This window comes from Micromonospora sp. NPDC007230 (assembly GCF_042869115.1).
Taxonomy (GTDB): domain Bacteria; phylum Actinomycetota; class Actinomycetes; order Mycobacteriales; family Micromonosporaceae; genus Micromonospora.
Map to the genome: position 1 here is coordinate 1 of NZ_JBIAFE010000018.1, position 114278 is coordinate 114278.

The window sequence follows — 114278 nt, forward strand, 5'->3', positions numbered from 1 at the left end:
CACCTCCCACAGCCTGATGCGTTGGGAGACAGCGTGCCTGACGGCTCCTCAGAACCGATGGATTACACGATCAACGTTCAAAGACGCGGCACTAGCACGTCGTAGGTGCCCGCAAGTGTCACGCAGGTCCTGACATCGATGTGTCACGCAGGTCCCGAGACCGGACATCGCCGGCAGCCGGTGTCCGACTCCGGTTGATGGTTGACACCGTCTACGACGCCGGCACTCCGATCGCGGCCGTTCCCCGCCGCAGCACCACGGAGGCCCTCACGGTCCGCGACAGGACGCGCGCATCGCGGCTAGATGAGTGCGTCCGCCGACGGCATTTCGGGTCAGGCGGTAATCCACCAGCCGAGTGGCTGGCCGTCCTCGTCGTAGACGTTTCCGTACTCCCAGGGACAGCCCTGTTCGGCGGTCCAGCTGTTCACGGCGTCCTCGACTGCGGCGAAACCTGCAGCGGCCGGCACGGTGATCACGATGAACCGTCCGTCCGCAGGCATCTCGACTAAGGCGCGTTTCGTAAGTGGGCGTGGGCCGGGTGAGATCACGGCGTGGCGGTGATCGATAACTGAAGAGGTCTCCGGTAAGTGGGTTAGCGACCAAGCAAACCTGAATACCGGAGACCTCGTGGCCAGCCTAGCGGCGGCGGCGCGGCATGACCTGAGCGACATCCAGTGGCAGCACCTGCACCCGTTGCTGCCTGCGGAATCGTCGCGGGGAAGACCGTGCAAGTGGACCAGACGACAGATCATCGACGGCATACGGTGGCGGGTACGCACCGGTGCACCGTGGCGTGACGTGCCCGCGAACTACGCCCCATGGCAAACGCTGTATCGATGGTTCCGCCGCTGGCAGCGTGATGGCACCTGGGCCCGCGTCCTGGCCGGGCTGCAAGCCGCCGCCGATACGGCCGGGCGGATCGACTGGACCGTCAGCGTCGACTCCACGATCAGCCGCGCCCATCAACACGCGGCCGGTGCCCGTCGTGACGGCGATCAGCAGAAAGAACCACCCGGCGGGATCCAAGCCGAGCCTGCCGATCATGCGCTGGGCCGTTCGCGAGGCGGATGGACCACCAAGACTCACCTTGCCTGCGAACAGGGCCGCAAGGTCCTGGCCACCGTCGTCACGGCTGGGCACCGCGCTGACAGCCCGCAGTTCACCACGGTGCTCGACCGCATCCGGGTCACCCGGCCCGGGTCCGGTCGGCCCCGAACCCGCCCGCAGCAGGTCCTGGCGGACCGGGCCTACACGTCCAGGGCCAACCGCGCCTACCTGCGCCGACGTGGAATCAAGGCCTGCATTCCGAGCAAGAGCGACCAAGATGCCCACCGCCTCGCGAAAGGCTCCCGCGGCGGCCGGCCACCCGCCTTCAATCCTGAGATCTACCGCCGGCGCCACGCCGTGGAATGCGGCATCAACCAGCTCAAGCAGCACCGCGCCATGGCCACCCGCTACGACAAGCTGGCCGTGCGCTACGAAGCCACCCTGGCCATTGCCGCCATCAACCAGTACCTCCGGGCCTTATGAAACACGGGCTAGCCCGTCGAGATGCGTGAACACGGTGGTGAGCGCAGCGATGCTGTCGCCGGACGGCGGCGTGGGTGGATACAGCACGAGGCACAGGTTGCCGCCACGCCGCAGCACTTCGAAACTGCCATCGTGCCTGACGCGGATGCGGTCGCCAGCTGCGCATCCGTGGGTCAGCCCAGGGCTGGCAAGGACCTCGTAGACCCCTTGCTCCACCATCGCTGCCGGGATCAGCTCGTAGCAAGGCTGGCCGGATGAGGCCGTGCCGGCGAGCAGCCGGACATGCGGATGACACTGCTCGACAACGTCCTCCTGCACAAGCGGCATTGTCCATGAGCCGACGCCCGCACCACCGACGAGGGTCGAAGGCACGGTCATCGGCATGTGAGTACGGCCGATCGGGTGTCACCGCCTGTAACCAGGACGACTAAGCAACCAAGGCCGACTGTCGTGCATGTGCTGGGACGGATCCGTCAGGCATGTGGTGGAACTCGACACCGGCAGCCGGCCGCCGGTGGCCTGTGGTCGGCACAGCGAGGCTCCCAAGGGCCCCGCCGTGGTTTAGTGTCACGCCCGTGAATGGGAAGCATGTTCGACGGTGGGCGCTGGTGCTCGTCCCGCTGCTCCTGGCGGCGTCCGGCGTCTTCGCTCTGCGGTGGCTGTCAGTGCCCGACCCGCGGAAGCTGCCCGAGCCATTCCGGGAGCAGCTCGCATCGCTTGTGGTGGACGCAATCGAACACGACCCGACCTTTAACCCGGGGCACAACCAGGATGCATGGCCGGTCTGCGCCGCCTCGGTGTTCGGGGTGGCGCCCGACTCGGCTGACGCCGTTGACGAGGTCCGCACGATCTACACGTTGGCGTACTGCAGGTACCTCAGCAAGGCAGACGTTGCGAAGGGACCTGATACCGACCTCAGCTCGCTCCCCGGAGTGTCGATGCCGATCGCCGTGGGGCTGGGACCGCCTGTCACCTATCAGGAACCGGAAGACGGAGAAGGGGCATACCCCGACAGCATCCGGCGAATCTTTCCGAAACCCCTACAGGCGGCTGCGTTCCGCGCCGAGCCCGACCCGTCAATGCAAACCGCACTAGACGAACGCATCATGCGCCTGCTGTCCTCGCCGGTACCCTCGCCCTCGCACTCCTGACACCCAACATCCGGCATCAATCCGTCACGCATCAAGTGCAGCCCGACAAGCCGGCAGCCGGCCGCCTAGGCTGCGTCTCCCACCTCGTAGGGATGTGTGTCGGCCGGGTCGTACGGCTGGTCGGCCAACTCCACCGCCTGCGAGTACCACCCGTCGACCAGCAGGATGTTCAGGCTGGGTGGTCCGGACTTCGCGGCTCTCCGGGAGGCGGCCGGCTGTCCCGACGTAAGGCTGCACGATCTCCGGCACACCGTCGTGTCCCTGCTGATGGATCTGGGCGTCCCGCCGCACGTCGTCCAGGCCGTCGCTCGGCACGCGGACGTGAAGATCACCCTGAAGATCCACTCGCACGCCAACCTTGACGTCATGCGCCAGGCGCTCGGCAAGCTCGACGGGCGACTGTCATGAGCCCGGTTGCTGTCATCGCTGCTGGCACCGTTCCGAGGAACGATCTTCTCGGGGCGGTTTCTGCTGGTCGTACCTGGTGGGCGCGGCAGGTTTCGAACCTGCGACCCCTCGCTTGTAAGGCACTTCCGGCAAGAGTCGCACCGTCCGCTGCTTCGACCGGGAGTGCCTTGTTCTGGCAGAGGCACTGAGCCAAGTGTGGGGGCCGGTGGAGCGGGTGGAGTTAAGCCCGGTCCTAGAGCGCTCGATGCAGGGCGAGACGGTCCCGGCCCTTGCTGGCGTCCATTCCAACTTTGTGCCTTCGCTGTCCGCCTGGCACTTTGAAGATCGCAGCGTCTGGGTCGGCGTCGGCCAGTGGGACAGGGAGCTTCCAGTCGTTCTAGTGGCCGCAGCTGGTGATCTGTAACCGTTGAAGCGGAACTTAGGTGCGCCCTCCCGTGGCCTACGGCAGCCTGGTCGGCACGCTGGTCACGTCCCGTTTTGGGCTCACGTCATTGGTCGCTGGTTGCCAGCGTTTCACCCTGTCTTGTGCCCCGTATGTGCCCGGACGGCTCCATGACCTTGAACGGCTCTCGGAGTATGGCGGGCAGGTCGGCCAAGGTAGCGATAACCGGCCCGCCCCAACTGGGGTCGGTGTCGTTGTGCTCCGTGGTCCGGAAGACAGTCATACCGACCGCTGCCGCCCCGGCCAGCTCACCGTCTGAACCGTCGCCAACAAAGATGCACTCCGCCGGCCCAACGCCCAAGCCCTCAGCAGCAAGGTGATAGATCGCCGGGTCTGGCTTGGATAGCCCGACGTCGCAGGAGAAGACCGCGACGTCGAACCGGTGGGCGAGCCGGCTCTGCGGCCATGCCTCGGCAGTGTCCGAGGTGGCGTTGCTGATCAGGGCCAGCGGATGCCCGTCGTCGCGTAGCGCGTCGAGCACGTCCAGGGTGGCGGTCGAGACACTGTCCAGCACCCGGCGCCCGAGGGCTCGCCGATGTTCACCGGCCCGTGTCACCTCTTCGTTGGTTGGTGCGCCGCCGAGGCGTCCGGCGAGAATTCGGATGGTCTCCTCCACGTCCCACCGGACCATCCGGTCCCGCCAGGTGGCGTGGTACGCGGCGACCAGCGCGGCCGGAGCCACCCCGACCATGACCGCCATCTCGCCGACCACCCGGTCACGCTCGTCGTCGGCACCATGGATCAGGGTGTGGTAGAGGTCGAAGATCACTGGCCGAGGCATGCGAGCATCCTACTGAGATCGTCAGCGCTCTCACCTTGCCTGCCATCCCGTCTGAGTCCGACCCGCCCGTCTGGGGAGCGGGCCGCCGCCCGACCCGCCACGTCAAGTGGACCTTGACGCACGTACGGACGCTGCCGGAACAGACTGAGTCGGCTCTCGTGTCACGGACCGCGCCCCCGGCGGACACCGCCACAGTGGCGCGTTTGACCCAACCTCGCCCGGCACGAACCCGGCTCCCGGGGTCGGAGCTGGCCCTGCGGAAGCTGGGCGAGGCGTTCGATCTGAGCAACTGATGTCAGAGTTGGATGTCAGGCACTCCGCCCGACCCGGGACGTCACTCGGGTGCGGGCGGATTTGCCTGTTCAGACGGTGGTGGGCGCGGCAGGTTTCGAACCTGCGACCCCTCGCTTGTAAGGCGAGTGCTCTCCCACTGAGCTACGCGCCCGGAACGCCCGTGCGGCGGGCCGGAGTTCGGCAAGCTTACCTGCCGGCCTCCGACCCGGTCGAACGGCGTACCTGGGGTGGGATCAGGCGGCGACGGACTCGGCCAGGGCCTTGCGCCAGCCCTGCTGATCACGGGCCTCCCCGGGCATGTTCATCTCGGCGAACCGGACCACGCCGGCCTTGTCGATCACGAACGTGCCGCGGTTGGCGATGCCCGCCACGTCGTTGAAGACGCCGTACGCCTGAGCCACCGCGCCGTGCGGCCAGAAGTCGGCCAGCATCGGGAACTGGTAGCCCTCCCGGTCGGCCCAGATCTTGTGGCTGTAGACGGAGTCGACGCTGACGGTCAGCACCTGGACGTCGTCGTTGACGTACTCGTCGAGGTTGTCCCGCACCTCGCAGAGCTCACCCTGGCAGATGCCGGTGAAGGCGAGCGGGTAGAAGACCAGCAGCACGGTGCGCCTGCCACGGAAGTCGGAGAGCCGGACCTCCTGGTTGTTCTGGTCCTTGAGCACGAAGTCCGGCGCCTCGGCGCCAACCTCGATGGGCATGCGAGCTCCTTGGGTCGAGTCTGGAGATGGTCAGCCTGCCACACCCGGCGGCACCGGCCGCCGGGTGCGTACGGTCGCCTACTTCTTGCCCTTGGACCCGCGTCGGAGCACGAGGCGGGCCCCGCTCCAGTCCCGGCCCGCGTTGATCGTGGAGGTCTGCTGGAGGCCGGCGGTCTGGGCGCTCTCGGCCACCTCGCTCGGCTCGACGTGACCGTCCCGGCCTGCCTTGGGCGTCAGGAGCCAGACCACGCCGTTGTCGGCCAGCGGTCCGAGGGCGTCGACGAGGAGCTCGAAGAGGTCACCGTCGCCGTCGCGGTACCAGACGAGAACCGAGTCGACCACCTCGTCGGTGTCCTCGTCGACCAGCTCCCCACAGCGGTCGGTCAGGGCGTCTCGGAGATCCTGGTCGACGTCGTCGTCGTAGCCGATCTCCATGACGACCATCCCCGGCTCGATCCCGAACCGGTCCGCCAGGCTGCGTACCCCGTCGGCGGCCTGACCAGCGGTCGCGCTCACTGTCGCGTGCCTCCTCATCTCATCCCTGCTCGCGGCGTCGTCCGACGCCGTTCCGCCCAGTCCACACAGTTGTGGCTCGCCGCGCAAGTGGCGCACCGGGTGGAACGGAATTTACCGCGCCAGCAGCGTACGGGCACCCTGGGTAATGGCTTCCGCAGAGACCAGAACCTGACGCGCTGCCGGACCCAATGGTACAAACGAGTCAAGTCCGGCAACTCGTCGCGCCGCACCCACGTATCCGCCGTCCACGAGGGCGGCGAGCACGCCCTCGCCCACCCCGCCCGACCGGCGCGTCTCGTCGACCACCAGCACCCGGCCGGTGGCCGACGCCTCCCGGACGATGTCCGCCACCGGCAGCGGGGCGAGCCAGCGCAGGTCCACCACCCGGATCCCGATCCCCTCGTCGGCCAGGGCGGCCGCCGCCCGCAGCGACATCCGTACGCCGTTGCCGAAGGTGATGATCGTGATGTCCTCGGCGGAGCCGACCCCGTACACCCGGGCCCGGCCGATCGGCACGTGCCCGGCGGCCCAGGCGCCCGGCGGGGCGTACTCGGCCAGCCATTCGCCGTCGCCGTCGGCGTAGAGGTCGCGGGTGTGGTAGAGCGCGATCGGCTCCAGGAAGGCGCAGACGCTGCCGTCCACCGCCGCCGCGGCCAGGCAGGTCCGGAGCATGGGCGCGGCGTCGTCCGGCCGCGCCGGCACCGCGACCACCAGCCCCGGCACGTCCCGGAGTACGGCCACCGAGTTGTCGTTGTGGAAGTGCCCGCCGAACCCCTCCTGGTAGGCCAGCCCGGCCACCCGGACCACCATCGGGTTGCGGAACGCCCCCCGGGAGAAGAACCGCATGGTGGCCGCCTCGCCCCGCAGTTGGTCCTCGGCGTTGTGCAGGTACGCCAGGTACTGGATCTCCGGCACCGGCAGCATCCCGGCGACGCCGGCGCCCAGCCCGAGCCCGAGGATCGAGGTCTCGTCGAGCAGCGTGTCGAAGACCCGGGCCCCACCGAACCGGTCCCGCAGTCCCTTGGTCACCCCGTACACCCCGCCCTTGGCGGCGACGTCCTCGCCGAAGACGGCCATCCCCGGGTGGTCCAGCATCCCGTCGGCGAGCGCCGCGTTGATGCTCTGCGCGAGGGTGAGCGGACCGGCCAGCTCCGGCGGCTTGCCGCCGAACGCCTCGGCCCGGGCGCCCGCGTTCGGCCCGGCCGCCCGGTCCGCCGCGTCGGCCACCGCGCGGAAGATCCGTACCGGCCGGCGCGGGGCCAGCTCCGCCACCACCTCGGCCGGGGACGCCAGCTTCGGCTCGTCGAGCACCTCCTCGGCGATCCGGCGGATCTGCCAGCCGCGCTCGTCGTACCGGGCCAGCAGTTCCTCGCTGGTGGCGTAGCCCGCCGCCACCAGCAGCCGGGCGGTGGCCAGCAGGGGGTCCCGCGCGACGTCCGCGGCGATCTCGGCCGGGCTCCGGTACGCGGTCTCCGCGTCGGCCCCGGCGTGCCCCATCAGCCGTACGGTGGTCAGGTGCAGCACCGCTGGCCGCCGGTGCCGGCGTACCCAGGCCGCCGCCTCCCCCGCCACCCGGTAGGCCTCGGCCGGATCGCTGCCGTCGGCGGCGAAGTAGCGGATCCCCGGCTTGGCGCGCAGCGTGGCGGCCACCCAGCCCTTCGGGGAGCGGACGCTGATGCCCAGCCCGTTGTCCTCGCAGACGAAGAGCACCGGGATGCGCAGTCCGGTGTGGTCGTACCAGCCGGCGGTGTTGAATGCGGCCGTCGCGGTGGCGTGGTTGACCGAGGCGTCGCCGAATGAGCAGACCACGATCGCGTCCGGCGGCCACGGCGAGCCGGTGGCGGAGTCCCCGCCGGCCTCGGCCGTCGTCCCCGGCACCCGCCGGCTGCCGACCCGGCGCAGCCGCTCGATGGCGAGCCCCATGCCGACCGCCCGCGGGAGGTGGGACGCGATCGTCGAGGTGGTCGGGATGACCGCGAGGTCCGCCCGGCCGAACACCTTGTGCCGGCCCCCGGCGATCGGTTCCTGCGCCGAGGCGACCATCCCGCGCAGCACGTCCCGAGCCGCCTCCGCGTACGCGTCCGCGGGGTCCGGCGCGGGCAGCGCCGGCCGGGCGGCGGCCACGGCCACCCCGGCCTCGGCCAGCGCCGGGTGACGGTCCGGGTGGTCGCCCGATCGGGTGGGTACGCCGGTGTCCGGCTCCGGCCGGACGGCGACGGGCGGGGTCTCCGGCCGCTCGGCCGGCACGCCATCCGCGGTCGACGCCGGGGACGTCTCGGCGCCGCCGGCCGTGGACTCGGCGGAGTCGCCGCCCGGCGTCGCGGACGCGTTCCCGCCGGGTGCCGCATCCGACGGCCCGGAGGGCAGGCTCTCGACGTCGCGTCGGGGATCGGGTATCCGCGCCGCGGCGGTGGTCCGCGCACCGGGTTCAGCGTCCTCGGGGTCGTCGTCGCCGGCCGGCTCGGCGTCGGCGAGGGCGATCGGGAAGCCGCCCGCCGCCTGGGCGGCGCGCAGGCAGTAGAAGGCCCCGGACCGGTAGTGCAGCAGGGCGGGATCGGTCGGCCGCAGGGCGGCGGCCACCGCGGCGTTGCCCTCGTGGCCCGCCGAGCCGATGGTGTAGTAGCCCTCGCCGAAGCTGCGCAGCCACCGCCCGGCGAGGTCGAGCAGGCGGCTGGTCAGCTGGGCGTCGAAGAGGGCCAGCGCCTGCGCTCCGGTCAACGACGCGCCGTCGGGCAGCGGTTCACCCAGGTCACGCCGCTGGGCGGGCGCCTCGAGCGCGGCCAGGGCCGCCCGGAACCGGTCGTCGAGATCTTGCGGGGTGGTCACGTCGGACAGCATTACCGACGAAGGGTCACCTCGCCCACCCGGACACGTTCCGCCTGCCGGGGATCAGGCCTCGCCGCACTGCTCCGGGCAGCCGCCGTCGGAGACCTTCCAGACCAGCTCACGCAGGGTGGCCAACTCCTCGGTGCTGAGCCCGCCGAGGAGTCGGGAGTCCGACATCACCTGACGCACCCGGTCCCGGACGCGCCGGCCGGCCTCGGTCACCACCAGCGTCTTCTGCCGCCGGTCGGCCGGGTCGACCCGGCGCTCCACCAGCCCGGCCTGCTCCAGCTTGTCGACCAGGGCGGTGACGTTGGACCGGTCGCAGCGCAACTGCTCGGCCAGGTCCCGGCCGGGCAGCGGCCGCTCGGGGTCGAGCTCGTGCAGGGCCCGGGCGGCGGCCGGGGTGAGCCCCAGCGCGGCGATCTCCTCGTCCTGGTAGTGCCGGATCGCCGAGGCGATGTGCAAGATCCGGCGCACGGTGTCCCCGGCCAGGCCGGAGCGGTCGGCCGCGACCGGGCCGGCGGGGGAGACGAAGGGTTGCGCCATACCTCACATCGTACTTGCCAACCAATGGTTGAACTGCTCAACTGTTGACGAGCTCACGCAAGTGCGTCGAGCATCGTCACTGGAGGCGCACCATGTCCGAATTCTCCGTCCTGGCCCTCTCCGGCAGCCTGCGCGAGGCGTCGTTCAACTCCGCCCTCATCCGGGCGGCGCAGCGGCTCGCGCCAGCGGGCATGACCATCGAGCGGTACCGCGACCTCGGCGCCGTCCCGCCCTTCAACGAGGACGTCGAGCCGGCGCCGCCGGCCGCCGTGGTGGACCTGCGGGAGCGGATCGCCGCCGCGGACGCCCTGCTCATCGCCACTCCGGAGTACAACTACGGGGTTCCCGGCGTACTCAAGAACGCCCTCGACTGGGCCTCCCGGCCGAGCTTCCCGATCACCTCGTGGGTCTCGCCGCTCGCCCACAAGCCGATCGCCATCGTCGGCGCCGCCCCGACCGGGATGGGCACCGTCCGGGCCCAGCTCCAGCTCCGCCAGCTCTTCCTCTGGACCGACTCCGCCGTGGTCACCAAGCCGGAGATCATCGTGACCAACGCCCACGAGAAGCTCGGCCAGGACGGCACGGTCAAGGACGAGACGACGGAGACCCTCCTCCGCACCCTCCTCGACGCCCTGGCCACCAAGATCCGCGTCACCCACCTGGCCGCCACCGCCGCCTGACCGCGAGCCGGGCGTGCAGGTTCCCGGAAGGATTGGTCATCCGACGCGGGATGGCCACTCCTTCCGGGAATGCGCGCCCATCCGGGGCGCGGCGGGCGGGACGCGGTCAGGCGGGCAGGAAGGAGAAGCGGACCTTGCGGGTGGGGTTGTCGCCGTTGGTGTCGACCAGGCAGAGGGACTGCCAGGTGCCCAGCGCCAGCCGCCCACCCAGCACCGGCAGCGTCGCGTACGGGGGGACGAAGGCGGGCAGCACGTGGTCCCGGCCGTGCCCGCGCGAGCCGTGCCGGTGCCGCCAGCGGTCGTCGGTCGGCAGCAGGTCGTCGAGCGCGCGCAGCAGGTCGTCGTCGGAGCCGGAGCCCGTCTCGATGAGGGCCAACCCGGCGGTGGCGTGCGGCACGAACACGTGCAGCAGGCCGTCGCCCTGCCCGGAGACGAACTGCTCGGCCTCGGCGGTGATGTCCCGGACGGCCGGCCGGGACCCGGTCTGGACGCTGATCTCCTCACTACGCATAGGGCGCATTCTGCCGCAGCCGGCCGCAGCGCGCCGCGAACCGGGCGCGGGGGCGGGCGCGCTGCTAGCGCATCCCTGGATCGCCCTAAGTTACCGGCGGGTACCTGTGTTCAGCGTCGCGTCTGGGGCAGGGAGACGTGACGGCATGCGCCACGAGGGGGCAGGATGGCGCTAGAGACCTATCCCACACAGAACCGAGGGAACGCCTGTGGCTACGGAACGCAAGCGCCCGGTGATCACCGCTGGTCTGCCGAGCCAGCTTCCGGACATCGACCCTGAAGAGACCAGCGAATGGGTCGAGTCGCTCGACGGTGTCATCGACGAGCGCGGGACAAAGCGCGCCCGCTACGTCATGCTGCGCCTGCTGGAGCGGGCCCGCGAGCGCCAGGTCGGGGTGCCGTCCCTGACCACCACCGACTACATCAACACCATCCCGCCGGAGCGCGAGCCGTGGTTCCCGGGTGACGAGCACATCGAGCGGCGGATCCGGGCGTACATCCGGTGGAACGCCGCCATGCTGGTGCACCGGGCGCAGCGTCCCGAGATCGGCGTGGGCGGCCACATCTCCACCTTCGCCAGCTCGGCGTCGCTCTACGAGGTCGGCTTCAACCACTTCTTCCGGGGCAAGGACCATCCGGGCGGCGGCGACCACATCTTCTACCAGGGCCACGCCTCCCCCGGCATGTACGCGCGGGCCTTCATGGAGGGCCGGCTCAGCGAGGACCAGCTCGACGGCTTCCGCCAGGAGCTGTCGCACCCGGGCGGTGGGCTGCCGTCGTACCCGCACCCGCGGCTGATGCCGGACTTCTGGGAGTTCCCCACCGTCTCGATGGGCCTCGGGCCGATCAACGCGGTCTACCAGGCCCGGTTCAACCGCTACCTGCACCACCGGGGCATCAAGGACACCTCGCAGCAGCACGTCTGGGCGTTCCTCGGCGACGGTGAGATGGACGAGGTGGAGTCGCTCGGCGCGATCGGCGTGGCCGCCCGCGAGGAGCTGGACAACCTCACCTTCGTGATCAACTGCAACCTGCAGCGGCTGGACGGCCCGGTCCGGGGCAACGGCAAGGTCATGCAGGAGCTGGAGGCGTTCTTCCGGGGCGCCGGCTGGAACGTGATCAAGGTGGTCTGGGGCCGGGAGTGGGACCCGCTGCTCGCGGCGGACACCGACGGTGCCCTGGTCAACCTGATGAACACCACGCCCGACGGCGACTACCAGACCTACAAGGCGGAGTCCGGGGCGTACGTCCGGGAGCACTTCTTCGGCCGCGACCCGCGCACCCGCAAGATGGTCGAGCACCTCAGCGACGACGAGATCTGGAACCTCAAGCGGGGTGGCCACGACTACCACAAGCTCTACGCGGCCTACAAGGCGGCGATGGAGCACACCGGCCAGCCGACGGTGATCCTGGCCAAGACCATCAAGGGCTGGACGCTCGGGTCGCACTTCGAGGCCCGCAACGCCACCCACCAGATGAAGAAGCTGACGCTGGAGGACCTGAAGCTCTTCCGCGACCGGCTCTACCTGGACATCCCGGACAAGCAACTGGAGGAGAACCCGTACCTCCCGCCGTACTACCACCCGGGTGAGAAGTCCGAGGAGATCGAATACCTGCACGAGCGGCGGAAGCAGCTCGGCGGCTACCTGCCGACCCGGCGGACCACCGGCAAGGTCCTCCAGATCCCGGGCAGCGAGCGCTTCTCCGACGTCAAGCGGGGCTCGGGCAAGCAGAAGGTGGCCACCACCATGGCCTTCGTCCGCCTGCTCAAGGACGTGATGAAGGACAAGGAGTTCGGCAAGCGGTGGGTGCCGATCATCCCGGACGAGGCGCGCACCTTCGGCATGGACTCGCTCTTCCCGACCGCGAAGATCTACTCGCCGCACGGCCAGCGGTACACCTCGGTGGACCGGGACCTGTTCCTGTCCTACAAGGAGGCCACCGGCGGCCAGATCCTGCACGAGGGGATCAACGAGGCCGGCTCGGTCGCCTCGTTCACCGCGGCCGGCACCTCGTACGCCACCCACGGCGAGCCGATGATCCCGATGTACATCTTCTACTCGATGTTCGGGTTCCAGCGGACCGCCGACGGGCTGTGGGCCGCGGCCGACCAGATGGCGCGGGGCTTCCTGCTCGGCGCGACCGCCGGCCGGACCACGCTCAACGGTGAGGGCCTCCAGCACGAGGACGGTCACTCGCTGCTGATCGCCGCCACCAACCCGGCGGTGGTCGCCTACGACCCGGCGTTCGCGTACGAGATCGCGCACATCATGGAGAACGGCCTGCACCGGATGTACGGCGAGGCGCAGGAGAACATCTTCTACTACCTCACCGTCTACAACGAGCCGATCTTCCAGCCGGCCGAGCCGCAGGGCGTGGACGTCGAGGGCATCGTCAAGGGCATCTACCGCTACTCCCCCGCGCCCCAGGTCGGCGGGGACGCGCCGAAGGCGAACATCCTCGCCTCCGGCACCGGCATGCAGTGGGCGCTCAAGGCGCAGCAGCTGCTCGCCGAGGACTGGGGCGTGGCCGCCGACGTCTGGTCGGTGACCTCCTGGACCGAGCTGCGCCGGGACGCGGTGGAGTGCGAGGAGCACAACCTGCTCAACCCGGGCGCCGAGCAGCGGGTGCCGTACATCCAGCGGAAACTGGCCGACGCCGAGGGGCCGAAGGTCGCGGTCAGCGACTGGATGCGCGCGGTACCGGACCTGATCGCCCGCTGGGTACCCGGCGACTACACCTCGCTCGGCACCGACGGCTTCGGCATGTCGGACACCCGGCACGCGCTGCGCCGGCACTTCCACGTGGACGCCGAGTCGGTGACCGTCGCGACGCTGCGCCAGCTCGCCCTCCGCGGCGCGGTGCCGGCCCACGTGCCGGCCGAGGCCGCCCGGAAGTACGCGCTGGAGGACGTCAACGCCGCCCCGGTCGGCGAGACCGGCGGCGACAGCTGACCCATCCGGTACGAAGGGCCCGGCGCACCCGCGCCGGGCCCTTCGTCGTCTCTGGTGGTGCTCCTCGGCTGCCGGCACAGTGGACGATGGTCCGGCGTCCCTGGCGGGGACGCCGGACCATCACCATCGCGGGCGACGCCGGGACCGGCTGGGTCAACCGACGGCGGCCAGGTCGGTCAGCCGGGCCAGCGAGTCCTCCAGGTCGGCGCCGACCCGACGCAGGCCGAGCCGGAGCAGGGCGGCCTTGACCGGCCCGGCGGGCCACCGTACGACGATGAGCCGCACGACCGTCCCGCCCTCCTCCTCGTCCGGGGTCAGCTGCACGTAGATCTCGGTGCGCGCCTCGGCCCGGGCGCCGGCGCCCCTGGCCCGTTCGCGCCACCCGATCAGGGTCGGCTCCTGGTAGGCGATCACCTCGGCCTCGTGCGCCGCGCCGCGCCCGGCCTGGACCAGTTGTCGCCGGCCGAAGCCCTCCCCCGAGAGGACCTCGGCCGCGCGGACCCCCGCCAGCCAGGCCGGCAACTGCTCGGCCCGCTGCACGACGCCCCAGACCGCTTCCACCGGCGCCATCACGTGCGCACTGCGTTCCACGAGGATCATGTCGTCTTCCCCCACTAAGGACATCCGCGATATTACGCACTGTATGCGCAAAAACGGACTTACCCGGACGGGTTCGGAAAAGACACGCCGAAAACCCTTGCACCAGCCGGCCTCCCCGGCCTATGGCGCATCACCGGTCCGCGTCCTAGAGTCCCGAACACGATTCGTGTTTCCGGGAGGGCGAATGACGACCGCGCCGATGCCCGAGTTCCCCAGCGGTTTCCGATGGGGAGTGTCCACCTCCGCATACCAGATCGAGGGCGCGGCCGGCGCCGACGGCCGGGGACCGTCCACCTGGGACACCTTCGCCCACTCCCCCGGCCGGATCGCCGACGGCAGCACCGGCGACGAGGCGTGCGACCACTACCACCGGTACGCCGAGGACGTCGCGCTGCTCGCCGGGCTCGGGGTGTCCGCCTACCGGTTCTCCATCGCCTGGCCCCGGGTGCAGCCCACCGGCACGGGCGCGGCCAACCCGGCCGGGCTGGACTTCTACGAGCGGCTGGTGGACCGGCTGCTCGACCAGGGCGTGGACCCGGTGGCCACCCTCTTCCACTGGGACCTGCCGCAGGCCTTGGAGGACGCCGGCGGCTGGCTCAACCGCGACACCGCCCACCGCTTCGCCGAGTACGCCGACCTGGTCGCCGCCCGCCTCGGCGACCGGGTGAAGCTCTGGATCACCCTCAACGAACCGTTCATCCACATGAGCCTCGGGCACGGCATGGGCGTGCACGCGCCCGGCCGGGTGCTGCTCTTCGACGCCTTTCCGGTGGCCCACCACCAGCTCCTCGGGCACGGCCTCGCGGTCGCCGCGCTGCGCGCCCGCAGCACCGGCCCGGTCGCCATCGCGAACAACTACTCCCCCGTGCGGCTGGCCGGGGACACCGACGCCGACCGGGCCGCCGGGGTGGCGTACGACGCGCTGCACAACCGGCTCTTCACCGACCCGCTGCTCGGCCAGGGTTATCCGGAGGTGCCAGGCCTCGACCCCGCGCTGGTCCACGCCGGGGACCTCGACGTGATCGCCGCCCCGGTCGACGTGCTCGGGGTGAACTACTACAACCCGACCGGCATCCGCGCCGCCGAGGAGGGCTCGCCGCTGCCGTTCGAGATCGTGCCGCTGACCGGCTACCCCCGGACCGCGTTCGACTGGCCGGTGGCCCCGGACGGGCTCCGCGACCTGCTGCTCCAGCTCCGCGACCGGTACGGGGACCGGCTGCCGCCGATCCAGGTCACCGAGAGCGGCTGCGCGTACGACGACGGGCCGGACGCCGACGGCCGGGTGCACGACCCGGAGCGGATCGCGTACCTGGCCGGGCACGTGCGGGCGGTCCGCGAGGCGATCGACGCCGGGGTCGAGGTGACCGGGTACTTCGTCTGGTCCCTGCTGGACAACTGGGAGTGGGCGGAGGGCTTCACCAAGCGGTTCGGCCTGGTGCACGTCGACTACGCCACCCAGCGGCGTACGCCGAAGTCGTCGTACGCCTGGTTCCGCGATCTGGTGCGACGATGACCACGGTCAACCCGACGCCGGCCGCACTGCCGGCGGCGCTGGCCGAGCCGACCGTGCCGGTCCGGCGAGGCTGGATCGCACTGATCTTCGCGGCCAACCTGGGCGTCTGGATGGCCTTCTTCACCCCGATCCAGGTGCTGCTGCCGCAGCAGGTGGAGCGGATCGCGCCGGGCGACAAGGAGGCCATGCTCGCGGTCGTCACCGGACTCGGCGCGCTCGCCGCGGTGCTGGCCAACCCGCTCGCCGGCGCGCTGTCCGACCGGACCGTGCTCCGGCTGGCGGGCCGGCACCTCGGCCGGCGGCACGTGTGGACCGCGTCCGGCGCGGTGCTCGGCGCGCTCGCCCTGGTGCTGCTGGCCCGGCAGGACAGCATCGCCGGAGTGGCGATCGGCTGGGTGGCCGCGCAGGTGTGCTTCAACGATGCTGGCCAGCCTCACCGCCGCCATCCCGGACCGGGTGCCGGTCGCCCAGCGCGGCGGCGTCTCCGGCTGGGTGGGCATCCCGCAGGCGCTCGGCCTGGTGCTCGGGGCGGTGCTGGTCACCGCCGTGGTCACCGGCAACGCCGCCGGGTACGCCGCCGTCGCCCTCGCCGTGCTGCTGCTGTCGCTGCCGTTCGCGCTGCTCACCGAGGACGACCCGCTGCCCCGGGAGCACCGCCCGGCGCTGCGGTTGCGCGGGCTGCTCGCCTCGATGTGGATCAGCCCGCGCCGGCACCCCGACTTCGCCTGGGCCTGGTTCACCCGGTTCCTGGTCCAGACCGGCAACGCGCTGGGCACGCTCTACCTGCTGTACTTCCTCACCGACGGGGTGCGCGTGCCCGACCCCGAGGGCGCGCTGCTGGCGCTGATCCTGCTCTACACGCTCGGCATGATACTGACCGCGGTGGTGGCCGGGCGCCTGTCGGACCGGTCCGGCCGGCGCAAGGTCTTCGTGATCGTCTCCGGGCTGATCATGGCGGTGGCGGCCCTGCTGCTGGCCGTGGCACCGGTCTGGCCGATGGCGGTCACCGCCGCGCTGCTGCTCGGCGCCGGCTACGGCGTCTACCTGGCGGTGGACGCGGCGCTGATCACCCAGGTGCTGCCGGCCGCCACCGACCGGGCCAAGGACCTCGGAGTGATCAACATCGCCAACTCCGCGCCGCAGGTGCTCGGCCCGGCCCTCTCCGCCCCGATCGTCGTCCACCTGGGCGGCTACCCCACCCTGTACGCGGTCACCGCGGCGGTCACCCTGCTCGGCAGCGCCCTGGTGCTGAAGATCAGATCGGTACCCTGACCGCCCCCTCGCTCAAATCGGCTCGCCGCCCGCCGTAGGCTGGGGACGTGACGGTACGTGTACGCTTCGCCCCTTCCCCGACCGGTATGTTCCACGTCGGCGGCGCCCGCTCGGCGCTGCAGAACTGGATCTACGCCAAGCAGCAGGGCGGGGTGTTCGTGCTCCGCATCGAGGACACCGACGCGGCCCGCAACAAGCCGGAGTGGACCGAGGGCATCCTGTCGGCGCTCGACTGGATCGGCATCGAGCGGGGCAGCTACGAGGGCCCGTACTTCCAGTCGTCGTACGCCGGTGAGCACCGCGCCGCGGCCCAGCGGCTGTACGAGAGCGGCCGGGCGTACTACTGCGACTGCACCCGCGAGGACGTGCAGGCGCGCACCGGCTCCCAGTACGCCGGGTACGACGGCTTCTGCCGGGACCGCGGGCTCGGGCCCGGCGCGGGGCGGGCCCTGCGCTTCCGTACCCCGGACGAGGGCGAGACCGTGGTGGTCGACCTGATCCGCGGCGAGCCGACCTTCGAGAACAAGCTGATCGAGGACTTCGTCATCGCCCGCGGTGACGGCTCGCCGGTGTTCCTGCTCGCCAACGTGGTCGACGACATGACCATGGGGATCACCCACGTGATCCGGGCCGAGGAGCACCTGCCCAACACCCCGAAGCAGCAGCTGCTCTGGGACGCCCTCGGGGTCAAGCCGCCGGTCTGGGCGCACGTGCCCGTGGTGGTGAACGAGAAGCGGCAGAAGCTGTCCAAGCGGCGGGACAAGGTCGCCCTGGAGGCGTACCGGGACGAGGGCTACCTCGCCGAGGCGATGCGCAACTACCTGATGCTGCTCGGCTGGGCTCCCTCCGGCGACCGGGAGATCGTGCCCTGGTCGGTGATCGAGGAGGAGTTCCGGCTGGATGAGGTGAACCCCTCCCCGGCGTTCTTCGACGAGAAGAAGCTGCGCGCGTTCAACGGCGAGTACATCCGCGCGCTGCCGGTGGAGGACTTCATCGGCGCCTGCCAGCCGTGGCTGACCGGCACCGGCACCATCGCCCCGCCCCCGTGGCAGCCGGAGGAGTTCGACCCGGCCGCGTTCGCCGCGGTGGCGCCGCTGGCGCAGACCCGGATCGCGGTGCTCAGCGAGATCGTGCCGAACGTCGACTTCCTCTTCCTGGCCGACCCGCTGATCGACGAGGCGGCCTGGGCGAAGGCGATGAAGGAGGGCGCGGCCGACCTGCTGGACGCGGCGATCGCCGCGTTCGAGGCGCTGGAGTCCTGGGACGCCGAGTCGCTGAAGTCCACGCTGGAGGCGGTCGGCGCGGAGCGGGGCCTGAAGCTGGGCAAGGCGCAGGCGCCGGTCCGGGTGGCGGTCACCGGCCGTACGGTCGGCCTGCCGCTCTTCGAGTCCCTCGAGGTGCTGGGTCGTGAGCGCGCCCTGACCCGGCTGCGCGCCGCCCGGTTGCGCCTGGTCTGACCTCGCATCGCGAAGGGGCCCGCCGGTCGTCCGGCGGGCCCCTTCGTCGTACGGCGGTGGAGAGCTGCCGGGTGGCTCAGCGGCGGGCGGAGCGCCTGCGCAGCAGCAGCCCGCCGCCCAGCGCGACGAGCGCCACCACCGCCGCGAGCGCCCACCACAGGCCGGTGCCGCCACCGTCGTCGGAGCGCGACGAAACCGGGGCGGGGTTCGCCGAGGTCGCCTCCGCCACCGGGGTCGGGGGTGCCAGGGTGGTCGGCGACGCACTGGCCGAGGGCGTGGCCGGGGCCACGCCGGTGGTCAGGGTGAAGCTGACCTGTCCCTTGATCGGGTGCCCGTCGGTCGAACCGACCTGGTAGGCGACCGTGTAGACGCCCGCCGGCCCGGGGGTGAACGGCACGCTCACCCGCTTGCCGGAGAAGGTCGGATCGCCGCCGGAGGCGGGGGCGTCATCCGGCCCGGTCACTGTGATCTTCGTCGTACCGGGCGACAGGGTGGCCAGGAAACGGAGCTCGATCCGCTTCGGCGCGGTCGCCACCTGGGCCCCGTTTTTCGGATCGCTGCCGGTCAACGAGTTGTGCGCGGCGGCGGGGCTGGCCGGCAGCAGCACGGCCCCCACCGCCACCCCGAGAACCACCAGCCAGGTACGCGCCGCACGGACCATCGTGCCCCCCATGAGCCCCTCCGTCCGGGTACGATCCGGCCGCTGATCAACGGCCGCTCACATTAGTCGGCCACAGATCACAGATAGTTCCAAATACTCTTCCAGCAGCTGCAACCGAATGACGTTCTGCGGAGTCTTTGAGGTGGGCACCGGTTCTCGCCGGGTGGCCACCACCGTCAGCCGATACAGCGTGACCTGCAGCGGAAGCCAGCCATCGAACGGGGCGAGGAGGCGGCGATGATCCGGAGGGTGTCGCGACTGCTGGTGGCCGTGACGGGGGCGGTGCTCGCGACCACGTGCACGCTGCTCCTGAGCGGCCCGCCGGCGGCCCGGGCGGCCGGGCCCGGACCCAAGCTCGCACCGGCCGGGGTGGACATCACCGGCGACCAGCTGGACCAGCCGCTGCAGCTGCGCGCCGACACCCAACCCGCCCAGGTGAACGCGGTCATCGACCAGGTGAGCTGGCTGGCCCGGACCGGGCAGCAGCGCGGCCCGGCCGCGCAGGACCTCGGTCCGAAGTACACCGTCGTGGTGCTGACCGCCGGAGTGCCGGTGAGGACCTACGACCTCTACCCGCTCGCCAAGGGCGGGCCCCGGATCTACCGGCCCGCCAAGCAGCCCGACCTGAGCAAGGCCCGGGCCGGCTGGTTCTTCGGCCGGCTGAACATGTCCGAGACGCTGCGCTCCGTCGGTGTGCCGCTGGAGCGGCAGTTCGACACGCTCAGCGGTGGTCTCGGCGGCGGCGAGCGGGTCCTCCCGGAGGACACGCTGGACCCGGTGCAGGACATCGACGCGGCCATGACCGAACTGCAGCGACTGCTGCTGCTCAACGTCGGGGTGGTGGTGGTCATCACCGCCGGGCTCGCCGGGATCGCGCTGCTGGTCCGCCGCCGCACCCGCTGAGCCGGTCGCCCCGGTGCCCGGCTCAGACCTCCAGCACCACCTTGCCCCGGACGTGCCCCGCCGCCACCAGGCGCTGCGCCTCGGCGGCCTCGGCCAGCGGGAAGGTCCGGGCCACGTGCACGGTGAGCCGGTCGGCGTCGACCAGCCCGGCCAGCACGCTCAGGTCGGCGGTGGACGGCTTCACGAAGAGGTAGCTGCCGCCGAGCCGGGTGACATGCTCCGGGTCGGCGGTGGAGACCAGCCGGGCCGGCCGGGCGAGCAGCTCGGCCGAGACGTCCAGCGCCTCGCCGCCGAAGAGGTCCAGCGCCACGTCCACCCCGTCGGGCGCGACCGCGCGGATCCGGTCCAGCAGGCCGGCGCCGTAGCTGACCGGTTCGGCGCCCAACGACCGGACGAAGTCGTGGTTGGCCTCGCTGGTCGTGCCGATCACCTTGCCGGCGCCGAGCGCCCGGGCCAACTGCACCGCCAGGTGGCCCACCCCGCCGGACGCGCCGTGCACCAGGACCGTGTCGTTGGCGCCCGTCCGGGCCAGCTGCAACGCCTGGTACGCGGTCAGCCCGGCCAGTGGCAGGCCACCCGCCTCCGGCCAGGACGCCTGGACCGGCTTGTCGGCGAGGCACCGCTCCGGGGCGGGCACCAGCTCGGCGTACGTGCCGTGCTGGACGTCGTCGCGGCGGACGTACCCGATCACCTCGTCGCCCACCGCGAAGCCGGTCACCGCCGGGCCGACCGCCTCGACCACCCCGGCCGCGTCCCAGCCGGGCACCAGCGGGAAGTGCGCCGGCATGCCGCCGGCCAGGTGGCCCTCGCGGACCTTCCAGTCGACCGGGTTCACCCCGGCGACGCGCACCCGGACCAGGACCGTGTCCGGCCCGACCGGCGGGGTGGGCAGCTCGCGCAGGGTGAGCTGGTCCGCCGAGCCGTACGCGTCGATCGCGATCGCCTTCACGCTGCCCACGCTAGCGCTGAACAATGGCCCGGCTTGCCGGGCGGCGAAATTGTCGTGGCGAGGCGAGTCGGCGAGCGGTCAGCACCAGCGGCGCGGTGGCCGCTCCCGGCGGACCACACGGTTGCGGGGCCGCACCGCGCCGTGCTGGTGCGCCCCAGCCCAGCCGGGCAGGTCGCTGCAGCAGCCCTGGCTCGGCACCGGCTCGGGCAGGGCCGGCAACACCGGCTCGGTGGCCCGCTGCCGTGGCGCGGGCGGGTCGTCGTCCCCGCGCTCCGGCCCCCAGCCGGCGGGCGTCTCCGCCGGATGGGTCAGGCCGGCCCGGCGCGGGTGCTTGGCGGACACCGGCTGGTCGTGGGGCCCCGGCCGGCAGGGCTCACCCTGGGCGCAGCCGTTCTCGGCCTCCCCGTGCGCCATCCCGGTCTCCTCACGTTCGCCATCGCCCGCCCGACGGTCGCCCCGGGCGTGCCCTGACACCGTACTGGCCGGGCCCGACGGACTGAACAGCGCGTACCCGTGGAGATCCGCTGCGACCCGGGATCGGGCCGGGCGGGCGGCGTCCAGGTCGGCGCGGTGGCCACGGGATGCCGCCCGGTTCCAGGCCGGCCAGCACCTCGGGGCCGGGCGGGACCGACCGGGCCAGCGCGGCCGCCGCCCACCCTCGATGTGCCGGCCCTGGTCAGGGCATGTCAGGCTGGACCGGTGAGCGAACCGGGCGGCACCGAACTGCCGGCCACGCTGCGCCGGATCGAACGGGCGGCGGGGGCCCTGGCCACCGCCAGCGTGGCCCGGATGGACGAGGCGCTGCCCTGGTTCCGGGAACTGCCGGCGGACCAGCGGTCCTGGGTCATGCTGGTGGCCCAGGCCGGCGTCCGGTCGCTGGTGCAGTGGCTGCGCCAGGGCGGCGGCGCGACCGACAGCACCCAGGAGGTGTCGGACGAGGTCTTCGCCGCCGCACCCCAGGCCCTGGCCCGCTCGATCAGCCTCCAACAGACCGTCGCGCTGATCAAGGTGACCATCGAGGTGGTCGAGGAGCAGGTGGCGCACCTGGCCGCCGAGGGCGAGGAGCAGCCGCTGCGGGAGGCGGTGCTGCGCTTCTCCCGCGAGATCGCCTTCGCCGCCGCCCGGGTGTACGCCCGCGCCGCCGAGTCGCGCGGCTCGTGGGACGCCCGGCTGCAGGCGTTGCTGGTGGACGCGCTGCTGCGCGGCGACTCGCCGGACGTGTTGGCCAGCCGGGCGGCGGCGCTGGGCTGGACGGACGCGCCCCCGGTGGCGGTGGCGGTCGGACGCTCCCCCGGCGGCGAGGTGGCCGCCGTGCTGCACACCGTCTATCGGCAGGCCCGCCGGATCGGGGTCGAGGTGATCGGCGGCGTGCACGGCGACCGGCTGGTCATCGTGCTCGGCGGGGCGGCGGACCCGGTGACGGCGACCGAGAAGCTGCTGACCGCGTTCGGGGAGGGGCCGGTGGTGGTGGGTCCGGCCGTACCCAGCCTGGACGAGGCGACGGACTCGGCGCGGGCCGCGCTGGCCGGGTTCCGCGCGGCGCCGGCCTGGCCGACCGCCCCCTGCCCGGTGGCCGCCGCCGACCTGCTGCCCGAGCGGGCCCTGGCGGGTGACGCCGAGGCCCGCCGCCGGCTGCGCCACGACGTGTACGCGGCGCTGGTCCGCGCCGGGGGTGAACTGCTGGAGACCCTGGACGCCTTCTTCGCCGCCGGCGGCACGCTGGAGAGCGCCGCCCGGGCGCTCTTCGTGCACCCCAACACGGTGCGTTACCGGCTCAAGCGGGTCGCCGAGGTGACCGGCTTCTCGCCGTTCGCGCCGCGGGACGCGTTCGCCCTGCAGGTGGCGCTGACCGTGGGGCGGCTCGACCCGGTCGTCCCGGCCGTCGCACCGGTCCCGAACCAGGCATTGGCCCCAGGTGCCCGGAAAGCAGCACAGACAGGTGATGATCGTCGCCGATTTTTGTAGGGTTCCTCCAACGCTCCTAGTGCGGTTTGGTGCCGTGCGTTACAGCGCGACCCGCGAGTATCCGTCAGAGTCGTAGACGTGCTCGCCGTTCTCTCACCCGGACAGGGTTCCCAGAAACCCGGCTTCCTGACTCCCTGGCTCGACCTGCCCGGCGCCGAGGCGCGCCTGCGCTGGTGGTCCGCGCTCGCGGGAGTCGATCTGGTGCACCTCGGCACCCAGGCGGACGCGGACGAGATCAAGGACACCGCCCGCACGCAGCCGCTGCTCGTCGCGGCCGCGCTGCTCGCCGCGGAGCACCTGCCGATGTACGACGTCGCGCTGGTCGCCGGCCACAGCGTGGGCGAGCTGAGCGCCGCCGCCCTGGCCGGGGTGCTGCCCGCCGAGGCGGCCGTCACCCTCGCCGGCGTACGCGGCCGGGAGATGGCCGCCGCCTGCGCGCTGGAGCCCACCGGAATGGCCGCCGTGCTCGGCGGCGACCCGGACGAGGTGCTCGCCGCCATCGAGGCGCACGGGCTGCACCCGGCCAACCGCAACGGCACCGGCCAGGTCGTCGCCGCGGGCGCGGTGGCCGGCCTGGAGAAGCTGGCCGCCGAGCCGCCGGCGAAGGCCCGGGTCATCCGGCTCCAGGTCGCCGGCGCGTTCCACACCCCGTACATGGCCCCGGCCGAGGCGGCCCTGGCCACCGTGGCCGGCGGCATCGTGCCGGGCGACCCGGCCCGGATCCTGCTCTCCAACCGGGACGGCGCCGCCGTCAACCACGGCCGGGAGATGGTGCAGCGGCTGGTCCGGCAGGTCACCGCCCCGGTCCGCTGGGACCTGTGCATGCGGACCCTGGCCGACCTCGGGGTCACCGGCGTGATCGAGCTGCCGCCGGCCGGCACCCTGGCCGGCCTGGTCAAGCGCGAGCTCAAGGGCGAGGGGGCGCCCGAGATCGTCACCCTGAACACCCCCGCCGACCTGCCCGCCGCGCGGGACCTGATCGCCCGGCACAGCGGCCTGAGCGGCCACGAGCCGGCGATCCAGTTCCGGGTGGTGGTCTCCCCCGCCGCCGGGACCTTCGAGCCGCTGACCGGCCTGGCCGAGGGCACCGACCTGCGCGCCGGCCAGGTCATCGGCCACGTCGCCACCCGGCAGGGGCCGGTCGAGGTGACCGCGCACCACAGCGGGCTGCTCACCGAGTGGCTCGCCCACCACGACGACCCGGTCGCCCCGGGCCAGCCCCTCGCCCGCATCGGAGGACAGGCATGACCGGCAGCAGGATCGTGGCGATGGGGCACTACCAGCCCGCCCGCGTGGTGACCAACGACGACATCGCGCAGTTGGTCGACACCAACGACGAGTGGATCCGGGACCGGGTCGGCATCGTCACCCGGCGGATCGCCGGCGACGAGACGGTGGCCGACATGGCCACGGCCGCGGCCGGCAAGGCACTGGCCAACTCCGGCCTCAGCGCCGCCGACATCGACCTCGTCGTGGTCGCCACCTGCACCTCGATCGACCGTAGCCCGAACGTGGCCTGCCGGGTCGCCGCGAAGCTGGGCATCGCCGCCCCGGCCGCGTTCGACGTCAACACCGCCTGCTCGGGCTTCGCGTACGCGCTGGGCACGGCCGACCACGCGATCCGGGCCGGGGCGGCGCGCAACGCCCTCGTCATCGGCGCGGAGAAGCTCTCCGACTTCACCGACTGGACCGACCGCTCGACCTGCATCATCTTCGGCGACGGCGCCGGGGCCGCGGTGGTCACCGCGACCGCCGAGGGCGAGCCGGCCGGCGTCGGGCCGGTGGTCTGGGGCTCGGTGCCGGAGAAGAGCGACGCGGTCCGGATCGAGGGCTGGCGGCCGTACATCGCGCAGGAGGGGCAGGCGGTGTTCCGCTGGGCCACCACCGCGCTGGCCCCGCTCGCGCTGGAGGCCTGCGAGAAGGCCGGGGTGGCCCCGTCCGAGCTGGCCGCGTTCGTGCCGCACCAGGCCAACGCCCGGATCATCGACGGCATCGCCAAGCGGCTGAACATCCCCGACGCGGTCATCGCCAAGGACATCGTCGAGTCCGGCAACACCTCGGCGGCGAGCGTCCCGCTGGCCCTGTCCAAGCTGGTCGAGCGGCGTGAGGTGCCGGCGGGTGCGCCGGTGCTGCTGTTCGGCTTCGGCGGCGGTCTGACCTACGCCGGTCAGGTCGTCCGCTGTCCCTGAAGACCCCCTCCGGCGCGAGCGCCGCGAGGAGTGACGACCGGCGTCGCCGGCCGTCGAGTGAACCCCCGATGAGAGGAACCAACCGCAATGACCCGTGACGAGATCACCGCCGGCCTCGCCGAGATCCTCGAAGAGGTTGCCGGGGTGAACCCGGACGACGTGGCCGAGGGGAAGTCCTTCACCGACGACCTCGACGTCGACTCGCTCTCCATGGTGGAGGTCGTGGTGGCGGCCGAGGAGAAGTTCGGCGTCAAGATCCCGGACAACGAGGTGCAGAACCTCAAGACCGTCGGGGACGCCGTCAGCTACATCGAGGCGCAGTCCTGATCATGAGTCGCCCCGACGTCGTCGTCACCGGGCTCGGCGCGACGACCCCGCTCGGCGGGGACGTCGCGTCGACCTGGGACGCCATGCTCGCCGGCCGCTCCGGGGTGAGTGCGCTCACCCAGGAGTGGGCGGCGCAACTGACGGTCCGGATCGCGGCGCAACTCGCCGTGGAGCCCACCGAGGTGCTCGACCGGGTCAAGCTGCGCCGGCTGGACCGGTCCGAGGCGATCGCGCTCATCGCGGCCCAGCAGGCCTGGGCCGACGCCGGGCTGGCCGATTCCGGGCTCGACCCGGAGCGGCTGGCGGTCAGCGTCGGCTCCGGCATCGGCGGGGCCACCACCCTGCTCGCCCAGGACGACATCCTGGAGGCGTCCGGCCCGCGGCGGGTCTCCCCGCACACCGTGCCGATGCTGATGCCGAACGGCCCGGCCGCCTGGGTGGGGCTGGAGCTGGGCGCCAAGGCCGGGGTGCACTCGGTGGCCAGCGCGTGCGCGACCGGCGCGGAGGCGATCGCGCTCGGCCTGGACATCATCCGCTCCGGCCGGGCCGACGTGGTGGTGGCCGGCGGCACCGAGGCGGTCATCCACCCGCTGCCGATCGCCGGTTTCGCCTCGATGCGGGCCATGTCGACCCGCAACGACGAGCCGGAGAAGGCCTCCCGGCCGTGGGACAAGGGCCGCGACGGCTTCGTGCTCGGCGAGGGCGCGGGCGTGGTGGTCCTGGAGCGCGCCGACCACGCCGCCGCCCGCGGCGCCCGGGTGTACGCCCGGCTCGCCGGCGCCGGCATCACCTCGGACGCGTACGACATCGTGCAGCCGCACGCCGAGGGCGAGGGCGCGATCCGCGCAATCGGGAAGGCGATCGCGGACTCGGATGTCGCCAAGATGGATATCGTGCACGTCAACGCGCACGCCACCTCCACGCCGGTGGGCGACATGCTGGAGATCGGCGCGCTGCGCACGGCGCTGGGCGACCATCCCGTGCTGTCGGCCACCAAGTCGATGACCGGGCACCTGCTCGGCGCGGCCGGGGCGCTGGAGTCCATCGCCACCATCCTGGCCATCCGCGACGGGGTCGTGCCGCCGACGATCAACCTCGACGACCCGGACGACGGCCTCACCCTGGAGGTGGCCGCCCACAAGGCACGGCACATGGAGATCCCCGCCGCGCTGAACAACGCGTTCGGTTTCGGCGGGCACAACGTGGCTCTCGTCTTCACGCGGGCCTGACCCCTCTGCCTGGGAGGCACCAGTGACCACGACCGCCGTCAGCGCGGACAGCTCGACGGTGGACCACCGGGATCCGGAGGTCCGCCTCCGGGCGCTGTTCGACGCCGGCTCGCTGCGCCTGCTGGCGCCGCGGGACACCTCCGGCGTGCGCTACGCGCGGGGGGAGATCGACGGTACGCCGGCCATCGCGTACGCCACCGACGCCACGAAGATGGGCGGCGCGATGGGTGCCGACGGGTGCCGGCACATCGTGGACGCCATCGACACCGCCGTCCGGGAACGGGTGCCGGTGCTCGGCCTCTGGCACTCCGGCGGAGCCCGGCTGGCCGAGGGTGTGGTCGCCCTCGACGCCGTCGGCCAGGTCTTCGCGGCCATGGTCCGGGCGTCCGGCCGGGTGCCGCAGATCTCCGTGGTGCTCGGGCCGGCCGCGGGTGGCGCCGCGTACGGTCCGGCGCTGACCGACGTCGTGGTGATGAGCGGGGCCGGCCGGATCTTCGTCACCGGCCCCGAGGTGGTCCGCAGCGTCACCGGTGAGCAGGTCGACATGGCGCGGCTGGGCGGTCCCGAGCCGCACGGCCGGCGCTCCGGTGTGGTGCACGTGACCTGCCAGGACGACGAGGAGGCGCTGGCCGAGTCGCGCAGGCTCGCCGCGCTCCTCGGCCGCCAGGGGCGGCTCTCGCCGGACGACGTGGCCACCGGCGACGAGGGGCACGACCTCGCCGCGAAGATGCCGGCCGAGGCCAGCCGGGCGTACGACGTGCGGCCGGTGGTCAAGGCGCTGCTCGACGCTCCGGGCGTGGAGCTGCACGCCAAGTGGGCGCCGAACATCGTCACCACGCTCGGCCGCTTCGCCGGTCGCACGGTCGGTGTGATCGCCAACAACCCGCTGCGGCTGGGTGGCTGCCTCGACGCGTCCAGCGCCGAGAAGGCCGCCCGCTTCGTGCGGATGTGCGACTCGCTCGGGGTGCCGCTGATCGTGCTGGTCGACGTCCCCGGCTACCTGCCCGGCCTAGGCCAGGAGTGGGACGGCGTGGTCCGGCGCGGGGCGAAGCTGCTGCACGCCTTCGCCGAGGCGGTGGTGCCGCGGGTGACGCTGGTGACCCGCAAGGCGTACGGCGGCGCGTACATCGCGATGAACTCCCGCTCGCTGGGGGCGACCGCGGTGTTCGCCTGGCCGAACGCGGAGGTCGCGGTGATGGGCGCGAGCGCGGCGGTGAACGTCCTGCACCGCAAGAAGCTGGCCGCCGCTCCGGTCGAGGAGCGGGAGGCGCTGCGCGCCCAGCTGATCGAGGAGCAGATCCGGGTCGCCGGTGGCGTCAACCGGGCGCTGGAGATCGGCGTGGTGGACGAGGTGATCAAGCCGGCGGAGACCCGGCGGCGGATCGCTGAGGCCCTCGCCGCGGCGCCGGCCGCCCGGGGCGCGCACGGCAACATTCCGCTGTAACCACCGGTCGTACCGTCAGGGTCCGCGCTCATCCGGGCGCGGGCCCTGATGTTTCTCAGCTCCGGTTGCGGGGGTGCTGGCGGGCGGTCCGCTCGTTGCCCCGACGGTAGTTGCCGGTCCACCGGGCCATCACCAACTGCGGGTCGTCCTCGACCTCGGCCAGGAACTCCGCCGCGCGGCCGCCGCGCAGCGTGGCGGCCACCCGGCCGTGGTGCGTGATCACGACGGAGCCGTCGGCCCGCTCGAGGTAGCGGAAACCCTGCGCCTGCTGTCCCATGGCCACCCAGCCTGCCAGCGCCCAGCGCGGCGCCGCACCCGGTTTTGCGACCGCCCCGGGCGGCGAGGCGACTAGGGTGAGGGCGGCCGAGACGTGTCGAGGAGCACGCCGTGGACGCGACCGAGATCCGCAAGCTCGCCGCGCTCGAGGACACCCACTGGTGGTACCGGGAGCGGCGGGCCCTGCTGGGCCGGGCGCTGCGGCGGCTGGCGGCGGCCGGGGTGCGCCCGGAGCGGGCGCTGGACATCGGCGCCGCCGGCGGCGGCAACACCCGGGTGCTGCGGGCGCACGGCTGGCGGCCGCTCGCCCTGGAATACAGCGCGGCGGGCGCCGGGCTGGCCCGCGAGCGGGGCCTGGCCGTGATCCGGGCCGACGCCCGGCACCTGCCGGTCCCCTCCGCCAGCCTGGGTCTGGTGGTCGCCTTCGACATCCTGGAGCACTTCGACGAGGACCACCTGGCCGCCGCCGAGATCCGCCGGGCCCTACGCCCGGGCGGGACCGCGCTGATCGCGGTGCCGGCCGACATGCGGCTCTGGTCGGCGCACGACGTGGCCGTCGGGCACGTCCGCCGCTACGACCGGGCCGGGCTGCGGGCGGTGGTGGCGAAGGCCGGGCTGGCGGTGGACGAGTTGTGGAGCTGGAACGTGCTGCTCCGGCCGGTCGCGGCCTGGCGGCGGCGCCGATCCGCCGGCAGCGACCTGGACCACCTGCGCCCCGCGGTCAACCGGGGACTGCGCGCGATCATCACCGCCGAGCGGTACCTGCCGGTGCGGTCGCTGCCCGGCGTCTCGCTGATGCTGCGCGCCCACCGCCCGGCCTGACCGGCCGGAGCACCGGGTCAGCGGGGCGCGGGCACCGCCTCGCGGGCCAGGGTGAGCGCGCCGAGCAGCGCGGCGTCGTCGGCGAACCGGGAGAGCACCACGTCGGGCCGGTGCGGCAGCACCTCGTTGAGCCGGTCGACCAGCAGCCCGCGGATCAGCGCGCTGCGGGCCACCCCGCCCACCAGCACCACCCGTTGCGGGTCGAGCAGCAGGCAGCAGGTGACCAGGTGTCGGGCCACCTCGTCGACCCGGGCGGTCAGCGCGTCGCGCGCCGCCCCGGGGCGCTCCGCCGCGTCGGCGAGCCCGGCCGCCCCGCCCGGCACGCCGAGGTCCTCGGCGAGCCGGTCCAGCGCCCGGCCGGAGAAGTCCAGCTCCAGCATGGTGCCCGGCCAGGGGCCGCCGGCCACGGCGTAGCCGATCTCGCCGGCCGCCCCGCGGTGTCCGGCCAGGACGGTCCCCCCGACCGTCACGGCGGCCGCCACGCCGGTGCCGATGCCCACCACCAGGCCGGGGTCGGCGTCCCGCAGCGCGCCCAGCCGCAGCTCGGCCAGGGCGGCGGCGTTCAGGTCGTTGTCCACCGCCACCCGGGCGACGCCGAGCGCGTCCCGGACCGCGTCGGCCAGCCGCAGCCGCTCCCACCCGGGCACGTTGGGGGCCAGGTCGATGCCGTCCGGACGGACCACGCCGGGCGAGGCGACCCCGGCCGCGACGAGCGGTCCACCGACCTCGGCGACCAGCTCCGCGGCGAGGTGCAGGGCGCGCTCCAGCGCCTGCGGCGCGCCCTGCTCGGCGTGCGTGGGGACCCGGCGGTGGGCCAGCAGGCGCCCCTCGGAGTCGGCCACCCCGACGGCCATCTTGGTGCCACCGAAGTCGATGCCGAGCAGCTGCCCGCCGGTCCGGGTGGACCCCGCGAGCCCCACGCTCACCGGGCCACCAGCTCGGCGGCGACGGCGTCCAGCGCGTCGTCGGCCCGGCGGAGCCGGTCGCGCACCGCCGCCAGGCGGTCGGCGACCCCCTCGAACGCGACGCGCAGCGTAGCCACCTGGGCGCGGACCGCGGCGGCGCCCGGCCCGTCCACCTGAGCCCGGTTCAGCACCAGGTCGGGACGGACGGCGGCGGCGATCAGGTCGGCGACCGCGGCGTCGTCGAGCGGGCCGGTCAGCCCCTCGGCCGCGGCCCGGACGCCCTCGGCGGTCCAGGTGTCCGGGCCACCGGCCCGGACCAGCCGGCCGACCACCGAGTGGGCGGCCCGGAACGGCACCCCGTGCCGGGTCAGCGCGTCGGCCGCGGCGGTGGTGGTGGCGCCGGAGGCGACGATCTCCTCCCGGCTCGGCGGCGACAGCGGCTCCACCTCGGCCAGGAAGCCGCCGACCAGGGCGAAGAAGCGCTCCGCCCGGTCGTTGCTCTCCCAGAGCCGGACCTGCACGTCGGTGGTGGCGTTGTTGGAGTCCTCCCACCAGGCGGCGCCGACGTTGTTCAGCACCGAGGCGGCGTCCGCCGCGGCCGCGCCGGCGTACGAGACCAGGTGCTCCAGCACCACCGGGTTGCGCTTCTGCGGCATGATGCTGCTGCCCTGGGTGAAGTCGCCCGGCGTGGTGACCCACTGCCAGCTCAGCCAGTCCATCAGGGTACGGGCCAGGCGGGCCCCGGTGGCCAGCGCCTGCGCGTTGAGGGTGCCGACGCGGACCAGGTGGTCGGCGCCGGCCACGGCCTCGTACGAGTTGGTCACCAGGCCGGCGAACCCGAGCAGCTCCGCCACCCGGGCCGGGGCGATGTCCAGGTCGGTGCCGGCGAACGCGCAGGAGCCCAGCGGCGAGACGTTGAGCTGGTCGATCAGGTCGGCGTAGGCGGCCGCCTCGCCGGCGAGCGCCTCGGCGTACCCGGCGAGCGCGTGCCCGATGGTGGTCGGCTGGGCCGGCCGGCGGTGGGTGTAGCCGGTGATGACCACATCCGCGTACCGGTCGGCGCGGTCCAGGGCGGTCCGGCCGGTGGCCAGCACCCGGTCCAGCACCCCGAGGAGCTGGTCCCGCAGCAGCGTCCGGAACACCCCGGCGTCCAGGTCGTTCCGGCTCCGGGCCAGCTGCACGTCGAGCTCGGCGGTGGGGATGCCGCACGCCTCGGCGAGCCGCTTCTCCAGCAGGTAGTAGGTGTCCTCGAAGCTGCCGTCGTACGCCGGCGTCGGGGTGGTGTCGGTGCGCAGGACGGCCAGCCCGCGCAGCAGCCGGGCACCCCGCTCGGCGGGGATCAGCCCCTGCTCGGTCAGCATCACCACGTGCGCCTGGCTGGCCCGGACCATCGCCGGATACAGGTGGCCCACGTGGTGGTCGTAGGTGGGCGCCAGGTGGTGCCGCTGGTAGGTGGTCAGCGGGGATGTGCTCATGACGGTTCCTTCCAGTCCGCGGGCGGGCGGTGAGCCGCCCCGGTGCGGGTTCGGCCGGTCAGTCGGTCAGGCCGAGCAGCCGTTCGGCGTTGCCGGCGAAGATCGCGCGTAGGTGGTCGTCGGGCAGGCCCAGCTCCCGGCAGACCCGGAGCTGGTCGTCGAGGTAGCGGGTGACGTAGCCGCGCGGGAACCAGGACGAGTCGCTGCCGAAGACGATCCGGTGCGGGCCGATCGTCTCGTAGCAGCGGCGGAACAGGTCCTCCAGGGTCAGCTTGTACGGCATCCACCGCACCCACTGATTGGAGCCCGACGTGTCGACGTGGATGTTGGGGCAGCCCCAGGCGGCGAAGAAGAGCTCCTGCACGTGCTGGACACCGAAGTGCGGCACCACCACGGCCAGTTCCGGGAAGCGCCGGGCCATCCGGGCCAGCTCGTCCGGGCCGCCGTACCGGCCAAAGCTGAGGCCGCCGGCGCTGCCGTAGTGCCCGATGTGGATCAGGACGGGCACGCCGAGTCGCTGGGCGGTGCCCCAGAGCGGGTCCAGGTCCTCGTGGTCGAGCGGGCCGCGCAGCAGCGGGGCGAACAGCTTCAGCCCGCGCAGGCCGCGCTCGCTCACCGCGCGTTCCAGTTCCCCGGCGGCGTCCGGGCCGTAGGGGTCGTGGTGGGCGAAGCCGAGCAGCAGGTCCGGGTGGCGGTCGACCACGTCGGCGAGGGTGTCGTTGCCGCCGCCGGTCACGAAGACAGCCTTGCGGATGTTGACCGCGCGCAGTTCGTCGGCCCAGCGGTCGGCCTCGTCCTGCCAGCGCTCGGCGGGCGGCTCCGGGTCGGGGAAGGCCCACGCCTGCCGCCACTGCCGGGCGTACGGCGCGGAGCCGGCGGCCCGGACCGCCCGCTCGTGCTCCCCGCCGGGGTGCATGCCGGCCGCCTGCTCGCAGGCGTGGATCGTCTCGTCCGCGCCGATCCGGAAGTGCAGGTGGAAGTCGACGACGTCCAGTCCCCGGTCGACGGTCATAACGCTCCTTCGGGCAGTGGGTCGGCGGTGGGCGGCGCCGGCGGTGGGGCGGCCACCCAGGCGGCGACGACCTCCCGCAGCCGCTCCCCGGCCAGCGCGCGGACCCGCCGGCCGGCCTCCTCGCTGGCCAGCGAGACGTGCCCGGACCAGCCCTGCCAGGGCTCGGGGCGCGACTCCACGAGCACGTACGGGTGGGGCACCGGCAGTTTCGGCCGCGGCGGCAGGTCGGTGGCGGCGTCGAGGCGTACCGCGCCGGGGTCGAAGCCGAGCACCCCGGAGGTCTCGTACGCCCCACCGTGCCCGCGGGCCGGCGGCGCGCCGTAGATCTCCGCGGTCTCCGCCGGGTTGACCAGCTGGAACCAGTTGACCAGCAGCAGGCTGGCGGTGCGCCGGCCGGAGACCCATTCCATGGCGGCCCGGACCGTGGACATGTTCGCGTCGTGGCCGTTGACCACCAGCAGCCGGGGGAAGCCGGCGGCGACGATGCCCTCGATCACGTCGGCGAGGTAGCCGACCGCGATCTCCGGCCGGATCGCCACCGTCCCCGGCCAGGGCCGGGTCTGCCCTGGGCAGGCGGCGTACGCGACGGCGGGGAAGAGCACGCCGCGTGGCCCCGGTTCGTCGCGGGCGGACTCGCCGGCGAAGCCCTCGGCGAGGATCAGGTCGGTGCCGAGCGGCAGGTGCGGACCGTGCCATTCGACCGCGCCGACCGGGAGCACCGCGAAGTCCGCCGCCGCGGCGACCGCGGCGAGTTCCCCGCCGGGGACCCGGGCGGCGGGAAGCAGTCCGCCGCCCGCCGGCCAGCGGTCCGTCACGCCGTCCACTGCGCCGCCTCCCGGCTGGCCTTCGGGCCGCTCTCCAGCCGGCCGGAGACCACCATCACCACGAAGATCAGCACGACCTGGAGCATGCCGTACGCGGCGGCGGTGCCCACCTCGAACGAGTACATCCGGTTGTTGATCTCGACGGAGATCGGCGCGGTCTCCGAGGTGTAGATGAGCACCGAGGCGACGAACTCGCCGACCCCGTGCACGAAGGCGAGCAGCGCGCCGGCCAGCACGCCCGGCAGCATCAGCCGCAGGGTGACCGTGCCGAACGCCCGCCACCAGGACGCGCCGAGGTTGCGGGCGGCCTCCTCCAGCGACGGGTCGAGTTGGGCCAGCGTCGCCGAGCTGGAGCGGAACACCAGCGGCAGGAACCGCACGAAGTACGCCAGCGGCATGATCCAGAAGGTGCCGATCAGGACCTGGCCGAAGCTGAACGCGTTGCCGGTGCTGAACGCCGAGATCAGGTTGATCGCCACCACCGTGCCGGGCAGCGCCCAGGCCAGCATGACCGCCACGTCGAGCAGGCCGCGGCCGCGGAAGTCCAGCCGGCGCACCGCGTACGCGATGAGCACGCCGACCACCACGCAGGCGACCGTGGCGATCAGGCTCATCTGCAGCGAGTTGACGATCGGCCGGTACGCCCCGGCGTCTGTGAAGATCGTGACGAAGTTCCGCATGGTGTACGCCGAGGGGATCACCTCGGTCGTCCACGAGCCGTCCTGCGAGAACGCCACCAGCGCGATCGTGCCCACCGGGGCGAGCAGCACCAGGGTGCCGAGCAGCGAGGCGAGCAGGGCCAGCCACCGGCCGAACGGGTTGGTGAGCTCGCGACGGTGCGAGGCGACGCCCTTGGACTGGGAGCGGTAGCTGCGCCGCCCCTCGTACCAGCGCATGCCGAGCAGGAACAGCACCGACACCACGCCGAGCACCGAGGCGTACGTGGAGGCCATCGGCAGGTCGCCGTTGGTGCGGTTGATGTAGATCTGCATGGTCATCGTCTGGTCCACCCCGAACAGCAGCGGAGCGGTGTACGACGCCAGCGAGGTCATGAAGACCAGCAGCGAGGCAGAGACCAGCGCCGGGGTGAGCATCGGCAGCAGCACCGTGCGCCAGACCCGGAGCCGGCCGGCACCCAGGTTGTACGCGGCCTCCTCCACCGATGGGTCCATCCCGACCAGCGCGGCCGAGGTGGCCAGGTAGAAGAACGGGTACATGGTGAACGTGTGCACCACCAGCACGCCGGCGATGCCGGTGAACGGCAGCACCGGGCTCTCGGTGCCGAACAGGTGCTGCAGGCCGCGCGGCAGGATGCCGGTCTCGCTGTAGAGCAGCTGGAACGAGATCGCCCCGATCAGCGGCGGCAGCGCGGCCGGCACCAGGATGATCGCCTCGATCAGCCGGCGGCCCGGGAACGAGAAGCGCTTGAGCAGGAACGCCATCGCCACGCCGACGATGCCGCAGAGCACCACGCTGGCCGCCGAGATCACCAGCGAGGTGACCAGCGAGGAGCGGGCCACCCCGTCGCCGGTGAGGAAGACGGTGTAGTTCGCCAGGCCGTCCACCCCGACGCTCTCGGCGAAGGTGGCGAACATCGGCTGGACCACGTACCCGAAGAGGATCAGCGCCAGCGGGAAGACCAGGACGTACGGGAACCAGGGTGAGTTGGCGCCGCCGGCGAACCGCCGGGACCGGCGGGCCCGCGGCGGCGTCGGCTCCTTGGTGACCGGCGGGACGGTGGCCGCGCCGGGGGTGGCGGGGATGGTGCTCATGGACGCACCACCCACATCCGCTCCCGGGGCAGCCGCAGCCCGACCTGGTCGCCGACCGCCAGGCCGGCGGGTACGTCGATGGCGGTGACCTGCACCGGCTCGCCGGCCACGTCGACCAGGAGGTTGGTGGACATGCCGGTGAACTCCAGCTCGATCACCCGGCCGGACAGCGCGCCGGCCTCGGTGGCCGAGGCGAGCCCGATGTGCTCGGGCCGGACGGAGACCAGCGCGGTGGCGTTCTCGCGCAGGCCGTGCTCGGCCGGCGCGGCCACGGTCACCTGGTCGCCGCCGGGCAGCGCGACGGTGACGGTCTGCGCGCCGGCGGTGGCCACCGGCAGGCTGAGCACGTTGCTGCGGCCGATGAACCGGGCCACGAACGCGTTCGCCGGCCGGTGGTAGATCTCCTGCGGCGCACCGATCTGCTGGACCCGGCCGGACTCCATGACGGCGATCCGGTCGGACATCGCCATCGCCTCGGCCTGGTCGTGGGTCACGTAGATGGAGGTGGTGCCGGCCTCCCGCTGGATCCGGCGGATCTCCACCCGGGTCTCCTCGCGCAGCTTGGCGTCGAGGTTGGACAGCGGCTCGTCGAGCAGCAGGGTGCGCGGGCGGATCACCAGGGCGCGGGCCAGCGCGACCCGCTGCTGCTGGCCGCCGGAGAGCTGGTCGATCCGGCGGTCGCCGTAGCCGGCGAGGTGCACCTGGCCCAGCGCCTCCTCGACCCGCCGCCTCGACTCGGCCCGGCCGACCTTGCGGATCTTCAGGCCGTACGCGACGTTCTGCGCCACGGTCATGTGCGGGAAGAGCGCGTAGTTCTGGAACACCATGCCGGTGTCGCGCTTGTTCGGCGGCCGGTGGGTGACGTCCTCCTCGCCGAAGCGGATCCGGCCCGAGGTGGGGAAGTAGAAGCCGGCCACCATGCGCAAGGTGGTGGTCTTGCCGCAGCCGCTCGGGCCCAGCAGGGTGAAGAACTCACCCGCGGCGATCCTGATGTCGACGTCGTCGACGGCCGCAGTGTCGCCGGCGCGCGCGAATCGCTTGCTCACCGACTCCAGCGTGACATCGATCATGATGTCTCTCCTTGCGTCCGGTTACCGGGTCTGACCGGTGGTGGGGTGGGGCCAGACCCGGTCTGGCGGCGTGCGTGGCAGGGGGCGGGGTGCCGGGCGCGAGGTCGCACCCGGCACCCCGGTGATCAGCCCTTGTTCTTGATCTGGCTGTTCCAGTGGTTGATCCACTCGGTCTCGTTCTTGCCGATCACGTCCCAGTCGACGTCCAGCGGCTTGAGGTTGAGCTGGTTCAGCCACTCCGGCTTCTCGGCGATGTCCACGGCCGGGATCTGGAAGTAGTCCTTGGCCAGGTCGGCGCGGAGCGAGTCGTCGAAGAGGAACTCGATGAACTTCTGCGCGCCGGTGGTGTTGCCGCCCTTGACCGCGGCCAGGCCGTCGACCAGGACCGGGGCGCCGGAGGCCGGCATCACGTACCCGAAGGGCATGTTGGACTGGTTGGCCTGGAGCAGGATGTCCTGCAGGTTCCAGGCGCTGAGGACGCCCTGCTGGCGGGACATCTTCAGGTAGAGGTCGGTCGGGTTGGCCGCGTACGCGCCGGTGTTGGCGTCGAGCTTCTTCAGCCAGTCGTAGCCCGGCTGCGGGTTGCTGCCGTCCGGCGACTGCCGCTGGATCATCGAGGCGTAGATCGACCGCATCGTGCCGGAGGCGGCCACGTCCCGGATGATGATCTTGTCCTTCCACTCCGGCTTCAGCAGGTCGTCCCAGTCCTTCGGGGCCTGCTCCGGGGTGAGGGCCTTGTTGTTGTACATGATGACCTCGGGCAGCAGGATCTCGCCGAACCAGCGGCCCTCCGGGTCCTTGTACTTGGCGTCCATCTTGCCGGCGAACGACGGCTGCCAGGGATTGAGCAGGCCCTCGGTGGCCCCGGCGGCCAGCCCCTGCTGGGTGCCGCCCCACCAGACGTCGGCCTGCGGGTTGGCCTTCTCGGCCCGGACCCGCTCCAGGATCTCCTGCGCGCCGAGGTTGAGGACCTCGACCTTGCCCTTGTACTCGGGGTACTTGGCGGTGAACTTGTCGACGACGAAGGTGGCGACCTTCTTGTCGCGGGCCGTGTAGATCGTCAGCTTCTCGGTTTCGCCGGCGGCCTTGTCGGTCGAGCCGCCACCGCAGGCGGTGCCGGCGGCGAGGACGGCGGCGAGCGCTCCGGCGAGAAGAAGTCGGCGTCTCATGGGGTACCTCCGAGGGATGTGGGGGAACTGCGTTGTTCTGAAGGGAAGGGTCTAGGGGGCGGGTAGCAGGGTGGACAGGCCCGCGGCGGCGGCGGAGAGGGCGTAGCTGACCGCGCCGTGCAGCACGGCCCGGTCGCCGAGGACCGCCCGGCGGACCTCGGTCTGGCTGGGTGCGGCGGCCGACACCAGGGCCTGGAGCCGGTCGACCGCGGCGTCGTCCAGCTCGGCGGCGGCCCCGCTGAGCAGGACCCGGCCGGGGTCGACGACGCAGGCGCAGGAGACGATGAGGCGGGACCAGGCGGCCAGCACCTCGTCCAGGTACGCGGCGGCCAGGTCGTCGGCGGCAGCCAGGTCCACCAGGGCCCGTACCGGCGACTCGGGCCGGCGGCCCGGGGCCAGGGACACCACCTTCTCGGCGATGGCGCTCTCCGACCAGCGGGCCTCGAACGGGCCGATCCCGTCGTGGCCACGGTCGGCCGGGTCGAGGGGCAGGAAGCCCACCTCGCCGGCCGCCCCGCCGGAGCCCCGGCGGACCTGGCCGTCCAGCACCAGGCCGGCCCCGATGCCGTCGGCGACGTGCAGCAGGAGCAGGTCGGCCACGTCCGTGCCGGCGCCGGCCGCGTGCTCGCCGGCGGCCATCAGGTTCACGTCGTTGTCGACCACCACCGGCACCCCGAGCCGCTGCCGCACCGACTCCCCTATCGGCCGCCCCTCCACCAGGCCGACCGAGGGGGCGAGCCGGACCGCACCGCCGGAGGAGACGCCGGGGGCGGCGATGGCCACCCCGCGCAGCGCGGGCAGGCCGTCGCCGGCCAGGTCGGGCACCGCCGTGCAGATCAGGTCGACGATGTCGCCGATGAGCCGCACGGTCCGGTGCGCCACCACGCCGCCGTCGCTGTCGGCGATCTCGCAGCTGATCCGGGACGGCTCCAGCGAGACGGCAGCGACCAGCTCGGCGCGGGGGTTGAACTCCAGCATGGCCCGCGGCCGGCCGGCCCGGGACGCGCCGGGTCCGCGCTCGATCAGATAGCCCTCGGCGATCAGGTCGCGGACCAGCGGGGTGAGCGTGGCCGGGCTCAACCCGGTGAGCTCGGTCAGCTCGGCGCGGGAGAGCACCCGCACCTGGCGGGCGGCGGAGATCACGGAGAGCCGCTTGATCTCCTTCGACCGCTCCCGGCTCACCGGGCTCGTCGGTGGCGTCACCACGTCAGTCACACTTCCTTCCTACGGCGAACGAATTATTGAGTCAAGTAACGAATGGGTCTCGGCCACCCGACGCGACCGTGATGAGCAGCGGAAATGTCGACGAACCGGTCGACACTTCCCGGCGTGGAGCAAGATCCAGACCGTCCATGGCGGCGAATTACTTTCTTCCGCAAATTAAGAAAGATCTTGCACAGCATTGACGAGCCGCCGCGCCGGTCCCTAGCGTCACCGAGCGAAGGCCTTCCAGTGTGTACGGAGTCCCGTACCGCTGCGTACCCGGCGGCCCGGGGTGCCCGTCGGCACCCACCGTCCCGCCGCCCACCGCCCACCGTCCGAAAGCGACCACCACGTCGACGCCGGCCCGCGTCCGACGTCGCTGGCGGCTGCCCGGACCTCGGCCCAGTCGGAAGGATCCGCATGCGACGCAAGACGTTCCTGCTACCCACGGCGCTCGCCCTGGCCCTCTCCGGGGTCCCGGGCGTGGCCCTCGCCGCGCCCGCGCCCGCCCCACCCGCCGTCGACCTCGACGTGCTCTTCGTCAGCGCCCACCCCGACGACGAGGCGGGCAGCCTCGCGACCCTGGGCCAGTGGAAGGAGCGGTACGGCGCGAAGGCCGGCGTCGTGACCATCACCCGCGGCGAGGGCGGCGGCAACGCGGTCGGCCTCGAGGAGGGCCCGCCGCTCGGCATCATCCGCGAGCGCGAGGAGCGCACCGCGATCGGCCGCGCCGGGGTGGAGAACCTGTACAACCTGGACCGGGTCGACTTCTGGTACACCGCCTCGGCTCCGCTCTCCGAGCGGATCTGGGGGCACGACGACACCCTCGCGCAGATCGTGCGGGTGATCCGGCAGACCCGGCCCGAGATCGTGCTGACGATGAACCCGTCACCCACCCCTGGCAACCACGGCAACCACCAGCAGGCCGCCCGGTTCGCCGCGGAGGCGTTCCACGCCGCCGCCGACCCGAACGCCTTCCCCGAGCAGCTCACCAAGGAGGGCCTGAAGCCGTTCCGGGCGGCGAAGTTCCTGCGTACCGGCGGCACCGGCAGCTCGTCCGCCGGTCCGGCGTGCGCGTCGAGCTTCGTCCCGACGGTGCCGACCGACCAGGTCTTCGGCGTCTGGGAGGGCACCCCGAGCCGCACCGGGAAGACCTGGGCCGAGATCGAGGTGGACGCCCGCCGCGACTACGTCACCCAGGGCTGGGCCGGTACCGCCGCCGCCCCGACCGATCCGGCCAAGATCCGCTGCGACTTCTACACCCTGGTCGACAGCCGGGTCCCGTACGACCCGGCGGACACCTCCCCGGAGGCGATCCTGCGCGGCTCGGTGCTGCCGGCCGCGCCCGGCGGGCTGCCCCAGGGCACCGAGCTCTACCTGACCACGGACCGGTTCGACCTCGCCCCGGGCGAGACCGTCGAGGTGACCGCGCACGTCCGGGCCCCCCGCGACCGGGCGCTGACCCAGCCCCGGGTCACCCTCCGGCTGCCCGAGGGCTGGACCGCCACCGGGTCCGGCACGCTGCGCGGCGCGGTGCCGGCGGGCCAGGAGCAGACCGCCACCTTCACCGTCACCGTGCCGGCCGCCGCCGACACCAACCAGCAGCGGCTGCTCGGCGCGACCCTGACCACCGGGCAGGGCGTCGGGCGTACCGACCGGGCGGTGCGGGTGGTCGCCGACGTGCGCGGCACCCTGGAGCCGCTGCCCGAGGTGGGGATCTTCCGGGACTGGGCCGGCGACGGCGGCTACCCGCAGCTGGACACGCTGATCAAGCCGGTGCTCACCATCGGCTCGGGGCAGCGCCGGTCGGTCCGGGTGGATCTGCGCAACCACGGCCAGGTCGCCCAGCGCGGCCAGGTCACGCTCGGCCTGCCGGCGGGCTTCAGCGCCGACGCGGCCACCAGGAGCTATCCCGAACTGGCCCCCGGCGCGACCGGCGCGGTGACCTTCACCGTCACCAACACCGACGCCACCCTGCCCACGGCCAACGAGGGCGGCACCGACGGCGACTACGGGATCACCATCACCACCACCAGCGCCGCCGGCAGCACGGTCGAGACCGGCGCCCTGGAGATCGTCCCGATCAGCGAGGTGCCGCACGCCGGGGCCGGGCACGCGGTGGACGGGGTGGCCGCCCCCGGCGAGTACCCCGGCCCGGAGCTGGACCTCTCCCGGATCTGGGAGGGCGAGCCCACCACGGCGCGGGACGCCTCGGCGACCGGCCGGATCGCCTGGACCGAGGACGCCGTGAAGGTCTTCGTGCAGGTCACCGACGACGTGCTGGGCCGCAAGGTGGTGCCGCAGGACTGCAAGCGGCAGCGCCGCACCGACAGCGTGGAGATCATCATCGACCCGAAGGGGAACTCGGCGGACACCTCCACCGCTTTCAAGGCCGGCATCTTCCCGGTCACCGACGACCCGGCCAACGGCGACCCACCATGCTGGCAGCGGGACGCCGACAACCGGCAGGGGCCGGGCGCGACGACCGCGCCGGGGATGACCGTGGTCAGCAAGGTCAGCGCGCCGTACACCGGCTACACCATCGAGGCGAGCATCCCGTTCGCCGTGCTGCCGGACGCCGTCGACCCGGCCCGGATGGGCTTCAACGTGCTGGTCTACGACTCGGACACCCAGGACCTGACCTCCCAGTCGCGGCTGGGCTGGTCCACCTTCACCGGCGTACGGGCCGACCCGTACCGGTACGGCCTGGTCACCCTGCCCGGGTACACCCCGCCGGCCCGCCAGCCCAGCGCCCCGGTGTTCCCGGACACCGCCGCGCGCAGCGTCCACAGCCCCCAGACCATCGCGCAGGCGGCGACGGACGGGATCGCGCCGGCGGCCGTGCCGCGGCTGCCGGTGGGCACCCTGCGGCTCACCGACGCCCGCGCGGTCGCCGACGGCGTCTCGGTCACCCTGCGGGCCGACCGGGCCGGCACCACCTACCTGTACGGCTGGGACGGTGACCGGTCCACCGGCGACCGCACCGTGGCCCTGACCGCCGGCTCGCCGGTGACCGTGGTGGTACCGGTAACCGCCCGTACGCCGACCTCGCTGCTGGCCGCGTTCGAGGCGGACGGCGCGGCGCTCGCCCAGGCGGTCCCGCTGGGCTGAACCGACCGGACGGGCCCCTTGTTCGACAAGGGGCCCGTCCGTTCACCGCAGGCGGTAGACCGCCATCCGGGAGTTCGCGAACCGCAGGTCGGCGAGGCGCCGCAGGTCGGGTGCCTCCGGGGCGACCTCCCGGTCGACCACCAGCCAGCGGACGCCGTACCGGTCACGCAGGGCGGCCAGGCCGGCGGCGGTGGGTGCGGTGAAGGCCGTATCGTTGGCGCGCTGCCGGGCCGCGTCCCAGAACGGCGCGTACGGGCCCTGCGGCCGGCCGACCATCCGGGGCGCGAACGCCCACCCCTCCACCAGCACCGAGCGCTCCGCGTAGCCGCTGAGCCAGAACGAGCGGGCGTCACACCGGCCGTCCACCACGGCCCGGCAGTGCACGTTGGTGGCGAGCACGTCGGCCGGGTCGCTGTGCGCGTGGACCCAGCGGGCCGCCTCGACGCGCGAGGCGGGCATCGCCACCACCGGGTACGCCCCGCCGTTCGGGTACGTCCGGGTCGCCGCGGCGTCCAGCACCAGACCCGGCGCCCCGGCGACCAGCACGGCGGTGAGCAGCAGCAGCCCGCCCCGGCCGGCCAGCCCCGGCCAGCGCCCGCACAGCGCCGGCCAGTACAGGGCCACCACCAGCGCCAGCAAGGCCAGCGCGCCGGCCCACCAGAGCAGCGGCAGCACCGGGGCGTACGCCGGGCTGGCGGGCGTGCTGATCGCCGAGCCGAGCTGAACCGCGGTGAGCAGCACCGCGAACCCGGCCGCCCCGGCGCCGAGCAGCCGCCGGCCCCGGGCGGAGAGAGCGGCCCGGTCGGCCACCTCGATCCAGCCCCACGCGGACAGCAGCACCCCGAAGACGAACCCGGTACGGGTGAAGTACTGGTTGCTGCTGCCCGGGTGGCCGACGGCCAGATAGATCGCCGGCCCGGCGAGCGCGCCGCCGAGCAGGAACACCTGCACCGGCTCCAGCCGCCACCGGCGGTGCCGCAGCAGGGCCAGCAGGCCGGCCAGCCGGAGCTGGAGGTTGAGCAGGAACGCCACCGCCACCGCCGCCCACACCAGCACGGTGACCGCCGCCGGACGTCCGGTCGGCACGTACGGGCGCAGCCCGGAGAGCGGGTCGAGCATCACCCCGTGGCTCTCGAAGGCGAACAGCACGGCGGTGGCGAAGAGCTGCGCGGCCAGGGTCAGCCCGGCGGCGACCAGCACGGCCCGGGGCAACCGGCGGCGGACCAGCAGCGCCAGCGCGGCGGTCCCCGCGAGTGCGGCCAGCACCACGGGCAGCGAGCTGGCCTTCGCGCCGGTCGACGCGGCCAGGAAGAGCACCACCAGCGCCCAGGCGCCCCGGCCCAGCGCCGGTACGCGCACCCCGCGGGCCCGGCCGACCAGTTCGCCGAGCGCGGCGATCAGCGGCAGCAGCAGCACCCAGCTGTACGTCATCGACGGGCTGCCCCAGACGACGAAGGTGGCCTGGGTGCCGAAGAGTTGCCGCCAGCCGTTCTCGAAGCCGAACTCCCCGACGGTGAACATCAGCGCGGCGGCCACCACCCCGGCGTACGGGCGGCCGGTGAGCCGCCAGCCGACGACGGCGACCAGCACGGCGGCAAGCGCACAGAGCGCGGGTACCCCGAGCCGGAAGAAGACCGTCGGCAGGTCGACGCCGCTGACCAGGCTGGTGGCGGCCAGGTGGGCGAAGCCGAACCAGTGGTAGTGCAGGGGTTCCCCGGCGGCCTGCGGCAGGTCCGGCGGGACCTGGTGGGTGGCCGCCCCGGCGAGGGAGAGCTGGAATGCCAGGTCGAGATACTGGGCCTGGCCCTCGTCGCGGGGCAGCACCGGGTTGACGGCGAGGAACGAGAAGTACAGGTAGAGGGTGAAGCCGGCGACCACCCCGGCCAGCGACCACGCCCAGCCGGTCGGCGCGACGGTGGCGTAGCGCACCCGCCAGTGCCGGCGCAGCCGGGGCACGACGGCGAACGGCAGCAGCACGGCGAGCGGCCACAGCCGCAGCCAGCCGGGCACGCCCAGGGCGGTGAACGCCGCCCAGGCGGCCAGCTCCAGCACCAGCCCGACGGCCGCGCCCAGGGCCAGATCCTCGATCAGGGTGTGCGGCCGGCGGCGCAGCGCGCGGAACACCAGCGTGCCGGGGAGCAGCACGGCCAGCAGCGCGTACCCGGTCCAGCGGGCGAGCGCGGCGACCGGGGTACCGGCCACCAGCAGCACGGCGGCGACGAACGCGTACCCGGCCACGGCCGGGGCGTGGCGCAGGGCGGCCGGGCGGCGGCGCGGCGCCACGGCCGACGGGGCGAGACCGCCGCCGGCGAGGGCGGTCACCGCAGGCTGTCGGCCAGCTCGGCGGAGTCCGGGCGGGCCGGCTCACCGCCGGCGCTGTCGCTGGCCACCGCGTACGCCGGCCGGCCCTGCACCGCCGTGTAGATCCGGGCCACGTACTCGCCGAGCAGCCCGAGGCAGAGCAGCTGCACCGCGCCGAGGAAGAGCATCGCTACGTAGAGCGAGGGCCAGCCGGTGACCGTCGCGCCGGCGAACCAGGCCAGCACCGCGACCACCACCAGCACGCCGCAGAGCGCGACCCCGACCAGCCCCAGCCAGGTGGCCACCCGCAGCGGGGCGGCGGAGAAGCTGGTGACGCTCTCCGCGGCCAGCCCGGCCATCCGGGACAGCGGGTACTTGGTCCGCCCGGCGGCGCGTTCCCGCCGCTCGTAGGCGACCTCGCCGCTGGCGAAGCCGAACCAGGGCACCACCAGCCGGAGCACCGGGCTGCGCTCCGGCAGCGCCCGCAGCGCCTCGACCACGGCCCGGCTGAGCAGCCGGAAGTCCCCGGCCTGGGCGGGCACCTGCGCGCCGACCAGGTGCCGGACCAGGCGGTAGTAGCCGGCCGCGGTCCACCGCTTGAACCGGGAGTCCCGGCTCCGGTCGGCCCGGACGCCGTAGACCACGTCCAGGCGGTCGGCGCGGGCCCGGCGGAGCATCTCGACGATCACCTCGGGCGGGTCCTGGAGGTCGGCGTCGATGCTGACCACGTAGCCGCCCCGGGCGCGGAGCAGCCCGGCGACCAGGGCCGCCTGGTGACCGCTGTTGCGGCGCAGCCGCAGCACCCGCAGTTCGGGCCAGCCGGCCCGCAGCGCCGCCAACCCCGCCGCGGTGCCGTCGGTGCTGCCGTCGTCGACCGCCACCACCTCGTACGCCTCGCCGAGCCCGTGCAGCACGCCGCGCAGCCGCGCGGCGAGCAGTGGCAGGACGGCCGCCTCGTTGAACATCGGCACCACCACGGAGAGCGCCGGCTGAGGTACGGTCACGGCCCCTCCGTTCCTGCGGCGGACGGCCCGACGCTACCAGTCGGACTGGTCGCGAACGGCCGGTTCAGGGCCGTCGACGCAGGTCAGCTGCCGCAGGCGGTGGCGGGCAGCCCGGTCACCGGCACCGGGGACCGGCCGGTGGGGCGGGCCTTGCCGGCGAGCACCCCGGCCAGGGCGGTCAGCGACGCCCGGCTGGACGAGTAGGTCGCCAGCAGCGTCGGCGACTTCGCGTCGGCCAGCACGTACGGGGTGTCCATCGCCACCGTCACCGCCGCGTCCGCCCGCAGGTCGTCGGCGCTGTCGCCGTACCCGACGAGGTGCACCACGGTGCCGCCGCGCGGCAGCACCCGGACCCCGGCGGCGGTGAGCGCCTGGGTCAGCGCGGCGCGGCTGCGGTCCCGTCCGGCGGAGGAGGTGACCGTGACCGGGCCGGCCACCGGGGCGCCGCACCGGCCGCGCAGCAGGGTGACCGCCGCGGCGGCCAGGTCGGTGGCGGCCTTGCGGTGCTCGGCGCCGGCCAGCGTCGACAGGTCCGGGGCCGGCCGGTCGGCCAGTTTGAACTTCATGGTCAGCACCCGGGTGACCGCCTCGACCAGGCGGGCCCGGGGCAGCGAGCCGTCGCGGAGCGCGGCCAGCAGCCCGTCGTACGCCTGGCCGACGTTCGGGGTCATCAGGATGAGGTCGTTGCCGGCGTTGAGTGCCCGGACCGCGGCCTCCCCCGGCGACCACCGCTTGGCGGGCGCCATGTTCATCCCGTCCGTGACCACCACGCCCGGGAAGTGGAACTGGCCGCGGAGCACGTCGGTGAGGAGCTTGCGGGAGAAGGTGGCGGGGGTGCCCGGGTCGACCGCCTGCACGTCGAGGTGAGCGGACATCACCGCCAGCGCGCCGGCGTCGATCCCGGCGCGGAACGGCGGGAACGCGGTGCGGTCCAGCTCGGCGCGGGACTGGGTGATGACCGGGAGATCCTTGTGCGAGTCGTCGGCGCTCAGGCCGTGGCCCGGGAAGTGCTTCACGGTGGCGGCCACGCCGGCGGCCTGCAGCCCCCGGACCGCGCCGGCCACCTGGTCGGCGGCGTTCTGCGGGTCCGCGCCGAAGGAGCGGGAGCCGATCACGGTGCTCCGGGTGGCCAGCACGTCGGCGACCGGGGCGAAGTCCATGTTGATCCCCATGGCGGCCAGCTCGGCGCCGGCGGCCCGCCAGGCGGCCTCGGTCAGCGCCGGCTTCCCGGCCGCGCCGGCCGCCATCGGGCTGGGCAGCAGGGTCACCCCGTCGGTGATCCGGGTGACCACGCCGAACTCCTGGTCGGTGCCGATCAGGAAGGGGGCCGGGCCGGCGGGGAGCTGCCCGGCGGCCGCCCGCAGCCCGGTGGTCAGCTCCCGGACCTGCTTCGGATTGTCGACGTTGGTGGTGGCCTGGTTGCCGGAGGTGGGGTCGTCGGCGCTGAAGCCGACCAGGATCACCCCGCCCAGCCGGTACTTCGCCACCATCGCCGCCGGGGTGTCGACCCCGGCCAGGGCCTGGTTGCCGGCGGCCGACCCGGGCGAGACCTTGGTCGCGGAGCTGCCGTACGCGTACGGCATCAGCACCTGGCCGACCAGGTCCTCGTCGGCCAACGTGCGGACCAGCGCCGCCGCCCGGGCCGCCGGGTCGTCGGCGGACGGGGTCGGCGCCACGGTCGACGGGGGCGGGCTCTCCGCCGCGGCGATCCGCGGGCCCCTCGGCTGGTTCGCGCAGCCGGAGACGAGCAGCGCGGTCAGTGCGGCGAGCGCGACGAGGGCACGTCGAGGGGTGGTCGACATCCGCCCATCCCACCAGTTCCCCCCGTACCGGGGCAACTTGACCTTTGTCAGCCCACCCGGGTGAGCAGGGTCACCGGGGCGCCGTCGCCGGCGTACCGGTACGGCTCCAGTTCGGCGTCCCAGGCGGTGCCGAGCGCCTTGTCGAGGGCGTGCGCGAGCGCCTCCGGGGCCCGGGCGGACGCCATGATGCTGCGCAGCCGGTCCTCGCCGAGCTGGATGTCACCGGCCGCGCCGACGGTGGCCCGGAACAATCCCCGCCCCGGGACGTACATGAAGCGCTCGCCGTCGACGCCCGGGCTCGGTTCCTCGGTCACCTCGAAACGGATCATGGGCCACTGCCGGAGGGCAGCAGCCAGCTCGGCGCCCGTCCCCGGGCTACCGGTCCACCCGCACTCGGCGCGCCGGGCGCCGGGATCGACGGGCTGGGCCGTCCACTGCAGGTTGACCGGCGCGGCGAGGACGCGCGCGATCGCCCACTCGACGTGCGAGCACACGGCGAGCGGGGTCGAGTGGACGTATACGACGCCACGCGTTGGCACGGTGACCTCCCGGAGAGCGAGGTGCGTCTTCCCCTACGACCTCGTCCACCCGAGTGGTGTCCGTAACACATGATGACCGCTGTGACGGATGGTGCGCCAGCGAATCGGAAAATTCGCCGCGCCGGATTGGCGGAAATACCCGGGCGGCTGACCCCGTTGACCCTCCTGACGGCGCGATGACCAGCCAGGCATCGAGGTCGTGTACAGTTCTCTGGGCGGTTCTGTGCCGCCGCACATCTTCGCGGGCCGACGCTCACCAGGGCGTCACCCGCAACAGCCCCCGGACGTTTCAGTCCCTCCCGTACGTCTCCAAGGAGTACCTCCGTGGCGAGCAACACCTCTAAGACCGCGCGCGCCTCAGTCCGGGCCGGCCAGGCTGGCCAGGGTGGCGCCCTCAGCGTGCTGGGCGAGTTCAAGTACCTCATCCCGCTCAACGGCGGCAAGCACGCCTACGTGCGCAACCTGACCAACGGCAAGACCGAGCGCCTGCGCACCGACTCCGAGGCCTTCATCGAGGAGATCCGGACGCTGGCCGCCGCCGGCCACGCCGCCAAGGTCCGCGCCGAGATCAACAACCTCGCGGCCGACTACCCGGACCACGGCTGGGACAAGACCGAGAAGCGTCTCGTCGAGGCCGGTGTCTTCGAGGGCTGAGTCCCGCACCGCGACACCACGAACCGCCCGCCGGGTGACCCGGCGGGCGGTTCGTCGTTTCCGGACCCTGATGGCTGATGCGACCTCGGCCCGAGGCGTCGCCGGACCAGGCCGCTACTCCGCCAGCAGTGCGACGTCGCCGGTGGCCAGGTCGTAGAGGGCGCCGACCACCGCGACCCGCCCGGCCGCGACCGGGCCGGCCAGCAGGTCGTCGGCGCGCAGCGCGGCCACCGTACGCCGGACGTGCCGGCGGACGGCCCGCGGGTGGGCGGACGGGTCGTCCGCGCCGACCTCCCGGACCGCCGGGGCGATCTGGTCCACCACGTACGCCAGCGAGCCGCCCGGCCGCTCGCCGGTGCGCAGCGCCTCCACCGCCGAGCCGACCGCCCCGCACCGCTCGTGTCCGAGCACCATCACCAGCGGCACGCCGAGCTGCCCCACCACGTACTCGATGGAGCCGAACACCGCGCGGTCCAGCACGTGCGCCCCGGTGCGGATCACGCAGATCGAGCCGAACGTCTGGTCGAAGATCGCCTCCAGCGGCACCCGCGAGTCGATGCAGCCCAGCACCACCGCGTACGGCTGCTGGTCGCCGGAGGCGACGGCCGCGGCCGCAGTGACGTCGTGGCCGTGCACCGGCTGGCCGCTGACGAACCGACGGTTGCCGGCCAGCAGCTCGGCCAGGGCGGTACGCGGCGTCCGGGCAGCTCCGGCGGCCGGTGTCGGGCTGGGCGGCGGCATGCCCTCCAGCCTGGTCGCTGATCCGACCGTGCGGGGGGAGGTCGGGAATCTTCTCCGCGACGCGGTTGGCGTGCTGTCATGGCGGGTAGCCGGTTGTTACCGCCGGGTTACGCCGGTGTGTGAACATCGGTCGGCCCGGGGGAGGTGGACATGCCGGAGCACCTGGAGGTACGGCTGTCCGACGGCGTACGGCTGCACGTGGCGGCGACCGGGCCGGTCGACGCCGAGGTCACCGCGGTCCTGCTGCACGGCTGGACGCTGGACGGGCGCAGCTGGCACCGGCAGTTGGCCGCGCTGCGGGCGCGGTACGGCGACCGGGTGCGGGTGGTCACCTACGACGCCCGCGGGCACGGCCGGTCGAGCTGCATGGCGCTGCGTACGGCCACCCTGGCCCAGCTCGGCGACGACCTGGCCGCGGTGCTGGACGAGGTCGTCCCGCACGGGAAGGTCGTCCTGGTCGGGCACTCGCTGGGCGGGATGACGGTGATGGAGTACGCCCACCGCCATCCCGCGCACTTCGCCGCCCGGACCGCCGGGCTGGTCTTCGTGTCGACCACCGCCGAGGGGCACACCCACACCGGCTACGGGCTCTCGCCCCGCATCGCCCGGTTGATCCGGCTCGCCGAGACCACCGGCGCCGGGATGCTCGCCCGCTGCGGCGCCTGGCGTCCGCCGCACGCCCTCCTCCGCGCATTGCGCCCGAGCATCCGCTGGATGCTGTTCGGCGACCGCTGCGACCCGGCCGACATCCGGCTGGTCACCTCGGCGGTGGCGCACGCCTCGCTCCGCTCGATCGGCGGCTTCCGCGCCTCGATCGGTGCCCAGCACCGGCTGGACACCCTGGCCGCGCTCGGCCGGGTGCCGGCCGCCGCGCTGGTCGGGGACCGGGACCGGCTCACCCCGCCGCCCTGTGCCGAGTCGATCGCCGCCGCGCTGCCCAGCACCGAGCTGACGGTGTGCCCAGGCGCCGGCCACATGCTGATGATGGAACGGCCCGACGAGGTGAACGCCGCCCTCGCGGCGGTGCTCGACCGGGCCCTGGCCCGGCCGGCCACGCCGGCCGCCGAGCCGGTCGCTGAGCCGGTCGCTGAGCCGGTCGCTGAGCCGGTCGCGCCCGGCGGTGCCGGCCGCGCCCGGGAAGCGGCCTGACCCGTGGTGGGAACGCCCAGATAACGGGCAACCGGCACGCGCGGGTGCCGGGCACCGGCATGGCCGCGACAACGGCCGGGAGGGCGGCCCGTACCCTCATTCAGCCCGCCGTACCCGCCGCGTGACCACAGGAGCCCCCGCCGTGAGCGACCAGACGACCCTGGAACGGGAGATCGCCGTGGAGCAGCGGCATCTCGACCGGGTGTACGCCCGGCTGGCGGAGCTGCGCCGGTCGGCCGCCGACGCCGAGCGGGAGGGCTACCGGCTGGCCCGGGTCGGCAACTTCGGCGCGCTGGTGGAGCGGGACGCGATGGTCTTCCACGCCGCCCAGCGCCGGTACGTGCTGGACGCCGAGCACGAGGGGCTGGTCTTCGGCCGGCTGGACCTGCGTACCGGGCAGGTGCTGCACGTGGGACGGCTGGGCATCCGCGGGAAGAACGCCGAGACGCTGGTGGTGGACTGGCGGGCGCCGGCCGCCGCCGCCTTCTACCAGGCCACCCCGGCCGAGCCGATGGGCGTGGTCCGCCGGCGCACCATCCAGTCGTCGGCGGAGCAGGTCACCCGGATCGAGGACGACCTGCTGGACCCGGAGTCGGCGCCGCCGGACCTGGCGGTGGTCGGCGACGGCGCGCTGCTGGCCACCCTGTCCCGGGCCACCGGACGGGGCATGCGGGACATCGTCGCCACCATCCAGCGCGAGCAGGACGAGGCGATCCGCTCCCCCGGCTCGGGCGTCACGCTCGTCTCCGGCGGCCCGGGCACCGGGAAGACGGCGGTGGCGCTGCACCGTGCGGCGTACCTGCTCTACTCCGACCGGGCCCGGTACGCCGGCGGCGGGATCCTGGTGGTCGGCCCGTCCAGCGTGTTCGTCGAGTACATCGCCTCGGTGCTGCCCTCGCTCGGCGAGGAGACCGCCACCCTGCACTCGCTCGGCTCGCTCTTCCCCGGCATGTCGGCGACCCGTACCGATCCGCCCGAGGTGGCCGCGGTGAAGGGGTCGCTGCGGATGCGCCGGGTGCTGGAACGCGCGGTCCGGGACGCGGTGCCGGACTCCCCCACCGAGCTGCGCCTGCTCTACCAGGGCGAGCTGCTCCGCCTGACCAGGGACCAGCTGGACGCGATCCGGAACAAGGTGCTGCCCCGTGGCGCGCGCCGCAACGAGGTGCGCCGGGCCGGGTTCGACGGCGTCCTCGCCGCCCTGTACGCGCAGGCCCGCCGGCTGCGGATCGGCCGGCTGCCGGAGCAGCCCGCGTTCGAGGACGAGATCATCGACCGGCCGGAGTTCCGCGAGTTCCTGAAGGCCTGGTGGCCCCGGTTGCACCCCCGGCACGTGCTCGGCTGGCTGGCCCGCCCGGAGCGGCTGCGCCGGTACGCGGGCGGTGTCCTGTCCGGCGCCGAGATCCGGCTGCTCACCGAGGCGTACCGGACGCTGGACCGGGCCGGGCTGACCATCGCCGACATCGCCCTGCTGGACGAGCTGGACGCGCTGCTCGGCAAGCCGGTGCAGCGGGCGAAGCCGAAGCGCGACCCGTTCCAGCTCGCCGGGGGCGTCCGGGAGCTGAGCACGTTCGCCGACCGGCAGCGGGCGGCCCGGGCCGCGGCGCGCGAGCGCCCGGAGGACTACCGCGACTACGCCCACGTGGTGGTCGACGAGGCGCAGGACGTCTCCCCGATGCAGTGGCGGATGATCGGCCGGCGGGGCCGGCTGGCCTCGTGGACGGTGGTGGGTGACCCGGCGCAGACCGCCTGGACCGGCGACCCGGAGGAGCTGACCCGGGCCCGGGACCAGGCGCTGGGGCGGCGCCGCCGGTACCGGTACGAGCTGACCACCAACTACCGCAACTCGGCGGAGATCTTCGCAGTGGCGGCCGCGGAGATCCGCCGGCTCTACCCGGACCTGCCGCTGCCCACCGCGGTCCGCTCCACCGGCGTCGAGCCGGTCGAGCTGGCGGTGCCCCCCGCCGAGCTGGCGCCGGCCACCGTGGCGGCGGCGCGCGCCCTGCTGGCCGAGGTGGAGGGGACGGTCGGCGTGATCACGCCGGTGCCGCGCCGGGACGAGGTCGCCGGCTGGCTGGGCGAGCTGGGCGGCGGCCGGCTGCAGGTGGTGACCAGCCTCCAGGCCAAGGGCATGGAGTACGACGGCGTGGTGCTGGTGGCCCCGAGCGAGATCCGGGCCGATCCGGGGTCCGGCGTCCGCACGCTCTACGTGGCGCTCTCCCGGGCCACCCAGCGCCTCACCACCCTCGACCCGGTGGGCTGACGGCGGCTCCGGCGACCCCCATTCACTCGCACATATAGCGATGTGAGCATAGATTGGGTCGGGCCGGGGTGCGGAACGGAAGGGTGTGGGCGTGGGCGCAGGTCATGACCACAGCGGCACGGTCGCCAACGCCGCGCACCGCCACCGGGGCCGGCTCTGGGCCGCCTTCGGGCTGCTCAGCGCCCTGATGGTGGTCGAGGCGGCGACCGCCTTCGCGACCGGCTCGCTGGCCCTGCTCTCCGACGCCGGGCACATGTTCACCGACGTCCTCGGCATCGGCATGGCGCTGGCCGCGATCACCGCCACCCGGCGCGCCGAGACCGATCCGCAGCGCACCTTCGGGCTCTACCGGCTGGAGGTGCTGGCCGCCCTCGCCAACGCGGTGCTGCTCGGCGCGGTCGCCGCGTACGTGCTCGTCGAGGCCGTCCGCCGGTTCGGCGAGCCACCGGAGGTCCTCGCCGGGCCGATGCTCGCCGTGGCGGTGCTCGGCCTGCTCGCCAACCTGGTCGCGTTCGGGCTGCTGCGCAGCGGGGCGCAGGAGAGCATCAACCTGCGCGGGGCCTACCTGGAGGTGCTCGGCGACCTGCTCGGCTCGCTCGGCGTGATCGGCGCCGCCCTGGTCATCACGTTCACCGAGTGGTGGTGGGCGGACCCGCTGGTGGCCGTCGCGATCGGGCTGTTCATCCTGCCGCGCACCTGGCGGCTCGGCCGGGCCGCGGTCCGCATCCTGGTGCAGGCCGCCCCGGAACACCTGCAGGTGACCGCCGTGCACGACCGGCTGGCCGCGGTGCCCGGCGTCGCCGAGGTGCACGACCTGCACGTCTGGACGCTCACCTCCGGCATGGACGTGGCCTCGGCGCACCTGACCACCACCCCCGACGCCGAGGTGGGCGAGGTGCTCGCCGCCGCGCGGGCCGCGCTGCACGATGACTTCCGGATCGATCACGCCACGTTGCAGATCGAACCCGGGGCGTCACCCGGCGCGTGCGGATCCGTCGAGTGGTAATTGAGGACAACCTTAATTCCAAGTGGCTATTGTGCACTAGTGCCGGCTTATGCCCGATTCCCGTTCGCCGCCTACGGCGACGGGCCGGAACAGCGCCGGTAGGCTCGGTCGCGGCTTCCGCCGGGCGACGCCCAGCAGCGTCCGCGGTGGCCGTCGCCTAATCGCCACAGCACGGCGAGCCGGGGAACCACGTACCTGGGGTGCATCCGCGTCAGCGGTAGGGATCTTCCGTCCCGAACCCGTCAGCTAACCCGGTCGGCGGTTGACGGAAGGACACGTGAATGCCACCAGTGGCACCTGTACGAAGGACGGCCGCCCGGTTGGCGGCCCTGCTCGTCGCGGCGCTCGCCCTCGGCGTCGCGGCCACGCCGGTCTCCCCCGCCTCGGCGGCTCCCCCGACCGGCCTGCTCGCCGCCGCACCCGGCGACGACGAGGGCGGCACACCGGCGCTGCGCGCGCAGCTCGACGCGGCCAGCAAGGGCTGGCTGGAGGCGCGGACCGCGTTGAACCGGTCGGTGAGCCGGCAGCAGCAGCTCACCGCCCAGCTCAAGACGATCAACAGCGAGCTGGGTGTACGCGACGCCAAGGTCGGTGAGCTCGCCGGGTTGGCCTACCGGACCGGGCGGCTCGGCACCGCCGCGGCGCTGCTCGGCAGCAGCAACCCGGAGGGCTTCATGGACCGGGCGCTCACCCTGCAGCAGGTCGCCGCACACGAGGACCGGGCCCTGCGCGACCTGATCGACACCCGGGACCAGGCCACCCGCACCCAGAACGCGCTCAACGGCGAGATCCGGGAACATCGCAAGCAGGTCGCGATCATGGCCAAGCGCAAGGCACAGGCGGAACGCGCGCTGGAGGTGGCGAACAACCGAACCACCGGCACCGCCGGCGGCAGCGTGCAGGGCACGTCCCGGGCCAACGCCACCCCCGCGAAGCGCAACGCCGACGGTTCCTGGCCCGCGGAGTCGTGCAGCGTCAACGACCCGACGCCCGCCGACGGCTGCATCACCCCGCGCACGCTGCACGCGCTCCAGCAGGCCAAGGCGGCCGGGTTCACCCGGTACGTCTCCTGCTACCGGCCCAGCGGCTCGGGTGAGCATCCCAAGGGCCGGGCCTGCGACTTCGCCGCCCAGAAGAACGGCTTCGGCGGGGTGGCCACCGGCGGCGACAAGACGTACGGCAACAACCTGGCCGCGTACTTCATCCGCAATGCCGACCCGCTCGCCGTGCTCTACGTGATCTGGTACAAGCAGATCTGGCTGCCCAGCAGCGGGTGGAAGGCGTACAGCGGGGGCAACGGCGACCCGTCCAGCGACCACACCAACCACGTGCACCTGTCGGTGTACTGAGCCCGCGGTGGCCCGCCGCCCGGCGGGCCACCGTACGCCCACCGACGTACGCCGGATGTCGTCGCGCGGCCCACGACGCCGGGCCGGCGACGGCCGAGCATCGAGGGCATGAGCCGACTCTCGCCCACCACGCGCAAGGCACTGCTCACCCTGCACCTGGTCACCTCGCTGGGCTGGCTCGGCGCCGACCTGGTGCTGGTCACCCTCGGCATCGCCGGGCTGCGCGGCGCCGACCCGGAGGTGGTCTATCCGGCCGCCGGGCTGCTGGTCACATACCTCTTCGCGCCGCTGAGCGTGGCGGTCTGGCTGGTCGGGCTGGCGAGCGCGCTGCTCACCCCGTGGGGCCTGCTGCGCTGGCGCTGGGTGCTGGTGAAGTTCGCGATCACCACCGGGATGCTCGGCCTGGTCCTGCTGCTGCTCACCCCGACCGTGCGCGGGCTCGCCGAGCTGGGGCCCGAGCTCGCCACCCGGGACCGGCTGGACCTGGTCATCCCGCCGGCGGTCTCCAGCAGCCTGCTGATCCTGATGACCGTGCTGTCCACCTACAAGCCGTGGGGACGGCTGCGCCGCGCCACGTCGGCGACCCGGCGGCCGGCCGACGGCTCCAGCGACGGCTTCCGGTCGCGGCGCGGGGTCAGACCGGCCTTCATTCGGCCCGGAGCGCCGCCTGGCGGCGCGGAGGCCGAATCATGGCCGCCAGCCGAGCCGGAGTTGCCGCAAACCGCCGGGCGGCGGGCCTAGCCGGTAGGGTCGCCGCACCGGCTCAGTCGGCGTGCCCCTCGAGGGTCGCGCCGAGCCGGCTGGCCAGGCCGAGATGGGCCGCCCGGGCCTGCCGGAAGGCGTACCCGAACAGCGGCGCCGGGGCGGAGAGGGTGATCTCGACGTCGATCCGCACCACGCCGCCGGGCTCGTCCCGCAGCCGGGTGTGGTTGCGGACGGTGGTGGCCGGCTGCTGCCGGGCCACGGTCACCACCTCGTCCTCGTTGGCGACCAGCACGTCCGCCTGGTAGGTGACCGGGAAGTGCAGCGGCCCGAGCGCCAGCCGGTCGGTGATCGCGTAGCTGGCCAGGGCGCCGGGCCGGGGCGGGAGCTGGCGGACCCGGACGATCAGCGGATGCAGCTCGCCCTGGCGGGTCAGGTCGCTGAGCAGGGCGACCGCCTCCGCCCGTGCGCACCGAGCCTGCACGGTGTAGCTGAAACTGTCGCTGCTGAGCAAGCCGTACTCCCCTAGCCGTCGCCGGTGGGCACGATCGTCCCGTACCGGGGGCCGGCTGGCAACGGTCGGAAGACCCGGTCCGGGCGGTCCGCCTGGCAGGGCTCAGGCGCCGGGGAGCACCTCGGGCGTGGGGGTGTCGGCGAAGTACGGCTCGGGAGCGCCGAAGAGGCCGAGCAGGCCGGTGACCCAGAGCTGCCGGTGCACGAACCGGCTCGGCTCGGTGACCACCAGCTTGACACCGCTCACCTCGGCGGTCTGGAAGCCGGCGACCATGGCGCTGATGCCGACCGAGTCGATGAAGGTGACCAGGCGCATGTTCAGCTCGATGCGGGCGGGCCGGCCCTTCGCAAGCACCTCGGCGATCGCTTCCCGCACCTCGTACGCGGTGTCGACGTCGATCTCGCCCCGCGGGGCGATCTGGACGACACCACCCGGCTGAACAGACTTCACGATCGACAGGCTCACGCGAACACCTCCACTCGCCCGTACGGGCGCCTCATCAGTACGCGGGCCGCGACCGAGAGTATTCCTCCGACGGCCTCGGTCGCCACCCCTCGGGATGAGCAATTCGCGGACTGGGCACACCTGGGCATCCCAATCCGGACCTTCCAGTTCCTATTTCGGCTACGACAGGCTCTCACTATTCAACGACCGACGAGGGTCGCCGATCCGCCGACCCAGGGTAGCCGCCCCCCGCTCGCCGGGCCCGCACCCGGCCCTCGGCGCGTTCGGGTGGTCTGTCCCATCCTGCCCCAGTCGGCCGCGACGGGGCGCGCCGGGGTGGTTTGCGCCGAGTCCGCTGCGGGCACTGGCCGGGATGGGCGGACCGTCCCGCGCCCGATCGTCGCCGGAGTCCGAAGTGGCCGTCGGCCTTCGGCACCCCGAGGAGGTAACCATGTTCGGATCCACCCTGCTGGACCGTCGCAGCAAGCCCGAGCGGATCGCGGACCACGCGTGGCAGCAGTTGTTCTCCGCTGTCGACGCCGCCGGCGACAGTGTCCGGGGCGCCGCGCGGTCCGCCCGCCGCAACGGCTCCGGCCTCGCCGACGACGCCAGCGACCTGGTCGGCTCGGCTGCCGAGGAGGCCCGCCGCCGGGCCACCCTGGCCTTCGACGCGCTCGCCGGCCGGCGGCCGGCGCTGCCCTGGGCGCTGCTGATCAGCGCCGCGCTGGCCGGCGCTGCGGTCGGCTGGGCGGCCGGCACCTTCGCCCGGGCGGCCGGCAGCCGAGCCCGGGAACTCGGCGAGATCGAGTTCGTGGACGTGGACCGGCCGGACTCGGCGGCCGGCCTGGACCGCTGACCCGCACGCCACGACGGCGGTGTCCCGAGTTCGGGGCACCGCCGTCGGCGCGTCAGAACGCGGTGACGCTCGCCGGCGCCCGTTCGGCCCGGCTGAGTGCCCGCAGCACGGCCGGCTGGCCGTGCCGGCGTACGGCGAGGCGGGCGAGCAGGGCGAGCACCGGGTCCAGCACGTCGGCCGGCAGCTCCGGGGTGGGTACGCCCAGGCTGAACGCGAGGTCGTCGGAGTGCACCGCCAGCTCCATCAGCCGGGTGGTGAGATAGTCGTCCAGCGCCAGCGACCAGGGCCCCCGGGCCAGGTGCACCACCCGCCCGTCCGGCTCGGCGGGCAGCGCGACGGCCAACTCGTCGACCGCGGCGCCGACGGCAGCCAGCAGCGCCTCGGGGCCGTCCGCGGCGATCCGTTCCCCGGACCGGCGGATGCCCACGTTCACCTCGTCGTCGACCGACGCGCCGATCCAGGTGCCTCGGGCGTAGTGGTCGAGCAGGCCGATCGGCTCGCCCGGCGGCACCGGCTCCGCCAGCACCGTGGGCACGGCCAGGATCTGGAAGGCGAGGTGGCCGGCGAGTCCGCCGATCCGGAACTCGGCCAGCGCGCTCGGGGCGTCCCACTGCTTCGCCACGGCCGGGTCGGCGAGCAGCGCCGCGGCCGAGCGGGCGGCGGTCAGGTAGGCGGTCCTGATCGGGTGCATCGGGCGTACCCCTCTCGTCACGGGTCCGAGGGGTCGAGCCTACTCAGCAAGATCGACCACGGCGCGGGCCCGGATGCGGCGGTGGCCGCCCCGCGGACGGGACGGCCACCGCGCGGCCCGGTCAGCGGGCGACGATCGCGGTGCAGGTCAGCGCCGGCACCGGGTTGGTGCCGGTCCAGCTGGCGAGGAACCCGAAGGTGGTGCTGGCCCCGGTGCCGAGGGCGCCGTTGTAGCCGGCGTCCCCGACCACCACGAGGGTGCCGTTCTGGGTATACGTCCCGCCCCACAGCTGGGTGATCCGCTGCCCGCCGGCGTAGTTCCAGGCCACCGACCAGGCGCTGGTCGGCGAGCCGTTGTTGCGGACCGTCACCTCACCCTGGAAGCCGCCCGCCCACGAGTTGGTCACCCGGTACGTCGCCGTGCAGCCGCCGGCCGGGTTCGGCGTGGTCGGCGCCGGACTGGTCGGGGTCGGGCTCGGCGAGGTCGGCGTCGGGCTGGGTGACGTGGGCGTCGGGCTGGGTGACGTGGGCGTCGGGGTGGGCGTGGTCGGCGTCGGGCCGGGGGTGCCGCCGAGCCGGTCCGCCACCAGGATGCCCCGGCCGTTGGTGCCGAGGTAGACCCGGCCGTAGACCCGCGGGTCGCCGGTCAGCGCCTCGCCGGCGTTGCCGTACTGGTGCTGGTCGTCGTTGATCCGCACCCAGCCGGCGCCGACGTTGTCCGAGCGGTAGACCCCGGGCGTCCCGTCGACGGTGCCGATGGTGAACAGCGCCGGGTAGCCCTGCCCGGGGGCCGCCTTGCCGAAGCCCACGTTCACCGCCGAGCTGACGTTGGTCAGCTTGGTGAAGCTCGCGCCGGAGTCGGTGGAGTGCCACAGTCCGCCGTCGCCGGCCAGCCAGACGTCGCCCTCCCTGCCGGGCAGGGCCTTGAACTTGACCCCGCTGCTCGGCAGGCCGGCGGCGGCGGTGGCGGTGAAGCTGGCCCCGCCGTTGGTGCTGACATAGAACCGGCCGCCGCTGAAACCGTAGAACCGGTTGGGGTTGACCCGGTCGGATTCGACGGTGGCGTTGGCCGGAATGCCCGTCGCGGCGATCCACGAATTGCCGAAGCCGACCGAGCGGACCACCTGCTGGCCGGCGTCGCCCGGGGCCCAGACGAACTGGCTGCCGTCGGCGGACGCGGCCACCGTGCCGCCGCTGTTGATCCCACCCGGCTCGGTGCCCTGGAACCAGTTCGCCCCGCCGTCGGTGGAGAAGGCGACGTGGCTGTCGTTGGGGCGCTCGGCGTCCGTGAAGTTGCCGCTCCGGACCAGCACGGACGGCCTGGTCTCGGCGTAGTCGAGGCTGGTCGTGCTGGTGAAGACCGGCTGGGTGAACATCGTCGACGGCACCGCGTCCAGGTCGGTGTGGCGGAAGCCGCCGATGTCGCCGAGCCCGCTGACCAGCGGCGCGCCCGACGGCGGGCTGACCAGGTCGAGCACCGCGGTCTCCTCCAGCCCCTTGACCATCGGCCGGATGGTGAGCTGACCGCCGACGTCCCAGCGGGTGAGGTCGGTGGTGCCGTAGATGGTGGCACCCGTGCCGTACATCATCCGGTTGCTGTCGAACGGGTCGATCTCCAGCGACTCGTTCATCCAGCCCAGCTTCGGTGTCTCCTCGGGCGGCGACGGGTTGCTGCCGAAGGTCAGCCAGGGTACTGAACTGATGTCCATCGCGTACTTCTTGATCTTGTTCGGGTAGCTGCCCCAGTCCCAGATCCGGGCCCAGGTCGCGCCGCCGTCGGTGCTGCGCCAGAAGATCGCGTCCGGCCACCAGGAGACCTGGGTGGCCACCATCACGGTGTTCGGCCGCTGCCGGTCGATGGTCAGGCCGGAGTAGCCGAAGTACGCGTCGCTGCTGGTCGACGGGATGGGACTGATCCGGGTCCACGCGCCGGTGGCCCGGCTGAACTTCCACACGTCGCCCTTGCCGCCGTCGTACGGGCCGCCGGTGTCGCTGGTGGCGAGGTACAGGTAGCCGCCGACGGGGTCCACCACGCCCTTGTGGGCCAGGTAACCGGTGGGCTGGCCGGGGAGCCGCTCCCAGGTGGCGCCGCCGTTGGTGCTCCGGTAGACCGGGTTCTCCTTGTCCGCCACACCGACGTAGACGGTCTGCGTGGCGTTACCGGCCATGCCGGTGCTCTTGTCGAAGGTGACCCAGGTCAGGCCCTGGTTCTGCGAGTTGTAGCCGCTGCTGTCGTTCGGATCGGCGCGGTAGTTGCCGACGTTCGGGAAGTTGGCGACCTTGGCCCAGGTCACCCCGTAGTCGGTGCTGCGCCACAGCCCGTTGCCGCCCTCGGCGCCGTAGTAGAGGACGCTGTTCCGGTTCGGGTCCACGGCCAGCCGCTCGCCCATGCCCCGGCCGGGCATGTTGCCGCCGTTCTTGAACGGCAACGAGGTGGCCTGCCAGGTGCGACCCTTGTCGGTCGAGCGCAGGATCGCCCCGTTGTTCGGGTCCCAGTTGTTGGTGTACATGCCGACCGCGGCGTACACCCGGTTGGTCTGCACCGGGTCGGTGGCGAGGCTGACCACGCCGTTCCAGCCCCACTTGTCGGCGCCCACCCAGTCCAGCAGCGGCGTCCAGGACTGGGTGGACTGCTCCCAGCGGTACGCCCCGCCGATGTCGGTGCGCGCGTAGATCAGGTTCTTCTCGGTCGGGTTGAAGATGATGCCGGGGACGAAGCCGCCGCCGTCGATCCGGACGTTCTTCCAGCTGTACGGCTCGGCCGCCGCGGCGGCGGCCGGTGCGGCGGGTGCGGCGGTGAACTGCACGGCGACGGCCGCCGCGGTGGCGGCCAGCGCGGCGGCGGCCACGCCGGCGAGACTTCTGCGCATGGGCGGTTCCTCTCGGTTGCCTGCGGGGTGCCGGCGGTCGACGGACGACCAGGCCGACGTCGGGTCGGGGAGCTGCCCGGGCTCCCCGTCGGCGTGCTGGCTCCCGCAGCCGAGGGACACTCACCCTAACCGTTGCCCCGCCAGGCTTGGAAGCGCTCCCAAGCAAACTCGGCTCATTCGGTGCGGGTGAGGGCAGGTCACCCGGGGAGCGGCCACGATCGGAGCCGGCGCGGATCCGTGCCGGGCACCGCCGCGCCGCGAACCGATCCGGGAGGGAGAGCACCGATGGCCGCAGGGACGATCATGCGGACCGACCAGGACATCCAGTCCGACGTCCTCGACGAGCTGACCTGGGAGCCCCGGGTACGCCCCAACGAGATCGGGGTGACCGTCACCGAGGGGGTGGTGACGTTGACCGGCTGGGTGGACAGCTACGCCAAGAAGTGGGCCGCCGAGCGGGCCGCGCACCGGGTGCTCCGGGTACGGGCCGTCGCCAACGACCTCGCCGTGCGGATCGCCACCTCCGCCGAGAAGAGCGACCCGGAGATCGCCACCGCCGCCACCCGGGCCCTGGAGTGGGACGCGTTCGTGCCGGTCGAGACGCTGGACGTGACGGTCACCGACGGCTGGGTCACCCTGCACGGCCAGGTCGAGTGGGAGTACCAGCGCCGGGCCGCCGAGCGGGCGGTCGGCCGGCTCACCGGCGTACGCGGGGTGAGCAACGGCATCACGGTCCGGCCCGGCACCCGCACCGACGCGCGGGACCTGGCCGAGCGGATCGTGGACGCGCTCGCCCGCAACGGCGCCACCGAGGTGGAGGGGATCAGCGTCCGGATCCACGGCGGCGACGAGGCGGTCCTGGAGGGCCTGGTCCGTTCGATCCCGGAACGCGAGGAGATCGAGCGGGTCGTCTGGTCGGCCCCGGGCATCCGGGAGGTGCACAACCACGTGGCCGTATCGCCGTGAGGCGAATGACCCGGGCCGGGTGAGCCCGGCTCACCCCGTCGCGGACGAGGCTGGGAACCATGACTGATCCGAACGGGTTGATCACGCCCGGGCGCGGCGCGTCCGGGTACCCCCGGCCGGCGATCCCGGCCGGGCGGATCCTGCGGCGGCCGGAGGTGGATCGATGACGACGCCACTGCAGGTCACCAGCGCCCGGTTGCGCCTCCCGGTGACCGAGACGGACCACGCCCGGGGGCCGGCCGACGCGACGGTCACCATCGTCGAGTACGGCGACTACCAGTGCCGGTTCTGCGGGGCCGCGTACGCGAACCTGGCCGAGGTGCTGCGCCAGCGCGGCGACACCGTCCGGCTGGTCTACCGGCACTTCCCCATCACCAACGTCCATCCGTACGCCGAGAGCGCGGCGGAGGCGGCCGAGGCCGCCGGCCGGCGGGGGCGGTTCTGGGAGATGCACGACTGGCTCTACCAGCACCAGGACCAACTCGACCCGGTGCACCTGTCGCTCGGCGTCGAGCAGCTCGGGCTGCCGCCCGACGACGTGGACACGGAGGTGGGCGGGCACGCCCACGCCGACCGGGTCCGGCGGGACTTCGTCGGCGGCATCCGCAGCGGGGTGACCGGCACCCCGACGCTCTTCGTCAACCACGTCCGCCACGAGGGCGGCTACGACGTCGCCGAGTTGCTGGCCGCGGTCGACGCCGCCGCCACCCCCTGACGCCCGAGCGACGGGATTCACGAAGCGAGTGCCCATCCCCGGCCGGATGGGCACTCTCTCCGGGCACGAGGGCGCGTCAGATCAAGCGGAGTTCGCGGGCCCGGCGGACGGCCTCGCGGCGACGGGTCGCGTCGAGCTTGCGGTAGATGTTGCGGACGTGAGTCTTCACCGTGTTGACCGACAGCGACAGCTCGCTGGCGATCTCCACGTTGGACAGGATGCTCTGCAGGTAGCGCAGGATGGTCAGCTCGCGCTCGGTGAGCGGCTCGTCCAGCGCGCGCGCCGGCCCACTCGGACGGTCCGGCGGCTCGACGGAGCGCCGCTCGTCCGCCCCGCGTACCAGGTCGCTCACCGTCGCCCAGTGCGCCGTGCCCGAGTCCAGGTGGGCGGCGAGCAGGTCGCGTACGCCCGGCTCGGCGCGCGTGAAGACCCGCCGGTAGCCGTCCGGCTCGGCCAGGTCGAGCACCTGCTCCAGGACCCGCCCGGCCCGCCGGTCGTCGCCGCTGTCGTGGGCCAGGACCGCGTCGAGCACGCCGGCGGCGAGCCGGACCGGCAGCGGCCACGACTCCGCCCCCGGCCCGGACCAGTCGGGCAGCGCCCGCCCAGCCGCCCGCCGGTCCCCCGCCCGCAGCTCCACCCGGGCCAGTGCCACCCCCACCGCCGCCACCTCCCCGCCGGACCCGGCCGCGTCGTCCGCCCGCTCCGACGGCGGCGCGCCGGCGGACCCCGCCTCGATGGCAGCCCGCAGCGCGTCGGTGAGCAGGGCGCGGGCGCTGTCCACGTCGCCGACGGCGGCGCGGAGCTGCGCCTCGGCGGCGGTCAGCGCGGCGGTCAACTCCCGGCCGGGCGACAGCTCCCGGGCCGCGGCGAGGATCCGCAGGGCGGCGGCCGGCTCGCCGTCCGCGGCCAGCAGCTCGGCCCGACAGAGCGTGGCCAGCGCGGCCGCGCCCGGCGCCGTGGTGGCCGGTCCCGCGAGCGTCAGGTTCGCCGCCGCCTCCGCCGGTTCGTCGCGGTGCCACGCCACCAGGGCCAGCGCGAGGTACGCGTGCCCGCAGTCCAGCCGGCACGACCAGCCCTGGCAGGGCGGCATCGCCAGCGCCTCCCGCGCGGTCCGTTCGGCTGCCCGCAACCCGCCCCGGGCCGCCGTCAGCAGCGCGGACCGGCTGGCGCAGACCAGCTCCGTACGCGGCCGTCCCGCCCGCCGGGCCGCGTCCAGCGCCGCGGTGAACCGCTCGGCGGCGACCGGCAACTCCCCCTGGGCCAGCCCCACCAGCCCGAGTGCGGTGCCGGCCACCGCCCCGGCGTCGGCGTCCTCGCCGGCCCCGGCCCGCGGGTCGTCCCCGGGGCCGACGGCGGTACGGGTGGCGAGCAGCCGGGCGGCGGCCCGGCGTACCTCGGCGTGGTCACCGGCGAGCCGGGCCAGGGTCAGCTCCAGTGCGGTGGCCAGCCGCCGGAACCGGTCCCGGCGCGGTTCGGGCAGCGCACCCGCCTGGTCCACGGCGCGCCGCAGGTACCCGGCCGCCGCGTCGACGTCACCGTCGTACGCCCGCTCGGCGGCGCAGGCCAGCGCCAGCTCCGGGTCCCGGCGTACCGCCTCGGCGGGCGGCTCGGGCGGCGCCGGGGCGGCCGGCCGGTCCCGGTCGTACGGGGCCAGCTCCGGCCACCGGGCGATCAGCAGCTCGGTGGCCCGGTTCCACTCGCCCGCGGCCAGCGCGTGCCGCAGCGCCTCGGCCGGCCGGTCGTGGTCCCCGTACCAGCCGGCGGCGCGCAGGTGCAGGTCCCGCAGCTCCTCCGCGGGGAGCCGGCCCAGCTCGTCGCGGAGCAGGTCGGCCAGCAGTGGATGGCACCGGTACCAGGGTGGGCTACCCCCGTCGTGCTCGACGAAGCCGCCCGCCCGGGACAGGTCGGCGAGCACCTGCCCGGCGTCGCTCCGCCCGGTCACCGCCTCGGCCAGATCGGCGCACACGGCGGTGGCGATCGCAGTGCGCCGCAGCACGTCCCTGGCGTCCGGGCGCAGCGGGGCGAGCACCTCGTCGCGCAGGTACCCGGCGACGTCCGGCTGGTCACCGGTGAACCGCTCGACCGCCCGGGCCGGATCGGCCTGGGCGCGCAGCGCGAGCGCGGCGAAGCGCAGCCCGGCCGGCCAGCCACCGGTCCGCTCGTGGAGCCGGGGCACCGCCGCGGCGGGCAGCGGCACCCCGTGCGCGACCAGCAGGTCGGCCACCTCCTCGGCGGTGAAGGCCAGCTCGTCCGGGCCGACCTCGGTCAGCTCCCCGGCCAACCGCCACCGGTGCAGGGCCAGCGGCGGGTCGAACCGCGCGCCGACCACCAGCCGCAGCCGCCCCTCGGCGTGCCGCAGCAGGAACTCCAGCCCGGTCAATGCGCCGGGGTCGGTGATCCGGTGCAGATCGTCCAGGACCAGCCGCACCGGGCGTTCCCGGGCGGCGAGCGCCGCGGCGAGCAGTTCGAGCTGGTCCGGGCGGGGCGGACGGTCCGGCACCGGCGGCTGTGGACCCTCGTCCGGGACGCCCTCCGCGGCGGCCCGCAACGCGGCCGCCAGGTATGACCAGAGCCGCGTCCCGGTGTCGCCCTCCTCCACGGTCACCCAGGCCGTCGGCGGCTCGTCGCCGACCGCCCGCGCCCACGAGGCGAGCAGGGTGGTCTTGCCCCAGCCGGCCGGCCCGGAGACCAGGGTGACCGGCGCCGCGACCCCCTGCGCCAGCCGGGCCAGCAACCGGGGCCGGACCAGCACCGGCTCGGGCAGGGCGGCCGGGGCGAGCCGGGAGGCCAGCAGCGGCGGGAGGGCATCCTGGTCCGCGCCGGTCACCGGTCCGGCGCTCCCGGACGGCGCCGGGCCCGCCGGCACCGTGACGTCCCCCGGCGTCTCGGCGACCTCGACGTGGTCAGCCTCCTCCGGCATGCGGCCCCTCCCCCGTCGCGTCCGCTCCCCCGTCGGTGCGGGCAGCGGTTACCCGGCCCGGACCGGTTCACCCCTTCGGGGCGAACCCGCTTCACCCGCCCCGGCCGCACCCTGGAGACACGCGGGCGGCCGGCCGCGCGTGACCGGCCGCCCGACGACCCGCGACGACGGGAGGGGCCCGTGGCACGGATGGGACGGCTGGCCGGTGGCGGGAGCAAGGTGGCGAGGGCCGCGCGCACGCTGGTCGTACGCCGGCGGGAGCGCTGGCCGCAGGCGGCCGGCACCGACCCGCGGCCCGGGCGCTGGCAGGTGGTGACCGTGGCCGGCCGGCCCGAGGAGGTGCTGCCGCGGGGCCGGTGGCCGGAGCCGCTGCGCCGGCTCTACGGCACCGTGGAGCTGTACGCCCGCCCGGCGCCCGGCGGGCGCGGCACCGAGCTCGCCGCCCGGCTGCTCGGCAACGCGCCGGGCCTGCGCGGGATGGTCGCCCACCTGGTCGGCGACGATCCCGGCCGGTTCATCCGGCAGGCCCTGCGGGAGGCCAAGCAGCTCGCGGAGACCGGCGAGGTGCTGCGGGCGGACCGCGCGCGCTGGGACCACCCCGGGATGCCCGGGTGAGGGCCCTCTGCTGGGAGGGCGCCAACGCGCTGGCGGTCCGCGAGGTCCCCGACCCGGAGCTGCGCAACGCCCACGACATGATCGTCCGGGTACGACGGAGCGCGACCTGCGGCGCGGACCTGCCGCTGCTCGCCGGGCGGATCCCGTACCTGGCCGCCGGGGACGTGCTCGGGCACGAGTTCCTCGGCGACGTGGTCGAGGTCGGGCCGGAGGTACGCCGACACCGGGTCGCCGACCGGGTGGTGGTGTGCGCCGGGATCGCCTGCGGGGCCTGCTGGTTCTGCCGGCAGGGGCTCTTCGCCTGCTGCGACAACGGCACCACCGGCGCGTCGGCGGCCGAGTCGGCCTGGGGCCAGCCCACCGGCGGGTGCTACGGCCACCCCGGCCCGCTGGGTGGCTTCGCCGGCAGCCACGCCGAGTACGTGCGGGTGCCGTACGCCGACGTCGGGGCGTTCGCGGTGCCGGAGGAGGTCAGCGACGACCGAGCGGTCTTCGCCTCGGACGCCGCGCCGACCGGCTGGCTGGGCGCCGAGCTGGGCGAGATGCGGCCGGGTGACGTGGTGGCGGTGTGGGGCGCGGGAGCGGTCGGCCAGCTCACCGCCGGGGCGGCGCTGCTGCGCGGCGCGGACCGGGTCGTCGTGGTGGACGACCACGACGACCGGCTGCGGATGGTGGAGCAGCACGTCGGCGCGGAACCGCTCAACTACCGCTTCGTGGACGTCCTCGCCGAGCTGCGGGAACGCAGTGGCGGCCGGGGCCCGGACGTGTGCGTGGAGGCGGTCGGCATGGCGGCCGAGCCGCCGGGGCTGCTCGCCGGCCGGCTCGGTGGCGGCGCGGAGCGGTCGCTGGCGTTGCGCGAGGCGGTGCACGCCTGCCGCAAGGCGGGCACGGTGGTGGTGCTCGGCACCTGGACCGGGGGCGTCGACACGTTCCCGCTCGGCGCGGTGATGCAGAAGGGGCTGACCGTCCGCAGCGCCCGGCAGCACGGGCAGCGCTGGATCCCGATGCTGCTGGACCGGATGGCCCGCGACGAGCTGCGGACCGAGCACCTGGCCACCCATCGGTTGCCGCTGGAGCGCGCCGCGGACGGGTACGCGCTGTTCCGGGAGCGTGCCGACGGCTGCGTCCGGGCGGTCTTCTCCCCGTGAGCCGGACGGCGGCGGATGGCACACTCGGCGGATGCGCGACGACCGGCCGTACGACCTCGTCCTCTTCGGCGCCACCGGGTTCACCGGCGGGCTGACCGCCGAGTATCTGGCCCGGCACGCCCCGGCGGGGCTGCGGTGGGCGCTGGCCGGCCGCAACCCGGGCAAGCTGGCCGCGGTACGGGACCGGCTGGCCGCGATCGACGCAGGCCTGGCCGAGCTGCCGCTGCTGACCGCCGACGCCACCGACCCGGCGTCGCTGCGCGCCGTCGCGGAGCGCGGCCGGGTCGTCGCCACCACCGTCGGCCCGTACATCCACTACGGGGAGCCGCTGGTCGCGGCGTGCGCCGCCGCCGGCACCGACTACGTCGACATCACCGGCGAGCCGGAGTTCGTCGACCTGATGTACGTCCGGTACCACGCCGAGGCGGTGCGCACCGGCGCCCGCCTGGTGCACGCCTGCGGCTTCGACTCGACCCCGCACGACCTGGGCGCCTGGTTCACCGTCAGACAGCTCGCCACGGACGGGCCGGTCGCCGTGGACGGCTTCGTCCGGGCCGGCGGGCGCTTCTCCGCCGGGACGTACCACTCGGCGCTGACCGCGCTGTCCCGCACCGGGGAGACGAGCCGGGCGGCGCGGGCGCGCAAGGCGGTCGAACCCCGGCCGGCGGGGCGCCGGGTCCGCGCCGTACCGGGGAAGGTGGGCCGGTCGGCCGAGGTCGGCATGTGGGCGGTACCGCTGCCCACCATCGACCCGCAGATCGTCCGCCGGTCGGCCGCCGCCCGTCCGGAGTACGGCCCGGACTTCCGCTACCGCCACTTCGCGGCCGTGAAGCGGCTGCCCACCGTCCTCGCCGCCGGGGTGGGCCTGGCCGGCCTGCTCGGGCTGGTGAAGCTGCCACCGACCCGGCGCTGGCTGCTCGGCCGCCTCTCCTCCGGGCAGGGGCCGAGCGCCGAGCAGCGGGCGAAGTCCTGGTTCCGGGTCCGGTTCGTCGGCACCGGCGGCGGCCGGACGGTGCACACCGAGGTGGCCGGCGGCGACCCGGGGTACGACGAGACCGCGAAGATGCTCGCCGAGTCGGCCCTGTGCCTGGCGTTCGACGACCTGCCGCCCACCGCCGGGCAGGTGACCACGGTGACCGCGATGGGCGACGCCCTGCTGGACCGGCTGACCCGCGCCAGCATCACCTTCCGCGTACTGGAGCGGTGAGACTTGACCCTCGAGCGGGTTGAGGGCCCAGGATCCGGCGGCGTGGAGAGCGAACTGCGCAGCATCGGCGAGCTGGCCCGGGCCAGCGGCCTCACGGTGAGCGCGCTGCGGTTCTACGACCGGTCCGGCGTGCTGGTCCCGGCGCTGGTCGACCCGGCCACCGGCTACCGCTGGTACGGCGACGACCAGATCGCGCCGGCCCGGCTGGTCGCCGGGCTGCGCCGGGTGGGGATGCCGCTGGCCGGGATCGCCGACGCGCTGCGGCACCGGCACGAGCCGGCGCTGGTCCACCGGCTGCTGGACGCGCATCTGCGGCGGCTGGAGGACGGCCTCGCCGACGCCCGCCGTGAGCTCTCCCGGATCCGTACCCTGATCGATCCCGAGGAGATTCCCATGACCACCCGTCTCGTGCTCCCCCGCGCCGACCTGGCCGCCGCCGTCGATGCTGTCCGGTTCGCCGTCGGCAGCGACCCGGACCTGCCGGTGCTGTCCGCCGTGCTGCTGGAGGTGGAGGCGGACGGCGTACGGCTGGTCGCCACCGACCGGCACCGGCTGGCCGTGGCCCGGGCGGGCGGAAAGGTCGACGGTCCGGAGGTCCGGGCGCTGCTCCCGGCGGACGCGGTCGACGAAATGCGCACGCTGCTCGACACCGGCGTCGGGATCACCCCGGAGGCGCACCTCACCGTCGCCGCGGACCGGGTCGAGGTCTCCGTCGCCGGCCGCGCGATGGCCGCCGCGGCGCTGCCGTACGACTTCCCGGACTACCGCCGGCTGCTGCACGGCCAGGTCGGCGGCGCGCCCGCGTACCGGATCCCGGTCGACGTGGTCGCGCTGCGCGGCGCGCTCACCGCCGACGACGTCCCGCTGCTGCTCCGCGAGTACGCCGGGGTAGCCGTCAAGGTGACCGTGCTCGGTCTGGACGACCGGGGCGGGCTGCGCGTGGTCCCGCCGGACGAGGCGGCGGACCCGGACGCGGTGCGGGTCGGGGTGAACCGGGAGTACCTGCTCGACGCCCTGGACGCCGGGGACCGCGGTCAGCTCGTGCTGGAGCTGGACGGCCCGATCGCCCCGTTGGCAATCCGCCGCCCGGACGACGCGGACGCGTTCTCCGTCCTCATGCCGATCCGGCTCTGACCGCCCCCTTGATCCGCCCGGCACCACGCCCGAGCGTCGACGCGCCCGCCGCTCACTCTGGGTGATCCCGCCTGGCCACCGCACCACCCGCACTCCCGCCTTTGCTCTGCAGCCATCGGCGCAGCAGGCACCCAGCGTTGCCTGCTGCGTCCGTGGCTGCAGAGCAAAGGAGCGGGCGGGGTGGGCGGGGGCGCGCGGCGTCTCCCGGAGGATGACCAGGTCACGCGGCTATCGGAGCGAAGGAGCGCCCAATCGACTGGCCTCGGCGGTCGGCGCCTGTCACGCACCGTCACGCCGACGGCCGGCAGCCGCCGGATCACTCACCGCCACCAACCGGGCGTCGGCCAGCCACCGGCGCCGCAGCGGCCGCGGCGGGTCGATCCCGACCGGCGCCGCCCGGCCCGGGCCGGCCGCACGGGGCCGCGACGGTAGCATCTGAGGGTCCCACCTGACTGCCTGGACGGAGGCGTACGGAGCAGCATGCTCGACATGGAGTTGATCCGGAAGGATCGCGAGGCGGTGGCGACCGCGCTGGCGAAGCGTCTGGATCCCGCCGAGGTCAACCGGGCGCTGGACGAGATCCAGCGGCTCGACCAGGAACGCCGCGCCCTAATCAGCGAGATCGACGCCGAGCGGCAGCGCCGCAAGGCGGAGGCGCGGGCGTACGCGCAGGCGAAGCGGGCCGGTAAGGAGCCGGAGCCGGTTGCGCCGGAGGCCGAGCGCAAGCAGCTCGCCGAGCTGGAGTCCCAGCTGGACGAGGTGCAGTCCCGGCTGCGCGAGCGGATGAGCGAGCTGCCCAACCTGCCCGCCGACGACGTCGTCCCCGGCGGCAAGGAGGCCAACCGGGTCGTCAAGACCTTCGGCGAGCCGCCGGCGATCGAGCAGGTCCGGGACCACGTCGAGCTGTCCCGGGCGCTGGGCCTGGTCGACCACGAGCGCGGCGTGAAGCTCGGCGGCTCCGGCTTCTGGATGTACACCGGCATGGGCGCCCGGCTGGAGTGGGCGCTGCTCAACTGGCTGATCGACCAGGACATCCAGGCCGGGTACGAGTTCCTGCTCCCGCCGCACCTGCTGCTGGACAGCGCCGGGTTCGCCGCCGGGCAGTTCCCCAAGTTCTACGACGACGTCTACCACCTGGACAAGCAGTCCGCCCCGCGCGGCCAGTTCCTGCTGCCCACGGCCGAGACGGCGATCCTCGGGGCGTTCCAGGACGAGATCCTGGACACCGCGAAGCTGCCGCTGAAGGCGTTCGCCTACACCCCGTGCTACCGACGGGAGGCCGCCGGCTCGCACTCTGACGAGCGCGGCACGGTCCGTGGCCACCAGTTCAACAAGGTGGAGATCTTCCAGTTCACCCTGCCCGAGCAGGCGGACACCGCGCTGGCGGAGATGGTCGCCCACGTGGAGGGCCTGGTCGAGAAGCTCGGGCTGCACTACCAGACCAGCCTGCTCGCGGCCGGCGACGCCAGCGCCGCGATGAAGAAGACCTTCGACGTCGAGGTCTGGATGCCGAGCACCGGCAAGTACAAAGAGGTGTCGTCGGTTTCCTGGGGCGGTGACTACCAGGCGCGCCGGGCGGCCATCCGCTACCGGGAGCCGGGCGGCAAGCAGACCCGGTTCGTGCACACGCTCAACGGCTCGGCGCTGGCCACCAGCCGGCTCTTCCCGGCCATCCTGGAGCAGTTCCAGCAGCCCGACGGCTCGGTGCTGGTGCCCGAGGTGCTCCGCGACCGGCTCGGCACCGATCGCCTCGCCCCGGTCCGCTGACCCGCTGACGAGTGCCGGCGGGGGTCGGGCCCACCGACCTCCGCCGCCGCAACCCGAGTACGCCGTAGCCTCCGCGCCGGCTACTCGGCCCTCACCAGGGGCAGCGCGAGTTCCGGGCAGACCTTGACCGCTCCTCGACGGCGTGCGCGTGGCGCGATTCGCAACGACGTATGTCCATACGTTGACAGGTCTTGCAACACGCTTGTAACCTTGCCGGAACTTTCAGGCCGAGCCTGCAAGATAACGGCATCGGCCTCCTCCCCCCGCACCCCTCAGGAGTCCCGATGCATCGACGCCGATGCCGGCAGCAACGGCTCCAGCCCGGCGCGTCCGACGCCGCGCCGCGATCTGGCACCGTCGCGGCGGCCCTCGCCCTCGGCCTGACCGCCGGCCTGCTCGTCCCGGCCGGCGTGGCCGCACCCCCGGCCACCGCGGCCACCCCCGGCAGCAAGAAGGTCATCGTCCAGCTCTTCGAGTGGAACTGGAACTCGGTGGCCAACGAGTGCACCACCGTGCTCGGCCCCAAGGGCTACGGCTACGTCCAGGTCTCCCCGCCGCAGGAACACGTCCGCGGCAACCAGTGGTGGGTCGCCTACCAGCCGGTGAGCCACCGGATCGAGTCCCGCAAGGGCACCCGCGCCGAGTTCCAGGCGATGGTGAACACCTGCCACAACGCCGGCGTGAAGGTGCTCGTCGACGCCGTCGTCAACCACATGTCCGGCCAGGACAACGGCGGCACCGGCTGGGCCGGCACCACGTACGGCCACTACAGCTACCCGGGCAACTACGGCTCGCAGGACTTCCACTACTGCGGCCGCAACGGCAACAACGACATCGTCAACTACAACGACCGGTACGAGGTGCAGAACTGCGAGCTGGTCAACCTGGCCGACCTCAAGACCGAGTCGGACTACGTGCGCACCCGGCTGGCCACGTACCTGAACGACCTGCTCTCGCTCGGCGTGGACGGGTTCCGGCTGGACGCCAGCAAGCACATGCCGGCCGCCGACATCGCCGCGATCAAGAGCAAGCTCTCCCGCTCGGCGTATCTCGTGCAGGAGGTCATCTACGGCGCCGGTGAGCCGATCCAGCCGACCGAGTACACCGGCAACGGCGACGTGCACGAGTTCCGGTACGGCAAGGACCTGGCCCGGATGTTCAACAGCGAGCGGCTGGCGTACCTGCGGAACTTCGGCGAGTCGTGGGGCTACCTGCCCGGCAGCCAGGCGGTGGTCTTCACCGACAACCACGACACCCAGCGCGACGGCGGCGTGCTGACCTACCGGGACCGGGGCGAGTACGCCCTGGCCAACGCCTTCATGCTGGCCTGGCCGTACGGCACCCCGGCGGTGATGTCGAGCTTCACCTACAGCAACCGGGACCAGGGCCCGCCCTCGGACGCCGGCAACAAGACCCTCAACACCACCTGCTACTCGGGCTGGGAGTGCGAGCACCGCTGGCGGGTCATCGCCAACATGGTCGCCTTCAACAACGCCACCCAGGGCGCCGGCGTCGCCAACTGGTACGACAACGGCTGGCAGCACATCGCGTTCAGCCGGGCCGGCAAGGGCTATCTCACCCTCAACGACGAGGATTTCGCGATCACCGGTCGTTCGTACTACGCGGGACTGCCCGCCGGCCGCTACTGCGACGTCATCCACGGCGACTTCAGCAACGGCTCGTGCAGCGGGCCGGTGATCACGGTGGACGGCAACGGCTGGTTCGCCGCCAACATCCCCGCCCACGACGCGGTCGCCATCCACGTCGGGGCGAAGCTGCCCTGACCGGCGCCACCCGCGACGCCGGCTCGGCGGTCCGCGCCGCACCGGAGTCCCCCGCACCGCCATTCGCGGAGCGGGGGACTTCTGTCCACTAAAGTCGGGTTCATGCTGCTTCGTCGACTCACCTCGCGCTGGACCCTCGGCTGGCTGCTCGCCGCGCTCGGCGTACCGCTGCTGCTGGTGACCGCGCTGCTGGTCGGGTACGCGCTCACCGGCGGCCCGGCCCCCACGCCGGCCGGCGCGCCGGGTGGCGTCGCGCCGGTCGACACTCCGACGGAGCCGCCCGCCCCGACCCGGACGGCGGCGGAGTCCGTGCCGCCGGCGGCGCCCGCTCCGGCCGATCTGCCGGTGGTCACGTACGAGCCGGCGCCCGGCGGGTTCCCGGCCGACCCCGGCAGGGGAGACCTCCGGCCGCTGAGCGAGGGGCTGACGCCGAGCCGGCGGGTCGCCGCGTACGACGCGCCCGGTGGCCGGCCGCTGGCCTTCCTCGCCCCCACCATCAGCGGCGTCCCGCTGACCACGCCGATCGTCGAGCGCCGGGCCGGCTGGACCGCCGTGCTGCTCCCCTCGGCGAACCGCCGGATCGCCTGGCTGCCGGCCGGCGGCTGGACCACCGTCGCGCTGCCCGACCAGCTCGTCGTGGAACGCGGCTCGCACCGGCTCACCTGGCACCGGAGCGGCCGGGTGGTCCGCTCCTGGGCGGTCAGCCTCGGCAAGCCCGGCCAGTCGACCCCGCTCGGCCGCACCTTCATCCTCGGCCGCACGCCCCCGCCCCAGTCGGTCTACGGCGGAGTCGACATCTTCGCCCTCGGCGCGATCCCCGACGACCCGGACGCGGTGCCGACCGGGCTGGGCGGCGCCCATATCGGACTGCACAGCTGGTACACCGACGCGACGCTCGGCAAGGACGTCACCAACGGCTGCATCCGGTTGACCCGCAGCGGCCAGCGTCAGCTCCTCGCCGAACTGCCCGCCGGCACCAGCGTCGTGGTGGTCGACCAGCTCGCCACCCCGCCACCGGCCGCCTGAGCCGGCTCACTCGCCGAGCAGCCAGCCGCTCTCCTCGGCGACCCGTACCGCGTCGGCCCGGTTGCGGGCGCCGGTCTTGCCGATCGCCGCGGAGAGGTGGTTGCGGACCGTCCCCTCGGACAGGTGCAGCGTCGCCGCCAGCTCGGCCACCGTGCCGCCGCCCCGGGCGGTCCGCAGCACCTCGGTCTCCCGCTCGGTCAGCGGGCTCGGCCCGGTGGCGAGGGTCTCCGCGGCCAGGGTCGGGTCGACCACCCGCAGGCCGGCGTGCACCCGGCGCACCGCGTCGGCGAGCTGCCGGGCCGGGGTGTCCTTGACCACGAAGCCGTTCGCGCCCGCCTCCATCGCCCGGCGCAGGTAGCCGGGCCGGCCGAAGGTGGTCACCACCAGCACCCGGCAGCCGGGCACCGCCGCCCGCAGCGCGGTGGTGGCGGCGATCCCGTCCAGGCCGGGCATCTCCACGTCGAGCAGGGCCACGTCGGGTCGGGTACGCCGAGCCTCGGGGACCACCTCGTCGCCCCGGCCCACCTCGGCGACGACCGTCAGGTCCGGCTCCAGCGACAGCAGCGCGGCCAGCGCGCCCCGGACCAGCGCCTGGTCGTCGGCGAGCAGCAGCTTGATCGGCTCGGTCATTCGCGCGTCCTCCGCACCCGGGCCCGGCCGCCACCCGCCGCAACCCGGTCGTCCATCGCGAACCCGCCGCCCATCAGGACCCCGCCGGCAGGGCGACACGCAGCAGGAAGCCGCGTCCGCCGGGGCGACGGCCAACGGTGACCGTGGCGTCCAGTCGCCGTGCCCGCTCGCGCAGCCCGACCAGCCCGTGCCCGGCCGCGCCGGGCTCACCGACCGGCCCCCGGCCGTCGTCGCGGACCTCCACGGCCGAGCCGTCCACCCGGACCTCGCACCGCCGCGCGCCGCTGTGCCGGACCACGTTCGTCACCCCCTCGCGTACCGTCCAGCCGAACAGTTCGTCCCGCTCCGCCGGCAGCGCCGGCACCGTCTCCGGCAGCTCCGCGACGATGCCCGCGGCGGCGAGCGCCGAGCGGGCGCCGGCCAGCTCCGTCGTCAGGCGCACCTCGCGGTACGCCCCGACGGTGCCCCGCACGTCCGCGAGGGCCTGCCGGGCCAGCCGCTCCACGTCGGCGATCTCGGCGGCGGCCCGGGCCGGATCCAGCTCCAGCAGCCGCCCGGCCAGCTCCGCCTTGACCGTCACCACGGTCAGCGAGTGGCCGAGGATGTCGTGCAGGTCGCGGGCGGTGCGGGCCCGCTCCTCGGCCACCGCGAGCCGGCGGATCTCCTGCTGGGCGGCCTGGAGTTCGGCGTTGCGCTGGGCCAGCCGGGTCACCCCGAACATGGCGAACGAGGCGAGCAGGACGGCGAACACCACGGTGCTCTCGGCCTCCCAGCCGGGCACCAGGGCGGCCGTGACCGGCGGGGTCACCGCGGCGAGGAGGACCACCACGACCGCCTCGCGCGTCGGCAGCAGGAACACCGCCGCCGCCGCGACGAAGACGAGTGTGGTGAGCCAGTCTCCCGAGGTGCCGGGGATGCCGGCCAGCCCGAGCCCGAGCAGCAGCGCCAGGGCCGCCCAGGCCCGGCCGCGCGGGACGCCCAGGTGCACCCGCCGACGGTTCCGCGCCCACTGGAAGACGCACACATAGCTCACGCCGAAGGCGACCAGGGTGGACGCGCCCAGCACCCGACGCCAGACCTCGGGCTGGTGCAAAGCGGTGAGCAGCGGGATGTTGAGGAAGAAGAGCCAGACGGCGGCAAGCAGCCAGCCGGTGACCCGCCAGTGGGTCCTCGGCTGGCTGCCTTCCGACGGCAGGTTCACGACGAACACGCTAACCTCCGCCCTCGGGACGGTTCAGACGCGGCTGGTGTCGCGGCGGAACAGCCGGGCCGCGCCGAGGCCGAACACCGCCGTCCAGGCGACCAGGTTGGCGACCGACGCCCAGTCCAGGCCGTCCCCGGTCAGCGGGGCCCGGGCGAGCTGGCCGACGCCGTACACCGGGGTGAACTTGGCGATCTCCTGGAAAGCGTGCGGCAGCATCTCGAGCGGGACGAAGAGCCCGCCGAACATGGCCAGGATGGCCAGGACCGGGCCCATGAACTGCATGACGTTCTCGGCCGGGGCGAGGTAGCCGACGAAGAGCCCGAAGGCGGCGAAGACCAGCGAACCCGCCCAGGCGGCGAGCCCGGAGAGCAGCCAGATGTCGGCCGGCAGGCGTACGCCGGCGACGGCACCGACCGCGAACTCGACCAGCACGCCGGCCAGGCCGAGCACCATCGCGGTGGCCACCTTGATCGCCACGTACGCGGCCGGGCGCAGCGGGGTGAGCCGGAGCTGGCGGCTCCAGCCCAGCGCCCGCTCGGTGGCGACCGCCGCTCCCGCGCTGGTGGTGGCGACCATGGCCGCGTACACGGCGAGACTGATCATGATCCAGCCGGCGACCGGGCGGCCGTTGGGCAGTGCCTCGCCGCGCTGGGGCAGCCCGAACAGCAGGAAGAAGACCGCCGGCATGACCAGCGTGAACATCAGCGTACGGCGGTTGCGCAGCACGCGGCGGATCTCGATGCCGAGCACGGCGGTGGAGAACCCGCCCAGGGCAGGCGGACGGCGGTCGACGGGCCGGGCCGGCGTGGTGGTGGTGGAGGAGGCGGCGACGGTCATCTCAGGCTCCGATGGGCTGCGCGGAATCGGCGGTCAGGGTGTCGGCGGCGCGGGTGTCGGTGGTGAGGGCGAGGAACGCGTCCTCGAGGTTGCGGGAGGTGATCTCGAGGTCCCGCGCGGCGGTGCGGGTGAGCAGGTGCCGGGCGACGGTGTCCGAGTCGTCGGTCCGCACCAGCACCGCGTCACCGCGTACCTCGACCGCCTGGACGCCGGGCAGCGCGGCGAGCGCGGCCTGGTCGGCGCCGGGGAGGGTGGCTCGGACGATCCGGCCGGCGGCCAGGTTCTTGATCTCGGCGGTGGTGCCGTCGGCGACCACCCGGCCCTGCCGGACCAGCACGATCCGGTCCGCGTACGCGTCGGCCTCGTCGAGGTAGTGGGTGGCGAAGATGATGGTCCGCCCGTTCCGGGCGTCGGCCCGGATGGCCTGCCAGAAGTCCCGCCGCCCCTCGACGTCCATCCCGGTGGTCGGCTCGTCGAGCACCATCAGGTCGGGATCCGGCAGCAGCGCCAGGGCGAAGCGCAGCCGCTGCTGCTGGCCGCCGGAGCACTTGCCCACCGGGCGGTCGGCGATGTCGGCGATGCCGGCCCGCTCCAGCACCTCCGCCACCGGACGGGGCTGCGCGTAAAAGTGCGCGGTCAGCCGTACCGTCTCGGCGACGGTGAGGTCCTTGAGCAGGCCGCCGGTCTGCATCACGGCGGCGATCCGGCCGAGCCGGATGGCGTCGGACGGCGTGCCGCCGAAGACCCGGACGGTGCCGGCGTCCGGGCGGGCCAGCCCGAGCAGCATGTCCACGGTGGTGGTCTTGCCGGCGCCGTTGGGGCCGAGGAAGGCCACCACCTCGCCCGGCTCGACGCGGAGGCTGAGCCCGTCGACGGCGGTCACCGGGCCGAAGGTCTTGGTGAGTCCGGCCAGCTCGACGGCCGGTGGGATGTCGGTCATGACAAGGATGCTCCGGGGAACGGCTGGGCCGTCCCCGGAGCGTCCGTCATCTTCCACCCGTGACATTTGTCAGGGCGGTGGACACCGGTCAGTGCGCGCCGCCCTCGCGGGCCCGGCGCGGCAGCAGGAACGCGCCGACGAAGGTGACCACCAGCAGACCCAACTCCGCGCCCAGGGTGATCTCCACGGCCGGCTGGACGCCGTGGTCGAGACCGCTGAAGAAGACCGTGCCCAGCACGGCGACGCCGAGCGCCCCGCCGAGTTGCTGGACGGCGGTGAGCGTCCCCGAGGCCGAGCCGGTCTCGGACTCCGCCACCCCGGAGAGCACGATGTCGAAGAACGGCGCCATCACCAGCCCCATGCCGAAGCCGACGGCCAGCAGGGCGGGCGCCATCCGCCACGGGCCGACCGTGCTGCCCGTCGCGGCCAGGGTGAGCAGCAGGCCGGCGACCCCCGCGACGACCACGGCGAGGCCGAGGTGGATCAGCCGCCGGCCCAGGCGCTGGGCGAGGCCGGCGCCGGCGAGCACGAAGGCGACCACCATGCCGAGCGCCTGTGGGACGCCGGCCAGCCCGGCGCGCAGCGGCGACCAGCCCAGCCCGACCTGGAGGTAGAGGCTGAAGACCAGCGAGAAACCGGTCAGTGCGGTGAAGAAGGCGAGGCCGGCGACCAGGCCGCCGGTGAACGCGCGGCGGTGGAACAGTGCCGGCACCACCAGTGGATCCCGGCCGGACCGCTCGCGCCGCACCTCGTACCAGGCGAAGAGGGCGAAGACGGCGACCGCGCCGGCCATCATGGCGAAGGTCCACGCGGGCCAGTCCCGCTCCCGGCCCTGGACCAGCGGGTAGACCAGCAGGAACGCGGCGAGCGAGACCAGCCCGACGCCGGGCAGGTCGAGCCGGCTGGCGTGGCTGGCGCGGGACTCCGGCAGGAATCGCAGCGCGCCGGCGGCGGCGAGCAGGCCGAGCGGCACGTTGATCAGGAAGATGGCCCGCCAGCCGGTCCCGGCGAGGTCGGCGTCGACCAGCCAGCCGGCGAGGATCGGGCCGCCGACCGCCGAGATCCCCATCACCGGGCCGAACGCGCCGAAGGCGGCGGCGAGCTGGTGCGGCGGGAACATTTCCTTGATCAGACCGAGGCCCTGCGGCAGTAGCAGCGCGCCGAAGAGCCCCTGCGCGACCCGGGCGCCGATCAGGGTGCCCGGGGTGCCGGACAGGGCGCACAGCGCGGAGGCGGCGGTGAAGCCGAGCACCCCGAGCAGGAACATCCGGCGGCGGCCGTACAGGTCGCCGAGGCGGCCGCCGGTGACCAGACCGACGGCCATGGCCAGGGTGTAGCCGGCGCCGAGCCACTGGATCAGGCTGGTCGACCCGCCCAGGTCGGCGCGGATCGCCGGGCCGGCGAGGTTGGTGACGAGGGCGTCGAGGAGGTCCATCACCTCGGCGGCGAGGATCACCGCCAGGGCTGCCCAGCGCCAGCGGTGACCGGTCTCCGCCGGCCCGGCGCCGTCCGGCGCGAGGGCCATGGCCTGATGCGACATCGATACTCCCAAAGACGAGCGAACGCTGTTCGTTGACGAACAATGTTCTATCAACGAACGATGTTCGCAGCAAGTACGATGTTCGGGTCCCCCCGGATCTGGAGGTCATCCGTGAGCGAACCGCCCAGCCCGCCCTGGCGTACCCGCCCCAGGACCCGCCCCGCGAAGCAGCCGCTGAGCCAGGGCGCGGTCGTCGACGCCGCGCTCGCGGTGATCAACCGGGAGGGGCTGGGCGGGCTGAGCATGCGGCGGGTGGCCCAGGAGCTGGGCACCGGCCCGGCCTCGCTCTACGCCCACGTCTCCGGCAAGGAGGAGCTGCTCGAGTTGCTCGTCGACCGGGCCAGCGCCGGCATCTCCGTACCGGCACCGGACCCCGAGCGGTGGGCGGAGCAGATCCGGGACGTGGCCCGGCAGGCGTACCGGGTCTACGCCACCCACACCAACCTGGCGCTCGCCTCGCTGGCCACCATCCCCACCGGCCCGAACTCGCTGCGCGTCACCGAGGGCATGCTCGCCATCCTGCTCGCCGGCGGCGTGCCGCCCCCGCAGGCCGCCTGGTTCCTCGACCGGCTCTTCCTCTACATCGCCGGAGACGCCTACGAGGGCGCCCTGTACGCGGAGAAGATCCGCGCGTCCGGGCAGGACCGGGCGACCTACTGGAGCCGATTCTCCGCCCAGTTGCGGAGCTACTACCTGAGCCTGCCCGCGAAGTCGTACCCGAACATCCGGCGGCACGTGGACGAACTGCTGGCCGGCGGCGGCGACGAACGCTTCGCCTTCGGCCTGGACCTGCTGATCCAGGGCGTCGCCGGGCACGTCCGGGCCGGTGACTGACCGCCGCCGGGCCGGGTAACCGCCGGGCCGGGCAACCGCGACACGGGGAGGTCACCATGGCGGCACCGACGGGACGGGTCGACACGATCGTGCTGATCCACGGGCTCTGGATGACGTCACGCAGCTGGGAGCACTGGGCCGACCGGTACCGGGCGCGGGGCTTCCGGGTGCTCACGCCGGCCTGGCCCGGCATGGAGGCCGAGGTCGAGGAGTTGCGGGCGGACCCGACGCCGATCGCCGGGCAGCGGATCGCCGACATCACCCAGCACTACGTCCGGATCGTCCGGGAGCAGCCCCGGCCGCCGATCATCATGGGGCACTCATTCGGCGGCCTGATCACGCAACTGCTGCTCGACCGGAAGCTCGGCGCCGCCGGGGTCGCCCTCCATCCCGCCCCGGTCAAGGGCGTGCTCCGGCTGCCGCTCAACACGCTGCGCTCAGCGTTCTCCATCCTGCGCAGCCCAGCGAACCGAAACCGCGCGGTGCCGTTCACCAGGGAGGACTTCCGGTTCGCCTTTGGCAACACGCTGAGCCCAGAGGACTCGGACCGGGCCTGGGAGCGGTACGCCGTACCCGGCGCCGGCCGCGTGCTGTTCGAGGCGGCGTTCGCCAACCTGGACCCGGACGCGGTCACCGAGGTGGACAAGAGGCGGGAGAACCGGCCCCCGCTGCTGCTGACGGCCGGGGGCGCCGACCACGTGGTGCCGCCGTCCGTGGTCGTGGCCAACGTCAACCTCTACCGGGGCTCGACCGCGCTGACCGGATTCCGCTGCAACCCCCACCGGTCGCACTTCGTCGGCGGCGAGCCGGGCTGGGAGGAGGAGGCCGACTACGCGCTGGAATGGGCGGTCGAGGCGGCCAACCAGTTCTCGCCGACCGTGGTCAGCGAGGCTCCCCCGCACTGAGCTCCACAACCTCGGGACGTCCCCCTGCTGGCATAGATGCCCTCGTCAGGGGTATGACCGAGCCATGAGGGCGAGCTTCCGGCTTGGCCGGATCGCGGGCGTACCGATCGGGGTCAACTGGAGCGTCCTGGTCATCTTCGTGCTGATCGCCTGGGCGCTGGCGGCCAGTCTGTTCCCCCGCTCCTACCCCGGCCATTCGGCCTTCGCGTACTGGGTGGCGGGGCTGGCCGCGGCGGTGGTCTTCTTCCTCGGCCTGCTCGCGCACGAGGTGTCCCACTCGGTGATCGCCAAGCGCAACGGGATCGAGGTCGAGGACATCACGCTCTGGCTCTTCGGCGGGGTGTCCAAGCTGAAGGGCGAGGCCCGGGACCCCGGTGCCGAGCTGCGGATCGCCGGGATCGGGCCGCTGGTCAGCCTGCTGCTCGGCATCTTCTTCGGCGTGATCGCGTTGCTCGTCTCGCTCGCCACCGGGCGCGGCCTGCTGGTCGGCGCGCTGTCCTGGCTGGCCGGCATCAACGTGCTGCTGGCGATCTTCAACGTGCTGCCGGCCGCGCCGCTGGACGGCGGACGGCTGTTGCGTGCGGTGGTGTGGCGGGCCACCGGCGACCGGACGAAGGCATCGGTGGTGGCCGCCCGGGCCGGCTGGGGGCTCGGCATCGTGCTGATCGCGGTCGGGATCTGGCAGTTCTTCCGGGGCGCCGGGGTGGGCGGACTCTGGCTGGCGCTGATCGGCTGGTTCCTGATCGGGGCCGCCGGAGCAGAGGAGCGCCAGGCCCGGATGGGCAGCGCCCTGCGCGGGGTACGCGTCGCCGACGTGATGACCCCGCAACCGCAGACCGCCTCCGGGGAGATGACCGTCGCCGACTTCGTGGACCACTACCTCTTCGCGTACCGGCACTCGGCGCTGCCGCTGACCGAGGACGGCCACCCGGTCGGCCTGGTGACCCTCGACCGGGTCCGGGGCATCCCGGCCGACCGCCGCGAGTCGACCACCCTGGGCGAGGTGTCCTGCCGGGCCGGGGAACTGGTGCTCGCCTCCCCGGACGAGCAGCTCACCGACCTGCTCCCCCGGCTCAACCAGTGCGCCGACGGCCGGGCCCTGGTGGTGTCCGACCAGCGGCTGGTCGGCATCGTCTCGCCCAGCGACATCAGCCGGGCCGTGCAGCGCGGCAGCATGCGCGAGCAGACGACCGGTGGGCGCACCGGCTGAAACCGGCGCTGGAGACCGTCGGGCGGTCAGCCCGGGCCCAGCTGGCCAGGACCTCAGGCGAGCCGATAGCCGACGCCGGGCGTCGTCGTGATGACCGGCGGTTCGCCGAGTTTGCGGCGTAGCCGCCCGATTGTCACCGTAACCGTGTTGGTGAACGGGTCGGCGTGCTCGTCCCAGACCTGCTCCAGCAGTTGCTCGGCGCTGAGGAAGCCAGGGCTCGCCGACATCAGCGCGTGCAGCAGAGCGAACTCCTTCACCGAGAGATCGAGTTGCCGGCCGTTGCGGGCGGCGGTCCGGCGTACCGGGTCGAGCTCGATCCCGGCCGCGCGCAGGATCCGCGGACGCGCGTCCGGCTTGCGGCGGGCGAGTGCCTGGATGCGCAGGATCAGCTCCGGAAAGTGGAACGGCTTGGCGAGATAGTCGTCCGCGCCGAGCGCCAGACCACTGACCCGGTCGCCGGGAGTTCCGGCCGCGGTCAGCATCAGCACCATCGGCCGGTCCGGCCGTTCGGTGATCATCTGGCACAGCACGTCGCCGGGCAGACCGGGCAGATCGCGGTCCAGGACCACCACGTGGTAGGCCGCGAGGTCGAGCTTGGCGGCGGCGGACAACCCGTCGTACGCGAGGTCGACGGCCATCCCCTGATCGCGCAGGCCCTCGGCGACCACCTCGGCCAGCGACCGCGCGTCCTCGACGACCAGGATTCTCATGCCGTCGCCGGGACGGGAAGCGCGACGAACGGCAGCGCGATCGAGACCTGCAGGCCGCCCTGCGGCCGAGCGCGCAGGTCGAGCCGTCCGCCGTGGGCCGCGGCGATCGCCGCCACGATGGACAGCCCAAGCCCGGCTCCGTGCTCGGACCCGGTGCGGTCGGCGCCGAGCCGCTGGAACGGCTGCGCCAGCCGGTCCACGTCCCGCTGGTCGAGCACGCCCCCGCCGGTCTGCACGACCAGCCGGACCGCTACGCCCTCCCGCGAGGTCGCCACGCGGACCCAGCCGCCCGCCTCGTTGTGCGTCACGGCGTTGTCCACGACGTTCTCCACCAACCGGGACAGCAGCGCGGCATCTCCCCGGGTGGTGCCCACGCCGCGCGGCAGGTCCCCGGTCACGCTCAGCTGTTTCGCACTGATCTCAGTGGCCCGGTCGGCCAGCGCCTGCACGACCAGTTCGGCCACGTCGACGTGAGCCGAGTCGCAAGGTGTGCCGTGCTGCGCCCGGGCCAGCACCAGCAGGCCGTCGAGCAGCCGATCCATCCGATCCACCTGCGTACGCAGCCGGTCCGCCAACGCAACGGTCTGCCCCGCCGCGTCGGGCTTGGCGACCGCGACGTCCAGCGACGCCCGGATCGTCGCCAACGGCGTACGCAGCTCGTGCGAGGCGTTGGCGGCGAACCTACGTTGCGCGGCGAACGACGTCTCCAGCCGTTCCAGCAGCCCGTCGATGGTGTCGGCCAGGTCCTTCACCTCGTCCGTCGGGCCGCTGACGGCCAGCCGCTGGTCGAGATTGTCGGCCGAGATGCGCCGGGTCGCCGCGGTGATCAACCGCAGCGGGCGCAACACCCGCCGGGCCAACGCCCGGCCGACCAGCAAGGAGACCGCAGCCAGCACGACCAGCGCCAGCAGCGAGCCGACGAGCATCTGCCGGGAGTGCTGCGCGTTCACCTCGGCCAACTGGGCTTGCAGGTCGTGGATGCGCTGCCGGGCCTCGGTCAGGCTGCCGTCGGCGGTCGGCTGTTGGCCGGGTACGGGCGCGACGCTGGTCACCTTGCCGCCGGAGAACAGGTAGGCCAGGACCAGCAGCCCGATACCGGACATCAGGAACACGACGCCGTACAAGAGCGTGAATCGCAGTCCCACTGTCCCGCTGCGTAGCCTGACCATGGCACCAGCATGCCCGGCCGCGCCTAACAGCGGTATGACGGACGCGGTTCGGGCCGGGTTAGGCCCGCGCCCGTACAACCAGGGCATGTTGCGCAGAGAACTCCTCCACCGGGAGTGGAGGTCCTTCCGTCGCCCCGGCCGGCTGATCGCCCTGGCCGCCGCTGCCCTCGCCGTGATCGCCCTCGGCCTGCTCGCCGCCCTGGGCAACCACTCGTCCTGTGCGGGGCCGTGCCCCACCACGCCGACCGCCGCGGACGGTTCCGTCGTCAGCGACCGGTTCTGGTTCCTCCACCGCGACCTCGGTCGCGACGGGGCCATCACCGTACGGATGACCTCGATGACCGGCACGATCACCTATCCGCCGCCCGACCACGACCAGATCGTCTCCGGCCTGGTGCCGTGGGCGAAGGCCGGGATCATCGTCAAGGACGGCCTCCGGCAGGGCTCCGCCTACGCGGCGCTCATGATGACCGGCAGTCACGGCGTACGGATGCAGTACGACTACCGGCACGACATCGCCGGAAGCACCGGCACCGTTTCGCCGCAGTCCCCGCGGTGGCTACGCCTGACCCGGTCCGGCGACACCATCACGGGCGCCGAGTCGGCCGACGGCCAGCAGTGGCACACCGTCGGGACGGCGACGCTGAGCGGCCTTCCGAACACCGTGCAGGTCGGGATCTTCGCCACCTCCCCGGGCGACCTCACGTTGCGCCGGGTCGGCCTGGGCGGCGCCGTCGAGGAGGCCCGCTTCACGCAGGCCACCGGGGTCTTCGACCAGGTCAGCCTGGCGGGTGCGGCCAGCGGCGGGTGGCGCAGCGAGGCGGTCGGCGAGATGAACCACACCGACTGGGAGAAGTACCACAACGCGTCCGGCGCGGTCGAGAAGGGCGGTGCGTTCACGGTGAGCGGGACCGGCGACATCGGCCCGGGCAGCGGCGAGGGCGCCCGCACCGCCGAGAGCACGCTACCCGGTCTGGTGATCGCGCTGATCATCGTGCTCGTCGTCGCCGCCCGATTCGGTGCCCGGCCAGGCTCGCCGCCGTCGACCGGCCGGGTCGTGGCCGCCGGAGCGGTCGTCGTCGGCGCCGCGAGTCTCGTCACCGGGCTCGTCGCCGTCGGCGTGGTCCTGCCGGCCGGCACCGCGATCCTGCGCGGCAACGGCATCCCCGTACAGCCGATCTCCCTACTGACCGGTGCGCGGGTCGTCGTCGGGGTCGCGGCAGCGCTCGCGCTCTGCGGCATGCTCGCCTACGGACTCGGCGTCCTGCTGCGGCGCCGCTGGGCAGCCGTCCTCGCCGCACTGGCCCTCGTCGCCCTGCCCTACGCGGCGACCGCGGTCCCGCTGCTACCCGACGCCGTGTCGCAATGGCTGCTGCGGCTCACCCCGGCCGCGGGCTTCGCCGTCCAGCAGACGGTGGTGGAGTATCCCCAGGTGCTCGCCCACTACGCGCCGTCCGCCGGGTACTACCCGCTCCCCGGCTGGGCCGGCTTCGCGGTGCTGTGCGCGCATGCGCTGGCCGTGCTGTGGCCGGCCGTGGGCCGTCAGCCGCCCGGCCAGGCGACGGACTGGCGATAGCGCGGGTGGGAGGCTCGCCGTCACCGGGGGCCGCGCGGGAAGTAGCGGTCGAGCTCGTCGGTGCGGAACTTCCCGGCCGGGTCGAGATCGGCCAGCAGCGCACGGAAGTCGTCGTACCTGGGGTAGTCGGCGGCCGGGTTCCGGACGAAGAGCTTGCCCCAGTGCGGGCGCGGGGCGAAGGGCGCCAACCGCTCCTCCAACTCGGCGAGCACCGGGGCCACCCGCGCCGCGTCACCGATCCAGGTGAAGTGGATCGCCAGGCTGTCCCGGTCGTGGTTCGGGCTGAGCCACAACCCGTCCGCGGCGACCGTACGCAGCTCGCAGACCTGGAGCACGGCGGCGATCCGCTCGGCGGCCGGGTCGAGCGCGGCGAGCGCCGCGGCGGCCGAGCCGCGGGGCAGGTGCCACTCCGACTGGAGTTCGTCACCGCTGCTCGGGGTGAAGCCGAGCCGGAAGTGCGGCAGCCGCTCGTGCCACGGCCCGGGCGCACCGAACTGGGCGGTGCAGTGCTCCGCCGGCATGCCGGGCACCGGGTGGCAGGGCGCATCGGCGGCGATGGTGTCCAGCCAGTCCGCCGGGGGTGGCGGCGCGTCGGCCCGCTGTTTGAGCCACACCTGGTCCAGCCGGGACGAGCGCCAGCCGGTGAACACGCTCACGCTGTACGCCGCGTCGCAGGCGGCGTCGAGCGCCGCGCGGGGCAGGCCGAGCCGGACGTACTGGCGGATCTGGAAGGCGGGCACCACGTCCAGGGTGAGCCGGGTGACCACGCCCAGCGCGCCGAGGTTGACCACCATCCCGGCGAACCTCGGGTCCGCGCGGTCCACGGTGAGCAGGTCGCCGTCGGCGGTGACCAACTCCAGGGCGGCCACGGCGGTGGCGAGGTTGCCGTGGGCGGCACCCGAGCCGTGGGTGGCGGTGGCGACCGCGCCGGCCACCGAGATGTGCGGCAGCGAAGCGAGGTTGGCCAGCGCGTAACCCTTGGCGTGCAGGCGGGTGGCGAGGTCGCCGTAGCGCAGGCCGGCGGGGACGGTGGCCGTGCCGCGGTCGCGGTCCAGCACGACGGTGGGCGGCAGCCCGGCCAGCGAGACCAGTTCGCCGGTGGTGTCACCGAGCCGGTTGAAGGTGTGCCCGGTGCCCACCGCCCGCACCCGGTCGGCCCTGGCCACCAGCCGGCGCAGTTCGTCCAGGCTGGACGGCCGGTGGCGGGCCCGGGCGGCGTACCGCACGTTGCCCGCCCAGTTGCGGCCGGCGTCGCTCACGCGGTGGTCTCCCGGTCGGTGGTGGGTTCCTCGGCGAGGGCAGCGTGGAGCGCGCCGAGCGCGGCGTCGACCTGGCCCATGTCGTACCCGCGCAGCCCGACCGGGATGCCGGCGGCCCGGGCCTGCTCGATCTCCGCGCGGACGGCCCGCCGCTCGGCCGGGCCGCCCCGGGCCAGCGCGTCCTGGGCGCGGCCCACCAGCTCGTCGACCGGCGCCGTCCCGTAGCCGCGCAGGGCGACGGTGAACGCGATCTCCGTCCCGGGGAGCTGGGTGGCCACCGGGGTACGGGCGTCGGTGAACCGGCCATCGGAGTACCGGGTCAGCGCCGCCGCGACCTCGTCCGGGCTCTCGCGTACCTGGGTGAGGTGGAGGAGCTCGACGGCGGGCCGACCGTCGCGCGGGTGCCGCGCGGTGGTCCGCAGACCCAGGCCGACGGCGGGCACCCCGACCAGCCTCCCCCGGTCGTCGAGAGCGAGCCCATCGAAGTACTCCCAGCGGTACGTCCCGCGCAGGCCCGGGCGGCGCACGTCCAGCCCGTCCGGCCCGATGACGAAGCGGAACGGCCGCACCGCGCCGACCAGCGCCGCGCCGCCGACCACGACGACCCCGAGTGCCGCCAGCATCCGCAGCAGCCAGCCCTCACCGGCGACGAGCACCATCACCCCGCCGAACACGCAGACGATGGCCAGCGGCAGTGTCCCCCGGCTGCGGTGCAGTTCCATGTCGTACCCCCGATCCGACGCCGTCGTCCGGGTGCATTTTCCGCCCACCTGTCAAGGCACGGTTGATCCGGCCCGGACGGGGAACCCGGTGCCGATGACCAGCCACCGCGACCCTGCCCCCATCCGCCGCCCGGAGGTGCGCCCGGCCGCGGCGAAGCTCGACCCGACCGGCGTGGGCCCCGGCCCGCTCGGCGCCGCACCGAATGGGCATCCGGTGCCGGCGCCGATCCCGGAGCCCGAGCCGGAGCCGCCGGGGCCCGGCCCGGCGCCTCGAACGGCCGCCGGGCGGGCGTGGCCGATCGTCAGAGCTGCGGCATGACCTCGGCGGCGACCAGCTCCAGGTGGTCCAGGTCGGTCAGGTCGAGCACCTGGAGGTAGACCCGCTGGCTGCCGATCCCGGCGTACCGGCCGAGCTTGTCGACGATCTCGGCGGGCGTGCCGGCGAGGCCGTTCGCGCGCAGCTCGGCGGGCTGCCGGCCGATCGCCGCCGCCCGGCGGGCCACTTCCGCCTCGTCCCGCCCGCAGCAGAGCACCAGGGCGTTGGACCAGACCAAGGTGGACGGATCCCGGTCGACCTCGGCGCAGGCGTCCCGCACCCGCTGGAACTGGGCCGCCGAGTCCGCGAGCGAGGCGAACGGCAGGTTGAACTCGTCGGCGTACCGGGCGGCGAGGCGGGGCGTGCGCTTCGGCCCCTTCCCGCCGAGCAGGATGGGCGGCCGGGGCTGCTGCACCGGCTTGGGCAGCGCGGGCGAGTCGCTCACCGGGTAGTACTTGCCGGGGTGGTCGAAGGTCCGGCCGGCCGGGGTCTCCCAGAGCCCGGTGATGACGGCGAGCTGCTCCTCCAGCCGGTCGAAGCGCTCCCCGACCGGCGGGAACGGGATGCCGTACGCGGTGTGCTCGTCGGCGTACCAGCCGGTGCCGATGCCCAGCTCGACTCGGCCGCCGCTCATCTGGTCGACCTGCGCCACGGTGATGGCGAGCGGGCCGGGGAGCCGGAAGGTGGCCGCGGTCATCAGCGTGCCCAGCCGGATCCGGGTGGTGTCCCGGGCCAGGCCGGCGAGGGTGGTCCAGGCGTCGGTCGGACCCGGCTCACCGGTCACCGAGCCCATCTTCAGGTAGTGGTCGGAGCGGAAGAACGCGCCGAAGCCCGTCTCCTCCGCACAGCGGGCCACGGCGAGCAGCTGGTCGTAGCTGGCGCCCTGCTGGGGTTCGGTGAAGATCCGCAGTTCCATGGCCCGAGCATATTGAGCCGCCGGGCCCGGCCGAGGGGGAAGGAGGTGACCTGCCCACGCCTGGGCAACCTGCTTGTATTCCTTGACAGGCATATAACTGATGAGGCATGTTGGGGCAGTGTCCGTCGACGCCTTCGCCGTCCTGGCCGAGCCCACCCGACGCCGCATCCTCGACCGGCTGCGCCGCACCGAGAGCAGCGTCGGTGACCTGGTGGACGAGCTGGGGATGAGCCAGCCGGCCGTCTCCAAGCACCTCAAGGTGCTCCGCGAGGCCGGCCTCGTCACCTGCCGCACCGCGGCCCAGCAGCGGATCTACCGGATCGACCCGAGCCCACTGCGCGCCGTGGACGACTGGCTCGGGCCGTACCGGCGGATGTGGGCGGACCACCTCGACGCCCTGGAGCGCCACCTCGACAGTCAGGAGTGACCATGGAGCGTGACAACTTCCGGCCCGGCCCGCTCGCCGAGGTCGCCCGCGTACCGGCCGGTGACCGGTGGGACCTGGTGTTCGTCCGGGACCTGCGGCACCCGCCGGAGAAGGTGTGGGCCGCGCTGACCGAGCCGGACCAGCTCGCCCAGTGGGCGCCCTTCCTCGCCAGCCGCGACCTCGGCACGCCCGGCGGGGCCACGCTCAGGATGGTCGACGGCGATCGGACCGTCGAGGCGCCGGCCACCGTGGTCCGCGCCGAGCGCCCGTCGCTGCTGGAGTACACCTGGGGCGACGACCTGCTGCGCTGGGAGCTGGCCCCGGCGGGCCCGGGCACCCGGTTGACCCTGCGGCACCGGATCGAGCAGGCCGACCAGGCCCCGATCATGGCCGCCGGCTGGCACCTCTGCCTGGACGTGGCCGGCCACCTGCTCGACGGCGACCCGGTCGGCCCGATCCGCGGCGGCGAGGCGCTGGACTTCGGCTGGGCACGGCTGCGCGACGCGTACGCCGAGCGGCTGGACTCCTGACGCGGACGCCGTGGGGCGGCGGAGCGCCACCCCCACGGCCGGCTGATTCAGCGCGCGGTGGCCGGGACGTCCGGCAGGGTGATCGCGGTGGCCGCCTTGCGGATCGGCTCGGTGACCCGGCGGATCATCCCCTCCCGGCCCGGCAGGTGCGGCATGAGCCGCAGCATCAGCGTCTGGAACCGGATCTGCGCGGCCGAGCCGAGCACCATGCCCTTCAGGTTGCGCTCGGCGAGTTGCTGGTTCGCCGCCACGAACGGGCGCATCCGCCGCTCGTACGCGGCGAACCCGGCAGCCGGGTCGCCGGCCGCCTCGGCCAGCGACGCGGCCAGCACGTACGCGCCGACCAGGCTCAGGCTGGTGCCCTGCCCGGAGGCCGGCGAGGCACCGTAGGCGGCGTCGCCGAGCAGCCCGACCCGCCCGGTCGACCAGCCGTCCATCCGCACCTGGCTCATCGCGTCGAAGTAGAAGTCGGGCGCGTCCGCCATCGCGGCGAGCAACTCCGGCACCCGCCAGCCGGCCCCGGCGTAGGCCCGGGCCAGTGCCGCCTGCTGCCCGGCGACGTCCCGGCGGTCGGGCTCCTCGGCCGGCGAGGGGAAGAGGAAGAGGGCCCGCGCGTCCGGGGCGCCGGCGGTCCGGTAGACGCCGACCGTGCGCCCCGGGGCGGGGTGCATCAGCTCGACCCGCTCCTCGCCGTACTCGGCCGGCACCGTGAAGATCGCGATGTGGTGCCCGAGCGGGCGCAGGTATGCCGAGCCGGGGCCGAAGGCCAGCCGCCGCACCGTCGAGTGCAGCCCGTCGGCGCCGATCACCAGGTCGAAGCGGCGGCTCGGTGCCCGCTCGAAGGCGACCTCCACCCCGTCGGCCCGCTGGTCCAGCGCGACGATCGAGTCGTCGAAGAGGTAGTCCACGTCGCGGGTGGCGTCGACCAGGATGCGAGCCAGGTCGCCGCGCATGACCTCGACGTCGTCCCCCTCCCGGCCGCCGAAGAGCGCGGCGTCCATGGTGGCGAGCTGTCGGCCCGACGAGTCCACGAAGCGGGCCTGCCGCATGCCGGTGTCGTGCCGCCGCACCTCGTCCCCCAGGCCCATCCGGTCGACGACCGCCAGGGCCGCGCCCCGGATGTCCACCTTGTAGCCCCCGGCGCGGAGCGCCGGGGCGCGCTCGACGACGGTCGGACGGAAGCCGTGACGGCGCAGCCACCAGGCCAGAGCAGGGCCGGCGACACCGGCGCCGGAGATCAGCACATCGGTCATGCCGATGACTGTACAAGCGTGTTAGACAATTGTCCAAGACGCTTGTTCAAAAAATCCGCTACCCTGTCGGCATGGGAAATCGGGAGGACCTGCTCGCCGGCGCCAAGCGCTGCCTGATCGAGAAGGGATACACGGGCACCACGGCCCGGGACGTCGCCACCGCAGCCGGCACCAGCCTGGCCGCCATCGGCTACCACTTCCGCACCACGAAGGCCCTGCTCAACGAGGCCCTGATCGAGGCGATGGCGGAATGGGGTGAGGAGCTGGGCCGAGCCCTCGCCGAGGACGCCGACGCGACGGCCACGCCCGAGCAGCGGTTCGAGGCGACCTGGGAGCGGATCATCGAGTCCTTCGCCCGGCTGCGCCCGCTCTGGGCCATCCAGTTCGAGCTGATCGCGCAGATGGACCGCGTACCGGAGCTGCGGGCGGCGTTCGCCACCGCCAACCGCCAGGCCCGGATCGGCCTCGCCGAGGTCTTCCACCGGGTCGACCCGGCCGCCGACGAGCCGACCGCGCTCGCGCTCGGCGCCTTCCACCAGGCGCTGCTCGGCGGCCTGGCCGCCCAGTGCCTGGTCGACCCGGAGGCGGCGCCGTCGGCGGCGGAGCTGACCCGGGCGCTGCGGATCGTCGCCGACGAGTTCCGCGCCGGTCAGGGCTGACCGAGGCCGGCCTCCCGGGCCCGGACGATGGCCTGACCACGGTCGGCCACCTGGAGCTTGGCGAGCACGTTGGACAGGTGGTTGCGGACGGTCTTCGGGCTGAGCGTCAGCCGGCGGGCGATGACCACGTTGCTCAACCCCTGGGCGACCAGGTCGAGCACCTCGCGCTCCCGGTCGGTCAGCTCGGGGAAGGGCGCGGCCCCGGACGCCCGGGCCCCGGACAGGTAGCTCACCGCCCGGCTCGCGATCACCGGGCCGAGCAGCACCTCGCCGTTGGCGACCGCCCGGACCGCCCGCTCCACCTCGGCCGGCGCCGCACCCTTGAGCAGGTAGCCCCGGGCACCCGCGCGCAGCGCCGCGAAGACCCAGTCGTCGTCGTCCAGCATGGTCACCACCAGCACCCCGATACCCGGGTGCCGGGTGACGATCTCCCGGGTGGCCGCCACCCCGGACCGGCCGCCCAGGTGCAGGTCCATGATGATCACGTCCGGCCGCTGCTGGTCGGCGACGCGGAGCGCGCCGTCCGCGTCGGCGGCCTCGCCGACCACCGCCAGCCCGGCCGTCGAGGCGAGCAGCGCGGTCATGCCCAGCCGGAACACCGGGTGGTCGTCCACCACCGCGACCCGGATCGTCTCCCCGCTCACGGCCCCACCACCGCCGGCCGCACCGGGCCCGGCCCGGCCGCCTCCGCGCCGGCAGCGGACCACGCCGGTTCCCCGGAGACGGCGGGGTCGGGCCGCGCGGCGTCCGCCGTCGGCAGCGCCCGATCCGACTCGTACGCCGACAGCCGTGCGGCCGGCACCCGGACGAGCACGCTGGTGCCGCCGCCCTCCCCCGGCGCCACGACGCAGACGCCGCCGATCCCCTCGGCCCGTTCCCGCATCGAGCGCATCCCGATCCCGTCCGGCGTCCCCGGTGCCACGCCCCGTCCCTCGTCCTCGACCCGAACGGTGAGCCCGGCGTCGTCCCGGTCGACGCGCACCCGGCAGCTCGCCGCGCCGGAGTGCCGGTGCACGTTGCGGACCGCCTCGGAGACGATGCCGTAGATCGCGGTCGCCACCGGCTCGGGCAGCGGCAGCGGCGCGGCCAGCACCCCGACGGCCAGCCCCGATCCCTCGTACCGCTGGGCCAGCTCGTGCAGCGCCGGGGCGAGGCCGCGCTCGCCCAGCACCGGCGGCAGCAGCCCCCGGGCCAGGTCCCGCACGTGCTCGACGCGCTGGTCGACCTCGTCGCGCAGCCGGTCCAGCAACCGCCCGGCCGCCTCGGGATCCACGGTGAGCAGGTTACGGGTCGCCTGCAGGCCCAACGCCACCCCGGCCAGCGCCGGCCCGAGCCCGTCGTGCAGGTCGCGCCGCAGCTTGCGGCGTTCCTCCTCACGCGCCTCGGCCAGCCGGGCCCGCGAGGCGGCCAGCGCCCGGCTGGTGGCGGCCAGGCTGGCCGCCGAAGCGACCACCGGCACCAGGTCGACCAGGGCCGAGCGCGTACGCCCGTCCAGCCGCTCCCCCGCCCGGGCCCACGCCACCAGCCGGCCGATCTCGGTGCCGCCCCGGCGTAACGGCAGCACCAACGGCGCGCCGACCGGCCCCGGGGACGCCCCGTGCGCGGTGTACGGCTCCGGAGCGTCCACCTCGATCGCGCAGGCGCCGAGACGGAGCAGGTCGGTCAGGCTCTGCGCCACCCCGGTCAGCACGTCCGCCGGGTCCGCGGAGGCGCTGATCCGGTGCCCGACGCCGCGTACCACGCCGAGCGGCTCCACCGCCTCGCCGTGGATCAGCCGGTCGACGCCGCGCTGCACCCGGGCCCGGGCGGGCTGCATGCCCACCGCCACCAGCGCGGTGACCAGCACCCCCGGCACCGCGGGACTGGCCGGCAGCAGCGCGTCGAGCAAGCTCACCCCCACCACGTACGCGGTCACCAGCAGGAAGGTGAGCAGAAACCAGACCAGGGTGCGGCGGACCGCGATCTCGATCCCCCACAGCCGCTGCCGGAGCACCACGGCCAGCACCGCGGCCGGGAAGAATGCCTGGGAGGCGAGCATGGCGGTCGGGGCGAGCCAGTCCGGGACGTACCCGGCCCAGCCGGGGAAGCCCAGCGGGGCGAAGCTCACCGCGAGCAGCCCGGTGCCGACGGCCAGCCAGCCCAGCCCGACCCGCTCGGCCGGCGGTCCGGTACGCCATCGGCGTAGCAGGCCGGCGGCGGCGACCAGCCCGAGCAGCGGCACCGCCCGGAACAGCAGCAGGTCCCCGGTGTCCACGACGTCCGCCCAGCCGGGCACGCCGAGCGGCAGCGCGCCCGAGGGCCGGCCCGGCCGGCCCGGCCAGGTCAGGTGGAACAGCTCGATCCCGGCGGTCACCAGGGCGCCGGCGGCCACCGCGACCCGGGCCGGGACGGGCAGCCGCCCCTCCCGGACCAGCCAGGGCACCACCGTGATGAGCGAGAGCATCCCGGGCACCCAGGCCCAGTCACGGGCCGAGGTGAGCAGCACCGGGGCGGGCAGCCCGGGCCGTACCGCGAGCAGGTCCACGTACTGCGCGCTCAGCGCGGACAGGCCGCCACCCACTCCGGTCGCGGCGAGCAGCCAGGCGACCGGGTGCCCGCGCCGCAGCAGCACCAGCCAGGCGACCGTGCCGTAGACCGCGCAGTCGGTGAAGTCGACCAGGAAGAAGAGCTGGGACAGGCCCCACGGCCGGCGGGCGAGGACCCAGCAGACGGCCGTACCGGTGAGCAGGAGCGCGCAGCCGACGGCGACCAGCCGGGCGGCGACCGGGTGACGCCGGTCGCCGCCCGGTGGTGCCGTCGTCGGCTCGGCGGGCATGGGCTGATCCTGACAGCCGCCGGGTCAGTTGCCGAGACCCCGACGCTCCAGCGCGAATGTCAGTCCGGCGACAGTGGCCCAGAGCGCCGCCGGGGCCAGCGCCAGATACTGCAGCGGCACCGCCTGGGTGAGCACCACCAGCAGGGCCATCAGCAGGCTGAACACCGCCAGCCAGCGGCTCACCGACCGGCGGCGCAGCCCGGCGACGGCCACCGCCCCGGTGCTGAGTCCGACCCCGGCCCAGACCCACGGGAAGGTGTTGTAGCCGACGGCCAGCGCCGCGACCGTGTCGACGTCGGTCTCGGACAGGTGCCGCAGGTCCCAGTAGAGCTCGGTGGACACCCCGCCGCCGACCAGCAGCAGCGCCGCGGTGAGCAGCAGGCCGGCGGCCGCCACGTCGGGCAGCAGGCTGCCGGCCGGCTCCCGGGCCGCCAGCCGCCGCCGCAGTCCGGCCGCGAACACCGCCAGGCACCCGGCGGCCAGCACGGACAGCACCTGGAAGACCCAGACGTACGCCTCCTTGCCGTCCATCGAGGCCACGAAGCGCGCGTTGTCGGCGAACAGCGACATGTCCGCGTTGGCAAACTGTGGACCGAACTGGAAGATCGCGATGCCGGTGAGGCCGGCGACGACCCCGGCGACCGCCCAGCCGCGGCGGGGACGGTCGGTGACGGTCGGGGCGGCGGTGGCGTCGAGCGTGGCGCTGGTCATGATTCCTCCTCAGATCAGGGGCACGGCGGATCGCCGCAGGCGAAGCGTGGCCCGCCCGGCGTCCCGGGCGCATGGGGCGCGGCGTCCCGACCGTCCGGGCGGTTCCGCCCCCGGTCCGGGACACCACCGGCGTCCCGGACGGTCGGTACCGGTGTCCCTGGCGAACGGGACGGCGCACCCGCCACGGTGGAACCGCCACACCGACGAGGAGGCCGCCATGGAGCACCGCCACGACCTGCTGACCGCCGTACGCGCGCTGGCGCCGGAGCTGACCGCCCGGGCCGAGGAGATCGAGCAGGCCCGAGAGCTGCCCGCCGACCTGCTCGATCGGCTCCGCGCGGCCGGCTGCTTCCGGATGTTCGTGCCCCGCAGCCACGGTGGCTACGAGGTGGACCTGCGCACCGGGATGGCGGTGCTGGAGACCCTGGCGCGGGCGGACGGCTCGACCGGTTGGACCGTGATGATCGGCGCGGAGAGCCCGCACCTGCTCGCCATGCTCCCCCGCGACCGGTTCGACAAGCTCTACGCCGCCGGCCCGGACGTGGTGGTGGCCGGCGGTTTCGCCGCACAGGGCCGAGCCGAGCTGGCCGACGGCGGGTTCCAGGTGAGCGGGCGCTGGGGGTTCGCCAGCGGCTGCCGGCACGCCGACTGGATCTTCGGCAACTGCCTGGTCACCGCGGACGGCCAGCCGCTGCCCGGGGCGGACGGGCAGCCGCCGGAGACCCGTTCGATGCTCTTCGCGGCCGACCGGGTGACCGTGGTGGACACCTGGCACGTGCTCGGCCTGCGTGGCACCGGCAGCCACGACGTGCTGGTCGAGTCGGCGTTCTGTCCGGCGGAGGAGAGCTTCGACCTGTTCACCGGCACGCCGTGTGTACCTGGGCCGGGGTTCGTGGCGCCGCTGGTGCATTTCGTGCTGCACCTGGGTGCGGTCGCGGTCGGCATCGCGCAGGGCGCACTGGACGAGATGACCGCGCTGCTCGGCGACGGGCGGCAGCGCCTTTACGCCCGGCAGCCGCTCGCCGACTCGCCCGCGTTCCGGGTCCAGCTCGGTCGGGCCGACCTGAACGTCCGCGCCGCGCGGGCCCTGCTCGCCGCGCTCGCCGACGAACTCTGGGCGGCCTGCGCCGAGGACCCGGGACGGATCGCCGCCCTGCACCCGACCATCTCCGCCTCGCTGCCCTGGGTGACCGAGCAGGCGGTCGCCGCCGTGGACACCTGCTACCGGGCGGCCGGCGGCGGTGCGGCCCGGGACTCCTCGCCGATCCAGCGCCGGTTCCGGGACATCCACACGTTCGCGCAGCACGCCGCAGCCGCCGAGGGCTGGCTGGGCAACAACGGGGCGCAGCTGCTGGGCCGGCCGGTGGCGCTGGCGTACTGACCTGACCGGGCCGGTGGGTGGAGGGGTCCCCCGGCCCAGGGGCCGGCGTGCATAGGGGTCCGCCGGCCCGCGCGGGGCCGGCCGCCGAGGGGCTCGGCGGCCGACCCCGACGCGTCAGCCGAGTTTCGGCGCGTAGGCCGAAACGCTGGGCCGGCTCGTCAGACGTACGGCCGGGTGGCGTACGCCGCCCGCAGCGCGGCCAACCCGGCGTCCTTCGGGGTGAGGGTGCCCCAGCCCGAGTTGAAGTAGTTGGTGCGCACGATCCGCGGGCTCCGCTCGGCGTTGAGCTGGGCGATGGCCGCCGGCACCGTGGCGATCCAGGCGGCCTGATTGGGGAACTCGGCCACCCGTACCCCCCACTCCGCGATGAGCACCGGACGGGAGAGCGCCACCGGGCCGAGATCGGCCACCGCCCAGTCCTTCGTGCGCCGGAACCGGCCCAGGGCGGTGTCGCTCGGGTCGGTGGCGTAGACGTTCCAATGCAGGAAGTCCAGCTTCGCCATCAGCGACTCCGGGTGGGTACGCCGGTAGGCGGCCCGGTCGAAGCCGCCCGAGCCGACCGAGAAGGTGGTGCCGGCGGGCAGCGTGCGAGCCTTGAACCAGTTCACGATGTAGGTCATCGCCTGCACGGCCCGGGCGTCCGAGTTGGCCCAGTCGTACGCCACCCCCGATTCGGTGGTGCCGAACTCGTGGTCGGTGTCCAGCTCGGAGGCGAGTTGGATGTTGACCGGGAAGCCCAGGGTCCGATACTGCGACAGCGCCCTCGCGAAGAGCCCGTCGCAGAGGCCGGCGAGCACCTGCCCGTACCCGTACGCCTTCGGCCAGGTGGTCCCCGGGCGCTGCTGGATGGTCATCGCCGGGGCCGGGACGGTGTAGCTGGCCCCGTCCACGGTGAAGGTCTGCGGTCCGATGCTGGTTGCGCCGTAGTACTTCAGTTCGAGCACCATGTTGACCGCGATCCCCTTGCGGCCGAGGGTGGTCAGCCACGACTGGTTGTATCCGGGGAAGGTGTAGCCGTCGGCGAAGCTGCGGTACTGGGTGAGGGAACGGAAGTTGCCGCCGGCCAGGTCGGCCGTCGGGTCGGCGTTCCCGGCGAGGTAGTAGCCGCCCAGCACCGGCAGGGCGACGGTGTAGCTGGCGGTGGCGGTGGCGGTGTGCCCGCCGTTGTCCCGCACGGTGACCGTGACCTGCGGCATCACGCCACCGCCCGGTACACGGCCACCGACCCGGTGTCGGAGACTTTCGTCCAGGTCCGGCCGGAATCGTCGGTCACGCTCACGGTGAGCGGGTCGATGACCGCCGTGGCCTTGACCGGCGCGCTGCTGTTGCCCTGGGAGTCGGTCACCACGATGGTGACCGTGACGGGCCGGGTGTCCGGGTCGGCGTAGGTGACCGTGAGGGTCATCTGGTCGCCTGGGGAGTAGGTCGAGCGGTTGAGGCTGGCGGTCACGGTGGGAGCGGCCATCTCCGCCCCCTCCTTCCTTGCTCTGCGCCCGGCGTCCGCCGGTACGCCCGGCGGGTCAGGCGGGGCGCCGCGGTTCATGACGACGGTCCCGGCGAGGCCGGCCGGAGGTGGTGACGTCGGTGTCCTGACTGGCTGGCACCGTCCGCTCAGGACGGCGCCGGGCCGGGTCTCGGCCGGGCGGCGCGCGGTGGACCGGGCGATGGCCGGGCCCGCCGGCGGCGTCACGGCCGCGCTCGGCGCTGGCGGCGTCCGGCGCCGACACGGAGTCGCCGCCGGGGCCGGAGGGATGGGATGTGGCCCGCCATCCAAAGCCTCCACTGCACCAACAATGCGCCGGTCGGGGGTCGGACGTCCTGTCGGCAATCCGTCGGCCGGTCTGTCCTCGATCAGCTTGCCGCCGCGGCGGCATCCCTGCCGGGGCGGAGCCGTGCCTCGGCACGGCCGGATCGTCGCGGCGGTCGGCTGGCGAGTCCCGGCGATCCGATCGGCCGGCTGGCCGCGGGAGGACACCGTCTGGCATCCGGCGATGCATGCGGCGCCGTGCCGCACGAGCGCGCTGGTTTCGGCTTCTTCGGGGACGCGGGTGATCCATATCCGGCGATTTCGCCGAAGGCGGCCGACGCGATTGCGGAACCGCGCCGCCCGACGGGTCGGGTTCGCCGTCCGAATATGACAATCGCGTGACGGAAAATCACGAGTGCATGACCGTTCTCTATCGCCGTCGTCATATTCGGGGACGAACGGCGGCAGCGGAGCGCTCGGCACCGGCACCCGCACCGGACGGAACAAAGAGCCCAGAGCGGGGTCCAACCACCCTTCGCACACCCCGGTGCGGCCCGTCCGCAGTAGGTACCGGCGACCGAATTCGACGTCGAAAAGCGTGCAATTTTTGTGGTTAATTCCACAGCCCCCCCGGTTACGACTGGATTCTCGCCGATGACGTCGGTAAGTTTCCGGGCCGGCCCCTGCGGCCCCCGGAATGTGACCGATGTTGATATCGACGGACGAGACGCGAAGATGGCCACCGATGGCGGGATACGCCACCGGTTCCATCGGAGAGGGGATCGTGCCCGCACTCGCAGTGAAGTCGCTCTACAAAATATTCGGCAATCGAGCTGACGAGGCGATGAGGCGCCTCGCGACCGGCGCCCCGCGCGCCGAGGCGCTGGCGGGCCTACCGGCCACGGCCGCCGTGATCGACGCGAACTTCGAGGTACGCCCCGGCGAGATCTTCGTGGTGATGGGCCTCTCCGGCTCCGGCAAGTCCACCCTCATCCGGATGCTCAACGGTCTGCTCCGGCCCACCCGGGGCAGTGTGCAGGTCGACGGGGTCGAACTGACCACGCTCAAGCCCGCCGCGCTGCGCAAGCTGCGGCGCGAGAAGATCAGCATGGTCTTCCAGCACTTCGCGCTGATGCCGCACCGGACGGTGCTGGAGAACGCGGGCTACGCCCTGGAGGTCGCCGGCCTGCCCAAGGCCGAGCGGCGCGAGCGCGGCCTGGACGCGTTGCGCATGGTGGGCCTGGAGGAGTGGGCGGACAAGCTCCCCCACGACCTCTCCGGCGGTATGCGGCAGCGGGTCGGGCTGGCCCGCGCGCTCGCGGCCGGCACCGACATTCTGCTGATGGACGAGGCGTTCTCGGCGCTGGACCCGCTCATCCGCCGGGAGATCCAGGACCAGCTGCTGGAACTCCAGGCCGAACTGGGCAAGACCATCATCTTCATCACCCACGACCTGAACGAGGCCATGCGGCTCGGCGACCGGATCGCGGTGATGCGGGACGGCCGGATCGTCCAGATCGGCACCGCCGAGGAGATCCTCACCGACCCGGCCAACGGGTACGTGGCGCAGTTCGTCGCCGACGTCGACCGGACCCGGATCCTGACCGCCGCGTCGGTGATGGAGAAGCCGCACCACGTCCTGGACGTCAACGCAGGTCCCCGGGTGGCCGCGAAGGCGCTGCGGGAGAGCCAGACCTCGGCGGTCTACGTGACCGGGCCGATGAAGCAGTTCCTCGGCACGGTCACCGAGGACGACGTGCTGCGGGCGCTGCGCGAGGGCCGGCCGAGCCTCGACGGATACGTCTCGACCGAGCGGGTCCGCACGGTCACCGAGGACACCGCGGTGGCCGACCTGTTCGCCGACTGCGCGGAGAGCCAGCATCCGGTGGCCGTCCTCGACGACCGGGGCCGGCTGGCCGGGGTGATCCCCCGGATCACCCTGCTCAGCGCCCTGGCCAGCGCCACCCCCGACGAGGTGGCCGCGGTGGACGAGCCGGCGCCCGACCCGGCCGAGGTCGAGCTGGTGGGCACGAAGGGAGAGCCGACATGAGTCACACCTGGTCCCCGCTCGACGTCGAGCTGCCCCGGGTGCCGCTGGGCGCCTGGACCGAGTCCGCCGTCGACTGGGCCACCGGCGCGCTCGGCCCGGTCTTCGACGCGGTCGCGGCCGTGGTCGACGCCCTGGTCCGCCCGCTCGACGAGCTGCTCACCGGCGTACCTCCGGTGGCGGTCGTGCTGGTCCTGGCCGGGCTCGGCTGGTGGCTGCGTGGCTGGAAGTTCGGCCTCGGGACGGCGGTCGGCCTCGGCGTGGTGGCCGGGATGCCGTACTGGGAGGAGACCATGAGCACGCTCGCCCAGGTGCTCGTGGCGAGCGTGCTCGCCCTGCTGCTGGCGATCCCGCTGGGCGTCTTCATCGCGGAGAACCGGCGGGCGTCCACCGTGGCCCGGCCGGTGCTGGACCTCATGCAGACCATGCCGGCGTTCGTCTACCTGATCCCGGCGATCTTCTTCTTCGGCATCGGCACCGTGCCCGGCGTGCTGGCCACGCTGGTGTTCAGCATGCCGCCCGGCGTCCGCCTGACCGAGCTCGGCCTGCGGCAGGTCGACAAGGAGATCGTCCAGGCCGCCGAGTCGTTCGGCGCGCCACCGTGGATGGTGCTGCTGCGGACCAAGCTGCCGCTGGCCCTGCCGACGATCATGACCGGGGTCAACCAGGTCATCATGCTGGCCCTGTCCATGGTGGTCATCGCCGGCATGGTCGGCGCCGGCGGCCTCGGCGACGTGATCATGTTCGCGCTCTCCCAGGTCGAGGTGGGCAGCGGCTTCGAGGGCGGCATCGCCGTCGTGGTCCTCGCCGTGGTGCTCGACCGGCTCACCGACTCCGTGGGCGACCGGTTCCCCTCCGCGCGGGCGCAGCGCCTGGCGCGGGAGGCCGCCTGACCGTCGCCCTCCGCCGGCACCCTTGGGCCCGCGTACGCGGGTCCGCCGGCTGTTCAGAGAAGGAAGGACAATCCGTGTTCACGACCCTGAGGCGCGTGCTGGCGCTCGCCGTGACCGCCACCCTGGCGCTGGGCGGTGCCGCCTGCAGCGCGAAGTCGGACGGCGGGTCCGGCAACGGCAAGAAGATCACCATCGGCTACATGGCCTGGGACGAGGCGATCGCCGCCTCCCACCTGTGGCAGCACATCCTGGAGGAGAAGGGCTACCGGGTCCAGCTCAAGAACCTGGAGGCCGGGCTCGTCTACGGCGGGCTCGCCGGCGGCGACATCGACCTGTTCCTGGACGGCTGGCTGCCCCAGACCCACGCCTCCTACCTGGAGAAGTACGGCGACAAGCTGGAGAAGCTCGGCGTCTGGTACGAGGACGCCAGCCTCAGCATCGCGGTGCCGAAGTACGTCGACGGAGTCGACTCGCTCGAGGACCTGGCCGGCAAGGCCGGCACCTTCGGCGGGCAGCTGATCGGTATCGAGCCGGGCGCCGGGCTCACCAAGGCCACCCAGGAGAAGGTGCTGCCCGGCTACGGCCTGGCCGACGCCATGAAGCTGAAGACCTCCTCCACCCCGGCCATGCTGGCCGCGCTCGACGCCGCGATCGCCGACCAGAAGCCGATCGTGGTCACCCTCTGGCACCCCCATTGGGCCTACGCGAAGTACGAGCTGAAGGACCTGGCCGACCCGAAGGGCACCCTGGGCCAGGCCGAGCAGATCAACACCTTCGGCCGCAAGGGCTTCGGCAAGGACTTCCCCGAGGTCACGAAGATGCTGGCGAAGTTCACCATGGACAACCAGCAGCTCGGGTCCCTGGAGGACCTGATGTTCAACACCCACAAGGGTGACGAGAAGAAGGCCGTCGAGGAGTGGCTGAAGGCCAACCCCGACTACCTGAAGGCGCTCGCCTGACCCGTCCCGTGACCGGGGGCCCGCCGCGTTGCCGGCGGGCTCCCGGGTCAGGGGCCGGGTCACTTCTCACCGGGCCGGCCGCTGGCGGCGGCGCCGCAGCCACCCGGCACCGGCGCTCACCAGGGTGGACCCGCTCGCGGTGCCGATGGCGACCAGCGCCGCCCCGACCGCCCAGAGCCCGGTGGCGTCGGTCGACGCGGCGTGCCGCGCCCAGGCGGCCGTGAAGGCCACCGTCATCACCGGGGCCACCAGCCACGGGCCGCGCCACCAGCCGCCGACCGCGGCGATCAGGGCCAGGGTCAGTACGCAGCCAGCCACCTGCCACACCGCGTACGGGCCGCTGGTGGCGCCGGTCGCCGGGTCGACCGTGTAGCCGCTCTCCCAGCCCAACCAGGCCCACCAGGCGCCAACCGTCGCCGCCACCAGCAGCAGCCCGCCGAGCAGAGTACGCATCGTTGTGGTCACGGCCCGATCCTGCCGGTCCCGGCGGCCGGGCGGATGAGCATCCGTACTCGGGTCAACGCCCCGCCGCGGACGTCCCGGCCCGGGCGGCGCAGCGCGTCCGGCCGGCACAGCGGGCTGCACCGCCCCTCGCCGGCCCTCCGACCGCCTGGTCAGGGGCCGGCCCGGTCCGGTTGGTCTCGGGTTCATCGGGCTATCACCGCAACCGCCTAGCGTCCGGCGTCGTTGATCGCGACACCCGCAAGGAGTTGGACGTGCTAGCCAAACGAAAACTCGCCCTCACCCTGGCCTCGGTCGCTGCGTTGACCCTCTCGGCGGGGCTCGCCACCACGGCGGGTGCGGCCAGTGGCGAGCTGCAACGGATCACCCCGCCGGTCGACACCCAACAGCCGCCCCAGGACCGCCTGGTGCTCGCCGTGATCGGGGACTACGGCGGCTGCGGCGTTGACCGCACCTGTGCGGAGGAGTACCAGGTCGCGGACATGGTCCACTCCTGGAACCCGGCGGCCATCCTCACCACCGGCGACAACACCTACCAGCAGGGCCGGCCCGACGAGGTGGTCAAGGCCCAGGCGCCGTACAAGGCGGACATCGACGCCGGCCGAATGTTTCCGATCATGGGCAACCACGACTACGGCAACGGCTGCTCGCCGGAGAGCGTCCAGCCGAGCCTGGACTACTTCAAGGTGCCCGCCGCCTTCGTCGCCGGCTTCGGCAACGGGCTGCTCGACTTCGTCAACCCCGACGCCAACTGCCAGACGGCGACGGGCAGCGCGAAGCCGCCGATCTACGACACCTACCGCAACACGCTCACGAACAGCCCGGCCGCCTGGAAGGTGGTCGGCGGCCACCAGCCGATCTACTCCTCCGGCAAGGCCGGCAACAACCTGGACCGTGCCTGGCTGATGACGCCGGGCGTGGACCTGATCCTCGCCGGCCACGATCACCACGCGGAGCACATCGAGACGGCCGACGGCTACCACATCGCCATCTCCGGCAACGGCGGCGCCGGCCTGACGCCGCTGTTCAGCGTCGCGCCGGGCAGCAAGTTCCGGGATGCCGCGCACTTCGGGGCGATGCGGCTGACCGTGACCCCGGACTCGCTGAAGGCGGAGTACCTGTCGCTACCGGGCACCGTCGACTACTACTTCCTGCTCAAGAAGGACACGCAGGGCCGGGCCTACCTGGCCGAGCGGTCGGACTGGGTCGACCCGAACCCGGACCCGGGCGGAAACCCGACCCCGAACAGGTACACGGTCTCCTTCGACGCTGCGGCGGACAAGGCCGACGGCCTGACCTACCGGAACTACGAGGACGGCCCGTTCCTGACCACCGAGGTCGACGGCCGCCGGGCACTGGAGCTGCAGAGGAATCCCTTCGGCGGCGCCAACCAGTTGTACATGTTCGTCGACGACGCGGCGATCTTCGGCGGGCCGTACCAGGTGAAGGCCACGATCAGCTACCGCTCCCCGGTCCCGGGCTCGTTCGCCATCCAGTACGACTCGCAGCAGAGCGGCTCGGCCTACCAGCGTTCGACCGCGGTGACGATCGGCGCCGGCCAGGTGAACCAGTGGCAGACCACGACGATCGACCTTCCCGACGTCCGGTTCACCAACCGGCAGAACGGCGGCGCGGACCTGCGGCTGAACGCGCTGGCCAACCTTCCGCTCGCCGTCTCGGCGATACGCCTCGACGTGGTCCCGCCCGCCCCACCGGCGACCCGGGTCACGATGGACTTCTCCGGTGAGCCCGACGGGCTGACCTGGATCCCGTACGAGAGCGGCCCCGCGCACGAGATCGTCGTCGACGGTCGGCGTGCCCTGCAGGTCGACCGGAACACGTTCAACTCCGGCAACAACCTCTACCTCGCCGTCGACGACCGCTACCTCACCGGCGGCCCGTACGACGCCACCGCGACCATCGAGTACCGTTCCCCGGTCACCGGCTCGTTCGTCCTCCAGTACGACTCCGCGGCCACCGGGTCGGCGTACCAGAGCGCCACCCGCGTGAGCATCACCGCCGCCATGGTCAACACCTGGCAGACCGTGACCCTCGACCTGCCCCAGGTGGTGTTCCGGAACCGGCAGAACGGCAACGCCGACATGCGGATCGTGGGCGCGAACAACCTGCCCCTCATCATCGGCTCGATGAGCGTGCAGCTCGCCGACCAGCAGGCGCAGTTGCTGAAGGCGGCGCAGGACGCGGTCGCCGCCGCCGAGGCCAACCCCTCGGCGGACACGATCACAACCGCCGACACGGCCATCGCCAAGGTCACCGACGCCACCCAGGTCACCGCGCTCAACCAGCGACTGACCGTCGTGAAACACCTCGTCCACGCCCACGACCTGCTCAACCGCATCGCCGCAACCGAACTCACCACCCCCGCACAACTCGACGCCGCCGTCACCGACCTCACCAACGCCACCACGACCCTGGAAAAGGTGCCCACCGACCGGCAGGGCGACCTGCCACAGCAGCTCGCCACAGCGAAACGCCGCATCGCCGACGCCCTCGCCGACTTCTTCGCCAAACCCATCCAAGGCAAACCGGAACCCATCAAACGACCCTGGCTCGACCTGGTCATCTCCGACACCTACGACCGCACCGGCACCACCGACCTGCACGACCGCGTGATGTCAATCGTGCGCAGCCACACCACCGGCCAGGAAGTCACCATCGCCATCAACGAATTCCTCGCCACCCGCTAAACGGAAAACAGTCCCCGCCAAGGCTCGGGGCGGCGCCGGACCCACCGGCGCCGCCCCGAACGACCCGACCTGGCTACGGATGCCGTGATCAGCGAGGTCGCCGCCGCCGGTTCTTGAGCGGGCAGGTAAACATCAGCAGCGCGTGCGCCGCCAGCACCGTCAGGTAACCCGCCGCCGACTTCAGCAAAATGGTGTCGTTGCTGGGCGAGGCGACCATCGCCCCGAACACCGCCGCGACCGCCAGCACGAAGACCACCACCGTCCACCACGGCTCGCGGGTCCGGTAGCGGGGCACCAGCGCCACCAGCAGCACCGTGCCGGCGACCGCGGCCCACACCACCAGCGCGATCAGCGGACCGAGCCCCTGCGAGTAGGCCCGTCCCCAGGCGCTCATCTTCGTGTCGTACACGTTGAGCCAGGCACCCAGCTCCAGATAGCGCACCGGCGCGTAGCTGAAGTCCCGGGGCGGGCTGTCCACCCCGGCGTACGGCAGCGCCAGGAAGCCGAGCACCAGGAGCACCGCCACGATGCCGAGGACCAGAAACCGTACGACCAGCGACCCGACCGGAAGCTTCGCGGACGGCTGTCCCGGCGCGGGAGCCGGCGCCCCGGACACCCCCGGCGGCGGGCCGGGCGGAACGGGCGGCGGGGCGGCGCCATCGGGCAGCGGGTCCAGTTGTGGCTGCTGCCGGCCGTCGATCACGTGCGCTGTCCACCGGTCGCCGTCGAACCAGCGCACCGGCTGCCGCCCGGAGGGATCCGGATACCAACCGGGCCGCGGCCCAACCATCGCACCTTCCCCGCCACCCTGCACAGAGGAAACCTTGCCACGATCATCCGCACCGGAGAAGAGGGCTGTACAGCCACCTTCTGATCCGTAGATTCCAAGACCATGCCAAGGCCGGTACGGATGGCTGTATATCCACAGGCACGTGACACGATCCAACATGTGGCAACCGATCTGCACCACCACCGCCATGGTTGATTCGGCGAAGAGCGAGGCTGTCCGGCTCTACACGAGCTGGGGCCGAAATCCCTGGCCTCGCACCAACCCGGACGCATGCCCGGAGCATCCCCTGAGCTTCTCCTTCGGTACGCCGAAGGCGTGGTTCAGGAGATGTTCGATCAGTTCCCGGTCTGGGATGTCGGTCCCGAGGGGCTAGCGCAGGCCGCAGATCGTGTTGGTATAGCGATGGCCGGTCGCCACCCTGAGCTTGATGCGGAGGCGGCGAAGGCTCTGGCTTGGATGTGGTCCTACAGCGCGCGTTAGCCACCCGAACCCCGCCATAGACGCTCATTTTGGAAGGACGAAGATCATCGCCTCGGGATGCCCGACACGCCTGCTCGCGGCAGGAGAGTGGGCCGCGGACTCAGTGCGGACTGAGGGCGTTGGTTCCGATCTTGACGCCGTTCGTCCGGGTCGTCGGCACCATGCCTGAGCAGGGATTTTGCGTGGTGGGGCGGGCGGGACTCGAACCCGCGACCGAGGGATTATGAGTCCCCTGCTCTAACCCGCTGAGCTACCGCCCCGCTACCGCGCCGGATCGTAACCCGCTCAACGGATCACCGGCCACCACCCGAACGGCCGGGCTCAAGATCCGACCGGCACGGTGGGCAACGCGAGGATAACAGCGCGCAGCGGATCGGCGGGTGCCCGCATGGTCCACTGGCTCAGCCCTCGCTGCGCAGCTCCGCGAGCACCGCCCCGGCGGCCCGCCAGCCGCTGGCGAGCGCCCCCTGGATGGACGGGCTGTCCCGGTGGTCGCCGGCGACGTAGAGCCCGTCGCCGAGCGCGACCGGTTTGCGCAGCCGGCCCTGCGGCGGTGGCGCGGCGGGCAGCGCGTCCGGGACGGTGACCGTGGTCAGGTGGGTCCAGTCGGCGGTGGACCGCCCGTAGAGCCGGTCCAACTCCCGCCGGATGACCGCTTCGGGCGGGGCCTGCGGCCCGACCACCGAGGTGGCCACCAGGTGCTTCCCGGCCGGCGCGTACGTGGGCGCGGCGCGGCTGACCACGACGGTGTTGGCGACCAGTTCCCGCCGTTCCCCGTCGAGCAGCAGGATCGGCTCGGCCAGGGGCGGGGTGTCGGTGCTGTGGTAGTAGGTCGTGTAGCCGTGCATGCGTACCCGGCTGAGCCTGGGCAGCAGGGTGGCCGCCGCCGGCGGGTCCACGGCGACCACGACGGCGCGGCAGGCGAGGTCGCCGGCCTGGGTGCGGACCCGGCCCGGCGCGACCGCGCTGACCGGATTGTTCAGGTCGATCAGCTCGGCGGGCAGCGGGGCCGCGACGGCCTGGGGCAGCGCCGCCATCCCCCGGGCGGGCAGGCCGATCCGCCCCCGGGCGAACGAGCGCAGGATCACGGCGAGCACGTGGCTGGAGGTCGCCAGTTCCCGGTCGAGGAGGACGCCGGAGAGGAACGGCCGGAGCAGTTCCTCGATGATCGCGTCGGAGAGGCCGGCCCGGCGCAGCGCCGCCTCGGTGGTGGTCTCCGGCGCGGTGAGCAGCCGGCCTACCGGCAGGGTGGCACAGCCGGTGACGAGCCCGGCGAAGCGCAACCGGTCCGACAGCGACCCGACCCCGGCGGTCAGCGTGCCGGCGAGGCCGGCGGGCTCGCGTAGCGGATTGGCCAGCCGGTCCAGTCGGTCGCCGCGGCGGACCAGCACGCCTGCGCTGAACCAGCCGAGGTTCAGGGCGGCCAGGTCGAGCAGGCCGCCGAGCCGCGGGTACGCGGTGTTGAGCACCTGGAAGCCGCGGTCCAGCAGGTAGCCGTCGACCTCGTCGGTGGCGATCCGGCCGCCGAGCCGGTCGCCGGCCTCCAGCAGCCGCCACGGCACGCCGGCGCGGTGCAGCCGCCGGGCCGCGGCGAGGCCGGCCAGGCCACCACCGACGATGACCACGTCGGTCTCAGCGGGCATGTGTCACCTCCGCCCCGGCCCGATCCCCGTCCCGGTTGGCCCGCGACAGCCGGCTCGGCCACCAGACCTTCGGCCCGATGTCGTACGCGAGCGCGGGCACCAGCAGGGACCGGACGACGATGGTGTCGAGCAGCACCCCGATGGCGACCGCCACGCCCAGTTCGACGAGCACCACCAGCGGTAGCACGGCGAGCGCGGAGAACGTGGCGGCGAGCACGATGCCGGCGGAGGTGATCACGCCGCCGGTGACGGCGAGGCCGGCCAGCACCCCGGCCCGGGTGCCCCGGCGGACCGACTCCTCGCGGACCCGGCTCATCAGGAAGATGTTGTAGTCGATGCCGAGGGCGACCAGGAACACGAACGCGAAGAGCGGGAACGACTGGTCGACGCCGGGGAAGTTCAGGCCGTACTTGAAGATCAGTGCGCAGAGGCCGAGCGTGGCCAGGAACGACAGCACCACGGTGGCGATCAGCAGGAGCGGGGCGAGCAGGGCGCGCAGCAGCAGGGCCAGGATCACCGCGATGACCAGCAGCACCACCGGGATGATGACGTTGCGGTCCCGGACGGCGGCGTCGGCGGTGTCGACGTTGACAGCGGTGAAGCCGCCCACCACGGCGCAGGCGCCGGGCACCTTGTGCACCGCCTCGCGCAGGTCGCGGACGGTCCGCTCGGCGGCGTGGCTGTCCGGCGGGTCGGCGAGGGTGGCCTCCAGCTGCACCCGCCCGTCGACCACTTTGGGCAGCGCGTTCGGTTCGGGTGGCCCGCCCGGCCCCTGGCCGGTGACCGGGCGCACCGCGGACACGCCGGGTACGCCCTGGGCCACCTGGGCCACCTGCCGGGCGGTGGCCTCGGTGGTGAAGATGGTGGCCGGGCTGCCGGTGCCGGCCGGGAAGTGCCGGTCGATCACCTCCTGCCCGGCCACCGAGTCGGTGCGGTGGGTGAACAGACTGGACTGGCCCAGGGTGTTGGCGTCGAGCTGGGTCACGCCACCGGCGAGGGCGGCCAGGACCACCGCGGTGACCAGCCAGACGGGCCGGGCCCGCCGGGCGACGAAGCCGGCGATCCGGCCCCAGACGCGGTGCTCGGTACGCGCGTCGGCATGGTCGTGGCGGGGCCGCCGCGGCCAGAACGCCCAGCGTCCGCCGAGCAGCAGCAGGGCGGGGAGGAAGGTCAGCATCACCAGCAGGGTGGCGGCGATGCCGACGGCGGCGACCGGGCCGAGCGCGCGGTTGGAGTTGAGGCTGGACAGCAGGAGGCAGAGCAGGCTGAGGATGACGGTGGCGCCGGAGGCGATGATGGCCGGGCCGGCGCCCTTCCAGGCGGTCCGCATCGCGTGCCACGGGCGCTCGTGCCGGTGCAGCTCCTCCCGGTAGCGGGCGATGAGCAGCAGCGCGTAGTCGGTGCCGGCGCCGAAGACCAGCACGGTGAGGATGCCCTGCGCCTGCCCGTTCAGCTTGATGACGTCACTGCGCGCGAGGTGATAGACGAAGAGCGAGGCCAGCGCGTACGACATGCCGGCGGCGAGCAGCGGGCAGATCCAGAGCACCGGGCTGCGGTAGACGATCAGCAGGATCACCAGCACGACCACCAGGGTGACCAGCAGCAGCGGCCCGTCGATGGCGGTGAAGACCTCGATCAGGTCGGCCAGCAGGCCCGCCGGCCCGGCCACGTCCACGGAGAGCCCGTCCCGGTCCGCGCCCGCGATGCCGCGCAACTGGTCGACGACCTGCCGGATCCGCTCGCCCTCGGCGCTGGCGATCGGGACGATCACCTGCACCGCCTGGCCGTCCTGGCTGACGATCGGCGGCGGCAGCGGGGCGACCACCCCCGGCACCTGGGCGAAGCGGTCCACGTCCGCCCGGACGCGCTGCTGGTCGGCCGGGGTGATGCCGGCGGCGCGCTGGTAGACGACCAGGGCGGGAGTGGTCTGCCTGGTCACGAAGCCGGCGGACAGGTCCTGCGCCCGGGTCGCCTCGGCGTTGGCCGGCAGGAAGGCCGCGTTGTCGTTGGTGGCGACATCGCCGAGCTTCCCCGAGTACGGTCCGGCGATCGCCCCGATGACGAGCCAACCCAGTACGACCGCCGCCGCGATCAGCGTCGCCGTCCAGCGGTGCGGTCCTCCGGCCATCTCCACCCACCTTTGAACCGACGCACGAACCGACGCAGCAGGAGTCCCAGTCGACCTCCATCCTGCCGGCCAGAGCGCACCGTTCGGGCAGAAACCGCCCGCGGCGCCGGGGCGGGGAAACGAGAAGCGCCCGCCGACCTGTGGTCGACGGGCGTCTGTGGAGCGAAGCTCCCCCGTTTGGACTCGAACCAAAAACCTGCCGGTTAACAGCCGGCTGCTCTGCCAATTGAGCTACGGGGGACCGCAGATCACCCGGTTCGGATCTCTCCGCGCCGGGCGACGGGGACAAGAGTACAGGACATCCGGGGGTGGTGCGCCAGGGGGTTACCGCCATCCGCGGCGGCATTTCCGGGCGACACGATCAATCATCAATACGGACAAATCGCCATCTGGGCACGCGGAGGCATGAGCGGAGAGCAGGATGGGTAGTTAGCCGCCGACAGAGGACGCAGGCGCGAGATGGTCGTTCCCGGTCGGCAATCGCCCGGTCGGGGACGGCGGCGCGTCAGGTACGGAAGGAGCCGCCATGCGCGGAAAGATCATGTTTCTTGGCGGGCTGGCTGCGGGATTCGTCCTGGGCGCCCGTGCCGGTCGGGAGAAGTACGACGAGCTCGTGGTCCGGGGTCGCAAGGTGCTCGACCACCCGACCGTCCAGGAGGCGGCGGGTGTGGCGCAGGCCCAGGCGAACCGGCTCTATGCCGAGGGTAAGGACAGGCTGGGGCAGACGAAGCTCGGCGAGAAGCTGACCAGCGGCAACGGCGGCAAGCCGGGGCTCACCTCGGCCGACAAGCCGTTCGCCGGGACGCCGGCCTCCGTCGGCGCCAAGTCCGGTTCGGCCGGCACGGGATCGGGCAGCGGGCCGAACGCGTCGACGAGCAGCGGCAGCACCAAGCCGTCTGGCAGCAACTCCTGACGCCATCAGGACAGCGGGCCGGTCGCCATCAGGCGACCGGCCCGTTCTCGTCTGTCCGGACGGGACCCAACCTTCCTACTTTTGCTGATCCTGAACAAAAGTCGAAGCGATTCATAGAAAACTTTTGGCTCCGACCTCTTCTCTTTGGTCGCGTCCGCAAATATCGTCTCGCGTAGAACCTGGCCAGGCTCTCGTCACCACATCAGCGACCTCCTCAGCTCTCGTCCCGCGCTGAGGCGGACCCGCCCGACCAGAGCGAGGTTCGATGCGCAGACCCTTCGGCCGCAGGGCCGCCACCCACCTCAGCCTGCTCGCCCTCGTCGGCGCGACGCTCGTCGCGACGGCCGAGCAGGCTCCGACCCCGGCCCAGGCCGCGCCGGTGCTCAATGCCCCGGCACCCAACAGCAACGGCATGCAGTACAAGGTGCTCGTCTTCACCAGGTCGGCCAGCGGCAACAATGCCGCCACCGCCGCCGGCGTGCAGGCCATCCAGCAACTCGGGCAGGAACGGCGCTTCACCGTCGAGGTCACCAACGACGCCCGCAAGTTCGACGAGCCGCACCTCAAGCAGTTCCGTGCCGTGGTGTTCCTGAACACCGCCGGCGACGTGCTCAACGACACCCAGCAGGCGGCCTTCGAGCAGTACTACCGCGACGGCGGCGGCTTCGTCGGCGTGCACTCCGCCATCGAAGCCAACCCGGACTGGTCCTTCCTGACCAACGTGCTGGGCACCCGCGCCACCGGCGCGCCGTCGGCCGCCAGCAAGGCGACCGTCACCGTCGCCGACCGGGTCCACCCGGCCTCGAAGACGCTGCCGCAGCGGTGGAGCACCACCGACCGGTGGTACAACTTCGCGGCCAACGTCCGGGGCGTCTCGCACGTGCTGGCCACGGTGGACGAGAAGACGTACACCGGCGGCACGATGGGCTTCGACCACCCGGTCACCTGGTGCAAGGACTACCAGGGCGGCCGGTCGTTCTACACCGGACTCGGCGCCACGCCGGAGAGCTACAGCACCGTGGACCTGCGGGCCCACCTGGGCGGGGCGATCCAGTGGGCGGCCGGCGTGACCGACGGCGACTGCGGCGCGACCGTGCTGGCCAACTACCAGATGACGGTGGTCGGGGCGCAGCCCAACGTCAACGAGCCGATCGGCTTCGACGTCCTTCCCGACGGCCGGGTGCTGCAGACCGACCGGCGCGGCGGCGTACGCCTGCACAACCCGGAGACCAACGAGACCACCGTCCTGGCTCAGATCCCGGTCTACACCCACAGCGAGGACGGGATGTACGGCCCGGCGATCGACAACGACTTCGCCAACAACAAGTGGGTCTACCTGTACTACGCGCCCCCGTTGAACACCCCCACCGGGGCCGCGCCGACCACCAGCACCGACCCGCACGCCTGGGACGTGTGGCAGGGCTACTTCCAGCTCTCCCGCTACAAGTTCGTCGACGGGGAGACCCCGTCGCTCGACCTGAGCACCGAGCAGAAGATCATGCAGGTGCCGGTCGACCGGGGCGCCTGCTGCCACGTGGCCGGTGACATCGCGTTCGACTCGAAGAACAACCTCTGGCTGGTCACCGGGGACGACACCCCGGCGGGTGGCGGCGGTTCCGGTGGCTTCTCGCCGCACAACGACTCGGTCAGCGCCACCGGCGTCTACCAGGCGCCCTTCGTGGACGCCCGGCGCAGCTCGGCCAACACCAACGACCTGCGCGGCAAGATCCTGCGGATCACGGTGGGCGCGGACGGCTCGTACACCGCGCCGGCGGGCAACCTGTTCCCGGCCGGCACGGCGAAGACCCGGCCGGAGATCTACGCGATGGGCTTCCGGAACCCGTTCCGGATCACCCTCGACAAGAACGACGTCGCCTACATCACCGACTACTCCCCCGACTCCTCCACTGCCCAGGTCGGGCGCGGGCCGGCGGGCACCGGCCGAATGATGGTGGTCGACAAGCCGGCGAACTACGGCTGGCCGATGTGCGTGCAGCCGAACCTGCCGTACATCGAGATGAACTGGACCACCAGCCCCATCTCGCCGGTCGCGCCGTTCGACTGCGCGGCGCCGAAGAACACCTCCCGGCACAACACCGGCCTGACCGACCTGCCGAAGGTCGAGAAGTCTGAGCTGTGGTACTCGTTCCAGGCGCCGACCCCCTGCCCGGAGTCCTACCTGTCGACTCCGACGCAGACCTGCCCGGTGCTCTTCCCGGAGCTGGGCACCGGTGGTGTCGGCCCGCACGGTGCGGCGAAGTACGACTACGACCCGGAGCTGAGGTCGGAGACGAAGTTCCCCGAGTACTACGACGGCGCCATCTTCTTCGGCGAGTTCACCCGGGACACCCTCAAGGAGATCCGGCTGGACGACCAGGGTGAGATCCTGAAGATCAACAATGTGTTGAACTGCGGGCAGGCGCCCACCACCCCGGCCAAGCCGTTCCTCTGCGACAACCCGATGGACATGCGCTGGGGCGCGGACGGCAACTTCTACCTGCTGACCTACGGCGACGGGTTCTTCAACATCAACCCGGACGCGGCCATGCTGAAGTTCAGCTACGTCAAGGGCCTCCGGGCGCCCACCGCCGTGCTGAACGCGACCCCGACCAACGGCCGCGCGCCGCTGACGGTCTCGTTCTCCAGCGAGGGCTCGAAGGACCCGGATCCGGGCGACTCGATCCGGTTCGCCTGGGACTTCGACGGCAACGGCACCACCGACTCGATCGACCCGAACCCGTCGTTCACCTACACCACCAACGGGGTCTACACCGCCCGCCTGACGGTGACCGACTCCAGCGGCAAGACGGCGTCGGCGAACACCACGATCACCGTCGGCAACACCGCGCCGACCGTCACGGTCAACACCCCGATCGAGGGCGGCTTCTTCAGCTGGGGCGACGACATCCCGTGGACGGTCACCGTCACCGACCCGGAGGACGGGCCGATCGACTGCAGCAAGGTCGAGGTGACCTTCGTGCTCGGCCACGACACCCACGGGCACGGTGAGGCCAACCAGTTCGGCTGCTCGGGCGTGCTGCCCACGGAGGCGGACGACGCCTCGCACGGCGGCTACATCTACGGCGTGGTCAGCGCGTCGTACACCGACAAGGGCGCCAACGGCCAGCCGGCGCTGACCACGGTGGACCAGCAGATCATCCAGGCCAAGCGGCAGGAGGTCGAGTTCGCCACCGAGGAGTCCGGCACCACGGTCGCCACCACCGCCGACACCGGCGGCGGGCAGCAGCGCGGCGGCCTCGACCCGGGTGACTGGATCGCGATCAACAACACCGTCAACCTGAAGAACATGCAGT

The 114278-nt window shown here is 73.3% G+C and carries 97 protein-coding genes, 3 tRNA genes, 2 pseudogenes and 1 riboswitch (1 of these 103 running past the window's edge); of the genes and pseudogenes, 47 read left to right on the forward strand and 55 right to left on the reverse strand.

Annotated elements, in window-relative coordinates; genetic code table 11:
• Window positions 1-332: 332 nt before the first annotated feature.
• Complete coding sequence (locus tag ACFYML_RS23615) at window positions 333-500, reverse strand: hypothetical protein (protein WP_387422716.1); 168 nt, start codon at window positions 498-500, stop codon at window positions 333-335.
• A gap of 127 nt (window positions 501-627) precedes the next feature.
• Here ACFYML_RS23615 and ACFYML_RS23620 point away from each other — a divergent pair, with 127 nt between their 5' ends.
• The gene (locus tag ACFYML_RS23620) at window positions 628-1530 is read left to right on the forward strand and encodes an IS5 family transposase (RefSeq protein ID WP_387422717.1); all 903 of its coding nucleotides are present in this window, start codon (window positions 628-630) and stop codon (window positions 1528-1530) included.
• On the opposite strand, the gene ACFYML_RS23625 is transcribed toward ACFYML_RS23620, so the two are convergent.
• On the reverse strand, window positions 1525-1908 hold the full coding sequence (locus ACFYML_RS23625) for a DUF4265 domain-containing protein (protein WP_387422718.1): 384 nt from the start codon (window positions 1906-1908) through the stop codon (window positions 1525-1527). The two genes, ACFYML_RS23620 and ACFYML_RS23625, sit on opposite strands and share 6 nt — an antisense overlap.
• 230 nt (window positions 1909-2138) lie before the next feature.
• Between ACFYML_RS23625 and ACFYML_RS23630 the strand changes: the two genes are divergently transcribed.
• Together ACFYML_RS23630 and ACFYML_RS23635 are read left to right on the forward strand one after the other, a co-directional pair.
• Window positions 2139-2681 carry a hypothetical protein gene (locus ACFYML_RS23630; RefSeq protein WP_387422719.1) on the forward strand — a complete coding sequence of 181 codons (543 nt, stop codon included), beginning with the start codon at window positions 2139-2141 and terminating at the stop codon, window positions 2679-2681.
• Window positions 2682-2777: 96 nt separating this feature from the next.
• A complete protein-coding gene (locus ACFYML_RS23635) occupies window positions 2778-3089 on the forward strand; it encodes a tyrosine-type recombinase/integrase (RefSeq protein ID WP_387422720.1) in 312 nt (103 codons plus the stop codon).
• A gap of 488 nt (window positions 3090-3577) precedes the next feature.
• Here the strand turns inward: ACFYML_RS23635 and ACFYML_RS23640 are convergent, their stop codons facing one another.
• The 7 genes and pseudogenes from ACFYML_RS23640 to ACFYML_RS23670 all read right to left on the reverse strand — a co-directional run bounded on the left by ACFYML_RS23640 (window position 3578) and on the right by ACFYML_RS23670 (window position 9195).
• Entirely contained in the window at window positions 3578-4312 is a 735-nt protein-coding gene (locus ACFYML_RS23640; protein ID WP_387422721.1) for an HAD family hydrolase, read from the reverse strand.
• A 370-nt stretch (window positions 4313-4682) separates the two neighbouring features.
• A tRNA-Val gene (locus tag ACFYML_RS23645) sits at window positions 4683-4757 on the reverse strand.
• 82 nt (window positions 4758-4839) lie between these two features.
• Window positions 4840-5307 carry a peroxiredoxin gene (locus ACFYML_RS23650; RefSeq protein WP_387422722.1) on the reverse strand — a complete coding sequence of 156 codons (468 nt, stop codon included), beginning with the start codon at window positions 5305-5307 and terminating at the stop codon, window positions 4840-4842.
• 78 nt (window positions 5308-5385) lie between these two features.
• A complete protein-coding gene (locus ACFYML_RS23655; protein ID WP_357434900.1) occupies window positions 5386-5823 on the reverse strand; it encodes a DUF3052 domain-containing protein in 438 nt (145 codons plus the stop codon).
• 111 nt (window positions 5824-5934) lie between these two features.
• Complete coding sequence (locus ACFYML_RS23660; RefSeq protein ID WP_387422827.1) at window positions 5935-7746, reverse strand: transketolase C-terminal domain-containing protein; 1812 nt, start codon at window positions 7744-7746, stop codon at window positions 5935-5937.
• A pseudogene (locus tag ACFYML_RS23665) lies at window positions 7726-8661 on the reverse strand (transketolase); the annotation flags it as partial. The gene ACFYML_RS23660 and the pseudogene ACFYML_RS23665, both read right to left, overlap by 21 nt.
• A gap of 51 nt (window positions 8662-8712) precedes the next feature.
• Entirely contained in the window at window positions 8713-9195 is a 483-nt protein-coding gene (locus ACFYML_RS23670; RefSeq protein WP_387422723.1) for a MarR family winged helix-turn-helix transcriptional regulator, read from the reverse strand.
• 92 nt (window positions 9196-9287) lie between these two features.
• Between ACFYML_RS23670 and ACFYML_RS23675 the strand changes: the two genes are divergently transcribed.
• Entirely contained in the window at window positions 9288-9875 is a 588-nt protein-coding gene (locus tag ACFYML_RS23675) for an NADPH-dependent FMN reductase (protein WP_387272399.1), read from the forward strand.
• A 106-nt stretch (window positions 9876-9981) separates the two neighbouring features.
• Here ACFYML_RS23675 and ACFYML_RS23680 read toward each other — a convergent pair whose 3' ends face one another.
• The gene (locus tag ACFYML_RS23680; protein ID WP_387422724.1) at window positions 9982-10386 is read right to left on the reverse strand and encodes a YjbQ family protein; all 405 of its coding nucleotides are present in this window, start codon (window positions 10384-10386) and stop codon (window positions 9982-9984) included.
• A gap of 208 nt (window positions 10387-10594) precedes the next feature.
• On the opposite strand from ACFYML_RS23680, the gene aceE reads away from it, so the two are divergent.
• Window positions 10595-13339: a pyruvate dehydrogenase (acetyl-transferring), homodimeric type gene (gene aceE, locus ACFYML_RS23685; protein ID WP_387422725.1), complete on the forward strand. Its 2745-nt coding sequence runs from the start codon at window positions 10595-10597 to the stop codon at window positions 13337-13339.
• Between the two features lie 153 nt (window positions 13340-13492).
• Here aceE and ACFYML_RS23690 read toward each other — a convergent pair whose 3' ends face one another.
• Window positions 13493-13939, reverse strand: a complete 447-nt coding sequence (locus ACFYML_RS23690) for an SRPBCC family protein (RefSeq protein WP_073833776.1) — start codon at window positions 13937-13939, stop codon at window positions 13493-13495.
• 184 nt (window positions 13940-14123) lie between these two features.
• Between ACFYML_RS23690 and ACFYML_RS23695 the strand changes: the two genes are divergently transcribed.
• The 3 genes and pseudogenes from ACFYML_RS23695 (at window position 14124) to gltX (ending at window position 18181) form a co-directional block, all read left to right on the forward strand.
• Window positions 14124-15452 (forward strand): GH1 family beta-glucosidase, encoded by a 1329-nt coding sequence (locus ACFYML_RS23695; RefSeq protein ID WP_387422726.1) that lies wholly within the window; start codon window positions 14124-14126, stop codon window positions 15450-15452.
• A pseudogene (locus ACFYML_RS23700) lies at window positions 15449-16724 on the forward strand (MFS transporter). The gene ACFYML_RS23695 and the pseudogene ACFYML_RS23700 overlap by 4 nt, the downstream one beginning before the upstream one ends.
• Window positions 16725-16771: 47 nt before the next feature.
• Entirely contained in the window at window positions 16772-18181 is a 1410-nt protein-coding gene (gene gltX, locus ACFYML_RS23705) for a glutamate--tRNA ligase (protein WP_387422727.1), read from the forward strand.
• Between the two features lie 76 nt (window positions 18182-18257).
• Here the strand turns inward: gltX and ACFYML_RS23710 are convergent, their stop codons facing one another.
• A complete protein-coding gene (locus tag ACFYML_RS23710) occupies window positions 18258-18854 on the reverse strand; it encodes a copper resistance protein CopC (protein ID WP_387422728.1) in 597 nt (198 codons plus the stop codon).
• A gap of 225 nt (window positions 18855-19079) precedes the next feature.
• On the opposite strand from ACFYML_RS23710, the gene ACFYML_RS23715 reads away from it, so the two are divergent.
• Window positions 19080-19745, forward strand: coding sequence for a hypothetical protein (locus ACFYML_RS23715; protein ID WP_387422729.1), 666 nt, complete (start codon window positions 19080-19082; stop codon window positions 19743-19745).
• Window positions 19746-19767: 22 nt separating this feature from the next.
• On the opposite strand, the gene ACFYML_RS23720 is transcribed toward ACFYML_RS23715, so the two are convergent.
• Together ACFYML_RS23720 and ACFYML_RS23725 are read right to left on the reverse strand one after the other, a co-directional pair.
• Window positions 19768-20694 (reverse strand): NADP-dependent oxidoreductase, encoded by a 927-nt coding sequence (locus ACFYML_RS23720; protein ID WP_073833777.1) that lies wholly within the window; start codon window positions 20692-20694, stop codon window positions 19768-19770.
• Between the two features lie 78 nt (window positions 20695-20772).
• A complete protein-coding gene (locus ACFYML_RS23725) occupies window positions 20773-21108 on the reverse strand; it encodes a hypothetical protein (RefSeq protein ID WP_387422730.1) in 336 nt (111 codons plus the stop codon).
• A 156-nt stretch (window positions 21109-21264) separates the two neighbouring features.
• Here ACFYML_RS23725 and ACFYML_RS23730 point away from each other — a divergent pair, with 156 nt between their 5' ends.
• From ACFYML_RS23730 to ACFYML_RS23755, 6 genes are all read left to right on the forward strand, one after another.
• Window positions 21265-22659, forward strand: coding sequence for a PucR family transcriptional regulator (locus tag ACFYML_RS23730; protein ID WP_387422828.1), 1395 nt, complete (start codon window positions 21265-21267; stop codon window positions 22657-22659).
• Between the two features lie 78 nt (window positions 22660-22737).
• On the forward strand, window positions 22738-23907 hold the full coding sequence (locus tag ACFYML_RS23735) for an acyltransferase domain-containing protein (RefSeq protein ID WP_387422731.1): 1170 nt from the start codon (window positions 22738-22740) through the stop codon (window positions 23905-23907).
• Entirely contained in the window at window positions 23904-24848 is a 945-nt protein-coding gene (locus ACFYML_RS23740; protein ID WP_387422732.1) for a beta-ketoacyl-ACP synthase III, read from the forward strand. The genes ACFYML_RS23735 and ACFYML_RS23740 overlap by 4 nt, the downstream gene beginning before the upstream one ends.
• Window positions 24849-24935: 87 nt before the next feature.
• The gene (locus ACFYML_RS23745; protein WP_007072348.1) at window positions 24936-25175 is read left to right on the forward strand and encodes an acyl carrier protein; all 240 of its coding nucleotides are present in this window, start codon (window positions 24936-24938) and stop codon (window positions 25173-25175) included.
• A 2-nt stretch (window positions 25176-25177) separates the two neighbouring features.
• The gene (gene fabF, locus ACFYML_RS23750) at window positions 25178-26404 is read left to right on the forward strand and encodes a beta-ketoacyl-ACP synthase II (RefSeq protein ID WP_357434886.1); all 1227 of its coding nucleotides are present in this window, start codon (window positions 25178-25180) and stop codon (window positions 26402-26404) included.
• A gap of 22 nt (window positions 26405-26426) precedes the next feature.
• A complete protein-coding gene (locus ACFYML_RS23755) occupies window positions 26427-27848 on the forward strand; it encodes an acyl-CoA carboxylase subunit beta (RefSeq protein WP_387422733.1) in 1422 nt (473 codons plus the stop codon).
• Between the two features lie 55 nt (window positions 27849-27903).
• Here ACFYML_RS23755 and ACFYML_RS23760 read toward each other — a convergent pair whose 3' ends face one another.
• Window positions 27904-28125, reverse strand: a complete 222-nt coding sequence (locus ACFYML_RS23760; protein ID WP_387272426.1) for a hypothetical protein — start codon at window positions 28123-28125, stop codon at window positions 27904-27906.
• A 110-nt stretch (window positions 28126-28235) separates the two neighbouring features.
• Here ACFYML_RS23760 and ACFYML_RS23765 point away from each other — a divergent pair, with 110 nt between their 5' ends.
• A complete protein-coding gene (locus ACFYML_RS23765; protein ID WP_387422734.1) occupies window positions 28236-28946 on the forward strand; it encodes a class I SAM-dependent methyltransferase in 711 nt (236 codons plus the stop codon).
• Window positions 28947-28963: 17 nt separating this feature from the next.
• Here ACFYML_RS23765 and ACFYML_RS23770 read toward each other — a convergent pair whose 3' ends face one another.
• The 8 genes from ACFYML_RS23770 to ACFYML_RS23805 all read right to left on the reverse strand — a co-directional run bounded on the left by ACFYML_RS23770 (window position 28964) and on the right by ACFYML_RS23805 (window position 38388).
• Window positions 28964-29872 (reverse strand): ROK family protein, encoded by a 909-nt coding sequence (locus tag ACFYML_RS23770; protein ID WP_387422735.1) that lies wholly within the window; start codon window positions 29870-29872, stop codon window positions 28964-28966.
• Window positions 29869-31326, reverse strand: coding sequence for a lyase family protein (locus tag ACFYML_RS23775; protein WP_387422736.1), 1458 nt, complete (start codon window positions 31324-31326; stop codon window positions 29869-29871). Before ACFYML_RS23775 ends, ACFYML_RS23770 begins: the two co-directional genes overlap by 4 nt.
• 58 nt (window positions 31327-31384) lie before the next feature.
• Entirely contained in the window at window positions 31385-32338 is a 954-nt protein-coding gene (locus ACFYML_RS23780; RefSeq protein WP_387422737.1) for an amidohydrolase family protein, read from the reverse strand.
• Entirely contained in the window at window positions 32335-33162 is an 828-nt protein-coding gene (locus tag ACFYML_RS23785) for a creatininase family protein (protein ID WP_387422738.1), read from the reverse strand. Before ACFYML_RS23785 ends, ACFYML_RS23780 begins: the two co-directional genes overlap by 4 nt.
• Complete coding sequence (locus ACFYML_RS23790; RefSeq protein ID WP_387422739.1) at window positions 33150-34934, reverse strand: ABC transporter permease; 1785 nt, start codon at window positions 34932-34934, stop codon at window positions 33150-33152. Before ACFYML_RS23790 ends, ACFYML_RS23785 begins: the two co-directional genes overlap by 13 nt.
• Window positions 34931-36004, reverse strand: a complete 1074-nt coding sequence (locus tag ACFYML_RS23795) for an ABC transporter ATP-binding protein (protein WP_387422740.1) — start codon at window positions 36002-36004, stop codon at window positions 34931-34933. The genes ACFYML_RS23790 and ACFYML_RS23795 overlap by 4 nt, the downstream gene beginning before the upstream one ends.
• A 125-nt stretch (window positions 36005-36129) precedes the next feature.
• Window positions 36130-37173: an extracellular solute-binding protein gene (locus ACFYML_RS23800; protein ID WP_073833744.1), complete on the reverse strand. Its 1044-nt coding sequence runs from the start codon at window positions 37171-37173 to the stop codon at window positions 36130-36132.
• Window positions 37174-37224: 51 nt separating this feature from the next.
• Entirely contained in the window at window positions 37225-38388 is a 1164-nt protein-coding gene (locus ACFYML_RS23805; RefSeq protein WP_387422741.1) for an ROK family protein, read from the reverse strand.
• Between the two features lie 408 nt (window positions 38389-38796).
• Between ACFYML_RS23805 and ACFYML_RS23810 the strand changes: the two genes are divergently transcribed.
• Window positions 38797-41487, forward strand: a complete 2691-nt coding sequence (locus tag ACFYML_RS23810; protein WP_387422742.1) for a sugar-binding protein — start codon at window positions 38797-38799, stop codon at window positions 41485-41487.
• Window positions 41488-41529: 42 nt separating this feature from the next.
• Here ACFYML_RS23810 and ACFYML_RS23815 read toward each other — a convergent pair whose 3' ends face one another.
• The 4 genes from ACFYML_RS23815 to ACFYML_RS23830 all read right to left on the reverse strand — a co-directional run bounded on the left by ACFYML_RS23815 (window position 41530) and on the right by ACFYML_RS23830 (window position 47133).
• A complete protein-coding gene (locus ACFYML_RS23815) occupies window positions 41530-43809 on the reverse strand; it encodes a hypothetical protein (protein WP_387422743.1) in 2280 nt (759 codons plus the stop codon).
• The gene (locus ACFYML_RS23820) at window positions 43806-44792 is read right to left on the reverse strand and encodes a glycosyltransferase family 2 protein (RefSeq protein WP_387422744.1); all 987 of its coding nucleotides are present in this window, start codon (window positions 44790-44792) and stop codon (window positions 43806-43808) included. Before ACFYML_RS23820 ends, ACFYML_RS23815 begins: the two co-directional genes overlap by 4 nt.
• Before the next feature lie 83 nt (window positions 44793-44875).
• Window positions 44876-46594 (reverse strand): glycoside hydrolase family 3 protein, encoded by a 1719-nt coding sequence (locus ACFYML_RS23825; protein WP_387422745.1) that lies wholly within the window; start codon window positions 46592-46594, stop codon window positions 44876-44878.
• A gap of 47 nt (window positions 46595-46641) precedes the next feature.
• Window positions 46642-47133 (reverse strand): DUF3145 domain-containing protein, encoded by a 492-nt coding sequence (locus ACFYML_RS23830; RefSeq protein WP_357434870.1) that lies wholly within the window; start codon window positions 47131-47133, stop codon window positions 46642-46644.
• A 324-nt stretch (window positions 47134-47457) separates the two neighbouring features.
• On the opposite strand from ACFYML_RS23830, the gene ACFYML_RS23835 reads away from it, so the two are divergent.
• Complete coding sequence (locus tag ACFYML_RS23835; RefSeq protein ID WP_357434869.1) at window positions 47458-47787, forward strand: hypothetical protein; 330 nt, start codon at window positions 47458-47460, stop codon at window positions 47785-47787.
• Window positions 47788-47901: 114 nt separating this feature from the next.
• On the opposite strand, the gene ACFYML_RS23840 is transcribed toward ACFYML_RS23835, so the two are convergent.
• Complete coding sequence (locus tag ACFYML_RS23840; RefSeq protein ID WP_387422746.1) at window positions 47902-48528, reverse strand: carbonic anhydrase; 627 nt, start codon at window positions 48526-48528, stop codon at window positions 47902-47904.
• Between the two features lie 150 nt (window positions 48529-48678).
• Here ACFYML_RS23840 and ACFYML_RS23845 point away from each other — a divergent pair, with 150 nt between their 5' ends.
• The 5 genes from ACFYML_RS23845 to ACFYML_RS23865 all read left to right on the forward strand — a co-directional run bounded on the left by ACFYML_RS23845 (window position 48679) and on the right by ACFYML_RS23865 (window position 55033).
• Window positions 48679-49677 (forward strand): alpha/beta fold hydrolase, encoded by a 999-nt coding sequence (locus tag ACFYML_RS23845; RefSeq protein WP_387422747.1) that lies wholly within the window; start codon window positions 48679-48681, stop codon window positions 49675-49677.
• Between the two features lie 142 nt (window positions 49678-49819).
• Window positions 49820-51937 carry a HelD family protein gene (locus ACFYML_RS23850; protein WP_387272458.1) on the forward strand — a complete coding sequence of 706 codons (2118 nt, stop codon included), beginning with the start codon at window positions 49820-49822 and terminating at the stop codon, window positions 51935-51937.
• 91 nt (window positions 51938-52028) lie between these two features.
• Window positions 52029-52943, forward strand: a complete 915-nt coding sequence (locus ACFYML_RS23855) for a cation diffusion facilitator family transporter (protein ID WP_387272460.1) — start codon at window positions 52029-52031, stop codon at window positions 52941-52943.
• Window positions 52944-53087: 144 nt separating this feature from the next.
• Window positions 53088-53220, forward strand: a riboswitch (cyclic di-AMP (ydaO/yuaA leader).
• 4 nt (window positions 53221-53224) lie between these two features.
• Window positions 53225-54292 (forward strand): coiled-coil domain-containing protein, encoded by a 1068-nt coding sequence (locus ACFYML_RS23860; protein WP_387272462.1) that lies wholly within the window; start codon window positions 53225-53227, stop codon window positions 54290-54292.
• A gap of 108 nt (window positions 54293-54400) precedes the next feature.
• On the forward strand, window positions 54401-55033 hold the full coding sequence (locus ACFYML_RS23865; protein ID WP_387272463.1) for a hypothetical protein: 633 nt from the start codon (window positions 54401-54403) through the stop codon (window positions 55031-55033).
• A gap of 22 nt (window positions 55034-55055) precedes the next feature.
• Here the strand turns inward: ACFYML_RS23865 and ACFYML_RS23870 are convergent, their stop codons facing one another.
• Window positions 55056-55508: an SRPBCC family protein gene (locus tag ACFYML_RS23870; RefSeq protein ID WP_073835630.1), complete on the reverse strand. Its 453-nt coding sequence runs from the start codon at window positions 55506-55508 to the stop codon at window positions 55056-55058.
• 102 nt (window positions 55509-55610) lie between these two features.
• The gene (locus ACFYML_RS23875) at window positions 55611-55973 is read right to left on the reverse strand and encodes an STAS domain-containing protein (RefSeq protein ID WP_357434863.1); all 363 of its coding nucleotides are present in this window, start codon (window positions 55971-55973) and stop codon (window positions 55611-55613) included.
• A gap of 430 nt (window positions 55974-56403) precedes the next feature.
• On the opposite strand from ACFYML_RS23875, the gene ACFYML_RS23880 reads away from it, so the two are divergent.
• A complete protein-coding gene (locus ACFYML_RS23880; protein WP_387422748.1) occupies window positions 56404-56808 on the forward strand; it encodes a hypothetical protein in 405 nt (134 codons plus the stop codon).
• A 52-nt stretch (window positions 56809-56860) separates the two neighbouring features.
• Here ACFYML_RS23880 and ACFYML_RS23885 read toward each other — a convergent pair whose 3' ends face one another.
• Window positions 56861-57499 carry a maleylpyruvate isomerase N-terminal domain-containing protein gene (locus ACFYML_RS23885; protein ID WP_387422749.1) on the reverse strand — a complete coding sequence of 213 codons (639 nt, stop codon included), beginning with the start codon at window positions 57497-57499 and terminating at the stop codon, window positions 56861-56863.
• Between the two features lie 121 nt (window positions 57500-57620).
• The gene (locus tag ACFYML_RS23890; protein ID WP_387422750.1) at window positions 57621-60368 is read right to left on the reverse strand and encodes a cellulose binding domain-containing protein; all 2748 of its coding nucleotides are present in this window, start codon (window positions 60366-60368) and stop codon (window positions 57621-57623) included.
• A gap of 285 nt (window positions 60369-60653) precedes the next feature.
• Here ACFYML_RS23890 and ACFYML_RS23895 point away from each other — a divergent pair, with 285 nt between their 5' ends.
• Complete coding sequence (locus ACFYML_RS23895) at window positions 60654-61334, forward strand: BON domain-containing protein (protein ID WP_387422751.1); 681 nt, start codon at window positions 60654-60656, stop codon at window positions 61332-61334.
• Window positions 61335-61497: 163 nt separating this feature from the next.
• Complete coding sequence (locus ACFYML_RS23900; RefSeq protein WP_387422754.1) at window positions 61498-62049, forward strand: DsbA family protein; 552 nt, start codon at window positions 61498-61500, stop codon at window positions 62047-62049.
• Window positions 62050-62125: 76 nt separating this feature from the next.
• Here the strand turns inward: ACFYML_RS23900 and ACFYML_RS23905 are convergent, their stop codons facing one another.
• Entirely contained in the window at window positions 62126-64969 is a 2844-nt protein-coding gene (locus ACFYML_RS23905; RefSeq protein WP_387422755.1) for a LuxR C-terminal-related transcriptional regulator, read from the reverse strand.
• A 189-nt stretch (window positions 64970-65158) separates the two neighbouring features.
• Here ACFYML_RS23905 and ACFYML_RS23910 point away from each other — a divergent pair, with 189 nt between their 5' ends.
• The 7 genes from ACFYML_RS23910 to ACFYML_RS23940 all read left to right on the forward strand — a co-directional run bounded on the left by ACFYML_RS23910 (window position 65159) and on the right by ACFYML_RS23940 (window position 73650).
• On the forward strand, window positions 65159-65584 hold the full coding sequence (locus ACFYML_RS23910; RefSeq protein WP_387422829.1) for a hypothetical protein: 426 nt from the start codon (window positions 65159-65161) through the stop codon (window positions 65582-65584).
• On the forward strand, window positions 65581-66732 hold the full coding sequence (locus ACFYML_RS23915; RefSeq protein ID WP_387422756.1) for an alcohol dehydrogenase catalytic domain-containing protein: 1152 nt from the start codon (window positions 65581-65583) through the stop codon (window positions 66730-66732). The genes ACFYML_RS23910 and ACFYML_RS23915 overlap by 4 nt, the downstream gene beginning before the upstream one ends.
• A gap of 31 nt (window positions 66733-66763) precedes the next feature.
• The gene (locus ACFYML_RS23920; RefSeq protein WP_387422757.1) at window positions 66764-67939 is read left to right on the forward strand and encodes a saccharopine dehydrogenase family protein; all 1176 of its coding nucleotides are present in this window, start codon (window positions 66764-66766) and stop codon (window positions 67937-67939) included.
• 54 nt (window positions 67940-67993) lie between these two features.
• Window positions 67994-69073 carry a MerR family transcriptional regulator gene (locus ACFYML_RS23925; protein ID WP_387422830.1) on the forward strand — a complete coding sequence of 360 codons (1080 nt, stop codon included), beginning with the start codon at window positions 67994-67996 and terminating at the stop codon, window positions 69071-69073.
• Between the two features lie 480 nt (window positions 69074-69553).
• On the forward strand, window positions 69554-70840 hold the full coding sequence (gene serS, locus ACFYML_RS23930; protein ID WP_387422758.1) for a serine--tRNA ligase: 1287 nt from the start codon (window positions 69554-69556) through the stop codon (window positions 70838-70840).
• Window positions 70841-71124: 284 nt separating this feature from the next.
• Window positions 71125-72624 (forward strand): alpha-amylase family glycosyl hydrolase, encoded by a 1500-nt coding sequence (locus ACFYML_RS23935; protein WP_387422761.1) that lies wholly within the window; start codon window positions 71125-71127, stop codon window positions 72622-72624.
• 102 nt (window positions 72625-72726) lie between these two features.
• A complete protein-coding gene (locus ACFYML_RS23940; RefSeq protein ID WP_387422763.1) occupies window positions 72727-73650 on the forward strand; it encodes a L,D-transpeptidase in 924 nt (307 codons plus the stop codon).
• Window positions 73651-73656: 6 nt separating this feature from the next.
• On the opposite strand, the gene ACFYML_RS23945 is transcribed toward ACFYML_RS23940, so the two are convergent.
• From ACFYML_RS23945 to ACFYML_RS23965, 5 genes are all read right to left on the reverse strand, one after another.
• Entirely contained in the window at window positions 73657-74280 is a 624-nt protein-coding gene (locus ACFYML_RS23945) for a response regulator transcription factor (protein ID WP_387422764.1), read from the reverse strand.
• 73 nt (window positions 74281-74353) lie between these two features.
• On the reverse strand, window positions 74354-75481 hold the full coding sequence (locus tag ACFYML_RS23950; protein WP_387422765.1) for a sensor histidine kinase: 1128 nt from the start codon (window positions 75479-75481) through the stop codon (window positions 74354-74356).
• Window positions 75482-75514: 33 nt separating this feature from the next.
• A complete protein-coding gene (locus ACFYML_RS23955; protein ID WP_387422766.1) occupies window positions 75515-76321 on the reverse strand; it encodes an ABC transporter permease in 807 nt (268 codons plus the stop codon).
• A gap of 1 nt (window position 76322) precedes the next feature.
• A complete protein-coding gene (locus ACFYML_RS23960; RefSeq protein ID WP_387422767.1) occupies window positions 76323-77261 on the reverse strand; it encodes an ABC transporter ATP-binding protein in 939 nt (312 codons plus the stop codon).
• Window positions 77262-77349: 88 nt separating this feature from the next.
• Complete coding sequence (locus ACFYML_RS23965) at window positions 77350-78801, reverse strand: MFS transporter (protein WP_387422768.1); 1452 nt, start codon at window positions 78799-78801, stop codon at window positions 77350-77352.
• A gap of 111 nt (window positions 78802-78912) precedes the next feature.
• Here ACFYML_RS23965 and ACFYML_RS23970 point away from each other — a divergent pair, with 111 nt between their 5' ends.
• The 3 genes from ACFYML_RS23970 (at window position 78913) to ACFYML_RS23980 (ending at window position 81750) form a co-directional block, all read left to right on the forward strand.
• Entirely contained in the window at window positions 78913-79635 is a 723-nt protein-coding gene (locus ACFYML_RS23970; RefSeq protein ID WP_387422769.1) for a TetR/AcrR family transcriptional regulator, read from the forward strand.
• 56 nt (window positions 79636-79691) lie between these two features.
• Window positions 79692-80540 carry an alpha/beta hydrolase gene (locus ACFYML_RS23975; protein WP_387422770.1) on the forward strand — a complete coding sequence of 283 codons (849 nt, stop codon included), beginning with the start codon at window positions 79692-79694 and terminating at the stop codon, window positions 80538-80540.
• A gap of 64 nt (window positions 80541-80604) precedes the next feature.
• Complete coding sequence (locus ACFYML_RS23980; RefSeq protein ID WP_387422771.1) at window positions 80605-81750, forward strand: site-2 protease family protein; 1146 nt, start codon at window positions 80605-80607, stop codon at window positions 81748-81750.
• A gap of 53 nt (window positions 81751-81803) precedes the next feature.
• Here ACFYML_RS23980 and ACFYML_RS23985 read toward each other — a convergent pair whose 3' ends face one another.
• The gene (locus tag ACFYML_RS23985) at window positions 81804-82460 is read right to left on the reverse strand and encodes a response regulator transcription factor (protein WP_387422772.1); all 657 of its coding nucleotides are present in this window, start codon (window positions 82458-82460) and stop codon (window positions 81804-81806) included.
• Window positions 82457-83605 carry a sensor histidine kinase gene (locus tag ACFYML_RS23990; RefSeq protein ID WP_387422773.1) on the reverse strand — a complete coding sequence of 383 codons (1149 nt, stop codon included), beginning with the start codon at window positions 83603-83605 and terminating at the stop codon, window positions 82457-82459. The genes ACFYML_RS23985 and ACFYML_RS23990 overlap by 4 nt, the downstream gene beginning before the upstream one ends.
• Window positions 83606-83714: 109 nt before the next feature.
• Between ACFYML_RS23990 and ACFYML_RS23995 the strand changes: the two genes are divergently transcribed.
• A complete protein-coding gene (locus ACFYML_RS23995) occupies window positions 83715-85205 on the forward strand; it encodes a hypothetical protein (RefSeq protein WP_387422774.1) in 1491 nt (496 codons plus the stop codon).
• A 20-nt stretch (window positions 85206-85225) separates the two neighbouring features.
• Here the strand turns inward: ACFYML_RS23995 and ACFYML_RS24000 are convergent, their stop codons facing one another.
• From ACFYML_RS24000 to ACFYML_RS24010, 3 genes are all read right to left on the reverse strand, one after another.
• Window positions 85226-86464: an FAD-binding protein gene (locus tag ACFYML_RS24000; RefSeq protein ID WP_387422775.1), complete on the reverse strand. Its 1239-nt coding sequence runs from the start codon at window positions 86462-86464 to the stop codon at window positions 85226-85228.
• Complete coding sequence (locus tag ACFYML_RS24005; protein ID WP_387422776.1) at window positions 86461-87186, reverse strand: hypothetical protein; 726 nt, start codon at window positions 87184-87186, stop codon at window positions 86461-86463. Before ACFYML_RS24005 ends, ACFYML_RS24000 begins: the two co-directional genes overlap by 4 nt.
• A gap of 302 nt (window positions 87187-87488) precedes the next feature.
• Complete coding sequence (locus tag ACFYML_RS24010) at window positions 87489-88418, reverse strand: LLM class F420-dependent oxidoreductase (RefSeq protein WP_387422777.1); 930 nt, start codon at window positions 88416-88418, stop codon at window positions 87489-87491.
• A 100-nt stretch (window positions 88419-88518) separates the two neighbouring features.
• Between ACFYML_RS24010 and ACFYML_RS24015 the strand changes: the two genes are divergently transcribed.
• Together ACFYML_RS24015 and ACFYML_RS24020 are read left to right on the forward strand one after the other, a co-directional pair.
• Complete coding sequence (locus ACFYML_RS24015; protein ID WP_387422778.1) at window positions 88519-88845, forward strand: ArsR/SmtB family transcription factor; 327 nt, start codon at window positions 88519-88521, stop codon at window positions 88843-88845.
• Window positions 88846-88847: 2 nt separating this feature from the next.
• Window positions 88848-89375 carry an SRPBCC family protein gene (locus tag ACFYML_RS24020; protein ID WP_387422779.1) on the forward strand — a complete coding sequence of 176 codons (528 nt, stop codon included), beginning with the start codon at window positions 88848-88850 and terminating at the stop codon, window positions 89373-89375.
• Window positions 89376-89422: 47 nt separating this feature from the next.
• Here ACFYML_RS24020 and ACFYML_RS24025 read toward each other — a convergent pair whose 3' ends face one another.
• Window positions 89423-90628, reverse strand: coding sequence for an FAD-dependent monooxygenase (locus tag ACFYML_RS24025; protein WP_387422780.1), 1206 nt, complete (start codon window positions 90626-90628; stop codon window positions 89423-89425).
• Window positions 90629-90699: 71 nt separating this feature from the next.
• Between ACFYML_RS24025 and ACFYML_RS24030 the strand changes: the two genes are divergently transcribed.
• Window positions 90700-91287, forward strand: coding sequence for a TetR/AcrR family transcriptional regulator (locus ACFYML_RS24030; RefSeq protein ID WP_387422781.1), 588 nt, complete (start codon window positions 90700-90702; stop codon window positions 91285-91287).
• Here ACFYML_RS24030 and ACFYML_RS24035 read toward each other — a convergent pair.
• Genes ACFYML_RS24035 through ACFYML_RS24045 form a run of 3 tightly spaced genes read right to left on the reverse strand, consistent with a single transcriptional unit; the run spans window position 91278 to window position 94813 of the window.
• Window positions 91278-91931 carry a response regulator transcription factor gene (locus tag ACFYML_RS24035; RefSeq protein WP_241825301.1) on the reverse strand — a complete coding sequence of 218 codons (654 nt, stop codon included), beginning with the start codon at window positions 91929-91931 and terminating at the stop codon, window positions 91278-91280. The genes ACFYML_RS24030 and ACFYML_RS24035 overlap by 10 nt on opposite strands.
• Window positions 91928-94102: a sensor histidine kinase gene (locus ACFYML_RS24040; protein WP_387422782.1), complete on the reverse strand. Its 2175-nt coding sequence runs from the start codon at window positions 94100-94102 to the stop codon at window positions 91928-91930. Before ACFYML_RS24040 ends, ACFYML_RS24035 begins: the two co-directional genes overlap by 4 nt.
• A gap of 24 nt (window positions 94103-94126) precedes the next feature.
• Window positions 94127-94813 (reverse strand): hypothetical protein, encoded by a 687-nt coding sequence (locus ACFYML_RS24045; protein WP_387422783.1) that lies wholly within the window; start codon window positions 94811-94813, stop codon window positions 94127-94129.
• Between the two features lie 217 nt (window positions 94814-95030).
• On the opposite strand from ACFYML_RS24045, the gene ACFYML_RS24050 reads away from it, so the two are divergent.
• On the forward strand, window positions 95031-96194 hold the full coding sequence (locus ACFYML_RS24050) for an acyl-CoA dehydrogenase family protein (protein ID WP_387422784.1): 1164 nt from the start codon (window positions 95031-95033) through the stop codon (window positions 96192-96194).
• A 158-nt stretch (window positions 96195-96352) separates the two neighbouring features.
• On the opposite strand, the gene ACFYML_RS24055 is transcribed toward ACFYML_RS24050, so the two are convergent.
• Both ACFYML_RS24055 and ACFYML_RS24060 read right to left on the reverse strand, forming a co-directional pair.
• Complete coding sequence (locus tag ACFYML_RS24055; RefSeq protein WP_387422785.1) at window positions 96353-97390, reverse strand: hypothetical protein; 1038 nt, start codon at window positions 97388-97390, stop codon at window positions 96353-96355.
• Window positions 97390-97659, reverse strand: coding sequence for a hypothetical protein (locus tag ACFYML_RS24060; RefSeq protein WP_387272524.1), 270 nt, complete (start codon window positions 97657-97659; stop codon window positions 97390-97392). Before ACFYML_RS24060 ends, ACFYML_RS24055 begins: the two co-directional genes overlap by 1 nt.
• Window positions 97660-98686: 1027 nt before the next feature.
• Here ACFYML_RS24060 and ACFYML_RS24065 point away from each other — a divergent pair.
• From ACFYML_RS24065 to ACFYML_RS24075, 3 genes are all read left to right on the forward strand, one after another.
• Entirely contained in the window at window positions 98687-99991 is a 1305-nt protein-coding gene (locus ACFYML_RS24065) for a glycine betaine/L-proline ABC transporter ATP-binding protein (RefSeq protein WP_387422786.1), read from the forward strand.
• Window positions 99988-100881 (forward strand): ABC transporter permease, encoded by an 894-nt coding sequence (locus ACFYML_RS24070; protein WP_387422787.1) that lies wholly within the window; start codon window positions 99988-99990, stop codon window positions 100879-100881. The genes ACFYML_RS24065 and ACFYML_RS24070 overlap by 4 nt, the downstream gene beginning before the upstream one ends.
• Before the next feature lie 74 nt (window positions 100882-100955).
• Window positions 100956-101840, forward strand: a complete 885-nt coding sequence (locus ACFYML_RS24075) for a glycine betaine ABC transporter substrate-binding protein (protein ID WP_387422788.1) — start codon at window positions 100956-100958, stop codon at window positions 101838-101840.
• A 66-nt stretch (window positions 101841-101906) separates the two neighbouring features.
• Here ACFYML_RS24075 and ACFYML_RS24080 read toward each other — a convergent pair whose 3' ends face one another.
• Window positions 101907-102305, reverse strand: a complete 399-nt coding sequence (locus ACFYML_RS24080) for a hypothetical protein (protein ID WP_387422789.1) — start codon at window positions 102303-102305, stop codon at window positions 101907-101909.
• A 251-nt stretch (window positions 102306-102556) separates the two neighbouring features.
• Here ACFYML_RS24080 and ACFYML_RS24085 point away from each other — a divergent pair, with 251 nt between their 5' ends.
• On the forward strand, window positions 102557-105010 hold the full coding sequence (locus ACFYML_RS24085; RefSeq protein ID WP_387422790.1) for a metallophosphoesterase: 2454 nt from the start codon (window positions 102557-102559) through the stop codon (window positions 105008-105010).
• Between the two features lie 88 nt (window positions 105011-105098).
• On the opposite strand, the gene ACFYML_RS24090 is transcribed toward ACFYML_RS24085, so the two are convergent.
• The 5 genes from ACFYML_RS24090 to ACFYML_RS24110 form a co-directional block, all read right to left on the reverse strand.
• Window positions 105099-105800, reverse strand: coding sequence for a DUF2510 domain-containing protein (locus tag ACFYML_RS24090; RefSeq protein WP_387422791.1), 702 nt, complete (start codon window positions 105798-105800; stop codon window positions 105099-105101).
• Between the two features lie 663 nt (window positions 105801-106463).
• Window positions 106464-106540 (reverse strand) — tRNA-Ile (locus tag ACFYML_RS24095).
• A 141-nt stretch (window positions 106541-106681) separates the two neighbouring features.
• Window positions 106682-107923, reverse strand: coding sequence for an NAD(P)/FAD-dependent oxidoreductase (locus ACFYML_RS24100; RefSeq protein ID WP_387422793.1), 1242 nt, complete (start codon window positions 107921-107923; stop codon window positions 106682-106684).
• Window positions 107913-110051 carry an MMPL family transporter gene (locus tag ACFYML_RS24105; protein WP_387422794.1) on the reverse strand — a complete coding sequence of 713 codons (2139 nt, stop codon included), beginning with the start codon at window positions 110049-110051 and terminating at the stop codon, window positions 107913-107915. The genes ACFYML_RS24100 and ACFYML_RS24105 overlap by 11 nt, the downstream gene beginning before the upstream one ends.
• 168 nt (window positions 110052-110219) lie before the next feature.
• Window positions 110220-110292, reverse strand: a tRNA-Asn gene (locus tag ACFYML_RS24110).
• Window positions 110293-110577: 285 nt separating this feature from the next.
• Between ACFYML_RS24110 and ACFYML_RS24115 the strand changes: the two genes are divergently transcribed.
• Together ACFYML_RS24115 and ACFYML_RS24120 are read left to right on the forward strand one after the other, a co-directional pair.
• Window positions 110578-110964 carry a hypothetical protein gene (locus ACFYML_RS24115; RefSeq protein WP_387422795.1) on the forward strand — a complete coding sequence of 129 codons (387 nt, stop codon included), beginning with the start codon at window positions 110578-110580 and terminating at the stop codon, window positions 110962-110964.
• Window positions 110965-111229: 265 nt separating this feature from the next.
• Window positions 111230-114278 carry the 5' portion of a ThuA domain-containing protein gene (locus tag ACFYML_RS24120; RefSeq protein WP_387422796.1) on the forward strand. The gene runs 287 nt beyond the window's last position, so 3049 of the gene's 3336 nt are visible here — the first part of the coding sequence; its start codon is at window positions 111230-111232; its stop codon lies off the right edge, out of view.

What these genes read in the sequence shown, in the direction of transcription:
- ACFYML_RS24020 (WP_387422779.1), top strand. Translation starts at nt 88,848, where the DNA reads ATGGAGCGTGACAACTTCCGGCCCGGCCCGCTCGCCGAGGTCGCCCGC.
- ACFYML_RS23840 (WP_387422746.1), bottom strand. Translation starts at nt 48,528, where the DNA reads ATGCCGCCGCCCAGCCCGACACCGGCCGCCGGAGCTGCCCGGACGCCG.
- ACFYML_RS23760 (WP_387272426.1), bottom strand. Translation starts at nt 28,125, where the DNA reads ATGGGACAGCAGGCGCAGGGTTTCCGCTACCTCGAGCGGGCCGACGGC.
- ACFYML_RS23660 (WP_387422827.1), bottom strand. Translation starts at nt 7,746, where the DNA reads ATGGGGCTCGCCATCGAGCGGCTGCGCCGGGTCGGCAGCCGGCGGGTG.
- ACFYML_RS24010 (WP_387422777.1), bottom strand. Translation starts at nt 88,418, where the DNA reads ATGGAACTGCGGATCTTCACCGAACCCCAGCAGGGCGCCAGCTACGAC.
- serS (WP_387422758.1), top strand. Translation starts at nt 69,554, where the DNA reads ATGCTCGACATGGAGTTGATCCGGAAGGATCGCGAGGCGGTGGCGACC.
- ACFYML_RS23995 (WP_387422774.1), top strand. Translation starts at nt 83,715, where the DNA reads ATGTTGCGCAGAGAACTCCTCCACCGGGAGTGGAGGTCCTTCCGTCGC.
- ACFYML_RS24115 (WP_387422795.1), top strand. Translation starts at nt 110,578, where the DNA reads ATGCGCGGAAAGATCATGTTTCTTGGCGGGCTGGCTGCGGGATTCGTC.
- ACFYML_RS23975 (WP_387422770.1), top strand. Translation starts at nt 79,692, where the DNA reads ATGGCGGCACCGACGGGACGGGTCGACACGATCGTGCTGATCCACGGG.
- ACFYML_RS23670 (WP_387422723.1), bottom strand. Translation starts at nt 9,195, where the DNA reads ATGGCGCAACCCTTCGTCTCCCCCGCCGGCCCGGTCGCGGCCGACCGC.
- ACFYML_RS23955 (WP_387422766.1), bottom strand. Translation starts at nt 76,321, where the DNA reads ATGACCGTCGCCGCCTCCTCCACCACCACCACGCCGGCCCGGCCCGTC.
- ACFYML_RS24045 (WP_387422783.1), bottom strand. Translation starts at nt 94,813, where the DNA reads ATGACCAGCGCCACGCTCGACGCCACCGCCGCCCCGACCGTCACCGAC.
- ACFYML_RS24070 (WP_387422787.1), top strand. Translation starts at nt 99,988, where the DNA reads ATGAGTCACACCTGGTCCCCGCTCGACGTCGAGCTGCCCCGGGTGCCG.
- ACFYML_RS24060 (WP_387272524.1), bottom strand. Translation starts at nt 97,659, where the DNA reads ATGGCCGCTCCCACCGTGACCGCCAGCCTCAACCGCTCGACCTACTCC.
- ACFYML_RS23800 (WP_073833744.1), bottom strand. Translation starts at nt 37,173, where the DNA reads ATGAGACGCCGACTTCTTCTCGCCGGAGCGCTCGCCGCCGTCCTCGCC.
- ACFYML_RS23880 (WP_387422748.1), top strand. Translation starts at nt 56,404, where the DNA reads ATGTTCGGATCCACCCTGCTGGACCGTCGCAGCAAGCCCGAGCGGATC.
- ACFYML_RS23695 (WP_387422726.1), top strand. Translation starts at nt 14,124, where the DNA reads ATGACGACCGCGCCGATGCCCGAGTTCCCCAGCGGTTTCCGATGGGGA.
- ACFYML_RS23710 (WP_387422728.1), bottom strand. Translation starts at nt 18,854, where the DNA reads ATGGGGGGCACGATGGTCCGTGCGGCGCGTACCTGGCTGGTGGTTCTC.
- ACFYML_RS23690 (WP_073833776.1), bottom strand. Translation starts at nt 13,939, where the DNA reads ATGATCCTCGTGGAACGCAGTGCGCACGTGATGGCGCCGGTGGAAGCG.
- ACFYML_RS24100 (WP_387422793.1), bottom strand. Translation starts at nt 107,923, where the DNA reads ATGCCCGCTGAGACCGACGTGGTCATCGTCGGTGGTGGCCTGGCCGGC.
- ACFYML_RS23715 (WP_387422729.1), top strand. Translation starts at nt 19,080, where the DNA reads ATGATCCGGAGGGTGTCGCGACTGCTGGTGGCCGTGACGGGGGCGGTG.
- ACFYML_RS23845 (WP_387422747.1), top strand. Translation starts at nt 48,679, where the DNA reads ATGCCGGAGCACCTGGAGGTACGGCTGTCCGACGGCGTACGGCTGCAC.
- ACFYML_RS23790 (WP_387422739.1), bottom strand. Translation starts at nt 34,934, where the DNA reads ATGAGCACCATCCCCGCCACCCCCGGCGCGGCCACCGTCCCGCCGGTC.
- ACFYML_RS23680 (WP_387422724.1), bottom strand. Translation starts at nt 10,386, where the DNA reads ATGCGTAGTGAGGAGATCAGCGTCCAGACCGGGTCCCGGCCGGCCGTC.
- ACFYML_RS23615 (WP_387422716.1), bottom strand. Translation starts at nt 500, where the DNA reads ATGCCTGCGGACGGACGGTTCATCGTGATCACCGTGCCGGCCGCTGCA.
- fabF (WP_357434886.1), top strand. Translation starts at nt 25,178, where the DNA reads ATGAGTCGCCCCGACGTCGTCGTCACCGGGCTCGGCGCGACGACCCCG.
- ACFYML_RS24050 (WP_387422784.1), top strand. Translation starts at nt 95,031, where the DNA reads ATGGAGCACCGCCACGACCTGCTGACCGCCGTACGCGCGCTGGCGCCG.
- ACFYML_RS24015 (WP_387422778.1), top strand. Translation starts at nt 88,519, where the DNA reads ATGAGGCATGTTGGGGCAGTGTCCGTCGACGCCTTCGCCGTCCTGGCC.
- ACFYML_RS23745 (WP_007072348.1), top strand. Translation starts at nt 24,936, where the DNA reads ATGACCCGTGACGAGATCACCGCCGGCCTCGCCGAGATCCTCGAAGAG.
- ACFYML_RS23795 (WP_387422740.1), bottom strand. Translation starts at nt 36,004, where the DNA reads ATGATCGATGTCACGCTGGAGTCGGTGAGCAAGCGATTCGCGCGCGCC.
- ACFYML_RS23960 (WP_387422767.1), bottom strand. Translation starts at nt 77,261, where the DNA reads ATGACCGACATCCCACCGGCCGTCGAGCTGGCCGGACTCACCAAGACC.
- ACFYML_RS23865 (WP_387272463.1), top strand. Translation starts at nt 54,401, where the DNA reads ATGAGCCGACTCTCGCCCACCACGCGCAAGGCACTGCTCACCCTGCAC.
- ACFYML_RS24090 (WP_387422791.1), bottom strand. Translation starts at nt 105,800, where the DNA reads ATGGTTGGGCCGCGGCCCGGTTGGTATCCGGATCCCTCCGGGCGGCAG.
- ACFYML_RS23650 (WP_387422722.1), bottom strand. Translation starts at nt 5,307, where the DNA reads ATGCCCATCGAGGTTGGCGCCGAGGCGCCGGACTTCGTGCTCAAGGAC.
- ACFYML_RS23780 (WP_387422737.1), bottom strand. Translation starts at nt 32,338, where the DNA reads ATGACCGTCGACCGGGGACTGGACGTCGTCGACTTCCACCTGCACTTC.
- ACFYML_RS24065 (WP_387422786.1), top strand. Translation starts at nt 98,687, where the DNA reads ATGGCGGGATACGCCACCGGTTCCATCGGAGAGGGGATCGTGCCCGCA.
- ACFYML_RS23980 (WP_387422771.1), top strand. Translation starts at nt 80,605, where the DNA reads ATGAGGGCGAGCTTCCGGCTTGGCCGGATCGCGGGCGTACCGATCGGG.
- ACFYML_RS23885 (WP_387422749.1), bottom strand. Translation starts at nt 57,499, where the DNA reads ATGCACCCGATCAGGACCGCCTACCTGACCGCCGCCCGCTCGGCCGCG.
- ACFYML_RS24005 (WP_387422776.1), bottom strand. Translation starts at nt 87,186, where the DNA reads ATGGAACTGCACCGCAGCCGGGGGACACTGCCGCTGGCCATCGTCTGC.
- ACFYML_RS23920 (WP_387422757.1), top strand. Translation starts at nt 66,764, where the DNA reads ATGCGCGACGACCGGCCGTACGACCTCGTCCTCTTCGGCGCCACCGGG.
- ACFYML_RS23965 (WP_387422768.1), bottom strand. Translation starts at nt 78,801, where the DNA reads ATGTCGCATCAGGCCATGGCCCTCGCGCCGGACGGCGCCGGGCCGGCG.
- ACFYML_RS23725 (WP_387422730.1), bottom strand. Translation starts at nt 21,108, where the DNA reads ATGGCGCACGGGGAGGCCGAGAACGGCTGCGCCCAGGGTGAGCCCTGC.
- ACFYML_RS23675 (WP_387272399.1), top strand. Translation starts at nt 9,288, where the DNA reads ATGTCCGAATTCTCCGTCCTGGCCCTCTCCGGCAGCCTGCGCGAGGCG.
- ACFYML_RS23910 (WP_387422829.1), top strand. Translation starts at nt 65,159, where the DNA reads ATGGGACGGCTGGCCGGTGGCGGGAGCAAGGTGGCGAGGGCCGCGCGC.
- ACFYML_RS23940 (WP_387422763.1), top strand. Translation starts at nt 72,727, where the DNA reads ATGCTGCTTCGTCGACTCACCTCGCGCTGGACCCTCGGCTGGCTGCTC.
- ACFYML_RS23985 (WP_387422772.1), bottom strand. Translation starts at nt 82,460, where the DNA reads ATGAGAATCCTGGTCGTCGAGGACGCGCGGTCGCTGGCCGAGGTGGTC.
- ACFYML_RS24105 (WP_387422794.1), bottom strand. Translation starts at nt 110,051, where the DNA reads ATGGCCGGAGGACCGCACCGCTGGACGGCGACGCTGATCGCGGCGGCG.
- ACFYML_RS23935 (WP_387422761.1), top strand. Translation starts at nt 71,125, where the DNA reads ATGCATCGACGCCGATGCCGGCAGCAACGGCTCCAGCCCGGCGCGTCC.
- ACFYML_RS23775 (WP_387422736.1), bottom strand. Translation starts at nt 31,326, where the DNA reads ATGAGCACATCCCCGCTGACCACCTACCAGCGGCACCACCTGGCGCCC.
- ACFYML_RS24030 (WP_387422781.1), top strand. Translation starts at nt 90,700, where the DNA reads ATGGGAAATCGGGAGGACCTGCTCGCCGGCGCCAAGCGCTGCCTGATC.
- ACFYML_RS23890 (WP_387422750.1), bottom strand. Translation starts at nt 60,368, where the DNA reads ATGCGCAGAAGTCTCGCCGGCGTGGCCGCCGCCGCGCTGGCCGCCACC.
- ACFYML_RS23895 (WP_387422751.1), top strand. Translation starts at nt 60,654, where the DNA reads ATGGCCGCAGGGACGATCATGCGGACCGACCAGGACATCCAGTCCGAC.
- ACFYML_RS23810 (WP_387422742.1), top strand. Translation starts at nt 38,797, where the DNA reads ATGCGACGCAAGACGTTCCTGCTACCCACGGCGCTCGCCCTGGCCCTC.
- ACFYML_RS23640 (WP_387422721.1), bottom strand. Translation starts at nt 4,312, where the DNA reads ATGCCTCGGCCAGTGATCTTCGACCTCTACCACACCCTGATCCATGGT.
- ACFYML_RS24055 (WP_387422785.1), bottom strand. Translation starts at nt 97,390, where the DNA reads ATGCCGCAGGTCACGGTCACCGTGCGGGACAACGGCGGGCACACCGCC.
- ACFYML_RS23945 (WP_387422764.1), bottom strand. Translation starts at nt 74,280, where the DNA reads ATGACCGAGCCGATCAAGCTGCTGCTCGCCGACGACCAGGCGCTGGTC.
- ACFYML_RS23905 (WP_387422755.1), bottom strand. Translation starts at nt 64,969, where the DNA reads ATGCCGGAGGAGGCTGACCACGTCGAGGTCGCCGAGACGCCGGGGGAC.
- ACFYML_RS23900 (WP_387422754.1), top strand. Translation starts at nt 61,498, where the DNA reads ATGACGACGCCACTGCAGGTCACCAGCGCCCGGTTGCGCCTCCCGGTG.
- ACFYML_RS24040 (WP_387422782.1), bottom strand. Translation starts at nt 94,102, where the DNA reads ATGCCCGCCGAGCCGACGACGGCACCACCGGGCGGCGACCGGCGTCAC.
- ACFYML_RS23860 (WP_387272462.1), top strand. Translation starts at nt 53,225, where the DNA reads ATGCCACCAGTGGCACCTGTACGAAGGACGGCCGCCCGGTTGGCGGCC.
- ACFYML_RS23740 (WP_387422732.1), top strand. Translation starts at nt 23,904, where the DNA reads ATGACCGGCAGCAGGATCGTGGCGATGGGGCACTACCAGCCCGCCCGC.
- ACFYML_RS23625 (WP_387422718.1), bottom strand. Translation starts at nt 1,908, where the DNA reads ATGACCGTGCCTTCGACCCTCGTCGGTGGTGCGGGCGTCGGCTCATGG.
- ACFYML_RS23825 (WP_387422745.1), bottom strand. Translation starts at nt 46,594, where the DNA reads ATGTCGACCACCCCTCGACGTGCCCTCGTCGCGCTCGCCGCACTGACC.
- ACFYML_RS24025 (WP_387422780.1), bottom strand. Translation starts at nt 90,628, where the DNA reads ATGACCGATGTGCTGATCTCCGGCGCCGGTGTCGCCGGCCCTGCTCTG.